The sequence below is a fragment of the Volucribacter amazonae genome (assembly GCF_029783845.1).
Lineage (GTDB): Bacteria > Pseudomonadota > Gammaproteobacteria > Enterobacterales > Pasteurellaceae > Volucribacter > Volucribacter amazonae.
The window spans coordinates 1,494,959-1,610,301 of sequence record NZ_LWID01000001.1 but is presented as its reverse complement, the minus strand read 5'-3'; the positions used below and the strand labels follow the sequence as shown (position 1 = coordinate 1,610,301).

At 38.1% G+C, this 115,343-nt stretch carries 121 protein-coding genes and 3 pseudogenes (2 of these 124 running past the window's edge); 46 read left to right on the top strand and 78 right to left on the bottom strand.

The annotated features are described in order from the left end of the window. The 3 genes in view from A6A20_RS07765 to mfd are tightly spaced (at most 43 nt apart) and all read left to right on the top strand, a layout consistent with a single transcriptional unit that may run on beyond the window. Positions 1 to 498, top strand: partial view of a YcjX family GTP-binding protein gene (locus A6A20_RS07765; RefSeq protein WP_279572888.1) — the 3' end only. The gene continues 912 nt to the left of window position 1, outside the view; 498 of the gene's 1,410 nt are visible here — the last part of the coding sequence; its start codon lies off the left edge, out of view; it ends in the stop codon at positions 496 to 498. 43 nt (positions 499 to 541) lie between these two features. Continuing rightward, entirely contained in the window at positions 542 to 1,630 is a 1,089-nt protein-coding gene (locus A6A20_RS07760) for a YcjF family protein (protein WP_279572887.1), read from the top strand. 2 nt (positions 1,631 to 1,632) lie between these two features. Continuing rightward, positions 1,633 to 5,070, top strand: coding sequence for a transcription-repair coupling factor (gene mfd / locus A6A20_RS07755; protein ID WP_424585424.1), 3,438 nt, complete (start codon positions 1,633 to 1,635; stop codon positions 5,068 to 5,070). 259 nt (positions 5,071 to 5,329) lie between these two features. Here the strand turns inward: mfd and uspA are convergent, their stop codons facing one another. Further along, positions 5,330 to 5,755, bottom strand: coding sequence for a universal stress protein UspA (uspA, locus tag A6A20_RS07750; protein WP_279572886.1), 426 nt, complete (start codon positions 5,753 to 5,755; stop codon positions 5,330 to 5,332). A 243-nt stretch (positions 5,756 to 5,998) separates the two neighbouring features. On the opposite strand from uspA, the gene mazG reads away from it, so the two are divergent. Beyond that, the gene (gene mazG / locus A6A20_RS07745; protein WP_279572885.1) at positions 5,999 to 6,787 is read left to right on the top strand and encodes a nucleoside triphosphate pyrophosphohydrolase; all 789 of its coding nucleotides are present in this window, start codon (positions 5,999 to 6,001) and stop codon (positions 6,785 to 6,787) included. Between the two features lie 179 nt (positions 6,788 to 6,966). Here mazG and rluC read toward each other — a convergent pair whose 3' ends face one another. The 6 genes from rluC to ftsY form a co-directional block, all read right to left on the bottom strand. Beyond that, complete coding sequence (rluC, locus tag A6A20_RS07740) at positions 6,967 to 7,932, bottom strand: 23S rRNA pseudouridine(955/2504/2580) synthase RluC (protein WP_279572884.1); 966 nt, start codon at positions 7,930 to 7,932, stop codon at positions 6,967 to 6,969. Between the two features lie 240 nt (positions 7,933 to 8,172). After that, positions 8,173 to 8,490: a DUF2322 family protein gene (locus A6A20_RS07735; RefSeq protein WP_279572883.1), complete on the bottom strand. Its 318-nt coding sequence runs from the start codon at positions 8,488 to 8,490 to the stop codon at positions 8,173 to 8,175. Positions 8,491 to 8,513: 23 nt separating this feature from the next. Beyond that, positions 8,514 to 9,539 carry a UDP-N-acetylmuramate dehydrogenase gene (gene murB / locus A6A20_RS07730; RefSeq protein ID WP_279572882.1) on the bottom strand — a complete coding sequence of 342 codons (1,026 nt, stop codon included), beginning with the start codon at positions 9,537 to 9,539 and terminating at the stop codon, positions 8,514 to 8,516. Continuing rightward, positions 9,539 to 10,465, bottom strand: coding sequence for a permease-like cell division protein FtsX (gene ftsX / locus A6A20_RS07725; protein WP_279572881.1), 927 nt, complete (start codon positions 10,463 to 10,465; stop codon positions 9,539 to 9,541). Before ftsX ends, murB begins: the two co-directional genes overlap by 1 nt. 9 nt (positions 10,466 to 10,474) lie before the next feature. After that, positions 10,475 to 11,125 (bottom strand): cell division ATP-binding protein FtsE, encoded by a 651-nt coding sequence (ftsE, locus tag A6A20_RS07720; protein ID WP_279572880.1) that lies wholly within the window; start codon positions 11,123 to 11,125, stop codon positions 10,475 to 10,477. After that, positions 11,126 to 12,670 carry a signal recognition particle-docking protein FtsY gene (gene ftsY, locus A6A20_RS07715; protein ID WP_279572879.1) on the bottom strand — a complete coding sequence of 515 codons (1,545 nt, stop codon included), beginning with the start codon at positions 12,668 to 12,670 and terminating at the stop codon, positions 11,126 to 11,128. Between the two features lie 86 nt (positions 12,671 to 12,756). Between ftsY and rsmD the strand changes: the two genes are divergently transcribed. After that, entirely contained in the window at positions 12,757 to 13,359 is a 603-nt protein-coding gene (rsmD, locus tag A6A20_RS07710) for a 16S rRNA (guanine(966)-N(2))-methyltransferase RsmD (RefSeq protein WP_279572878.1), read from the top strand. 103 nt (positions 13,360 to 13,462) lie between these two features. Here the strand turns inward: rsmD and A6A20_RS07705 are convergent, their stop codons facing one another. Further along, complete coding sequence (locus A6A20_RS07705; protein ID WP_279572877.1) at positions 13,463 to 13,966, bottom strand: DUF2301 domain-containing membrane protein; 504 nt, start codon at positions 13,964 to 13,966, stop codon at positions 13,463 to 13,465. A gap of 50 nt (positions 13,967 to 14,016) precedes the next feature. Between A6A20_RS07705 and yqfB the strand changes: the two genes are divergently transcribed. Beyond that, the gene (gene yqfB, locus A6A20_RS07700; RefSeq protein WP_279572876.1) at positions 14,017 to 14,331 is read left to right on the top strand and encodes a N(4)-acetylcytidine aminohydrolase; all 315 of its coding nucleotides are present in this window, start codon (positions 14,017 to 14,019) and stop codon (positions 14,329 to 14,331) included. 161 nt (positions 14,332 to 14,492) lie between these two features. Here the strand turns inward: yqfB and serA are convergent, their stop codons facing one another. From serA to rpsJ, 40 genes are all read right to left on the bottom strand, one after another. Next, positions 14,493 to 15,725: a phosphoglycerate dehydrogenase gene (gene serA / locus A6A20_RS07695; protein WP_279572875.1), complete on the bottom strand. Its 1,233-nt coding sequence runs from the start codon at positions 15,723 to 15,725 to the stop codon at positions 14,493 to 14,495. Between the two features lie 17 nt (positions 15,726 to 15,742). After that, positions 15,743 to 16,402 (bottom strand): ribose-5-phosphate isomerase RpiA, encoded by a 660-nt coding sequence (rpiA, locus tag A6A20_RS07690; RefSeq protein ID WP_279572874.1) that lies wholly within the window; start codon positions 16,400 to 16,402, stop codon positions 15,743 to 15,745. Positions 16,403 to 16,640: 238 nt separating this feature from the next. Continuing rightward, positions 16,641 to 17,786: a radical SAM family heme chaperone HemW gene (gene hemW / locus A6A20_RS07685; RefSeq protein WP_279572873.1), complete on the bottom strand. Its 1,146-nt coding sequence runs from the start codon at positions 17,784 to 17,786 to the stop codon at positions 16,641 to 16,643. 4 nt (positions 17,787 to 17,790) lie between these two features. After that, on the bottom strand, positions 17,791 to 18,402 hold the full coding sequence (gene rdgB / locus A6A20_RS07680) for an RdgB/HAM1 family non-canonical purine NTP pyrophosphatase (protein ID WP_279572872.1): 612 nt from the start codon (positions 18,400 to 18,402) through the stop codon (positions 17,791 to 17,793). A 191-nt stretch (positions 18,403 to 18,593) separates the two neighbouring features. Then, positions 18,594 to 19,613, bottom strand: a complete 1,020-nt coding sequence (locus tag A6A20_RS07675; RefSeq protein WP_279572871.1) for a substrate-binding domain-containing protein — start codon at positions 19,611 to 19,613, stop codon at positions 18,594 to 18,596. 4 nt (positions 19,614 to 19,617) lie between these two features. Beyond that, positions 19,618 to 20,541 carry a ribokinase gene (gene rbsK / locus A6A20_RS07670; RefSeq protein WP_279572870.1) on the bottom strand — a complete coding sequence of 308 codons (924 nt, stop codon included), beginning with the start codon at positions 20,539 to 20,541 and terminating at the stop codon, positions 19,618 to 19,620. A 100-nt stretch (positions 20,542 to 20,641) separates the two neighbouring features. Beyond that, a complete protein-coding gene (rbsB, locus tag A6A20_RS07665) occupies positions 20,642 to 21,520 on the bottom strand; it encodes a ribose ABC transporter substrate-binding protein RbsB (RefSeq protein WP_279572869.1) in 879 nt (292 codons plus the stop codon). A gap of 19 nt (positions 21,521 to 21,539) precedes the next feature. Continuing rightward, complete coding sequence (rbsC, locus tag A6A20_RS07660) at positions 21,540 to 22,514, bottom strand: ribose ABC transporter permease (RefSeq protein WP_279572868.1); 975 nt, start codon at positions 22,512 to 22,514, stop codon at positions 21,540 to 21,542. Positions 22,515 to 22,528: 14 nt separating this feature from the next. Continuing rightward, complete coding sequence (gene rbsA, locus A6A20_RS07655) at positions 22,529 to 24,022, bottom strand: ribose ABC transporter ATP-binding protein RbsA (protein ID WP_279572867.1); 1,494 nt, start codon at positions 24,020 to 24,022, stop codon at positions 22,529 to 22,531. A gap of 21 nt (positions 24,023 to 24,043) precedes the next feature. Then, a complete protein-coding gene (gene rbsD / locus A6A20_RS07650) occupies positions 24,044 to 24,463 on the bottom strand; it encodes a D-ribose pyranase (RefSeq protein WP_279572866.1) in 420 nt (139 codons plus the stop codon). Positions 24,464 to 24,586: 123 nt separating this feature from the next. Next, positions 24,587 to 24,829: a sulfurtransferase TusA gene (gene tusA / locus A6A20_RS07645; RefSeq protein WP_279572865.1), complete on the bottom strand. Its 243-nt coding sequence runs from the start codon at positions 24,827 to 24,829 to the stop codon at positions 24,587 to 24,589. Positions 24,830 to 25,210: 381 nt separating this feature from the next. Continuing rightward, complete coding sequence (gene rplQ / locus A6A20_RS07640) at positions 25,211 to 25,597, bottom strand: 50S ribosomal protein L17 (RefSeq protein ID WP_279572864.1); 387 nt, start codon at positions 25,595 to 25,597, stop codon at positions 25,211 to 25,213. Positions 25,598 to 25,635: 38 nt separating this feature from the next. Beyond that, on the bottom strand, positions 25,636 to 26,625 hold the full coding sequence (locus tag A6A20_RS07635) for a DNA-directed RNA polymerase subunit alpha (protein ID WP_132690356.1): 990 nt from the start codon (positions 26,623 to 26,625) through the stop codon (positions 25,636 to 25,638). Positions 26,626 to 26,659: 34 nt separating this feature from the next. Beyond that, on the bottom strand, positions 26,660 to 27,280 hold the full coding sequence (gene rpsD, locus A6A20_RS07630) for a 30S ribosomal protein S4 (RefSeq protein WP_279572863.1): 621 nt from the start codon (positions 27,278 to 27,280) through the stop codon (positions 26,660 to 26,662). Positions 27,281 to 27,309: 29 nt separating this feature from the next. After that, on the bottom strand, positions 27,310 to 27,699 hold the full coding sequence (gene rpsK, locus A6A20_RS07625; protein ID WP_132690360.1) for a 30S ribosomal protein S11: 390 nt from the start codon (positions 27,697 to 27,699) through the stop codon (positions 27,310 to 27,312). Between the two features lie 14 nt (positions 27,700 to 27,713). Then, the gene (gene rpsM, locus A6A20_RS07620; RefSeq protein WP_132690362.1) at positions 27,714 to 28,070 is read right to left on the bottom strand and encodes a 30S ribosomal protein S13; all 357 of its coding nucleotides are present in this window, start codon (positions 28,068 to 28,070) and stop codon (positions 27,714 to 27,716) included. A 139-nt stretch (positions 28,071 to 28,209) separates the two neighbouring features. Next, positions 28,210 to 28,323, bottom strand: coding sequence for a 50S ribosomal protein L36 (gene rpmJ, locus A6A20_RS07615; RefSeq protein ID WP_005543607.1), 114 nt, complete (start codon positions 28,321 to 28,323; stop codon positions 28,210 to 28,212). Positions 28,324 to 28,356: 33 nt separating this feature from the next. Then, positions 28,357 to 29,682: a preprotein translocase subunit SecY gene (gene secY / locus A6A20_RS07610; RefSeq protein ID WP_132690364.1), complete on the bottom strand. Its 1,326-nt coding sequence runs from the start codon at positions 29,680 to 29,682 to the stop codon at positions 28,357 to 28,359. Positions 29,683 to 29,689: 7 nt separating this feature from the next. After that, positions 29,690 to 30,124 (bottom strand): 50S ribosomal protein L15, encoded by a 435-nt coding sequence (gene rplO / locus A6A20_RS07605; protein ID WP_132690366.1) that lies wholly within the window; start codon positions 30,122 to 30,124, stop codon positions 29,690 to 29,692. A 3-nt stretch (positions 30,125 to 30,127) separates the two neighbouring features. Next, on the bottom strand, positions 30,128 to 30,307 hold the full coding sequence (gene rpmD / locus A6A20_RS07600) for a 50S ribosomal protein L30 (RefSeq protein WP_132690368.1): 180 nt from the start codon (positions 30,305 to 30,307) through the stop codon (positions 30,128 to 30,130). A gap of 6 nt (positions 30,308 to 30,313) precedes the next feature. Beyond that, the gene (rpsE, locus tag A6A20_RS07595) at positions 30,314 to 30,814 is read right to left on the bottom strand and encodes a 30S ribosomal protein S5 (RefSeq protein WP_132690370.1); all 501 of its coding nucleotides are present in this window, start codon (positions 30,812 to 30,814) and stop codon (positions 30,314 to 30,316) included. Positions 30,815 to 30,829: 15 nt separating this feature from the next. After that, positions 30,830 to 31,183, bottom strand: a complete 354-nt coding sequence (gene rplR, locus A6A20_RS07590) for a 50S ribosomal protein L18 (RefSeq protein WP_132690372.1) — start codon at positions 31,181 to 31,183, stop codon at positions 30,830 to 30,832. Positions 31,184 to 31,196: 13 nt separating this feature from the next. Further along, complete coding sequence (rplF, locus tag A6A20_RS07585; protein WP_132690374.1) at positions 31,197 to 31,730, bottom strand: 50S ribosomal protein L6; 534 nt, start codon at positions 31,728 to 31,730, stop codon at positions 31,197 to 31,199. Positions 31,731 to 31,745: 15 nt separating this feature from the next. After that, the gene (gene rpsH, locus A6A20_RS07580; protein WP_279572862.1) at positions 31,746 to 32,138 is read right to left on the bottom strand and encodes a 30S ribosomal protein S8; all 393 of its coding nucleotides are present in this window, start codon (positions 32,136 to 32,138) and stop codon (positions 31,746 to 31,748) included. A gap of 35 nt (positions 32,139 to 32,173) precedes the next feature. Continuing rightward, positions 32,174 to 32,479: a 30S ribosomal protein S14 gene (gene rpsN / locus A6A20_RS07575; RefSeq protein ID WP_132690378.1), complete on the bottom strand. Its 306-nt coding sequence runs from the start codon at positions 32,477 to 32,479 to the stop codon at positions 32,174 to 32,176. Positions 32,480 to 32,491: 12 nt separating this feature from the next. Then, positions 32,492 to 33,031 (bottom strand): 50S ribosomal protein L5, encoded by a 540-nt coding sequence (gene rplE, locus A6A20_RS07570; protein WP_132690380.1) that lies wholly within the window; start codon positions 33,029 to 33,031, stop codon positions 32,492 to 32,494. A 17-nt stretch (positions 33,032 to 33,048) separates the two neighbouring features. Next, positions 33,049 to 33,369: a 50S ribosomal protein L24 gene (gene rplX / locus A6A20_RS07565; RefSeq protein WP_132690382.1), complete on the bottom strand. Its 321-nt coding sequence runs from the start codon at positions 33,367 to 33,369 to the stop codon at positions 33,049 to 33,051. 12 nt (positions 33,370 to 33,381) lie between these two features. After that, entirely contained in the window at positions 33,382 to 33,753 is a 372-nt protein-coding gene (rplN, locus tag A6A20_RS07560) for a 50S ribosomal protein L14 (protein WP_126599516.1), read from the bottom strand. A gap of 322 nt (positions 33,754 to 34,075) precedes the next feature. Next, the gene (locus tag A6A20_RS07555; RefSeq protein ID WP_279572861.1) at positions 34,076 to 35,311 is read right to left on the bottom strand and encodes a ComEC/Rec2 family competence protein; all 1,236 of its coding nucleotides are present in this window, start codon (positions 35,309 to 35,311) and stop codon (positions 34,076 to 34,078) included. Between the two features lie 155 nt (positions 35,312 to 35,466). Beyond that, complete coding sequence (rpsQ, locus tag A6A20_RS07550; protein ID WP_132690386.1) at positions 35,467 to 35,724, bottom strand: 30S ribosomal protein S17; 258 nt, start codon at positions 35,722 to 35,724, stop codon at positions 35,467 to 35,469. After that, complete coding sequence (rpmC, locus tag A6A20_RS07545) at positions 35,724 to 35,915, bottom strand: 50S ribosomal protein L29 (protein WP_005717924.1); 192 nt, start codon at positions 35,913 to 35,915, stop codon at positions 35,724 to 35,726. Before rpmC ends, rpsQ begins: the two co-directional genes overlap by 1 nt. Beyond that, entirely contained in the window at positions 35,915 to 36,325 is a 411-nt protein-coding gene (gene rplP, locus A6A20_RS07540; RefSeq protein WP_279572860.1) for a 50S ribosomal protein L16, read from the bottom strand. Before rplP ends, rpmC begins: the two co-directional genes overlap by 1 nt. Positions 36,326 to 36,338: 13 nt before the next feature. Beyond that, entirely contained in the window at positions 36,339 to 37,046 is a 708-nt protein-coding gene (gene rpsC, locus A6A20_RS07535) for a 30S ribosomal protein S3 (RefSeq protein ID WP_132690390.1), read from the bottom strand. A gap of 17 nt (positions 37,047 to 37,063) precedes the next feature. Then, a complete protein-coding gene (gene rplV, locus A6A20_RS07530; RefSeq protein WP_050692961.1) occupies positions 37,064 to 37,396 on the bottom strand; it encodes a 50S ribosomal protein L22 in 333 nt (110 codons plus the stop codon). A 10-nt stretch (positions 37,397 to 37,406) separates the two neighbouring features. Continuing rightward, on the bottom strand, positions 37,407 to 37,682 hold the full coding sequence (rpsS, locus tag A6A20_RS07525) for a 30S ribosomal protein S19 (protein WP_100289142.1): 276 nt from the start codon (positions 37,680 to 37,682) through the stop codon (positions 37,407 to 37,409). Positions 37,683 to 37,710: 28 nt separating this feature from the next. Continuing rightward, on the bottom strand, positions 37,711 to 38,532 hold the full coding sequence (gene rplB / locus A6A20_RS07520) for a 50S ribosomal protein L2 (protein ID WP_279572859.1): 822 nt from the start codon (positions 38,530 to 38,532) through the stop codon (positions 37,711 to 37,713). Between the two features lie 19 nt (positions 38,533 to 38,551). Then, positions 38,552 to 38,854, bottom strand: coding sequence for a 50S ribosomal protein L23 (gene rplW, locus A6A20_RS07515; protein ID WP_132690394.1), 303 nt, complete (start codon positions 38,852 to 38,854; stop codon positions 38,552 to 38,554). Further along, positions 38,851 to 39,456, bottom strand: coding sequence for a 50S ribosomal protein L4 (gene rplD / locus A6A20_RS07510; protein ID WP_132690396.1), 606 nt, complete (start codon positions 39,454 to 39,456; stop codon positions 38,851 to 38,853). The genes rplW and rplD overlap by 4 nt, the downstream gene beginning before the upstream one ends. Positions 39,457 to 39,471: 15 nt before the next feature. Beyond that, positions 39,472 to 40,098 (bottom strand): 50S ribosomal protein L3, encoded by a 627-nt coding sequence (gene rplC, locus A6A20_RS07505; protein WP_279572858.1) that lies wholly within the window; start codon positions 40,096 to 40,098, stop codon positions 39,472 to 39,474. A gap of 14 nt (positions 40,099 to 40,112) precedes the next feature. Then, a complete protein-coding gene (gene rpsJ, locus A6A20_RS07500; RefSeq protein ID WP_001181005.1) occupies positions 40,113 to 40,424 on the bottom strand; it encodes a 30S ribosomal protein S10 in 312 nt (103 codons plus the stop codon). 306 nt (positions 40,425 to 40,730) lie between these two features. On the opposite strand from rpsJ, the pseudogene A6A20_RS07495 reads away from it, so the two are divergent. Both A6A20_RS07495 and dusA read left to right on the top strand, forming a co-directional pair. After that, positions 40,731 to 42,111 (top strand): annotated as a pseudogene (locus A6A20_RS07495) (chloride channel protein). Positions 42,112 to 42,202: 91 nt separating this feature from the next. Beyond that, positions 42,203 to 43,180 carry a tRNA dihydrouridine(20/20a) synthase DusA gene (gene dusA, locus A6A20_RS07490; RefSeq protein WP_279572857.1) on the top strand — a complete coding sequence of 326 codons (978 nt, stop codon included), beginning with the start codon at positions 42,203 to 42,205 and terminating at the stop codon, positions 43,178 to 43,180. Positions 43,181 to 43,200: 20 nt separating this feature from the next. Here the strand turns inward: dusA and A6A20_RS07485 are convergent, their stop codons facing one another. From A6A20_RS07485 to asnA, 4 genes are all read right to left on the bottom strand, one after another. Continuing rightward, positions 43,201 to 43,470, bottom strand: a complete 270-nt coding sequence (locus A6A20_RS07485) for a heavy-metal-associated domain-containing protein (RefSeq protein ID WP_279572856.1) — start codon at positions 43,468 to 43,470, stop codon at positions 43,201 to 43,203. Beyond that, positions 43,467 to 43,829, bottom strand: coding sequence for a hypothetical protein (locus A6A20_RS07480; protein ID WP_279572855.1), 363 nt, complete (start codon positions 43,827 to 43,829; stop codon positions 43,467 to 43,469). The genes A6A20_RS07485 and A6A20_RS07480 overlap by 4 nt, the downstream gene beginning before the upstream one ends. After that, a complete protein-coding gene (locus tag A6A20_RS07475; RefSeq protein ID WP_279572854.1) occupies positions 43,798 to 44,913 on the bottom strand; it encodes a transglutaminase-like domain-containing protein in 1,116 nt (371 codons plus the stop codon). Before A6A20_RS07475 ends, A6A20_RS07480 begins: the two co-directional genes overlap by 32 nt. A 250-nt stretch (positions 44,914 to 45,163) precedes the next feature. Then, positions 45,164 to 46,156, bottom strand: a complete 993-nt coding sequence (gene asnA / locus A6A20_RS07470; RefSeq protein WP_279572853.1) for an aspartate--ammonia ligase — start codon at positions 46,154 to 46,156, stop codon at positions 45,164 to 45,166. Between the two features lie 171 nt (positions 46,157 to 46,327). Here asnA and asnC point away from each other — a divergent pair, with 171 nt between their 5' ends. Both asnC and udp read left to right on the top strand, forming a co-directional pair. Next, entirely contained in the window at positions 46,328 to 46,780 is a 453-nt protein-coding gene (gene asnC, locus A6A20_RS07465) for a transcriptional regulator AsnC (RefSeq protein WP_279572852.1), read from the top strand. A gap of 35 nt (positions 46,781 to 46,815) precedes the next feature. Beyond that, positions 46,816 to 47,574 (top strand): uridine phosphorylase, encoded by a 759-nt coding sequence (udp, locus tag A6A20_RS07460; protein ID WP_279572851.1) that lies wholly within the window; start codon positions 46,816 to 46,818, stop codon positions 47,572 to 47,574. Positions 47,575 to 47,604: 30 nt separating this feature from the next. Here udp and A6A20_RS07455 read toward each other — a convergent pair whose 3' ends face one another. Then, a complete protein-coding gene (locus A6A20_RS07455) occupies positions 47,605 to 48,081 on the bottom strand; it encodes a low molecular weight protein-tyrosine-phosphatase (protein WP_279572850.1) in 477 nt (158 codons plus the stop codon). Positions 48,082 to 48,267: 186 nt separating this feature from the next. Here A6A20_RS07455 and envC point away from each other — a divergent pair, with 186 nt between their 5' ends. Genes envC through greB form a run of 3 tightly spaced genes read left to right on the top strand, consistent with a single transcriptional unit; the run spans position 48,268 to position 50,818 of the window. Continuing rightward, positions 48,268 to 49,494 carry a murein hydrolase activator EnvC gene (gene envC / locus A6A20_RS07450; protein ID WP_279572849.1) on the top strand — a complete coding sequence of 409 codons (1,227 nt, stop codon included), beginning with the start codon at positions 48,268 to 48,270 and terminating at the stop codon, positions 49,492 to 49,494. Next, on the top strand, positions 49,491 to 50,327 hold the full coding sequence (locus A6A20_RS07445; RefSeq protein WP_279572848.1) for a divergent polysaccharide deacetylase family protein: 837 nt from the start codon (positions 49,491 to 49,493) through the stop codon (positions 50,325 to 50,327). Before envC ends, A6A20_RS07445 begins: the two co-directional genes overlap by 4 nt. A 14-nt stretch (positions 50,328 to 50,341) precedes the next feature. Beyond that, a complete protein-coding gene (gene greB / locus A6A20_RS07440) occupies positions 50,342 to 50,818 on the top strand; it encodes a transcription elongation factor GreB (RefSeq protein WP_279572847.1) in 477 nt (158 codons plus the stop codon). 4 nt (positions 50,819 to 50,822) lie between these two features. Here the strand turns inward: greB and A6A20_RS07435 are convergent, their stop codons facing one another. The 5 genes from A6A20_RS07435 to A6A20_RS07415 form a co-directional block, all read right to left on the bottom strand. Next, on the bottom strand, positions 50,823 to 51,257 hold the full coding sequence (locus A6A20_RS07435; RefSeq protein ID WP_279572846.1) for a SoxR reducing system RseC family protein: 435 nt from the start codon (positions 51,255 to 51,257) through the stop codon (positions 50,823 to 50,825). Positions 51,258 to 51,271: 14 nt separating this feature from the next. After that, positions 51,272 to 52,225 carry a sigma-E factor regulatory protein RseB gene (gene rseB / locus A6A20_RS07430; protein WP_279572845.1) on the bottom strand — a complete coding sequence of 318 codons (954 nt, stop codon included), beginning with the start codon at positions 52,223 to 52,225 and terminating at the stop codon, positions 51,272 to 51,274. A gap of 79 nt (positions 52,226 to 52,304) precedes the next feature. After that, a complete protein-coding gene (locus A6A20_RS07425) occupies positions 52,305 to 52,865 on the bottom strand; it encodes a sigma-E factor negative regulatory protein (protein WP_279572844.1) in 561 nt (186 codons plus the stop codon). Between the two features lie 48 nt (positions 52,866 to 52,913). Next, on the bottom strand, positions 52,914 to 53,489 hold the full coding sequence (rpoE, locus tag A6A20_RS07420) for an RNA polymerase sigma factor RpoE (RefSeq protein WP_279572843.1): 576 nt from the start codon (positions 53,487 to 53,489) through the stop codon (positions 52,914 to 52,916). Positions 53,490 to 53,621: 132 nt separating this feature from the next. Next, a complete protein-coding gene (locus A6A20_RS07415) occupies positions 53,622 to 53,870 on the bottom strand; it encodes an FAD assembly factor SdhE (protein ID WP_279572842.1) in 249 nt (82 codons plus the stop codon). A 109-nt stretch (positions 53,871 to 53,979) separates the two neighbouring features. Between A6A20_RS07415 and A6A20_RS07410 the strand changes: the two genes are divergently transcribed. Further along, positions 53,980 to 56,292, top strand: coding sequence for a Tex family protein (locus A6A20_RS07410; RefSeq protein WP_279572841.1), 2,313 nt, complete (start codon positions 53,980 to 53,982; stop codon positions 56,290 to 56,292). A 58-nt stretch (positions 56,293 to 56,350) separates the two neighbouring features. Here A6A20_RS07410 and nlpD read toward each other — a convergent pair whose 3' ends face one another. From nlpD to ftsB, 8 genes are read right to left on the bottom strand one after another with little or no spacing between them, the layout of a single operon-like run. After that, positions 56,351 to 57,511 carry a murein hydrolase activator NlpD gene (gene nlpD / locus A6A20_RS07405; protein ID WP_279572840.1) on the bottom strand — a complete coding sequence of 387 codons (1,161 nt, stop codon included), beginning with the start codon at positions 57,509 to 57,511 and terminating at the stop codon, positions 56,351 to 56,353. Positions 57,512 to 57,546: 35 nt separating this feature from the next. Further along, complete coding sequence (locus tag A6A20_RS07400) at positions 57,547 to 58,122, bottom strand: YqaA family protein (RefSeq protein ID WP_279572839.1); 576 nt, start codon at positions 58,120 to 58,122, stop codon at positions 57,547 to 57,549. Then, a complete protein-coding gene (locus A6A20_RS07395) occupies positions 58,119 to 58,745 on the bottom strand; it encodes a protein-L-isoaspartate(D-aspartate) O-methyltransferase (protein ID WP_279572838.1) in 627 nt (208 codons plus the stop codon). Before A6A20_RS07395 ends, A6A20_RS07400 begins: the two co-directional genes overlap by 4 nt. A gap of 2 nt (positions 58,746 to 58,747) precedes the next feature. Next, positions 58,748 to 59,488 (bottom strand): 5'/3'-nucleotidase SurE, encoded by a 741-nt coding sequence (surE, locus tag A6A20_RS07390; RefSeq protein ID WP_132690438.1) that lies wholly within the window; start codon positions 59,486 to 59,488, stop codon positions 58,748 to 58,750. Then, positions 59,488 to 60,498 carry a tRNA pseudouridine(13) synthase TruD gene (gene truD / locus A6A20_RS07385; RefSeq protein ID WP_279572837.1) on the bottom strand — a complete coding sequence of 337 codons (1,011 nt, stop codon included), beginning with the start codon at positions 60,496 to 60,498 and terminating at the stop codon, positions 59,488 to 59,490. Before truD ends, surE begins: the two co-directional genes overlap by 1 nt. Beyond that, on the bottom strand, positions 60,492 to 60,974 hold the full coding sequence (gene ispF, locus A6A20_RS07380) for a 2-C-methyl-D-erythritol 2,4-cyclodiphosphate synthase (RefSeq protein ID WP_279572836.1): 483 nt from the start codon (positions 60,972 to 60,974) through the stop codon (positions 60,492 to 60,494). The genes truD and ispF overlap by 7 nt, the downstream gene beginning before the upstream one ends. A gap of 1 nt (position 60,975) precedes the next feature. After that, positions 60,976 to 61,668 carry a 2-C-methyl-D-erythritol 4-phosphate cytidylyltransferase gene (ispD, locus tag A6A20_RS07375; RefSeq protein WP_279572835.1) on the bottom strand — a complete coding sequence of 231 codons (693 nt, stop codon included), beginning with the start codon at positions 61,666 to 61,668 and terminating at the stop codon, positions 60,976 to 60,978. 1 nt (position 61,669) lies between these two features. After that, complete coding sequence (gene ftsB / locus A6A20_RS07370) at positions 61,670 to 61,948, bottom strand: cell division protein FtsB (RefSeq protein WP_132690446.1); 279 nt, start codon at positions 61,946 to 61,948, stop codon at positions 61,670 to 61,672. Positions 61,949 to 62,127: 179 nt separating this feature from the next. On the opposite strand from ftsB, the gene acuR reads away from it, so the two are divergent. From acuR to argA, 13 genes are all read left to right on the top strand, one after another. After that, complete coding sequence (gene acuR, locus A6A20_RS07365; protein ID WP_279572834.1) at positions 62,128 to 62,742, top strand: acrylate utilization transcriptional regulator AcuR; 615 nt, start codon at positions 62,128 to 62,130, stop codon at positions 62,740 to 62,742. A 2-nt stretch (positions 62,743 to 62,744) separates the two neighbouring features. Further along, positions 62,745 to 63,317, top strand: a complete 573-nt coding sequence (locus tag A6A20_RS07360; protein ID WP_279572833.1) for an alcohol dehydrogenase catalytic domain-containing protein — start codon at positions 62,745 to 62,747, stop codon at positions 63,315 to 63,317. Then, a complete protein-coding gene (locus tag A6A20_RS07355; RefSeq protein WP_279572832.1) occupies positions 63,269 to 63,724 on the top strand; it encodes a zinc-binding dehydrogenase in 456 nt (151 codons plus the stop codon). Before A6A20_RS07360 ends, A6A20_RS07355 begins: the two co-directional genes overlap by 49 nt. A gap of 312 nt (positions 63,725 to 64,036) precedes the next feature. After that, entirely contained in the window at positions 64,037 to 65,074 is a 1,038-nt protein-coding gene (gene purM, locus A6A20_RS07350) for a phosphoribosylformylglycinamidine cyclo-ligase (protein ID WP_279572831.1), read from the top strand. Between the two features lie 24 nt (positions 65,075 to 65,098). After that, positions 65,099 to 66,526, top strand: a complete 1,428-nt coding sequence (gene dgt / locus A6A20_RS07345; protein WP_279572830.1) for a dGTP triphosphohydrolase — start codon at positions 65,099 to 65,101, stop codon at positions 66,524 to 66,526. Between the two features lie 6 nt (positions 66,527 to 66,532). Then, entirely contained in the window at positions 66,533 to 67,171 is a 639-nt protein-coding gene (gene purN / locus A6A20_RS07340) for a phosphoribosylglycinamide formyltransferase (RefSeq protein WP_279572829.1), read from the top strand. A 94-nt stretch (positions 67,172 to 67,265) separates the two neighbouring features. Further along, entirely contained in the window at positions 67,266 to 67,805 is a 540-nt protein-coding gene (gene pyrR / locus A6A20_RS07335) for a bifunctional pyr operon transcriptional regulator/uracil phosphoribosyltransferase PyrR (protein ID WP_279572828.1), read from the top strand. 70 nt (positions 67,806 to 67,875) lie between these two features. Then, positions 67,876 to 68,823, top strand: coding sequence for a peptidylprolyl isomerase (locus A6A20_RS07330; protein WP_279572827.1), 948 nt, complete (start codon positions 67,876 to 67,878; stop codon positions 68,821 to 68,823). A gap of 218 nt (positions 68,824 to 69,041) precedes the next feature. Continuing rightward, positions 69,042 to 69,896: a 16S rRNA (adenine(1518)-N(6)/adenine(1519)-N(6))-dimethyltransferase RsmA gene (gene rsmA, locus A6A20_RS07325; protein ID WP_279572826.1), complete on the top strand. Its 855-nt coding sequence runs from the start codon at positions 69,042 to 69,044 to the stop codon at positions 69,894 to 69,896. Continuing rightward, on the top strand, positions 69,896 to 70,720 hold the full coding sequence (apaH, locus tag A6A20_RS07320) for a bis(5'-nucleosyl)-tetraphosphatase (symmetrical) ApaH (RefSeq protein ID WP_279572825.1): 825 nt from the start codon (positions 69,896 to 69,898) through the stop codon (positions 70,718 to 70,720). Before rsmA ends, apaH begins: the two co-directional genes overlap by 1 nt. An 18-nt stretch (positions 70,721 to 70,738) precedes the next feature. Beyond that, a complete protein-coding gene (locus A6A20_RS07315) occupies positions 70,739 to 71,365 on the top strand; it encodes an HI_0552 family protein (protein WP_279572824.1) in 627 nt (208 codons plus the stop codon). 18 nt (positions 71,366 to 71,383) lie between these two features. Beyond that, positions 71,384 to 74,290, top strand: a complete 2,907-nt coding sequence (glnE, locus tag A6A20_RS07310; protein ID WP_481584975.1) for a bifunctional [glutamate--ammonia ligase]-adenylyl-L-tyrosine phosphorylase/[glutamate--ammonia-ligase] adenylyltransferase — start codon at positions 71,384 to 71,386, stop codon at positions 74,288 to 74,290. Positions 74,291 to 74,363: 73 nt separating this feature from the next. After that, the gene (argA, locus tag A6A20_RS07305) at positions 74,364 to 75,689 is read left to right on the top strand and encodes an amino-acid N-acetyltransferase (protein WP_279572822.1); all 1,326 of its coding nucleotides are present in this window, start codon (positions 74,364 to 74,366) and stop codon (positions 75,687 to 75,689) included. A gap of 63 nt (positions 75,690 to 75,752) precedes the next feature. On the opposite strand, the gene A6A20_RS07300 is transcribed toward argA, so the two are convergent. From A6A20_RS07300 to zorA, 4 genes are read right to left on the bottom strand one after another with little or no spacing between them, the layout of a single operon-like run. Then, positions 75,753 to 78,728: a DEAD/DEAH box helicase gene (locus A6A20_RS07300; RefSeq protein ID WP_279572821.1), complete on the bottom strand. Its 2,976-nt coding sequence runs from the start codon at positions 78,726 to 78,728 to the stop codon at positions 75,753 to 75,755. Next, positions 78,729 to 80,204: an EH signature domain-containing protein gene (locus tag A6A20_RS07295; RefSeq protein ID WP_279572820.1), complete on the bottom strand. Its 1,476-nt coding sequence runs from the start codon at positions 80,202 to 80,204 to the stop codon at positions 78,729 to 78,731. Between the two features lie 3 nt (positions 80,205 to 80,207). Then, positions 80,208 to 80,966, bottom strand: a complete 759-nt coding sequence (locus tag A6A20_RS07290; RefSeq protein ID WP_132692083.1) for an OmpA/MotB family protein — start codon at positions 80,964 to 80,966, stop codon at positions 80,208 to 80,210. Positions 80,967 to 80,975: 9 nt separating this feature from the next. Next, positions 80,976 to 83,117: an anti-phage ZorAB system protein ZorA gene (zorA, locus tag A6A20_RS07285; protein WP_279572819.1), complete on the bottom strand. Its 2,142-nt coding sequence runs from the start codon at positions 83,115 to 83,117 to the stop codon at positions 80,976 to 80,978. A 133-nt stretch (positions 83,118 to 83,250) separates the two neighbouring features. On the opposite strand from zorA, the gene A6A20_RS07280 reads away from it, so the two are divergent. After that, positions 83,251 to 83,625: a helix-turn-helix domain-containing protein gene (locus tag A6A20_RS07280; protein WP_279572818.1), complete on the top strand. Its 375-nt coding sequence runs from the start codon at positions 83,251 to 83,253 to the stop codon at positions 83,623 to 83,625. 204 nt (positions 83,626 to 83,829) lie between these two features. On the opposite strand, the gene polA is transcribed toward A6A20_RS07280, so the two are convergent. Then, positions 83,830 to 86,601, bottom strand: a complete 2,772-nt coding sequence (polA, locus tag A6A20_RS07275; protein WP_279572817.1) for a DNA polymerase I — start codon at positions 86,599 to 86,601, stop codon at positions 83,830 to 83,832. Positions 86,602 to 86,829: 228 nt separating this feature from the next. Here polA and A6A20_RS07270 point away from each other — a divergent pair, with 228 nt between their 5' ends. Then, a complete protein-coding gene (locus tag A6A20_RS07270) occupies positions 86,830 to 88,008 on the top strand; it encodes an MFS transporter (protein ID WP_279572816.1) in 1,179 nt (392 codons plus the stop codon). Positions 88,009 to 88,929: 921 nt separating this feature from the next. Here the strand turns inward: A6A20_RS07270 and A6A20_RS07265 are convergent. Beyond that, entirely contained in the window at positions 88,930 to 89,139 is a 210-nt protein-coding gene (locus A6A20_RS07265; RefSeq protein ID WP_279572815.1) for a hypothetical protein, read from the bottom strand. Between the two features lie 472 nt (positions 89,140 to 89,611). Beyond that, complete coding sequence (fdhD, locus tag A6A20_RS07260; protein WP_424585423.1) at positions 89,612 to 90,451, bottom strand: formate dehydrogenase accessory sulfurtransferase FdhD; 840 nt, start codon at positions 90,449 to 90,451, stop codon at positions 89,612 to 89,614. Between the two features lie 282 nt (positions 90,452 to 90,733). Between fdhD and fdnG the strand changes: the two genes are divergently transcribed. From fdnG to A6A20_RS07235, 5 genes are all read left to right on the top strand, one after another. After that, positions 90,734 to 93,799 carry a formate dehydrogenase-N subunit alpha gene (gene fdnG, locus A6A20_RS07255; protein ID WP_279572814.1) on the top strand — a complete coding sequence of 1,022 codons (3,066 nt, stop codon included), beginning with the start codon at positions 90,734 to 90,736 and terminating at the stop codon, positions 93,797 to 93,799. After that, positions 93,799 to 94,761, top strand: a complete 963-nt coding sequence (fdxH, locus tag A6A20_RS07250) for a formate dehydrogenase subunit beta (RefSeq protein ID WP_279572813.1) — start codon at positions 93,799 to 93,801, stop codon at positions 94,759 to 94,761. Before fdnG ends, fdxH begins: the two co-directional genes overlap by 1 nt. Next, entirely contained in the window at positions 94,754 to 95,458 is a 705-nt protein-coding gene (locus A6A20_RS07245) for a formate dehydrogenase subunit gamma (protein ID WP_279573766.1), read from the top strand. The genes fdxH and A6A20_RS07245 overlap by 8 nt, the downstream gene beginning before the upstream one ends. Positions 95,459 to 95,467: 9 nt before the next feature. Beyond that, positions 95,468 to 96,382, top strand: coding sequence for a formate dehydrogenase accessory protein FdhE (gene fdhE / locus A6A20_RS07240; protein ID WP_279572812.1), 915 nt, complete (start codon positions 95,468 to 95,470; stop codon positions 96,380 to 96,382). Between the two features lie 195 nt (positions 96,383 to 96,577). Continuing rightward, positions 96,578 to 97,099: a hypothetical protein gene (locus tag A6A20_RS07235; RefSeq protein ID WP_279572811.1), complete on the top strand. Its 522-nt coding sequence runs from the start codon at positions 96,578 to 96,580 to the stop codon at positions 97,097 to 97,099. Here A6A20_RS07235 and A6A20_RS07230 read toward each other — a convergent pair. Together A6A20_RS07230 and A6A20_RS07225 are read right to left on the bottom strand one after the other, a co-directional pair. Beyond that, positions 97,081 to 97,542 carry a hypothetical protein gene (locus A6A20_RS07230; protein ID WP_279572810.1) on the bottom strand — a complete coding sequence of 154 codons (462 nt, stop codon included), beginning with the start codon at positions 97,540 to 97,542 and terminating at the stop codon, positions 97,081 to 97,083. The two genes, A6A20_RS07235 and A6A20_RS07230, sit on opposite strands and share 19 nt — an antisense overlap. Further along, positions 97,542 to 98,576: pseudogene (locus tag A6A20_RS07225) on the bottom strand (IS1595 family transposase). Before A6A20_RS07225 ends, A6A20_RS07230 begins: the two are co-directional and overlap by 1 nt. 112 nt (positions 98,577 to 98,688) lie before the next feature. Here A6A20_RS07225 and A6A20_RS07220 point away from each other — a divergent pair. Further along, a complete protein-coding gene (locus A6A20_RS07220; protein WP_066113649.1) occupies positions 98,689 to 99,027 on the top strand; it encodes a helix-turn-helix domain-containing protein in 339 nt (112 codons plus the stop codon). A gap of 196 nt (positions 99,028 to 99,223) precedes the next feature. Here A6A20_RS07220 and A6A20_RS07215 read toward each other — a convergent pair whose 3' ends face one another. After that, a complete protein-coding gene (locus A6A20_RS07215; protein ID WP_279572809.1) occupies positions 99,224 to 101,914 on the bottom strand; it encodes a DEAD/DEAH box helicase family protein in 2,691 nt (896 codons plus the stop codon). 1 nt (position 101,915) lies between these two features. Continuing rightward, the gene (locus A6A20_RS07210; protein ID WP_279572808.1) at positions 101,916 to 103,949 is read right to left on the bottom strand and encodes a site-specific DNA-methyltransferase; all 2,034 of its coding nucleotides are present in this window, start codon (positions 103,947 to 103,949) and stop codon (positions 101,916 to 101,918) included. 52 nt (positions 103,950 to 104,001) lie between these two features. Between A6A20_RS07210 and A6A20_RS07205 the strand changes: the two genes are divergently transcribed. The 6 genes and pseudogenes from A6A20_RS07205 to A6A20_RS07180 all read left to right on the top strand — a co-directional run bounded on the left by A6A20_RS07205 (position 104,002) and on the right by A6A20_RS07180 (position 107,948). Next, on the top strand, positions 104,002 to 104,289 hold the full coding sequence (locus tag A6A20_RS07205) for a hypothetical protein (protein WP_279572807.1): 288 nt from the start codon (positions 104,002 to 104,004) through the stop codon (positions 104,287 to 104,289). A 364-nt stretch (positions 104,290 to 104,653) separates the two neighbouring features. Then, positions 104,654 to 105,718 (top strand): annotated as a pseudogene (locus tag A6A20_RS07200) (IS1595 family transposase). 13 nt (positions 105,719 to 105,731) lie between these two features. Beyond that, a complete protein-coding gene (locus tag A6A20_RS07195) occupies positions 105,732 to 106,112 on the top strand; it encodes a hypothetical protein (RefSeq protein WP_279572805.1) in 381 nt (126 codons plus the stop codon). Positions 106,113 to 106,475: 363 nt separating this feature from the next. Then, a complete protein-coding gene (locus A6A20_RS07190) occupies positions 106,476 to 107,090 on the top strand; it encodes an IS256 family transposase, variant Zn-binding type (RefSeq protein ID WP_424585444.1) in 615 nt (204 codons plus the stop codon). Positions 107,091 to 107,108: 18 nt separating this feature from the next. Further along, complete coding sequence (locus A6A20_RS07185) at positions 107,109 to 107,702, top strand: IS630 transposase-related protein (protein WP_279572803.1); 594 nt, start codon at positions 107,109 to 107,111, stop codon at positions 107,700 to 107,702. A gap of 33 nt (positions 107,703 to 107,735) precedes the next feature. Next, positions 107,736 to 107,948 (top strand): transposase, encoded by a 213-nt coding sequence (locus A6A20_RS07180; RefSeq protein ID WP_279572802.1) that lies wholly within the window; start codon positions 107,736 to 107,738, stop codon positions 107,946 to 107,948. A 272-nt stretch (positions 107,949 to 108,220) separates the two neighbouring features. Here A6A20_RS07180 and A6A20_RS07175 read toward each other — a convergent pair whose 3' ends face one another. Next, positions 108,221 to 109,675 carry an aminoacyl-histidine dipeptidase gene (locus A6A20_RS07175; RefSeq protein ID WP_279572801.1) on the bottom strand — a complete coding sequence of 485 codons (1,455 nt, stop codon included), beginning with the start codon at positions 109,673 to 109,675 and terminating at the stop codon, positions 108,221 to 108,223. Positions 109,676 to 109,898: 223 nt separating this feature from the next. Here A6A20_RS07175 and gpt point away from each other — a divergent pair, with 223 nt between their 5' ends. The 5 genes from gpt to A6A20_RS07150 form a co-directional block, all read left to right on the top strand. After that, entirely contained in the window at positions 109,899 to 110,360 is a 462-nt protein-coding gene (gene gpt, locus A6A20_RS07170; RefSeq protein ID WP_279572800.1) for a xanthine phosphoribosyltransferase, read from the top strand. Between the two features lie 217 nt (positions 110,361 to 110,577). Then, entirely contained in the window at positions 110,578 to 112,215 is a 1,638-nt protein-coding gene (locus tag A6A20_RS07165; RefSeq protein WP_279572799.1) for an ABC transporter substrate-binding protein, read from the top strand. Positions 112,216 to 112,278: 63 nt separating this feature from the next. Next, positions 112,279 to 113,202: an oligopeptide ABC transporter permease OppB gene (gene oppB / locus A6A20_RS07160; protein ID WP_279572798.1), complete on the top strand. Its 924-nt coding sequence runs from the start codon at positions 112,279 to 112,281 to the stop codon at positions 113,200 to 113,202. A gap of 8 nt (positions 113,203 to 113,210) precedes the next feature. After that, complete coding sequence (gene oppC, locus A6A20_RS07155; protein ID WP_279572797.1) at positions 113,211 to 114,113, top strand: oligopeptide ABC transporter permease OppC; 903 nt, start codon at positions 113,211 to 113,213, stop codon at positions 114,111 to 114,113. 9 nt (positions 114,114 to 114,122) lie between these two features. Beyond that, positions 114,123 to 115,343, top strand: partial view of an ABC transporter ATP-binding protein gene (locus tag A6A20_RS07150; RefSeq protein WP_279572796.1) — the 5' portion only. 378 nt of this gene lie beyond the right edge of the window; only the first 1,221 of its 1,599 coding nucleotides appear in the window; it begins with the start codon at positions 114,123 to 114,125; its stop codon lies off the right edge, out of view.

Sequence of the window (115,343 nt, the reverse complement as noted above, 5' to 3'; positions counted from 1 at the left end):
GATATGCAAGAGGGCTTACAACAGCTATTTCACAATTTTCACTATGGCAAACGCACCTTACTTCACCGCTTATTTGCCCCTCGCATTGATAAATTAATGTTTGTGGCAAGTAAAGCCGATCATATTACCACCGATCAACTGGCTAATTTAGTCAGCCTAATGCGACAATTAGTGCAAGAGGGCGGACGCCATGTGGAATTTGAGGGAATCACCACCGAATATTCAGCGATTGCCGCTATTCGGGCAACCCAACAAGTGCTTGTCAATCAACAAGGACAACAATTTAAAGCATTACAAGGCATACGCTCACAGGATAAACAACAAATCACCCTTTACCCCGGCACTGTGCCGAATAAACTTCCTCGTGCCGATTTTTGGCAACAACAAGGGTTTGAATTTGATCAATTTGAGCCACAGCCTTTAATTACTGGCGAACCGATCCCACATTTACGTATGGACGCCGTATTACAATTTTTATTAGCTGATAAATTTCATTAACCCTAAAGAATGACGATAATCCTAACCCAGAGTAATTTTGCTTATGACCAAACAATTTTTTTCTCAAACAGAACAACCGCCTCAACATAATGATGAGGCGGAGACAATTCAACAAAAACAGATCTTTACAACTGATGATATACAGCTCGATCCAACCGCATTGAACAGTGCAACCCTTGAGGGCGAATGGCTAGAAGAAAAATTTGAACAGGTTATTCAACCCAAGCCTAAATGGTGGAAAAAATTACTTGCCACTGGCGTGATTCTGTTTCTTGTGGCAGTCATCGCCCAAACAATCCAATGGTTATTGGATAACTGGCAACAAAACCAATGGATTTATGTTGTTTTTGCCCTTGCTAGCCTAGCGTTAATTATTGTGGGCTTAAATGCCATTGTACAAGAATGGCGAACCCTCGTTCGCTTAAAACGCCGAATACGTCAGCAACAACAGGGCGAACAACTATTTCAGCCCTCATCGCAATCCGCCCCCCAAGATGATAGCGAGAAAGGCAAAGCCTTTTGCCTTGCGTTGGCGGAAAATATGCAGCTTTCCCCTCAAGATCCTCGTTTAGTACAATGGCAACAACAACTGAACGAGGCTCATTCAGCGCAAGAAGTGAGCTATCTATTTAGCCAAACCGTACTAGCCGATTTGGATCGACAAGCGAAAAAAGCCATTAGCCACAGTGCAGGCGAGGCAACATTAATTGTCGCAATTAGCCCTCTTGCCTTGGTGGATATGTTATTTGTCGCTTGGCGTAACCTACGTTTAATCAATAAAATCGCCCAAATTTACGGCATTGAACTGGGCTATTTTAGTCGTATTCGCTTGTTGCGTATGGTGCTGGTCAATATTGCTTTTGCTGGGGCAAGCGAATTGGTGCAGGAAATGGGTATGGATTGGTTATCACAGGATATTACCGCAAAACTTTCCGCCCGTATGGCACAAGGGATCGGCGTGGGCTTATTAACCGCCCGTTTAGGGATTAAAACCATGGAATTTTGTCGCCCTATCGCTTTTCAAGCTGGCGAAAAACCCCGTTTAAGTATGATCCATAAACAATTACTCATTACCTTAAAAGACAGTGTATTAAAAACAAACATCAAGAAAACCAAAGAATATCATCAATAATCATGAATTATTTTAATCTTAATTTACCAACAAAACCCGCTGATCATAAGCTATTAGGCAATGTGCTTACTGGGGCAGAAAGCCTTGCCATTGCCGAGGCGGCACAACAATATGCAGGCTTAACCCTTGTCATTACCCCTGATACCCGAAGTGCGGTGCGTTTAGAAAAAATTTTAGCAGAATTGACCGCACTTCCAGTACGTTTTTTCCCTGATTGGGAAACCTTACCCTATGATCATTTTTCCCCTCATCAGGATATTATCTCACAACGTTTAAGCACCTTATTTGCCTTGCAGCATCAGCAACAAGGCATTGTGGTATTACCCATTACCACCTTAATGCAACGCCTATGCCCACCTCAATTTCTGCAACAGAATGTGCTATTAATTAAAAAAGGCGATCGTTTCAATATTGATAAATTACGTTTACAGTTAGAAGACGCAGGTTATCGTGCAGTGGAACAAGTGTTAGAACATGGCGAATATGCGGTGCGTGGTGCATTACTTGATTTATTTCCTATGGGAAGTGCGCTGCCTTTTCGTTTAGATTTTTTTGATGAGGAAATTGACTCAATTCGCACCTTTAATCTGGATAATCAACGCAGTTTAGCCGAAATTCAACACATTAATTTACTACCTGCTCACGAATTTCCCACCGATAGCAAAGGCATTGAGCATTTTCGCAGCCAATTTCGTGAAACCTTTGCGGAAATTCGCCGTGATCCTGAACATATTTACCAACAAGTCAGCAAAGGCATTTTCATCGCAGGAATTGAATATTGGCAACCACTCTTTTTTACTGAAATGGCAAGCCTGTTTGATTACTTACCTAAGCAAACCTTAGTCATTGATTTTAGCCACAACAGCACACAAGCCGAAAATTTTTACCAAGATGCTCAGGCACGCTTTGACAATTATCATGTTGATCCTATGCGTCCCTTATTGCCACCACAACGGCTTTGGCTCAGAATTGATGAAATTCATCATCAACTAAAACAATATCCACGTTTAACCTTAACCGAACAAGTCTTGTCAAACTCGGTAAAACAACAAAATTTGCCGATCCAAGCCTTACCTGAATTAACCATTCAGGTGCAACACAAAGAACCTTTGCAACAATTACGCCAATTTCTTGAACAAACTCACTTGCCGATCCTCTTTAGCGTAGAATCAGAGGGACGGCGAGAAACCTTATTGGATTTGCTTAAACCCTTAAAACTTAAACCGCAACAAATTCGCCATATTGAGCAACCGCTACCATCTCAACAATGTTTATGGGTAAGCTCATTAGATCGAGGTTTTATTATTGATCAGCAACTTGCCATTATTACTGAACAAGAATTGCTTGGCGAACGTGTGCAACAACGTCAATCACATAAACAAAAAACCCTCAATCCTGATACCCTAATCCGTAATTTAGCCGAACTAAAAATTGGGCAACCTGTTGTCCATTTAGAACATGGCGTAGGACGCTATGGTGGCTTAGTAAGCCTAGAAAATAGCGGTATTCCTGCCGAGTTTTTATTATTGAATTATGCCAATGATGCTAAACTTTATGTGCCAGTATCTTCCTTACATTTAATTAGCCGTTATGTGGGGGGCGATGAACATTCTGCCCCATTGCATAAATTAGGCAGTGATGCTTGGGTCAAAGCCAGACAAAAAGCAGCAGAAAAAATTCGTGACGTTGCCGCTGAACTTCTTGACGTTTATGCCAAACGAGAAAGTCAAACAGGGTTTGCCTTTGCTTATGATCGAGAAGAATATCAAAAATTTGCCGCCACTTTTCCTTTTGAAGAAACCTATGATCAAGCCACCGCAATTAATGCGGTAATTTCGGATATGTGCCAAGCGAAAGCTATGGATCGCTTAGTCTGTGGCGATGTGGGCTTTGGTAAAACCGAAGTCGCTATGCGTGCTACTTTTTTGGCAGTAATGAATAATAAACAAGTGGCAGTATTAGTGCCTACAACCCTATTAGCCCAGCAACATTATGATAATTTCAAGGATCGTTTTGCCAATTTACCTGTGAATGTGGAAATGTTATCCCGTTTTAAAACCGCGAAACAGCAAAAACAAGTCTTACAGGATTTAGCGGAAGGAAAAATTGATATTCTTATTGGCACACATAAACTGATTCAACCTGAAGTCAAATTCAATGATTTAGGTTTATTAATTATTGATGAAGAGCATCGCTTTGGGGTACGTCAAAAAGAACAAATCAAGCAATTACGCAGTAATATTGATATTCTTACCCTGACCGCCACCCCAATTCCACGCACATTGAATATGGCGATGAATGGAATTCGTGATCTGTCCATTATTTCTACCCCACCAGCTCGCCGTTTAACCATTAAAACCTTTGTGCGACAACGTAATGACAATATTATCCGCGAGGCGATTTTGCGTGAGATCTTGCGAGGTGGGCAAGTCTATTATTTACATAATGACGTTGCCAGCATTGAAAAATGTGCCGAAAATCTGACCGCACTTGTACCAGAGGCTCGCATTACCATTGGGCATGGGCAAATGCGTGAACGTGAACTAGAGAAAGTCATGTCTGATTTTTATCATCAACGTTTTAATGTGTTAGTTTGTTCCACCATTATTGAAACAGGCATTGACGTCCCTACCGCCAACACCATTATTATTGAACAAGCTGACCATTTTGGCTTGGCTCAATTACATCAATTACGAGGACGAGTAGGACGCTCTCATCATCAGGCTTATGCCTATTTATTAACCCCACCAGTAAAATTAATGACAAAAGATGCACAAAAGCGTTTAGAGGCATTAGAAAGCCTTGATAACCTTGGGGCAGGTTTTATCTTAGCCACCCACGATTTAGAAATTCGTGGGGCAGGCGAATTACTTGGCTCGGAACAAAGCGGACAAATTGAAAGCATTGGTTTTTCCCTTTATATGGAATTACTGGAAAATGCGGTTAATGCCCTCAAAGAAGGCAAAGAACCGAGTTTGGAAGAGCTTACTCAAAGTCATCAACTGGATATTGATCTGCGTATTCCTGCTTTATTGCCTGAAGATTACCTTGGCGATGTCAATATGCGTTTATCCTTTTATAAACGCATTGCTGGGGCAGAAAATCAACAAGCCCTTGATGAACTCAAAGTAGAAATAATTGACCGCTTCGGACCATTACCGCCAGCTACTGCCAATTTATTACACATTGCTCGCTTACGCCTAAAAGCGAAACCATTAGGCATCGTCCGCATAGAAACCAGCGAACAAGGTGGATTTATTGAATTTGCCCCTAATGCAGACTTAGATCCAGTGAAATTGATTCAATTAATTCAACAACAACCGCAAGTTTATAAATTTGACGGCCCAACAAAATTCAAATTCCAACAAAAATTTGACAGCTATCAAGCGAGAATTGATTTTGTGGAAGAATTAGTAAATGATTTGGCTAATAAAAAATAGTTTTTGCCATACACAATAAAAAAGTAGTGAAATCAGTAACCATTTCACTACTTTCTTCGTATAGTATAGTCGTTTCTTCAAAATAAAATGACAATAAAAAACCGCTAGTTGCACAACACAAACAGCGGTTTCACTATCCTTACTTAAAAATCTATAGTCGTTTCAATTTAAAATGAGACAAGGCGGTACGCCGAAGACAGTACAAGTAGTACGGCGAGGCGTACCAACGCCGTATCATTTTAAAGTGGAATGACTATATTTATTCATCACGCAATGGAACAACAAGCATATCCACCGTAATATTATTCATAACTTGGCGAGTTGACGACATTAATTTGCTCCAAAAGTCTTGATGATGCCCAGTTACCAATAAATCTACATCATATTGTTTAACCGCATCGGATAACACCTGCCCTAAATCACCACTGCCACTTAATTTTTCAGCCACAGGATAGCCTGCTTGCTCGGCTAATTGGGTTAAGGATTGCTGTGTTTCGCTTGAAATACGATCCTGCATAGAAGACATATTTACATCAATTAATCCCGTATAAAGATCAGAAAAATTAACATCTACATGAATAATAGAGAGTTTTGCCTCATTTCTTTTCGCCACACCTACGGCTTTTTGCAATAAAATAGGACTTTCATCTGAAAGATCAACTGCAACTAAAACATGTTTATACATAATTTTCCTCCTTAATCAGATCTAGCCATTAACAGAATAAGTTGTTTATGGTTAAATATTAACACTAAAAGGGAGAAAAAATATAGACAAAGATCACATTAATAGAAAAAATTTTCTATTAGATCTGTTTATCATCGTTTCAATTTAAAATAAGGCGAAACGTGCCTACACGGTATTAGTTTAAGGTAGAACGACTATATCTCTATATGCCTAAACCATATTAAACACATCAGGGAGCTTTTTATGCCACAGTACAATATTCAAGACTTTATTGGTATTATTGCCAAATTGCGTGATCCAAATGGAGGTTGTCCTTGGGATTTACAACAAAACTATCAAACAATGATCCCGCATTTATTAGAAGAAAGTTATGAAGTCGTGGAGGCTATTGAACAACAAAATAATGAAAATTTAAAGGAAGAACTGGGCGATCTCTTATTACAAGTGGTTTTTCTCTGCCAACTTGCTCAAGAAGAAAATAAATTTAGTTTTACCGACGTTGTACAAAGCCTTTGTGAAAAAATTATTCGCCGCCACCCTCATGTTTTCGGTGATCGCCAAGCCAATAACGCACAAGAAGCATTACAAAATTGGAATCAAGTCAAAGCAGAAGAACATCAACAAGCTGGGCATCATTCAATCTTAGATAATATTCCTTATGCTTTCCCTGCATTATTGCGTGCTGAAAAATTACAAAAACGTTGCAGTAAAAAAGGCTTTGATTGGGACAATATTCATAATGTTTTTGCCAAGGTAGAAGAAGAATTACAAGAAGTAAAGCAAGAATTGGCTCAACCTCAACGAAATCAAGCCAGAATCGCCGAAGAAATGGGCGATTTACTGTTTGCCTGTGTAAACCTAAGTCGCCATTTAGCTTGCCCTGCAGAACAAACGTTACGACAAGCTAGCCTGAAATTTGAACGACGTTTTCGTTTTGTAGAACAACAAATCAACGCACAAAATAAATCCCTTGAAGAAAGCAGTATAAAGGAAAGGGATTATTGGTGGGAACAAGCGAAAAAACAAGTATAGTACAGCCGTCCCTCTTTAAAATAAGACAAAATATTATTTCATCAATTTGGTTCTTTAAAAGTGCGGTTAAAATATTTTTATTTTTGACCGCACTTTTATAGTCGTTTCAATTTAAAATGAGAGAAAGTGGTACGGCGAGGCGTACCAACACTGTATCATTTTAAAGTGGGGCGACTATACTATCCCCTCAACTGCCGCAAAACCTGTTTTAATTGCGGATCTAAAGGGGCTTGTAAATATAAAGTTTGCTCGCTTTTTGGGTGAGTAAGGCGAATGGCTACGGCGTGTAAAAATAAACGTTTTAAACCAAGTGCGGTCAGTTTTTCATCAAAATTTTTATCGCCATATTTGTCATCAAGGGCAATAGGGTGTCCTGCATATTGTGTATGTACACGAATTTGGTGGGTACGCCCTGTGATGGGTAAGGCTTTTACCAAGGTGGCAAATTCGCCATAACGTTCTTCTATACGAAACCTTGTTTCGGAGGGCTTTCCCTGCTCATTTACTCGTACAATCCGCTCGCCACTGGCTAGCTCGTTTTTATTTAACGGTACGTTAATCACTTTACAATGGGATTGCCATTGTCCTCGCACGAGAGCTAAATATTCTTTTTGGATTTGTTTATCTCTCAGTTGTTGGTGCAAATGGCGTAATGCTGAACGCTTTTTTGCCACCAATAAAATTCCTGAAGTATCACGGTCTAAACGATGAACCAATTCTAAATAGCGAGCCTCTGGACGCAATGCCCGTAATGCCTCAATTACCCCAAAATCTAAGCCACTACCGCCATGCACTGCAATCCCTGAGGGTTTATTTAACACCAATAAACAATCATCTTCAAAAATAATCTGTTGTTCTAATTGGGCGACTTTACTCAATTTATTAGAAACAGGCACAGTATTTTTCTCTGGCATTTTTACTGGTGGGATACGTACTTCATCGCCAGCTTGCAATTTATATTCGGGCTTAATTCGCCCCTTATTTACCCGCACTTCGCCCTTACGCACAATGCGATAAATCAGACTTTTCGGCACACCTTTCAGCTTTGTCAATAAATAATTATCAATACGTTGCCCTGCCTCATCATCACTAATTTTCAATAATTTGACAGTTTGGTTAATCATTTGTGGAGAAGAATTTGACATAACTGAGCCTACTTCTTTATTACTATTCAAAGGTGCTAATCATAACATTGTCAGGAGGAAAAATCAGAGGATTATTCCTTGAGTTGGGTAAAATAGAGACATGTTTTTTATAGTCGTTTCAATTTAAAATGAGACAAGGCGGTACGCCGAAGACAGTACAAGTAGTACGGCGAGGCGTACCAACGCTGTATCATTTTAAAGTGGAATGACTATATAAACGATGCCTCAGAATTATCGTGATTATTTTTGTTCAGGCACTAACTGATAACAAATATTTTCCTCAATCACACGAAATAGTAAATCAATATTCGGGTGTTTACCGAGATGCTCTCTTGCATCAGTAGTATGTTCTGCAAAGAGTTCTAAGCCTTTTTTTGCGGAAATGGGATCAAGTTTTCCGTTAAATTCTTGAGCCAAAGCATTATAAACTTTCAATGATCCTAATTTCCCCTCTAAAGCAGGAATATATTGCACAACAGTATCGCCAGACATCACATTTAACCCCGATAAATGCTCAATACTAGGTAAGGTTGCAAGAATTTGTTTAAAATCTTTCATTATCTCTCCTATTTTATTATGGATTAACTTATCAACTGTACAGCATCAATTTCCCCTGTTGTTCCGATAAAGCGGACTTCAGGTTGTAACCAAATACCAAATTGTTTGCCCACTTGTTGACGAACATAACGGGCTAATTCTACCACATCTTGGCTAGTTGCGTTATCTTGGTTAATCAACACTAACGCTTGTTGTTGATGCACCGCCGCACCGCCTAAACGGAAGCCTTTTAGCTGACATTGGTCAATAAGCCAGCCTGCGGCTAATTTGACTTGTTCATTGCCTTGGGCAAAATAAGGCATTGTGGGGTATTGTTGTTTTAGGGTGTCAGCAAGACTTTTTGCCACCGTAGGATTTTTAAAAAAGCTACCCGCATTGCCAAATTGAGCAGGATCAGGCAATTTAGTTTGGCGTAAATGGCAAACTTGTTGGAAAATTTGCTGGGGGGTAACCTGATTTGATGTGAATTGTGCTAAAGGACCGTAATCCAATACAGGTTGCCATTGTTTAGCTAATTTTAATCCTATGGCACAAATAAAATAGCCTTGTGCATATTGACGTTTAAAAATGCTCTCACGATAAGCAAATTGGCAATCTTTCGCCGTTAAGCGGATAACCTCATTATGGTTTAAATCTAATACATCAACATAATCACAAAATCGCTCAAATTCAACGCCGTAAGCCCCAATATTTTGAATGGGGGCGGTTCCTGCACAGCCCGGAATTAAGGCAAGATTTTCTAATCCTGCGATCCCTTGTTGCAAACTCCATTGGACTAATTGATGCCAATTTTCCCCTGCTTGCACATGTAAATAATGGAAATCAGCATCTTGCCTATGCTCAATGCCTTTTAATTGATTAATAATCACTGTGCCAGCAAAATCTTGCGTAAATAGAACATTGCTCCCTTGCCCTAAAAATAACAACGGCTGATGAGTATCTTGTGCTTGTTGCCAATAGTTATTTAGCGCAGAAAGTGCGGTCAGTTTTACAATTTTTTTTGCCGTTACGGGCAAACCAAAGGTATGCAAAGCCTGTAAACTCTCCATTATTGCACCTCTTGATTTAAATAACGACGGGCTGATAACCAAGCTGAAACATAACCAATTACCGCACAAATAATGAATAAAAATAAGGTTTCACTAAAATTTAAGCCGTTTAATTCAAATTTCACCGCAAAAATATCCGCCACATATTGCACCGCACTGGTAAAATAACCGATTAATAAACGGCTTAATAAACAGGCAAAAATCCCACCACATAAACCATAAATCACGCCTGTACAGAGAAATGGGCGTAAAATAAATTGTTCGGTTGCACCCAATAATTTAGACACTTCAATACTGGCAAGGCTACTATACACTTCAGTACGAATACTGTTACCAATCACTAAACACACCGCAACAGTCATTAATATCGCACAAAAAATCGCAACATGAGCAATTAGCCACGTTAATGCGGTAAGTTTCTCTAACCAATCACTGTCTAAACGTACTTCATCAACCCCTTTGATTTTCATCAGATTATTGCGTAACGCATTGCGTTTGTTTGGTTCATTATAATCGGCAAGGGGTTGAATCGTTACCACCGCTGGCAGAGGATTGTCATCTAAAATATCCAATTCCTCGCCAAAACCAGACCAAGCACGAAACTGATTAAGGCTCTCTTGACGAGAAATATAGTGCAATGATGCGACTCCTGTTTCCGAGCGAATTTTTTCCACCACTTGATTAGCATCTTGTTCTGACAGGTTTTTATGCAAATAAACGGTTAATTCACTTTCAGGATAAAATTGAGTAGCGGCTAAATAGGTATTTTTCCACAACAAATAACTTACCGTTGGAATGGTCAAAGAAACAGTAATCACAAGAATGGTCAATAACGTACCAAATTTCTTTTTCATCATATCCGCCCATACCGAGCGAATCACATAATCAATTTGTAACCAAATTGGTGCATTAATACGGCGACTCATAACAACTTCCTAACGTAAATGCCCTTGTTCAAGGACTAAACAAGGTTTTGGCTTTTGTTGGATAATATTGCGATCATGGGTAGCAATTAACACTGTTACCCCTGCTCGGTTAAATTCTTCAAACAAGGAAAAAATATCTAACGACAATGCCTCATCTAAATTTCCCGTAGGCTCATCGGCTAATAATAATTGCGGACGATTAACAATGGCTCGTGCAATATCCACACGTTGCTGTTCGCCACCCGATAAATATAGGGGCAGATGATTAGCACGATTTAATAAGCCCACCCGATCTAACGCCGCACTGGCTCGCCGTTTGATTTCATTTGGGTGCATACCACTGATAATCAAAGGTAAGGACACATTATCCAACACCGAGCGATCAGATAACAAACGGTAATCTTGATGCACCATACCAATTTGACGGCGTAAAAAAGGAATTTCATACTTAGACAAACGGGTAATATCGTGTCCATTAAACCAAATCTTACCGCCATTTGCCCGTTCAATCCCCATAATTAATTTCAACAAGGTACTTTTACCTGCTCCAGAATGCCCAATTAAATAGGTCATACTTCCCACAGGTAAATGGAAATTCAGCCCTTGTAACGCCGGCTTACCACCACGATAAGCCTTACTCACATTCGCAAACCGAATCATCTAATCTTCTTCCTGCGTAAATAATGCGTCAATAAACTGTTCCGCTTGGAATGGACGTAAATCCTCAATTTTCTCGCCCACCCCAATATAACGAATAGGTAATTTAAACTGATCCGCAATGGCAAAAATTACCCCACCTTTGGCAGTACCGTCCAATTTGGTTAAACTAATGCCCGTCAGTCCTACCGCTTCGTGGAAGAGTTTAGCTTGTGAAATAGCATTTTGCCCTGTTCCAGCATCAAGGATCAGCATAATCTCGTGCGGGGCTGTATCATCATGTTTTTTCATCACACGCACAATTTTTTTCAACTCGTCCATTAAATTATTTTTATTTTGCAAACGCCCTGCGGTATCGGCGATCAAAATATCAATATTGCGAGCCGCTGCGGATTGCATTGCATCATAAATCACTGAGGCAGAATCCGCCCCCGTACTTTGTGCCACCACAGGAATATGATTACGCTCTCCCCAAACCTGTAATTGCTCCACTGCCGCCGCTCGGAAAGTATCGCCTGCTGCCAGCATCACTGATTTGCCTTGTTGCTGGAATTGACGAGCCAACTTACCAATGGTGGTGGTTTTACCAACGCCATTTACCCCAACCATTAAAATCACATAAGGTTTTTTATGCTCATCAATACACAATGGTTGCTCAACAGGTTTTAAAATATCCGCCATTTCCTGTTTTAATTGTTGATATAACAATTCCGCATCTTGTAACTGCTGCCGGCTGGCGTGTTCCGTTAAATTATTGATAATTTTCGTGGTGGTTGGCATACCAATATCAGCAATTAATAGCTGTTCTTCTAATTCCTCAAATAATTCATCATCAATTTTTTTACCACGAAATAAACGGCGAAAACCTGCCCCAATATTTTGTTTGGTTTTTAATAAGCCTTTTACCAAACGACTAAAAAAGCCCCCCTCGCTTGGCTTTTCTTGCGTTATTGAGCTAGCTTGTTCTTGTTCTTGTTCTTGTTCTTGTTCTTGTTCTTGTTCTTGTTCTTGTTCTTGTTCTTGTTCTTGTTCTTGTTCTTGCACATTATCTGACGATAATGTTACCGATTGTTCAAGCAAAATATCTTGATTTTGCACCGCACTTTGTGCCGTTAAAGGGGCTTGCTCTACTTCAGGCTCAATACTTTCAGGAATAACCTGCTCAATCTCCACAGGTTCTAAGGCTGTACTGTTCTCTTCTAAAGGCAAATTTCCTTCTGCTTTAGCAAAATTCTCAACAATATCATTCAATTCAGGAATAATTTCTTGCTCTTGCTCTTGCTCTTGCTCTTGCTCTTGCTCTTGCTCTTGCTCTTGCTCTTGCTCTTGCTCTTGCTCTTGCTCTTGCTCTTGCTCTTGCTCTTGCTCTTGCTCTTGCTCTTGCTCTTGCTCTTGCTCTTGCTCTTGCTCTTGCTCTACAAGTGTAGTTTCTGCTTGTTCATTAACAAGCTGATCTTTCTCTTGTGGTGAAATATCTTGTTGTTCCTTTTGCTTTTTGCCTAAACCAAACCAAGACCAAAAACCACCTTTTTTCTTTTCATTTGCCATATTATGTTACCTGCCTAAATAAAATTGCTGGATTTTACTAAAATAGATAAAATGCCACTAGTTTATCATTTATTTACCTATCAGCCATGAAAAAAAATCAACAAAATAGCAAATCCAGCACAAATAAAGGGGAAGTAAGAATTATCGCGGGACAATGGCGAGGACGTAAACTGCCCGTTTTAATGGCTGAGGGGTTACGTCCCACAGGTGATCGTGTAAAAGAAACCCTGTTTAACTGGTTAATGCCTTATATTGTGGACAGTCGCTGTTTAGATTGCTTTGCAGGTAGCGGATCATTAGGCTTTGAAGCCTTATCACGCCAAGCAAAATCTGTCATCTTTATTGAACGAGAAAAAGCCGTTGCAAAACAATTACAACAAAATTTGCAACAATTAAAATGTTCGCCTGAACAAGCCGAAGTTATTCAACAAAATAGTTTAGATTGGCTAAAACAACCACAAAAACAACCGCACTTTGATCTTGTATTTCTTGATCCGCCCTTTCATCAACACCTTGCTCAACAAGCCATTCAACTACTCCAGCAATATCAATGGCTTGCCCCCAACGCTTTGGTTTATGTGGAAACGGAAAAAGGCTTATCCTTACAAGTTCCGCCCCATTGGCAATTACATAAACAAAAAAGTATGGGTATGGTGGATTGTCGGTTGTATCAACTTATAGTCGAATGATACAGTGTTGATACGCCTCGCCGTACTACTTGTACTGTCTTTGGCGTACCGCATTGTCTCATTTTTAATTGAAACGACTATACTTAACAAAATATTTAAACCACTAAACCTGATATTTTCTTTTATCGCCAATATCAAAATGCAAGGGCATACGCCATTTTTGTATGCTCAAGAGCAGTAAAAGTGCGGTAATAATTAGCGATAAAATCAGGCTAATGCTTTGCCAATGGCATTGCAAACTAAGCCAAAATATCGCTAATAATATAGGTTGGAAATTTAATCCTGTGATCCGAAAACAAAAATACTCTTTGAAACACAACCCACCAAGGGTTAAAAATGCCCCGCCTAGAGCAATGGCGGGAAAGCCAAACCCATAACTTAATAAGGCAATCCAACTTGCCATTTGCAAAATAAAACGAAATTTTTTCAAATAAATATGCAAACAAGAAGCACAACAACTCGCCGCAACCAATATCGCTAGTTCCGCTTGCGGATAATAAGGCAATAACGGCATCGCAAAGGTAGCGATCACAAAACCTAAACGATAAACAATAACACTGATATAATCCCAACTATCCATGGGCGATTGAATATGTGGATCTGCCATAACTTTTCCTTATCAATAAAAAAATAAGATTATCTTAAAAGAAAGAAAAAATGATGACAAAAGAAATTACGTTTTTTACTCGTTTCAAGCAAAACATTCTTAATGGTAGCAAAACTATCACTATTCGTGATATTACGGAAAGCCATTATCAACCCAATTCTATCATTGATGTTTATACCTTAGAGCAACATCAATGGTTTGCCAAAATTAAGATTTTATCTGTTACGCCTATTCAATTTGAACAAATTAATCAAACGCATGCACAACAAGAAAATATGGACTTAATCACGCTCAAACAACTCATTCGAGAAATTTATCCTAATACAGAAACATTTTATGTCATTCATTACCAACTAATAATATAGTCATTCCACTTTAAAATGATACAGCGTTGGTACGCCTCGCCGTACTACTTCTACTGTCTTCGGCATACCGCCTTGTCTCATTTTAAATTGAAACGACTATAACATAAAAAACGCGGTCAAAATTGACCGCACTTTTCTTATTTTTAGCTAGCTATAAATGACTAGAACAACACTCTCGCCCGAATAGTGCCTTCAATTTGACGTAATTTTTGCAAGATTGTATCAGTATTGGTGGTTTCAATATCAATCACAACATAACCAATAGTTGGTTCAGTTTGTAAATATTGCGCGGCGATATTAATACCTTCTTCCACAAAAATTTGGTTAATTTGGTTTAAAATCCCTGGGCGGTTGTGGTGAATATGCAATAAACGTTTTGTGCCATGATGTTCAGGTAGCGACACTTCAGGGAAGTTTACTGCCGATAAGGTTGAACCATTATCGGAATATTTCACAAATTTTCCTGCCACTTCTGCCCCAATATTTTCCTGAGCTTCTGCGGTTGAGCCACCAATATGTGGGGTAAGGATAACATTATCAAAACGGCGTAATGGCGATTCAAAAGGCTCATTACTAGAGGCAGGTTCTTTTGGGAATACATCAATCGCTGCGCCACGCAATTTTCCTTGCTCCAAGGCTTGTGCTAAGGCATCAATATCCACTACTGTGCCTCGTGCCGCATTGATCAAAATAGATCCTTGTTTTAATTGTGCAATACGTTCAGCACTCATTAAATTTTTAGTGGATTGATTTTCTGGTACATGTAAAGACACCACATCACTGATTGACAACAATTCTTCAAGGGTGCGTACCTGTTGGGCATTGCCTAATGGCAATTTATTTTCCACATCGTAGAAATAAACCTGTAAACCTAGACTTTCTGCAATAACACTGAGTTGTGAACCAATATGCCCATAACCAATAATGCCTAATTTTTTACCCCGCACTTCATTTGCTCCCACCGCAGATTTATTCCAAATACCACGATGCACTTCTGCGTTAGATTGCGGAATATTACGCATCAATAAAAGCATTTCGCCTAGTACCAATTCTGCTACTGAGCGTGTGTTAGAAAAAGGGGCATTAAATACAGGAATACCACGTTGCTTAGCGGCGGTTAAATCCACTTGGTTTGTACCGATACAAAAACAACCAATGGCAATTAATTTTTGTGCATGCTGTAACACCTCAGCGGTTAAATGTGTACGTGAGCGAATACCCACAAAATGAGCGTCTTTGATTGCCTCTTTTAACTCTTCAGCATCTAAGGCTTTTTTATGATACTCAATATTGGAATAGCCTGCGGATTGCAGAACATCTAAGGCACTTTGGTGTACCCCCTCCAATAATAAAAACTTAATTTTGGCTTTGTCTAATGAAACTTTTACCGTCATAGTTACTCTCCGCTGTGTTATTCAATAATCTTTACGCCTGCTGGGCTACCTACAATCACCACGTTAGCGGGGTTTAAGGCAAAAATACCATTAGTTACCACGCCTGCAATATTATTTAAGGTCTTTTCAGTTTCCACTGGATTAAGGATTTTAAAGTTATAAATATCTAAAATCACATTGCCATTATCGGTTACGACACCCTCACGATATTCTGGGCTTCCCCCTAACTCCACTAATTTACGTGCCACTTGCGAACGTGCCATAGGAATAACCTCAATGGGCAGAGGAAAGGTTGATCCCAACACCTCAACTTGTTTACTTTGATCCACAATACAAATAAACTTTTTGGCTAAAGAAGCCACAATTTTTTCTCTGGTCAACGCCGCTCCGCCCCCTTTGATCATGGCTTTATGCGGAGTAATTTCGTCCGCACCGTCCACATAAATATCCAAGCTGGTTACTTCATTAGCATTCAATACCTCAATACCCTGTTCACGCAATAATTGCTCAGAATGTTTTGAGGCAGCCACCGCCCCTTTCACTTTTTCTTTTATACTGCCTAATAATTCAATAAAACAATTTACCGTAGAACCGCTTCCCACCCCGATAATACTGTCTTCTTGCACATAGTTTAACGCTGCCTGTGCCGCTTGTTTCTTCATTGCGAGTTGATCCATATTTCTTTCCCTATCTTTAAGCAAAGGTTTACAAATTGGCTAAGGTGTTTAATTTATAACTATTCATATTAAGTTACAAGGGGCGATAAAGAGATATTTGGTAATAAGCTATAACTTTATTGACTATTAGAATGGGAATGTATAATCGTTCTGCTTTAAAATAATACGGCTTAGCACACATTGTTTTATTTTAAAGTGAAATGACTATATCAACACAAAACCATCATTATTCGCCTAATTAAACCAAAAAAATCTCCAACAAATCATTTAAAAACAATTTGCCTTGATTGGTAATTTGCCAGTGGGTGGGGGTTTCTATCAGATATTGTTGATCCATTGCCCGCTGGATTTGTGGTTGAATTTGGTTTAGGGATAAACCAGTAAATTGTTCAAAGTCCGTTTTGGGTGTGGGGTCAAGTAGGCGAAAACGGTTCATAAAGAACTCAAAAGGGCGGTCAATTTCTGCAATATTTTTTTGTTCATAGCGATATTCGCCTCGCATATAGCCTTTAGGGTGTTTGGTTTTGCTATAACGGATAATTTCGCCCGTTGGCAAGCTAAGTTTACCATGTGCCCCGCAACCAATGGCAAGGTAATCGCCAAATCGCCAGTAATTAAGGTTATGTTGGCATTGATAGCCTGCTTTGGCATAGGCGGATGTTTCGTATTGTTGGTAGCCTGCTTGGCTTAGTAATTGATGACCTTGCTCAAAAATAGCCCATAATTCATCGTCATCAGGCAATGTGGGCGGACGATAGGCAAACATGGTATTGGGTTCAATAGTCAGTTGATACCAAGAAAGATGCGGGGGATTTAGGGCGATGGCTTGTTGTAAATCCGCAAGGGCTTGTTCAAGGGTTTGATCGGGCAAGCCGTGCATTAAATCTAGGTTAAAACTGCGTAAGCCTGCCTGTTGGGCATAATGTACCGCTTGTATTGCTTCAGCACCATTATGAATACGTCCCAATTTTTGCAATTTGTCATCAGCAAAACTTTGAATGCCCATTGAAATACGGTTTACCCCTGCTTGCTGGTAACCAATAAAACGGTTTGCCTCTGCGGTTCCAGGGTTTGCCTCAAGGGTGATCTCAATTTGTGGGCTAAAAGGGATCACTTGCTGAATTTGTGCCAATAAATAGGCGATACTTTCCGCTTGAAACAGGCTTGGCGTGCCACCACCAATAAAAATAGATTGCAGGGGGCGTTGTTGAATACTGGCGGAAAAATCTTGTAAATCCGCCTGTAAATCCTTGAGCAAATGAGAAAGATATTGTTGCTCAGGGATTTCGCCTTTTTGTGCGTGCGAATTGAAATCGCAATAGGGGCATTTTTGTACACACCAAGGAATATGGATATACAAACTCAGCGGTGGCAGTGTTAGCACAGCATTACCTAATGGCGTTGTGGATTAATTTTTGTTTTAGCTGTGCCAGGGCTTTAGCACGGTGTGAGATTTTTTTCTTTTCACTGGTGTCCACTTCGGCAAAGCTGGCGTTGAGTTCGGGGCTAAAAAATAGGCTATCATAACCAAAGCCATTATCGCCTTTTTCTTCGGTTAAAATTGTCCCCATACATTCTCCCTCTGCGATAATCGGCGAGGGATCTTTGGCATGCTGTAACATTACAATGCAACTGACAAATTTTGCTTGTCGTTGTTCGTCATTAAGTGCGGTCATTTTTTGCAATAATTTTTGCCGATTATGTTTATCCGCTAACTCGCCGTCAACCCCAGCATAACGTGCAGAATATAAACCCGGTTCACCGCCTAATGCAGGAACAACTAAACCAGAGTCATCGGCAATAGCAGGCAAACCCGATACTTCACTGGCATAACGAGCTTTTAATAAGGCATTTTCCACAAAAGTTAAGCCTGTTTCCTCAGGGCTTTCAATATTGAGTGCCGATTGTGCAATCACTTCAAAACCAAAGTCCGCTAACACGTCCGCCATTTCCTTGACTTTGCCTTGATTACTAGTCGCTAATACCACTTTTTGTTTCATTTTCTTTTATCCTTTTCACACATTAGCCACGTATTTTATCAGTTCGTCCGCAAAAAACTAGCAGTGTTTTATTTCTTATCGTCATTGTTATAGTCATTTCAATTTAAACTATAGTCGTTTCAATTTAAAATAAGACAAGGCGGCACGCCGAAGACAGTACAATGAGTACGGCAAGGCGTGCCAACACAGTATTATTTTAAAGTGGAACGGCTATATAAGGTTGCCACAGATTCACGCCACACTAATGTGGGTTTAAGAATAAAAGTGCGGTAGTTTTCTGGATTATTTTGCTGAATACGTGCTAACAAAATTTCTACCGCTCGTTGTCCTAATTCTTGTTTAGGTTGATGAATGGTGGTAAGTGGTGGAGCAAGATATTGAGCTAAATTAATATCATCATAACCAATAATGGATATATCTTGTGGAATGGACAATTTATGCCGCCAAGCGGTTTGGTACGCTCCCATTGCAATGGTATCACTACAAGCAAACACGGCGGTAGGGCGTTGTGCTAAAGCTAATAACTTTTCCATACCCTCAATACCGCCGGCAAAGTCAAAATGGCTTTCAATAATCCATTCTGGTCGGCAAGTAATCTGATATTCTGCCAAGGCTTGTTGATAGCCTAACAACCGATTTTGGGCAAGGGGTTTGGCTAAATTGCCTGTAATAATCCCAATATGTTGATGCCCTTGTTCAAGCAAGGTTTTCGTGGCTAAATAACCACCATAAATAGCATCTTCATAGATTTTATCCGCTGGCAATTCCATTGGCCACCAGTCCATAACCACCACAGGAAGATGAAGATTTAATGGCTTTGTTTGTTTAAAGCTTTCTTCCGCACACATTAATAGCAAACCATCAATTTTTTTCTGGATTAAGGTTTGAATATTGTGGCTAAGACGTTGTTCATTGCCAGTAATATTGGAAATCATCAGATTATAATGATGCTGATTACAATAACACTCCACCGCATTGATTACTTCAGAAAAAAAAGGATTATTGGTGGTAGTAACCAACATACCAATGGTTTTAGTGGATTTAATTTTTAAGCTACGTGCCAGCACTGAAGGTTGATAATCTAATTGTTCCACCACTTTCATCACACGCTCACGAATTTCCTCGCTCACATAACGAGAACCATTAATAACATGAGAAACCGTTGAAGTGGAAACCTTTGCCATACGGGCAATGTCTTTCATTGTTGCCATAATATTAGTTTGTTTGCTGTTGTAAAAATGCCAAAATCTCCGCTCGTTGCGGAATGGACGGTTGTGCCCCAGTTCGAGTAACACTGATCGCTGCCGCGGCTTGAGCAAAACGTAAAGCGGATAATAAAGGCTGTTGTTCACATAATGCTACCATTAATGCTCCATTAAAGGTATCGCCAGCGGCAGTGCTATCCTGTGCTTGCACCTTAAAGCCCGCAATAAACTGTCCTTGTCCTTGTTGGCTAACATAAATGCCCTTTGCACCGAGGGTAATAATCACGCATTCAATTCCCCATTGATGAAAAACCGCTGCTGCTTGATTTGCACTTTCTTGATCTTTCACAGTGATCCCTGTTAATAAGGCAGTTTCTGTTTCATTTGGGGTAATAATATCCACCAATTCCAATAATTCCAAGGGTAATGTGGTCGCTGGAGCAGGGTTTAACACCACTTTTGTTTGTGCCGCTTTCGCATAGCTTGCCGCCTGTATAATCGCTGGTATTGGCGTTTCTAGCTGCATTAACAAATAATCCCCTTGGCAAATAACAGATTTATATTGGCTCACTGCCTTTGCCGTCAAGGCAGCATTGGCTCCGCTGGCAATCACAATATTATTTTCGCCTTGTGCATTCACTTGGATCATTGCAACCCCTGTCCTTTGTTCAGGGATTACCTCAATAGCTTGGGTATCAATCCCTTCTTGGCAAAAGGCTTGTTTCATCGCCTGTCCAATATTATCTGCTCCAATACAACCAATAAAACTCACTTCGCCTCCAGCCCTTGCTGCGGCGACCGCTTGGTTTGCCCCTTTACCACCATAAACCACGGTATAATGCGAACCCGTTAAGGTTTCACCCGGTTTGGCAAAATAAGGCACAGAAATAATATGATCAGCATTAATACTGCCTAAGACTGTCAACTTTTTCATGATTACGTTCTCGTTATGCTCCCTTTAAAGTGCGGTCAAAATTCACCGCACTTTCGATTACTTTATTATCGTCATTTCAATTTAAAATGAGCGATTTGTTCTATTGGCTAATCACTTTCAATGGCACAGGAATAATCGCCTCAACCTTTTCGCCTTTTAACACTCGGTCGGCGGTAATCACGCCCAATTCCCCAATTAACGCAGGCTGTTGAGCAATAGTTGCCGCTAAATATCCTCGTTTTACTGCATTAATTCCGTCATCAGTGCCGTCAAAACCTACGATCAATACCTTTTTATTCGCCGCTCTAATGGCTCTTAATGCCCCTAATGCCATTTCATCATTTTGTGCAAATACCGCTTGTACCTCTGCTTGGCTTGCCAGTAAATTCTCCATTACATTTAATCCTTTACTGCGATCAAAATCCGCAGGCTGACTTGCTAAAAGATCAAATTGATGAATTTGCACTGCTTGATGAAAACCCTCTCCTCGTTCTCTGGCAGCAGAAGTCCCTGCAATGCCCTCAAGCTGAATCACTTTCGCTTGTTGCCCAAGTTGTTGAGCAATAAAATCGCCAGCCATTTTTCCTCCTGCGACATTATCAGAAGCAATATGGCTTACCACTTGTCCGTTTGCCGCACCACGATCTAACGTAATAACAGGAATACCTTGCCGATTTGCAATAGCTACCGCCGTTCCTACTGCCTGTGAATCCGTTGGGTTAATTAATAACAACTTAACACCACGCACCATTAAATCTTCCACATTAGCCAATTCTTTAGCGGGATCATTTTGTGAATCTAAAATCACTAGATTATAGCCCAGTTCATCGGCTTTTTGTTTTGCCCCATCTCGTAGCGAAACGAAAAAAGGATTGTCTAGGGTAGATACCGCTAAAGCAATGGTTTGTTTGGCAATAGCAATATGTGTAGCAAACATTGCCGTTAATGCCACCAATAATGATTTTGCAATCTTTTTCATAGGGTTCTCCTTAATCATGTTACACTTTTTTATTTGCTAAATAGTTATCGGCTAATACCGCCACCAAGATAACTAAGGCTTTTGCTATCATTTGATAGTAAGATGAAATATCCAATAAATTCAGGGCGTTATTTAGAAAACCGATAATCAATGCTCCAATCAATGTTCCCATTACTCGCCCTTTTCCGCCCATTAAACTCGTACCACCAACCACCACAGCCGCAATCGCATCTAATTCATAGGAAACACCAGCGGTAGGTTGTGCGGAAGAAAGACGAGAAGTGACAATCAAGCCAGCCAATGCCGCAAGAAAACCACTGACCGCAAACACGAAAATTTTGACTTTATTGACATTAATGCCTGATAACTGAGTAGCGGCTTCATTGCCTCCTAAAGCATAAATATAACGCCCAATCGGTGTATGCTTTAATACATACCAAGCCACCACAAAAACCAGTGCCATCAACCAAATCGGCACAGGAATTCCCCATAAATAACCCGTACCAAGATAGGCAAAATGTTCTGCACTGTCAGAAAAGCCTGTGCTAATTGGACGACCATCGGTATAAACCATCGTTACCCCTCGTAATAGCGTCATTGTTACTAAGGTTGCAATAAAGGCCTGTACTTTGCCTTTTGCCACAATCACACCACTTACGCCACCTAATAATGTGCCAATCAATAAGGTAACGGGGATAACCAGAAAAATGGAAAGTTCCATACCCACCATAGAAGCCGCCATTGCCCCTGTGAGCGCCAATACCGAGCCTACCGACAAATCAATCCCCGCAATTAAAATCACAAAGGTCATACCCACCGCAATAATCGCATTTACCGAGGTTTGGCGTAAAATATTCAGGATATTGTCCACACTAAAAAAGTGAGGGTTTAACATTGAAACCACCGCAATTAATATCAATAACGCAATAATTGAACGTTGTTCTATTAAAAATGCACCTAACTTAAAAGGGGCTTTCTGTTTAATTGCAACCATATATCGTTCCTCTCTTAATGTTGTTGGCTAATGGCAGCTGCCAGTAACTTTTCTTGAGTTGCCTCATTACGCTGAAATTCGGCACTGATTTTTCCTTCGCACATCACTAAAATGCGATCACTCATACCCAAGACTTCAGGCATATCCGAAGACACCATAATGATGCTCAACCCCTCTTGTTTAAACTTATTGATTAACTGGTAAATCTCTTTTCTTGCTCCCACATCAACGCCTCTCGTTGGTTCATCAATAATTAATACATTTGGACGAGTTAATAATCCTTTTGCAATGGCAACTTTTTGCTGATTACCGCCAGACAACAAACCAATTTGCTGTTCCCTTGTGGGAGTTTTAATATTGAATAACGCAATAAAATCATCAACGATCATTGTTTCCGCTTTACTATCAATATGCCCCCAATGTGAAAGTTGTTTTAATGCCGTTAATGACATATTTTCTTTTACTGACAAGGATAAAATCAGCCCATCACCCTTACGATCTTCGGAAATATAAACAATGCCATTCTCTAATCCCTCTTGTGGGCAACGATTTAAAATTTTTTGCTGATTTAACCGCACTTCTCCCGCTATAATAGGCAATGCACCATAAATCATTTTCATTAATTCACTACGTCCTGCCCCCATTAAGCCAGAAATACCAAGGATCTCACCCTCATATAATTGAAAACTCACACCGTCAATCCCTTGTCCCACCAAATGTTCTACCTCTAAACGTAACTTTCCTCGTGGTTGGTTAATATGGGGATATTGTTCATCTAAACTACGCCCTACCATCAGCTCAATTAATCGTTCTTCAGTTAAATCCTTAACTTCACATTCCGCAATAAACTGCCCATCACGCAAAACCGTAACATCATCACAAATTTGAAATATCTCTTTGATACGGTGGGAAATATAGACAATACCACATTGTTGTGCCTTTAGTTCGGCAATCACTTGAAACAATGTCGCAGTTTCTTTATCTGTTAAAGCGTCCGTTGGTTCGTCCATAATGATAACTTTAGCCTGAAAACTTAAGGCTTTAGCAATTTCTACTAGTTGTTGCTCACCAAGAGATAATTGGCTACAAAGGGTGTGGCTACGATGCTTAACCCCTAATTTAGCCAGCAACTTATCCGCTTCGGCATACATTTTTGCCCAGTCAATCCGTCCCCAAGGGGTGATAAACTCTCGCCCAAGAAAAATATTTTCCGCAATGGTTAAGTTACCTATTAAATTTAATTCTTGATGAATAATACTAATACCAGCTTGTTGTGAAGCTCTTGGATTAGCAAAATTGACACTTTGCCCTAAATACAGGATATCGCCTGCGTCTTTGCAATAAATTCCCGTCAACACTTTCATTAAGGTAGATTTACCTGCCCCATTTTCCCCCATTAACGCCATAACTCGCCCTGCATAAACGGATAAGCAAGCCTGATTTAAGGCTTTAACACCGGGGAAAATTTTATCTACATGAGAAATCTTCAATAATGGCTGTTTAGACATACCACCTCCTATAAACGAAGATTAAAAAGGCACACCTGAATAGAGAATAATATTGGCATAAGGCGAACATTCCCCTGTACGCACAATACCTTTACAAGACTGTGTCTGTTGTTTAAAAACAGCATGTTCAACCTCATCAATTTGAATAGTATTACCCTGTTGCTCGGCTAAATCCGCAATTTTGGCTAAAAGTGCGGTATAAATTTGCGGATTTTTTTGTTTTATCTCACTTGCTAATAACACACGTTCAACAAAAAGCTCTTGTACGACCACATCAAATGTTTGCAAAAAGCTAGGAATATTAGGACATAATGCTAAATCAATACGCTCTAAGTGTTGAGCAATAGGTAAGCCTGCATCACAAATAGCTAAACTATCAGTATGCCCCAAACGGGCAATCAAATGAGAAAGAGGGGCATTTAATAAGGCTGTTTTTTTCATGGATCATTTCTCGCTAATCAATTCACAATTATTTTCCTAGCGAAACGTTTCGCTAAACTTAAATGAATTGTAAAAAGAAAAAATCCAAAAGGAAAATAGGTATTGTTAAAAATGTGAACAGGATCAAGAAATTCCTTTCTTAATCCAATATTGATAAGGTAAAGAATCCGTTTGTTGCTCAAGCAAAGTATGATCCATAAACTGACAAAAACTCGGTATATCTCTAGTTGTCGCAGGATCATCAGCAATAATATGCAATATTTCACCCTCTTGCATATGCCGAATAGTTTTACGGACTAACATCACAGGTTCAGGGCAACGCAACCCCATTGCATCTAGCTGTTGATGACTGATTAAATTATTCATAATCTCTACTTATCTATACTTAGAAAATTGTTGGCTATCATACCTTAAAGCCAATAAAACCATAAAAGAAATTTATACGAGTATAGAACAATTAATACCGCAATCTATATTGATGATATTAGAAAAAATTATTTCAAAACTTACCGCACTTTGATCAAAAATGATGCTATTTTATTTGATATAGCCGTTCAATTTAAAATAAAACAAGGTAACAAACCAAAGATAATTTGGTGTCCAATATCTAAACAAACAATATTCTAATGATTATTCTGTTAGTTGCTATTAATCTTCTATCTTCCCAGCACTGTATCATTTTAAAATGGGACAAGTATAAAATAAAAAAACCTGCACTTGGCAGGCTTTTTCATATTTATATTAGAATTATTCCGCTGCTGCTTCAGTAGCTACTTCAGGGCGATCAACTAATTCAATGTATGCCATTGGTGCATTATCGCCTGCACGGAAACCGCATTTTAAAATGCGAGTATATCCACCTGCACGCTGTGCAAAACGTGGACCTAATTCATTAAATAATTTTGTAACAACATCAATGTTACGAGTACGAGCAAAAGCTAAACGGCGATTTGCCACACTATCTACTTTTGCTAAAGTAATTAACGGCTCAACTACACGACGTAATTCTTTCGCTTTAGGTAAAGTCGTTTTGATGATCTCGTGAGTCACCAATGAACTTGCCATATTACGGAACATCGCTTGGCGATGGCTACTATTACGGTTTAGTTGACGACCACTCTTACGATGGCGCATGATCTTATCCTTCTCAGAAAAATCTTAACCTAAATGACCTAATCTTCAGCAATACTTGCTGGCGGCCAATTTTCAAGGCGCATACCTAGTGATAGTCCACGTGAAGCCAAAACGTCCTTAATTTCAGTAAGAGATTTCTTACCTAAATTAGGGGTTTTTAATAATTCAACTTCTGTGCGTTGTACTAAATCACCGATATAATGAATTGTTTCTGCTTTCAAACAGTTAGCAGAACGAACTGTCAACTCTAAGTCATCAACAGGACGTAGTAAAATCGGATCAAATTCCGGTTTTTCTTCCTTAACTTCAGGCTGACGAACATCGCGCAAATCAACGAATGCATCAAGTTGCTCTGCTAAAATCGTTGCTGCTCGACGAATTGCATCTTCTGGATCAATAGTGCCGTTAGTTTCCAATTCAATTACTAATTTGTCTAAGTCAGTACGTTGTTCAACACGAGCTGCCTCAACATTATAAGCAATACGATCTACTGGACTATAACAAGCATCTACCAATAAACGACCAATAGGACGCTCTTCATCTTGAGCATGAACACGAGCAGAAGCAGGAACATAGCCTCTACCACGTTGCACACGAATACGCATTTGAATTGATGCGTTTTCGTCTGTCAAATGACAAATTACATGCTCAGGATTTACGATCTCAACATCACCATCATGAATGATGTCACCTGCAACAACAGGGCCAATGCCAGATTTGCTCAATGTTAATAAAACATCATCTTTATTCTGTACTTTAACCGCTAGGCCTTTTAAGTTTAAAAGTACTTCAAGAATATCTTCTTGAACACCTTCTTTACTACTATACTCATGCAATACGCCATCAATCTCAACTTCAGTTACGGCACAACCCGGCATTGAAGATAAAAGAATACGACGCAATGCATTACCTAATGTGTGACCAAATCCACGCTCTAACGGCTCTAAGATCACTTTAGCATGAGTTGAACTAATTTGTTCAATATCTACTAAGTGTGGCTTTAAAAATTCTGTAACAGAACCCTGCATTTTATCCTCTCTTTGCTGCGCGAAACTTTAACTATTATTTAGAATAAAGCTCGACGATCAGATGTTCGTTAATATCTGCTGATAAATCAGAACGTTCAGGAACACGTTTGAAAACACCTTCCATTTTAGCAGCATCAACATCTAACCATGTTGGTTTTTCTCTTTGTTCTGCTAATTCTAATGATGCTTTGATACGAGCTTGTTTTTTTGATTTTTCACGAACTGCAATAACATCATCAACAGAAACTTGGAAAGATGGAATATTCACAACACGACCATTTACAACAATCGCTTTATGGCTCACTAATTGGCGAGCTTCTGCACGAGTTGCAGCAAATCCCATGCGATAAACAACGTTATCCAATCGACCTTCTAACAACACTAATAGGTTTTCACCTGTGTTACCTTTTAAACGGTTTGCTTCTTTATAGTAGTTACGGAATTGACGTTCTAATACGCCATAAATACGACGAACTTTTTGTTTCTCACGTAATTGACTACCATAATCAGACAAACGTGGTTTGCGAGCACCGTGTTGACCTGGTGCTGTATCAATTTTACATTTTGAATCAATCGCGCGGACACCTGATTTAAGGAATAAATCGGTACCTTCACGACGGCTCAGCTTGAGCTTAGGACCCAAATATCTTGCCATTTTCTTTCTCCAACTATCCTATGACGCCATTAAACACGACGTTTCTTCGGTGGACGACAACCGTTATGAGGAATCGGAGTCACATCAGTAATATTCGTAATACGGAAACCCGCTGCATTTAATGCACGAATAGTTGACTCACGACCAGGACCAGGTCCTTTCACCATAACTTCCAAGTTCTTTAAGCCGAATTCTTTTACCATTTCGGCACAACGTTCTGCGGCAACCTGTGCTGCAAACGGTGTAGATTTACGAGAACCACGGAAACCTGAACCGCCAGCAGTTGCCCATGCTAGAGCGTTACCTTGACGATCAGTAATAGTAACGATTGTGTTATTGAAAGAGGCATGAATATGAGCCACGCCATCTACAACTTGTTTTTTTACACGTTTACGTGTACGAACTGGTGTTTTAGCCATTTATATTACCCCGACTATTTCTTGATCGGTTTACGAGGACCCTTACGGGTACGCGCGTTAGTTTTAGTGCGTTGACCACGCACCGGTAAACCACGACGATGACGTAAACCACGATAACATCCTAAATCTAATAGACGTTTGATGTTAAGTGTTACTTCACGACGTAAGTCACCTTCAACAGTAAATTTACCAACTTCGTCACGCAGTTTATCAATCTGCTCTTCAGACAATTCACTGATCTTAACATTCTCAGCAATTCCCGTTGCCGCACAAATATGTTGTGCACGAGTTTTGCCGATACCATAGATAGCAGTTAATGCGATCACAGTGTGTTTATGATCAGGAATGTTAATGCCTGCAATACGGGCCACTATGCACTCCTATATTTTAACTAATTTGATATACTGATCTTGAAAAGCCCGTTTCAGGATACTCAAACAGTATATCAAGGACATAAATGAGCTGAGCAGTATATCCGCTCAGCTGGTTCTTTGCAAGAAAATATTTCAATTAACCTTGACGTTGTTTATGTTTAGGGTCTGAACATAGTACACGTACAACCCCTTCACGTTTAACAACTTTACAGTTACGACATAATTTCTTCACGGAAGCACGAACTTTCATTGCTTATCCCTTTTCTATCAAAAGACAATATTACTATTGTCCAAAACCTTTAAGGTTTGCTTTTTTCAACGCAGATTCATATTGAGTAGACATTAAATGACTTTGAACCTGAGCGATGAAATCCATTATTACCACAACGACAATCAACAAAGACGTTCCGCCAAAATAAAACTGAACATTCCATGCTGACATCATAATGTAAGGAATCAAACATACAAATGTAATATATAGACCGCCAATTAATGTTAAGCGAGTCATAATCTTATCAATATAACGTGATGTTTGTTCACCGGGTCTAATTCCAGGTATAAATGCACCTGACTTTTTCAAATTATCAGCGGTATCACGCGGATTATATTGCATTGCGGTATAAAAGAAACTAAAGAAAATAATAGACACCGCATATAATATCATATAAAGCGGTTGTCCGGGTGCTAATAACATAGATAAATCAGTCAACCAATCTGCACTCGCTCCCTGACCAAACCATTGGCTTAAGGTTGCAGGGAATAGAATGATACTTGAAGCAAAAATAGCAGGGATAACACCAGCCATATTTACTTTTAATGGTAAATGACTACTATGCCCACCAAGAATCTGACGACCTTGTTGGCGTTTAGCATATTCAACTTTAATTCTTCTTTGTCCTCTTTCAACAAAGACCACAAAATAAGTAACCGCAAATACAATCACTGCTATTAATAATAGTGCCAGTGCGTGCATTTGTCCTTGACGAGCCTGCTCAATAGTTTGACCAATTGCAGATGGTAATCCAGCTACAATACCCGCAAAAATAATTAAAGAAATACCATTACCAATACCACGTTCAGTAATTTGCTCTCCTAGCCACATTAGGAACATAGTTCCCGTTACCAAGCTAATTACCGCAGTAAAATAAAAACCAAATCCAAGATTTGGTACTAAACCGGGTAACATATTTGGTAAGCCAGTTGAGATACCTATGGCTTGAATGGTTGCAAGGCCTAAAGTTGAATAGCGTGTATATTTGCTAATTTTACGCCGACCTGCTTCACCTTCTTTCTTTAATTCAGCTAATGCTGGGTGGACCGTTGTCAATAATTGTATAATAATCGATGCCGAGATATACGGCATGATCCCTAATGCAAAAATCGATGCTCGGCTCAATGCACCACCAGAGAACATATTAAACATATCAATGATGGTGCCTTTTTGTTGTTCAATTAATTGAGCTAAAACGGCTGCATCAATACCAGGAACGGGAATAAAAGAGCCTATACGAAAAACGATAAGTGCTCCTAACACAAACCATAGTCTGCGTTTTAATTCACCAGTACCACTTTGAGTACTTCTATTTTGATAACCTGGTTGCTTAGCCATTTGTCAATTATTCCTCGATTGAACCGCCTGCAGCTTCAATCGCTGCTTTAGCCCCTTTAGTTACACGTAATCCACGAACTGTTACTGCACCTTTCACTTCACCCGCTAAAATAATTTTAACGAATTGAATATCTTTAGTAATAACATTCGCAGCTTTTAATGAATCTAAAGTGACTACATTACCTTCTACTTTGGCAAGGTCATTCAAACGAACTTCAGCTGTTACTGCTGATTTCATTGAAGTAAAACCAAATTTTGGTAAACGACGGTATAAAGGCATTTGACCACCCTCGAAACCACGGCGAACACCGCCACCAGTACGAGATTTTTGACCTTTATGACCACGACCACCAGTTTTACCTAAACCTGAACCAATACCACGACCTAAACGCTTAGCACTATGCTTAGCACCTTCAGCCGGAGATAGAGTATTTAAACGCATCTATTACTCCTCCACTTTAACCATGTATGAAACTTGGTTAATCATACCGCGTACCGCAGGGGTATCAATTAACTCAACGGTATGACGAATATGACGAAGACCTAGACCACGTAACGTAGCTTTATGTTTTGGTAAACGACCAATTGAGCTACGAGTTTGTGTTACTTTAATAGTTTTTGCCATAGTCAATTACCCCAAAATTTCATCAACAGTTTTGCCACGTTTTGCAGCAACCATTTCTGGTGATTTCATATTTGCTAGTGCATCAATAGTTGCACGAACAACGTTGATTGGGTTGGTTGAACCGTATGCTTTAGAAAGAACGTTGCGAACGCCTGCTACTTCTAACACTGCACGCATTGCACCACCTGCGATAATCCCAGTACCTTCACTCGCTGGTTGCATAAATACACGAGAACCAGTGTGAGTACCTTTAACAGGGTGTTGTAATGTCCCTTCATTTAAAGCTACGTTAATCATATTGCGACGTGCTTTTTCCATCGCTTTTTGGATAGCTGCCGGAACTTCACGAGCTTTACCGTAACCAAAACCTACACGACCATTACCATCACCTACTACTGTTAAAGCAGTAAAGCTCATGATACGACCACCTTTTACAGTTTTTGATACACGGTTCACCGCGATTAGCTTCTCTTGCAGTTCACCAGTTTGTTTTTCGATGCTTGCCATCTCAAATTACCTCTATTAGAACTGTAGACCAGCTTCACGGGCAGCGTCCGCTAACGTTTGGACACGACCATGATATTTAAAACCAGAACGATCGAAAGCTACGCTTTTTACGCCTTTCGCTAATGCACGCTCAGCAACAGTTTTACCTACTACTGCAGCAGCATCTTTATTTCCGGTATATTTTACTTGCTCACTAATTACTTTCTCAACAGTTGAAGCAGCGGCAAGCACTTCTGAACCGTTTGGTGCAATCACTTGAGCATAAATATGACGAGGAGTACGGTGAATAACTAAACGAGTTACTCCTTGTTCTCTCATCATATGACGTGCACGTGCTGCACGACGGATACGAGCTGATTTCTTATCCATAGTGTTACCTTAATTATTTCTTCTTAGCCTCTTTTGTACGCACCACTTCATCAGCATAGCGTACCCCTTTACCTTTATAAGGTTCAGGACGGCGATAAGCACGAATATCTGCTGCCACTTGACCGATTAATTGTTTATCAATACCTTTTAAAACAATTTCAGTTTGTGATGGGCATTCTGCAGTAATACCCGCAGGCAAAGTATGTTCAATAGGGTGAGAATAACCTAAAGATAAAGCTACTGCATTACCTTTAACTTGTGCTCTATAACCTACCCCTACTAATTGTAGTTTCTTAGTGAAACCTTCAGTAACACCAATAACCATTGCATTAACTAATGCACGTGAAGTCCCTGCTTGTGCATCTGCACCTACCACGCCTTCACGAGGAGAAAACGTCAATGCACCATTATCTTGTTTCACTTCAACTGCATTATGAATCTTGCGAGATAACTCGCCATTTTTACCTTTTACCGTTAATAGCTGACCGTCGAGTTTTACCTCTACGCCGGCAGGAATATTAACGGGTGCTTTAGCAACTCGAGACATTTCCTACCTCTTCTATTAAGCTACGTAACAGATAATCTCACCGCCTAAACCCGCCTGGCGAGCTGCACGGTCAGTCATCACACCTTTAGATGTAGATACAACAGCAACACCTAAACCACCCATTACTCTTGGTAATTCGTCTTTACGTTTATAAATACGAAGACCAGGACGGCTTACACGTTGAATGCTTTCTACAACTGGTTTACCTTGGAAATATTTTAATGTAATTTCCAACTCAGGTTTTGCACCTTCTAATACTTTAAAGCTCTCAATATAACCTTCTTCCGCTAATACATTGGCGATAGCCACTTTTAGCTTGGAGGAAGGCATGTTGATCGCTACTTTATTCGCAGCCTGACCGTTACGAATACGAGTCAACATATCTGCGATTGGATCTTGCATGCTCATGTGCTTTTACTCCGATTCCAAAATAAAGTGGTAAATTACCAACTTGCTTTCTTAAGGCCCGGGATTTCACCACGCATCGCAGCTTCACGGACTTTAATACGACTTAAACCAAACTTACGTAACACACCATGTGGACGTCCAGTTTGACGGCAACGGTTACGCTGACGACTTGGGCTAGAATCACGTGGTAAAGTTTGTAACTTTAACACCGCATTCCAACGATCTTCGTCAGAGGCGTTCACATCTGAAATAATTTTCTTTAATTCAACACGTTTAGCGTAGAATTTTTCAGCTAATTTAGCACGTTTTAAATCGCGCTCGATCATTGATTGTTTAGCCATTTATAACCTGCCTTATTTACGGAATGGGAAGTTAAAGGCAGCAAGTAGTGCTTGACCTTCTTCATCAGTTTTCGCCGTAGTAGTAATAGTAATATCTAAACCACGTACACGATCCACTTTATCATAATCGATTTCAGGGAAGATGATTTGTTCACGCACACCCATGCTATAATTACCACGTCCATCAAATGATTTCGCACTTAAACCACGGAAATCACGAATACGTGGAACAGCAATAGAGATTAATCGTTCAAAAAATTCCCACATACGCTCACCACGTAGGGTCACTTTACAACCGATTGGATATCCCTGACGGATTTTAAAGCCAGCAACAGATTTGCGAGCTTTAGTTACTAAAGGTTTTTGACCGCTGATTGCTGCTAAATCCGCTACTGCGTTATCTAGCAATTTCTTGTCGGTCAATGCTTCACCCACACCCATATTCAGGGTTATCTTTTCGATTCGTGGGACTTGCATGACAGATTTGTAGTTGAATTTTGATTTTAATTCATTCACTACTGTATCTCTGTAGTAATCATGCAGTTTCGCCATCGCATTACTCCAGTTAATTAAATTGTTTTACCAGTAGATTTGAAGAAACGCACTTTTTTACCATCTTCAAATCGGAAACCTACACGGTCAGCTTTATTTGTTTCAGGATTGAAAATCGCTACATTTGAAACATCAATAGGTGCTTCTTTCTTCACTAAACCACCTGCTTTACCTAAAGCTGGTACAGGTTTTTCATGTTTAGTAATAACGTTTAAACCTTCAACAATTACTTTACCATTCGGTAATACTTTTGTTACTTTACCACGTTTGCCTTTGCCCTTTTCAGTGCTACCAGCAATCATAATAACTTCATCGTTTTGACGGATTTTTGCAGCCATTTTCACTTCTCCTTACAGTACTTCTGGTGCCAAAGAAATGATCTTCATAAACTTCTCAGAACGAAGTTCACGCGTCACTGGTCCGAAAATACGTGTACCGATTGGTTGCTCAGTATTGTTATTTAAAACTACACAAGCATTACCATCGAAGCGAATAACTGATCCATCTGGGCGACGAACACCCTTCTTGGTGCGCACAACAACTGCTTTTAACACATCACCTTTTTTCACTTTACCGCGAGGAATTGCTTCTTTCACAGTAATTTTGATAATATCGCCAATAGCAGCATAACGACGGTGCGATCCACCTAGAACCTTGATACACATTACGCTACGTGCGCCAGAGTTATCTGCCACGTCAAGCATAGTCTGTTCTTGGATCATCTTAGTACTCCGCTAAAATATAAACAAAACCCTTTCGGGGACGAATCACTTACCGATACAGGCAAGTGGGCTTGGATTTTATCATAATACCCTAAATAAAGGCAACTGGTTTTTGAAATGAGTAAACAGAAAACTTTTTAAAAATGGCCGCACTTTGTATAAAACTAGCTATGAATAAAAAATTAGCCTAATAGCATTGTTTATATGGATCATTACTCTCCAATTATGAGATGCTGAACACATTAACAATATTTAAACATTACCATATTATTCATAATCTATTCCCCACCTAACATTATCTATTAACACTATTAGTAATCTATTATTGATATTTGATCGTTAAATTCTGATACAGATCAACAGTAAAAGTTCTGCAAGGTAAAAAATCTGATAAGACTTCAAAATGAGGATGATGATAACGTCCTAACGGATTGGCTGAAAAAACTGCAATTTTTGCCTCTATATCATTAGCTAACCCTTGATACCAATTAGATCTAGAGCCATGATGTGGTACTTGCAAACAAAACATTTTTTCTATATTGTCAACACCAATATAATCTTCTAATAATTTAAAATATTCTTTCTTATTTAAATTACCATCTCCTGTATATAAAAGAGCAAATCCATTATAATTATTTAAGCATTGACAATAACCAAAATAATGCCTTAGCCTATTAAGGAAACAAAAATATTTATTACTAGTTATATCAACTTCATTTGTAAGCGTAATCTTATTAAATACTCCTTGATCTGGCAATACATACAAAAACAATGAGATAATATTTTGCTTATTAGTAAACCTTTTTTTATATAGATTTTTCAAATCAATGAGAGCATTGCTAATATCATTATTATATTTACTTAAAATATTCTTAATATCTTGTTTCAATTTTTCTAAGTTTGCAGGTATACCAACAACCTGCAAAGGCATATTGTAAGGAATAAAACTAATTCCTTGATAAGTAAATTTAATCGCTTTTTTAAGAGAAACAATAGTAAACTTAATATTTTCCCCTATTGAATCACTATCTAAATATTTAAGACCATTTTTAGTATTAATATCACTTTTATCAAACTCATCAAATTCATCAAAATTAATAGTTGAAAAATTTCCACTATCGGAATTTTCATCTGACGTAGACGGAGGAATAAGAATAATAGTACAACTATCCGTTAAAGAATCACCATAATGTTTTTGTAAATACTGGAAAGGATTTAAATAGAACTCAAATAAAGATTTATCTACTTTATTTTTAAAAAAGATAAATAATCGTTCCTCTAATGGGTAATATGGCATAAATAAATAGCGAACAGTTCTCCCTTTTAGTAACTCAGATAATCCTGAAATATGATCTTTATCAAAGTGGGATATAGCAAGCAAATCAATGACTTTATTCTGATATCTATCCTTCATTTTTTTTACAGAGGGAATAATATGATGCTGATTTGTTGAACCACAGTCATAGACCCAAATAAATTCTTTATTATTATCGATTATTCTGCCACTAGAAAACAGCCCTTGCCCTACATTCCAAAAAGTATATTCCATTTTTATCATATTATTCCTCTCTTACATTAGTATTATTTGAGAAAACGAACAAGCATATCTAATTTCAATACTATTTCATTTTATACTATCCTAATGATTAAAATCTAGACTCCATGACAAAAAAATGCCCTCAAAAGAGGGCATTTAAAGATTAAGTTGGTTGATTAAGCATTTACTGCTTTTTCAACAACACGAACTAAAGTGTGGGATTTTGTTTTAGAGATTGGACGACATTCACGAATCTCAACAATATCACCTTCTTTAGCTTGATTGTTTTCGTCATGCACATGTAATTTTGTAGTGCGACGGATAAATTTACCGTATAACGGGTGTTTTACGAAACGCTCAATCGCGATTGTAAAAGATTTATCCATTTTGTCGCTAATTACACGACCTTGCAATGTGCGAATTTTATCAGTCATTACTCACCCGCCTTCTCTGTTAGAACAGTTTTTACCTGTGCGATACTACGGCGCACTTGTTTTAACTGATGGGTTTGTTGAAGCTGACCGGTGGCTGCTTGCATACGCAACTTGAATTGCTCACCTAACAAGTTAACCAATTCAGCATTCAGCTCTTCAACACTTTTTGTACGTAGTTCTTGAGCTTTCATTACATCACCGTCTTAGTTACGAACGTTGTTTTGAATGGAAGTTTTGCCGCAGCTAATGCAAAAGCATTGCGGGCAATTTCTTCAGATACACCGTCCATTTCATATAATACTTTACCCGGCTGGATTAGGGCTACCCAGTACTCAACGTTACCTTTACCTTTACCCATACGGACTTCTAATGGTTTTTCTGTAATTGGTTTATCTGGGAATACTCGGATCCAGATTTTACCTTGACGTTTTACAGCACGCGTCATTGCACGACGAGCGGCTTCAATTTGACGCGCAGTTAAACGACCACGACCAATTGCTTTTAAACCGTAAGTACCGAAGCTAACTTCTGTACCACCAGCAATACCACGGTTACGACCTTTGTGGACTTTGCGGAATTTTGTACGTTTTGGTTGCAACATTTAGCAGTTCTCCTTACTTACGACCTTTACCACGAGGTGCCTTTTTCGGCGTGGCAGGTTGTTGTTCTGGTTGTTGTGCCACTGCAGCCATACCACCTAAAATCTCACCTTTGAAGATCCATACTTTTACGCCGATAACGCCGTAAGTTGTATGAGCTTCAGCTGTGCTATAATCGATGTCTGCACGAAGAGTATGAAGAGGTACACGACCTTCACGATACCATTCTGAACGTGCAATTTCTGCACCACCTAAACGACCGCTTACTTCAACTTTGATACCTTTTGCTCCTAAACGCATTGCATTTTGTACGGCTTTTTTCATCGCACGACGGAACATTACACGGCGCTCAAGTTGAGAAGCAATGTTTTCTGCAACCAATTTTGCATCTAATTCAGGTTTTTTCACTTCAGCGATGTTAATTTGTGCAGGTACACCAGCAATAGTTGCTACTGCATTGCGTAATTTTTCAACATCTTCGCCTTTTTTACCAATTACGATACCCGGGCGAGCTGTGTGAATAGTTACTCGAATACTTTTTGCTGGACGTTCAATAGTGATACGTGAAACAGAAGCATTCGCTAACTTTTTATTTAAGAATTTACGTACTTTGAAATCGCCATCTAAATTATCAGCGAAATCTTGTGTATTCGCGAACCAAGTAGAGTTCCAAGGTTTAACAATACCTAAGCGAATACCATGTGGATGTACTTTTTGACCCATTTGCTATTCCTCTACTCTTAACGATCTGACACAACCACTGTAATGTGGCTTGTACGTTTTAAAATACGATCTGCACGACCTTTAGCTCGTGGCATAACACGTTTCATGCTAGGACCTTCATCTACAAAAATCTTAGCAACTTTAAGATCATCGATATCTGCACCGTCATTATGCTCTGCATTAGCAATCGCTGATTCAAGCACTTTCTTAACTAAAGCAGCTGCTTTTTTATTAGTATAAGTTAAGATTTCTAACGCTTGAGCGACTTTTTTACCGCGGATTAAGTCCGCAACTAAACGAGCTTTTTGTGCTGAAGTGCGAGCGTAACGATGTTTTGCAATAGTTTCCATCTTTTACCCCTTACTTCTTAGCTTTCTTATCCGCAGCATGACCGCGGTAAGTACGAGTCGGTGCAAATTCACCTAATTTATGACCGATCATTTCATCAGAAATAAATACAGGAACGTGCTGACGACCATTATGGACAGCGATGGTCAATCCAATCATTGATGGAATGATCATTGAACGACGGGACCAAGTTTTAATTGGTTTTTTATCCCCGCTTTCCACCGCTTTCTCTACCTTCTTCAACAAGTGTAGGTCAAGGAATGGACCCTTCTTGAGAGAACGTGGCATGGTTTATCCTCTATCTAATCAAAAAAAATTATTTACCACGGCGGCGTACGATATATTTATCAGTACGTTTGTTATGGCGAGTTTTCTTACCTTTAGTCTGAACGCCCCATGGAGTCACAGGATGTTTACCAAAGTTACGACCTTCACCACCACCATGAGGGTGATCTACCGGGTTCATTGCTGTACCGCGAACAGTTGGACGAATACCTCTCCAACGACTTGCACCTGCTTTACCAAGTACACGTAACATATGTTCTGAGTTACCCACTTCACCGATAGTTGCACAACATTCTGCTAATACTTTACGCATTTCACCAGAACGTAAACGTAAGGTTACATAGTTACCTTCACGTGCAATAATTTGTACATAAGCACCAGCTGAACGTGCAATTTGTCCGCCTTTACCTGGTTTTAATTCAACATTATGTACAGTTGAACCAACTGGGATATTACGCATTGGTAAGCTATTACCAACTTTAATTGCCGCATTCACACCAGCTTGGATTTGATCGCCTACAGATAAACCTTTAGGTGCTAAGATATAACGGCGTTCACCGTCTTTATATAACACTAAAGCAATATTTGCAGAACGATTTGGATCATATTCTAGACGCTCAACAACCGCAGGAATATCTAATTTATTACGTTTAAAATCAATTAGACGATAATGTTGTTTATGACCACCACCGATATGACGTGTAGTGATACGACCTAGGTTGTTACGACCACCCGTTTTAGATTTTGTTGCTAATAAAGGTGCATAAGGCTTACCTTTATATAAATCTGGGTTAACAACTTTAACAACATGACGACGACCAGCGGAGGTCGGCTTACATTTTACGATAGCCATCTTCTTCTAATCCTCCGAATTACTCTACCGCACTATCAACAAAGTCTAATTCTTGACCTTCTTGTAGCGTTACATAAGCTTTTTTCCAGTCACTGCGGCGTCCAATTCTTGCACCATGACGTTTGGTTTTACCTTTAACAACCACAGTACGAACAGAATCCACTTTCACTTCGAATAATTGTTCAACCGCATTAGCGATTTCTACTTTATTTGCATCTAAAGCGACTTTGAACACGATAGTGTTAGACTTCTCAGCGTTATTTGTTGCCTTTTCAGAGACATGCGGTGCTTTAAGCACTCTTAGCAAACGTTCTTGACTCATGCTAACATCTCCTCAATTTGTTTTACCGCATCAACAGTAACCACCACTTTATCAAAAGCGATTAAACTTACTGGATCGATACCTTGCACATCACGAACATCAACTTTATATAAGTTACGTGCAGCTAAGAATAGATTTTCATCTACACTTGCTTTGATGATTAATACATCATCAAGTGCTAATTCTTTTAATTTTTGCACTAAAACTTTAGTTTTTGGTGCATCAATTTCAAATTTCTCAACAACGATTAAACGCTCTTGACGAACTAATTCAGAAAGAATACTTTTAATCGCACCACGATACATTTTTTTGTTCACTTTTTGGCTGTGATCTTGTGGTTTTGCTGCGAAAGTTACACCACCAGAACGCCAAATTGGTGATTTAATATCACCCGAACGGGCACGACCAGTACCTTTTTGACGCCAAGGTTTTTTACCTGAACCAGACACTTCAGCACGAGATTTTTGGGCACGAGAACCTTGACGAGCACCTGCTGCATAAGCAACAACAACTTGGTGAATCAACGCTTCGTTAAACTCACGTCCGAAGGTAGTTTCAGAAACAGTCAATGCACTTTGTGCATCTTTAGTTACTAATTCCATCTCTATCTCCTAGACTTATGCTTTAATTGCTGGTTTGACGATAACATTACTATTAGTTGCACCCGGAACAGCACCTTTTACTAATAATAATTTACGCTCAGCATCAACACGAACAACTTCAAGGGATTGAACGGTTACACGTTCATTACCTAATTGTCCCGCCATTTTTTTACCTTTAAACACACGACCTGGTGTTTGGTTTTGACCAATAGAACCAAGTACACGATGTGATAAAGAGTTACCGTGGCTTGCATCTTGAGTACGGAAATTCCAACGTTTAACACCGCCAGCAAATCCTTTACCTTTAGATGTACCAGTAACATCAACTTTTTTAACATCTGCAAAGATGTCAACATTAATCTCTTGACCTAAGGTGTATTCTTCACCTTCAGTACGAAATTCCCATAAACCGCGACCAGCTTCAACACCTGCTTTCGCAAAATGACCCGCTTCTGGCTTAGTTACACGACTTGCTTTTTTTGAGCCAGTAGTAACTTGAATTGCAGAATAGCCATCTGTTTCAACAGTTTTAACTTGAGTAACACGGTTGGCTTCAATTTCGATTACAGTAACAGGTACAGAAACGCCATCTTCATTGAAGATACGTGTCATACCCACTTTACGACCGACTAAACCAATCATTGTAATAACCTCTATTAACCTAGACTAATCTGCACGTCAACACCGGCAGCTAAATCTAAACGCATTAATGCATCAACAGTTTTTTCTGTTGGCTCAACAATATCAACTAAACGTTTGTGAGTACGAATTTCATATTGATCACGTGCATCTTTGTTGACGTGTGGTGAAATCAATACTGTAAAACGTTCTTTACGAGTTGGTAAAGGAATTGGACCACGAACTTGTGCACCAGTACGTTTAGCTGTTTCTACGATCTCCGCAGTAGATTGATCGATCAAACGATGATCGAATGCTTTTAAGCGGATACGGATTCTTTGGTTCTGCATTAGACCAGAGCTCCAATAAAAATTAGCTAATAATAAAACTGACACCATCACTTTTCTATCATTTAAAAAAGAAAAGGAAGTGCAGTTAACCTCTTTATATAGTCCCCAAATCGGGAACATTGTTAGTATGAAAAATCTCCATACTCATTTGATAAATGATTACATCAAATGACTTTCAAAAAAGAAAGTGGGCGTATTCTACACAAGTTAATAAGCGATTGCAAGAATTTTCATAGAATAAAACTATTGCATTTCATACTCTATAAGCAGAAAATACCCTACAAACAAATACACATCTCATTAAAAATGAGTATGAAAAAAGATATAAAATTATCCCTTTTTAAAAAAGGGGAGCGTTACTTAGATAAAAAACGTCGTCAAACCCTTCGGATTTCACATAAAAGTATTGGGTTTATCTGTTTATTTATAGGTGCAACATTAGTTGCTCTATTTTCTTTTGCCTTTGCAAAACTTGCCGATATTGCCTTATCTATTAATGCTTATTGGGCAAGTCAATATCCTTATCTTGCCTTAATATTACTTCCTTTAGGTTTATCTATTCTCGTTTGGTTTACTCAAAAATATGCCCCTTATACCAAAGGTAGTGGTATTCCTCAAGTTATAGCTTCAATTAATTTACCTTATAACCATAGCCAAAAAACGACCTTAATTACATTCAAACAAACCCTTTGGAAAATTCCTCTCACTTTTATCGCCATGCTAATTGGCGGTTCGGTTGGACGGGAAGGACCATCTGTCCAAGTAGGGGCTGCTGTTATGCTATATTGGGGAAATATTTGCCGCCGTTACCAACTCGCCTTTTAAAGGATTAACCATTAATGAACTTATTACAACAGGGGCTGCTGGCGGATTAGCTGCCGCTTTTAATGCACCATTAGCAGGTATTATTTTCGCTATTGAAGAACTTTCTCGTAATAAACCTTTACGCTGGGGAAAACGCGTTTTATTAGGCGTACTTATCGCAGGGTTCGTGTTAATTTTAATACAAGGTAATAATCCCTATTTTCCACAATATGAAGGTCCATCTAGCATAAAACATCTTATAATATGGCTATTATTGTGCAGTGTTATCTGTGGTGTTTTAGGGGGCGTTTTTGCACATCTACTTGCTAAAGGATTATTGGCTTACCTCCCTATCATCGCAAAGAAATGGGTACAAAAGCATCCTATTTATACCGCTTTATTCCTCGGTTTAATGCTTGCATTATTGGGGCTATATTCCCATGGTCAAACATATGGCACAGGCTATACCGTAGTAACAACAGCATTGGAAGGGCAAACTTTGCAACCTGAATATACTGGCATCGCTAAGCTACTTGCTACTGTCTTGACATATTGGTCGGGTATTGCAGGCGGAATATTTACCCCAGCTCTCACTATTGGTGCTGGAATTGGGAATCAAATTTGGGTATTTACTGACGGTAGTATAGATTCTCGCTTTCTCGTTTTATTATGTATGGCAGCATTTCTTGCGGCAACAACACAATCGCCTGTTACTGCCGCCGTTATTGTGATGGAAATGACCTCTAGCCAAAGTGCATTATTGTGGGTGTTGATTTGTTGCCTTATTGCTACAATCATCTCCAAACAATTCTGCCCAAAACCTTTTTATCACCTTGTCGCAGAAAAATTTCAGCATCAAATGAATCAAAAAACCGAAAATTAAATCCTAGGCAAATAAAAAACTTTGCTATAATCCAGCCTCAAAATTTTAGCAAAACATACCGCACTTTGAGTAAGACAGAGTAAGACAAATTATGCAAAAACACTTTTATCGAGGGCGATTTTCTGTTGCACCAATGCTTGATTGGACAACCCGCCATTGTCGTTATTTTCACCGTCAATTTAGCCAGCATGCTTTATTGTATAGTGAAATGGTTACCACAGGGGCGATCATTCATAGTAAATATGATCATCTCATCTTTACCCCTAGTGAAAACCCTGTGGCACTACAATTAGGTGGCAGCGATCCCCAACAACTCGCTCATTGTGCAAGTTTAGCGGAACAATATGGCTACCACGAAATTAATCTTAATGTGGGTTGTCCCTCAGATCGTGTGCAAAATGGTATGTTTGGTGCTTGCTTAATGGCAAAACCCGCATTGGTTGCCGAATGTGTGCAACGAATGCAACAAGCGACTTCGCTCCCTGTTACGGTAAAAACACGTATCGGCATTGATGACCAAGATAGCTATGCTTTTTTAGTGGATTTTATTCAACATATCACTCAAATTGGTGGGCGAGAATTTATTATTCACGCACGCAAGGCTTGGTTATCAGGGCTTAGTCCAAAACAAAATCGAGAAATTCCGCCACTTGATTACGCCAGAGTTTATCAACTTAAACAAGATTTTCCTGATTTAAAGATCGTGATTAACGGCGGTATCAAAACTATTACCGAAATACAACAACATTTAAATTATGTTGATGGCGTAATGGTGGGGCGAGAAGCCTATCAAAATCCAAGTTTACTCGGTTATATTGATCAAGCCTTATTTGATCCCCTTTGCCCCATTGTTACCCCTCGCCAAGCGGTAACCAAAATGTTTCCCTATATAGAACAAGAACTTAGTCAAGGTTCACAACTTAACCATATTGTACGCCATATGATTAATGCTTTCCAACATTGCAAAGGAGCAAGACAATGGCGACGTTATTTAAGTGAAAATGCCTTTAAGCCCAACGCTGGGGTGGAAGTGGTAGAACAGGCATTAAGTCTGGTAAATACCGAATAAAAGTGCGGTCAAATTTCAAATTATTTTTGTAGCACCGCTGAATAATTTAGGCTTTCAATCGCCTCAATCAGTTGCTGGTTATCAAGATCTTGCTGTGCGGTAACTCGCACAGTTTGGTTTTGAATATTGGCTTTTGTGGTGATTACGCCCTGCACATCACGCAAGGTTTTATTCACCGTATAAGCACATAGCTGACAGGTCATTTCTTTAATTTGCAAAACTACCTGCTTTTCAGTGGCAGCCGCCATTTGAGCATATAAAATTAAAAAAACAATCGCTAATTTTTTCATTCACTTCCCTCTAATAACCAAGGCAATATATAAGGATAACTAAGCAAAAATAATAAAAGAATAAAAACCACTAAATAGCCTATTCGCAATCCCATGCGAGAGATATACTTTGTACAAAGGATTTTATGGCTAAAAAACAGTAGCCAACCGCCATAGGCAAAGGTCAATAAAAAGATGATCAATAATGGGTATTGCAAAAAGCTCAGTTGATGCAAACTCACTAACCAAGCTGATGACACACCAAACAATAAATAAATTAATGGTGCAATACAACATAGGCTCGCCCCTATTGCACTCATTAAGGCGGTAAATGTGGCTAAAAATAATTTATTTATTGAGCTTTTTGGCTGTAAATTCATATTTAAAACTTGCTGGGTCAAAGAAATTTAAAGGGTCGCCACCCATTTCCGCATAAGGGTAACCAAAATTATTGAGTGGGGCTAATTCTGGTGTCGGATAAAGATCAAAATCACGCCCATAATTAAAACCAACCCAATTCATCTCCCAATTACCAAACAAATAATCAGCTACCGCTTGCGTTGCAGGATCATCAACGGATTTGTGTTCAGCCAATCGCATTTTCGTTACATCAGCAGAATCCACTGGCACCCAACCAAACCCCGCTAAATAAAATTCAGCACGACAATGTTGCCCTCCACTCACTTGTGCCACACCGTTCGCATCAGCACTACCAAAGGCGGTTGCAGAATATTGTGCCAATTTCTCGGAAGCCCCCAAACGAAGCCCAAAAACCTCTCGAGCTGGAATACCCACCGCTCGGGCTAAAGCAACAAAAACCGAATTAATATCAGTACATTTTCCTTTTAATACGCCTGTGGTTAAGATTTTCGCCACATCGCCCTCACCACAACCAATCACATCATTATCACGCTCCATATTATCCACAATCCATTGATGAATAAGTTTCGCCTGTTGCAATGGGTTCTTTTCATCGCCCACAATCTTATCCGCAAATTGTTTAACAATCCCATCGGTTTTGATATGTTGAGTAGGCTTTAAAAACTCAACAACATCAACAGGATAAATAATTTTCTCTGGCACTTGGTAGGCTTGTAATAATTGCTGTTTAGCGGGTTCACGATCTTGAGTTTGAATAACAAAGGTCAAAGTTAAATCAGGTTGTGAAACTTGACTATCCCAGCTTACAAATAAGGTTTTTGCACCATAGCTGTTATTATCCGTAATATAAGCCTGCTGATAATTCCCTTCAAATTGAATGGATTTCACTTGCTGGTAAGCACTATCAAAAGGCACAGGCACCCATAAGTACATTTGCCCTTGCGAACCTTTTGGGGCTTCTAAATGATAATGCTGATTGAGTTCATAAGTATGAACATCGGTATAAGGAGAAGAAAGCTCAACGGGATTGGCAAAAGCGGTAGAATAAGCCCCTAAACTTAGGGCGAAAAGCATTTTTTTCATATTGATAAATCCTAAAATAATTAAACTTAATCTATTTCAGTATTAATACTGATGCGTATTAACTGGATCATACTACCTAAGAAGTGAAAGAAAGGCAACGTTATAGTTGTTAAAATAATACAGCGTTGGTACGTCTCGCCGTACCGCCTTGCCTTATTTTAAATTGAAATGATATTTAAGAATAGAAAAAAAGTGCGGTCAAAAATAAAAATATTTCTGACCGCACTTGCATTAAATAACCAAGGATAAACTATAAAATGTTATCAAATTCTTGCATAACCGATTTCGGCCATACACTACATTGTACCTCGCCAATATGTTTTTTCTGTAACAATAACATGACTAGACGAGATTGTCCAATACCTCCACCAATAGTTTGTGGTAAACGCCCATTGATAAGATCTTGGTGCCAGTCAAATTGTAAACGATCTTCATCGCCTTTGATAGCAAGCTGACGGCGTAATGCTGCCTCATCAACACGAATCCCCATTGAAGATAACTCAAAAGCACTTTCCAACACAGGATTCCAAACTAAAATATCCCCATTTAAGCCTTTGTACTCACCCTCTGACGGCGTTGTCCAGTCATCATAATCTGGGGCTCGCACATCATGTGGCTTACCATTGGATAACTCGCCACCAATGCCAATTAAAAAGACCGCTCCATACTCTTTACAAATCGCATTTTCACGCTGTTTGTCATTCATATCAGGAAAACGTTTAACCAAATCTTCAGTATGTACAAAGGTAATTTGCTCAGGTAAGAAAGATTTTAAGCCAAATTTTTTATCAACCAAAGCCTCTGTTTCACGAATAGCGGCATAAATGGAACGTACGGTTTGTTTTAAATAATCTAAATTACGGGATCCTTCCGGCATCACTTTTTCCCAATCCCATTGATCCACATAAACCGAATGGGTACGATCTAACGAATCTTCATCAGGACGCAATGCCTTCATGTGTACAAATAATCCTTCATTTGGTTTAAAACCAAAACGGGCAAGAGTATGACGCTTCCATTTGGCTAAAGAATGTACAACCTCAAAGGTCGCATCTGTGATCTGTTTCACATTTACTTGCACTGCTTTCTCTGTACCTGAAAGATTATCTTGAATACCATTGCCCACTTGGCTTAAGATTGGACCTTGAACTTCAACAATACCTAAATGTTCAATTAATTTTTCAGTAAAGGTATTTTTGGCAAAACTAATTTCTTGTTGTTGTAAAATAAATGATTTTTTCATCTTATATTGCCTTTATAGAATACATTTTTATAATTTTTATGTATATTGTGTGCATTATTCAATAATATATTCATCTAATTCAATATATTTAAGAATAATTTGCAAACGATATAGATAATATATAATAAAGACAGGCTTATTTCATAAAAAATATAAAAACGGAGCAAAACTATGCACCAAATTGATAATTTAGATCAGAATATACTACGCGTATTAACCAAAGATGCTCGTACCCCTTATGCCGAAATGGCGAAAAATTTTGGCGTTAGCCCCGGAACAATCCATGTACGAGTAGAGAAAATGCGTCAAGCCAATATCATTGAAGGCACAAAAATCCGCATTAATGAGCGTAAACTCGGCTATGACGTGTGCTGTTTTATCGGCATTATCCTAAAAAGTGCTAAAGACTACGAAAAAGTGATTAGACAGTTAGAAACCTTTGATGAAGTGGTGGAGGCTTATTATACCACAGGGAATTATTCCATTTTCATTAAGGTAATGACTCATACTATTGAAGAATTGCATAACGTACTGGTAACGAAAATTCAGTTGATTGATGAAATTCAATCTACCGAAACCTTAATTTCTATGCAAAATCCGATTAAGCGGGATATTAAACCGTAATGCCAATTTAATTAACATATATTTAAGGAGGCAATATGTCTGAGGTATTTCATCTAGGCTTAACGAAGGCAATGCTAGATAATGCAAAATTAGCCATTGTACCCGGTGCCCCTGAACGTGTTGAACGTATTGCTAAACAACTCGATCAACCTAGATTTCTTGCGGCAACCAGAGAATTTACTTCTTGGTTAGGCTACCTTAATGGTAAAGCGGTTATTGTTTGTTCTACGGGGATCGGAGGACCGTCCGTTTCCATTGCTGTAGAAGAACTTGCCCAATTAGGAATTCGCACCTTTTTACGAATTGGTACAACAGGTGCAATCCAACCACATATTAATGTCGGTGATACCATTATTACCACTGGTGCTGTTCGCCTTGATGGCGCAAGTTTACATTTTGCCCCATTAGCTTACCCTGCCGTAGCGGATTTTAGCTGCACTTCCGCTTTGTATAATGTTTCACAAAAATATGCCAAACAAGCCACTTATGTTGGAATTACCGCTTCTTCCGATACTTTTTACCCAGGGCAAGAGCGTTATGATACTTATAGCGGTAAAATTTGGCGAGATTATCAAGGTAGCTTAAAACAATGGCAAGAATTGAATGTGCTGAATTTTGAAATGGAATCTGCTACTTTATTTACTATGTGCTCAGCACTTGGATTAAAAGCAGGTATGATAGCGGGAGTAATCGTCAATCGTAGCCAGCAAGAAATTCCTGATGAGCAACTTATCCATAGTACCGAGCAAAACGCAATTGATATTGTCATCAAAGCCGCTGAAAAATTAATTTAATTATCGTTATTGAGGGCTATCTGCCCTCTATCATTTTTTGCCTAACTGTTGTTGCAGTTTCACTAACAAGGCATCACAACATTGATTAAGCAAATCATAGGTTTGCTGAAAATCCCCTGTGTACCAAGGATCAGGGATATGGTCATAGCCTAAAGTAGGGCAAAGATCGGTAATTTTAAACAATCTTTGTTTATCAGGTTGGAAAAAACGTTGTAAATCGCTTAAATTACTGTTGTCCATAGCAATAATATAATCAAATTGTTGCCAATCCTGCGAACGAATTTTACGGCTAACAAAACCCTGTTTATCAATATGATATTGACGCAATATTTTAGCTGTCCCTCGGTGCATATCCTCACCATCGTGATAACCCGCAGTCCCTGCACTATCAACCACAACCCATTTATCTAATTTGGCTTTTTTCAACTTATCACGCATAACATATTCTGCCATTGGCGAGCGACAAATATTCCCAAGGCAAACAAATAACACCCCAATCTGTTGCATATCCTCTCTCCTGTTTATTATGGTCTGTTTTAATTTGAAATAAGACAAGGCGACATTATAAAACAATCCCATTATGAACCCTAGCCCAACGCCAATATTTCGCATCAAACGAAAAAATGCTATATTTAGCCTTTTGATATGTGATAGGAAATGTTGCACTTAATGGTCAACAAATTAGGAAAAACAATGAGCTGGTTTTGGGCAAAACAAAAAACACGACAAATTTGCACCGCACTTCTATTTACTTGTGGTTATTTTCCTTATTCGCTTGCCAATGATTTATCACAAATTCAACAGCAAATTAAACAAACTGAACAACAAATTGCTCAACAAAAGCGACAACAACAGCAATTACAAACACAATTAAAACATCAAGAAACCCATATTAATCAAGTGGTTAATCAACTACGCCAAGTAGAAAATGAATTACGGGAAAGCAATAAACTTATTCAAGAAACAGAACAACAAATTCAACAACTTGAAAAGCAACAGCAACAACAGAAAGAAAAATTAGCCAAACAATTAGATTCTGCTTACCGTACAGGCACTAACCCGGCTTTATTGGAAAAATTATTATCGGAAAAAGCACAAAATGCCGATCGAATGAAAATGTATTATGAGCATATTAATCAAGCTCGCATAAATTTAATTGAGGATTTAAAACAAACCCAACAACAATTATCAGAAAATAAAGCCTTTATTGAGCAACAAAAACAGCAACAACAACAGAAAATCACAACGCAAAAACAGCAACAGCAAACCTTACAGCGCACACAAAACGAGCGACAACAAACCCTTGATCAGCTTAATAAAACCTTGCAACAAGATGAAAATCGCTTGGCACAATTAAGAGCAAATGAAAATGCGTTAAAACAACAAATTCAACGGGCTGAAAAAGCTGCTCGCCAGCAAGAACAGCAAGAGCGTGAGGCTTATGCAAAGAAAAAGGCGGAAGAAGAGCGTAAAAATAACCGTCCTTATCAACCAACTGCACAAGAACAACAGCTATTACGTCAAGCAGGTGGGCTGGGGCAGCCACGCAAACAATTTGCTTTTCCTGTGGCTGGAAATATTTTGCATCGTTACGGCACAAGCCAAGTAGGCGAACTAAAATGGAAAGGTATTGTTATTACCGCTAAAGCAGGAACAGCGGTCAAAGCCATTGCTGATGGACGTGTGATTTTGGCAAATTGGTTACAAGGCTATGGTTTAGTGGTGGTGATTGAGCATGGCAAAGGCGATATGAGCTTATATGGTTATAACCAAGCTATTAGCGTCAAAGAAGGCAGTCTAGTTCGTGCAGGGCAAAAAATTGCCGAAGTAGGTAGTTCCGGCGGGCAAGGACGATCCTCCTTGTATTTTGAAATCCGCCGTCAAGGCAACGCTGTTAATCCAATAGGTTGGTTAAAATGAGTAAAAAAATAATACAAAGTGCGGTGGCTTTTGGCTTTTTTTTCTTAACGTTTATTCCTCAACTTTATGCAGGAAAATTAGCCATTGTGATCGATGATATTGGTTATCGTCAACGTGAAGACAGTGCCATTTACGCCTTACCTCCACAAATTTCAGTGGCGATTATCCCCTCTGCTCCTTACGCCAAACAACGCAATCAACTTGCCTACCAACAAGGGCGAGATATTCTTATTCATCTGCCTATGCAAGCAAAAAACAATATGAAATTAGAGCCGGGTGGGCTTTATCTTGGTATGAACCAAAGCGAAGTGGAACAACGAGTCGCTAAAGCGAAAGAGATTGTATCCTATGCCATAGGCTTAAATAACCATACAGGCAGTGCGGCAACCTCTAATGCCCCTTTAATGGACTATTTAATGCAAGCGTTACAACAACACCATTTATTTTTCCTTGATAGCCGTACCATTGGCAGTAGTGTTGCCAGTAAAATCGCTCGCCAACGGGGTATCAACGCCCTAGATCGAGATATTTTTTTAGATGATAGCGACCAACTTGCCGATGTAGAACGCCAATTTCAACGTGCGATCCAATATGCACGCAAACAAGGTAAAGCCATTGTTATCGGACACCCTCGTCCAAATACAATCAAGGTATTACAAGCAGGGCTACGCCAATTACCGCCAGATATTCAATTAGTTAGCATTGGCAGTTTATGGCATAATGAAAAAGTCACGCCAGCCAAACCTTTTATTTTATTATTTAGCGATCAAGCAGCCCCTACATCTACTGCCCCTTTTGCTCCCGTAGTAGGCTTACGGGGTATGCCACAATAAAGAACAATATCACTATGGCAAAATCAAACTATATTACTCGCTCGGGCTGGAATGCCTTAGATCAGGAATTAAAATACCTATGGAAAGAAGAACGCCCTAAAGTAACCCAAGCGGTTTCCGATGCAGCAGCATTAGGCGATCGCAGTGAAAATGCCGAATATATTTATGGAAAACGGCGTTTACGCGAAATTGATCGGCGTGTCCGTTTTTTAATGAAACGCTTGGAAGTATTACAAATTGTGGATTACCACCCTCGTCAGGAAGGCAAGGTCTTTTTTGGTGCTTGGGTAGAAGTAGAAAATCAACAAGGGGAAATAAAACAATATCGTATAGTTGGTTGTGATGAATTTGATCCTGCTAAAAATTGGATCTCCATTGATTCGCCTGTGGCTAGAGCATTGATTGGTAAACAAATTGACGATGAAATTAAGGTGCAAACACCGTCAGGCTTAAATACCTTATATATTAATCGGATTTGGTATCAGGAATAAACACTTAGCCAATAACCCTCAACAAAACAGGTTGATAAGCCCGTTGTTGATTAAGCTGTTTGCTGTATCGGCGTACCAATAAAAAACTCAGTGCGGTAGTCAGAAAAATAAGCGTCGCCCTTGTTAATTCATTGACAAAAAGATTTTCTGTAATAAAAGTCGTCAATAAGATACTGATTAATGGCACCATATACATTAAAAGTGCGGTGAAAATCAGCGATTTTTCTGCTAAGCCAATTTGCACAATTTGCCCTGCCTTGAGGGGAATTAGGCTTTCCACCGTCAATATATGTTTTCCCTTTTCTCCTGCTAATTCAGAAAGCACTGAAGTTCCACACCCCTGTTTCGCTGCACAACTGCCACAAGCAGATTGGCTTTCACATTGCACTTTCGCAATGCCATTACAATAACTTAATACAACAGCGTTTTCTGTCAGCATACAATCCCTTATCCTTATTTTGAATGAAATTGAACGTCTTGAACAATACGTTTTGCAGTGGTAAGCGGAATTTGTCCAATAAGCGTAACTTCTTTATTATTAATGCTTTCACTATAAATCGTGTAAGCCCCTTGTTTCCAAACCATTTCTTGGCTTTCAGGCAAAGCACTATCGGAAACATACAAACTAAACGAAAATAGCTGATCGCTATAAGATTGACTTTCAATGAGTACATTATCAACTTGTTGACGTGCGGTTTTAATCCGAGTAAAACCCTTTGGTACCCAACTTGGCGACCAATTCATCGCTAAGGTTGTGACTTGTTCGTCCTTTTGATTGATGCTTGGCGGAAAATAAACAGAATTAATATAATTCAATAAAGGGGCTGGGTCATCAAGCATATACATATTTAACACCCGAAATTGCTCTAATAAATTCCCCTCACGATCAAGCAAATCACTGCGTAATAATAAATGATTTTGTTCATCAATAAATAAAACGTATTGATAACGAAAATTGTCTTTAGGTTGAATACGTATGGTTTGCACAACTCGGTTAGCAATACGATTACGTCCAATATTGGTAAAATCATAATTTTCCGTTAAACGCACAAAATCGGTACGCAAAACATTAGGCAAATTATCTACAATATTATCCGCATACAAAGAAAAAGGTTGGTAACTATTACCAAAATAACTCACAAGATCATCACGTTGAATAATTTCTTGTGGGCTATTATCTAAACTTAATAATTGAGCATAAGTTTTATTATCCTCTTTAATATGCCGATAACGTAAAGATATGGTATCAAGGGGATTAATAGCAATAAAAGATAAGTCATAATTGCCTTGTTGCGTAGCTTGGGACATTTCCATTAATAATGCTTGTGCCTGTTCATCAGCCCAAATAGGCAAGGTATAACCCAAGGTAGCCAAAAGTGCGGTCAATTTTAATAATGTTTTTTTCATATACGGATTTCAATATTAGAAAGGGAAAAGCCTTCACTTTTCCCCTTAATTTTTGTTCAAACGCTAATCATTAATTGATTTACTGGTTCTGTGCCGAATGGCTATTAACTCGGCGTTGCAATTCATAATCTTGCAACATCGCCTCAATACGTTTACTCTTTTGTTCTAATTGCTCTGCGGTTACAACATCTTGTGCTGGGGCGTTGTAACTCACTGCTTGCACATTATTATTAAAAGGCAAAGTTTGCAGGACAGGGGTATCCACATCAGCACTCGCCATATTATCACTACCATTAAAAGATTGCACGCCTAATACAGCGACTAAACAAACGCCAGCTGCTACCGCCACTTGTGTCATCGGCATAAACAAACGACGTAATTTTTGCACAAATGGTGATTTTTCCACTTCTGCAACCGTCGGTTGTTCTTGATAACTGACTTCCTGTTCAATAATTGATGCCATTTTAGCAGTAAAATCCTGTCCTAAAATAACCTCACTGGTTTCCTGACGCATAACAGAACGGACAAGATGAAAATGATGCCAACTTTGCTGTAATTGCGGATCTTGGTGAATTTCATCAATCACTTGGTTACTTACTTGTTCTCCATCCATATAGGCCGAAAGTAACTCTTTTTGCATATTCATACTCCAACGTTCAGGTTTATCTTTGCAATTTGTGTTTTCAAATTAGCGTTGCATTAAAGGGGCGATTTTGCTTTCAATAATTTCCCTTGCTCGGAAAATGCGTGAACGCACTGTACCGACAGGGCATTCCATTATTTCCGCAATTTCTTCATAGCTCATACCTTCAATTTCTCGCAAGGTAATAGCCGTTTTTAATTCTTCTTGCAAACTATTAATGGTATCAAATACGGTTTGCTTTAACTCTGCTGACAACATCAAGTTTTCTGGCGTTTCTACATCACGTAAATGGCTACCCACTTCATAACTTTCCGCCTCTTCCGCTAAAATATCTTCCTTAGGCGGACGGCGACCTTGTGCCGTTAAATAATTTTTAGCAGTATTGACCGCAATTCTATAAAGCCATGTATAGAAAGCACTTTCGCCACGAAAAGAATCCAAAGAGCGGTACGCTTTTATAAAGGATTCCTGCACTACATCAGGTATATCATTAGCAGATACATAGCGACTCAGCAGTCCAGCCAGTTTATTCTGATAACGAGATACCAATAAATTAAAGGCTTTTTTATCTCCCTGCTGTACTCTTTCTACCAAAGCTTGATCTGTTAGCTGTTCACTCATGAACAGTGAATCTCCCTAAATCTGTTTCTCTCTAACAATCTTCAATATCAAAGACAGCAAGCTTGTACGTTGAGTTAGAGCGAATAATCAAAAAAAAGTTCAATCTTTTTTTGTAAAGATGACGTTGATAATTTATTTTGTTAATGTTTGTTGAATATGGGTGATCATCTCACGCAATTCAAGGTCTTGCGGTTGAGAGCCTTTAAATAACCAAGAAAATAGCTCCAAATCAGAACAAGCCAATAAACGAATAAAAATCTCTTTTTGTTGATCTGTTAAATGGTCAAAATGTTGTTGATAAAAAGGCATAATAATATTGTCTAGCTCCAACATACCACGCCGACAATCCCACTCAATTCTTAATTTATTATATTTGCACATAATTTAACCTAACATTTGCATAATTACAGGCTATTCTAGCATAAAAATTTGAGCCTACTGGTTAAAACAAGTATCCTATTGGCAATTTTTAACTCACACAATAAGACTTATGTTAAATCAACAAATCAGCCAAATTATCGCCGCCGAATTAGCGGTACAACCTCAACAAATTCTCGCTGCCATAGGCTTACTTGATGACGGTAATACCATTCCTTTTATTGCACGTTACCGTAAAGAGGTAACAGGGGGGCTTGATGATAGCCAACTACGCCATTTTGAAACCCGTTTAACCTATTTGCGTGAATTAGAAGATCGCCGCCAAACTATTTTGAAGTCCATTGATGAACAAGGCAAATTAACTGAACCTTTGCACCAAAAAATCCTCGCTTGCCAAAGTAAAACCGAACTTGAAGATCTTTATTTGCCTTATAAACCGAAACGGCGTACCAAAGGGCAAATTGCTATTGAAGCAGGACTTGAACCTCTTGCGGATTTATTATGGCAAAATCCACAAACCGATCCTGAGCTTGCTGCCACAGATTATCTTAACGCAGAACAAGGTTTTGCTGACAGCAAAGCGGTACTAGATGGGGCGCGTTATATTTTAATGGAACGCTTTGCCGAAGAAGCGGAATTATTAGCGAAAATTCGTCAATATTTACAACAAAATGCCTTATTGGTATCTAAAGTCATTGCTGGCAAAGAAAATGATGGGGCAAAATTCCAAGATTATTTTGATCACCAAGAATTATTACGTCAAGTGCCTTCCCATCGTGCTTTGGCGATGCTACGAGGACGCAATGAAGGCATCTTACAACTAAGTTTAAACGCCGATCCTGAGGCAGATGAAAGCAATCGTCATAGCTATTGTGAAGAAATTATTCGCCAACATCTCAATGTCCATTTACAGCAACAACCTGCGGATAAATGGCGTGAACAAGTGATTGCTTGGACGTGGAAAATTAAAATTTCCCTGCATTTAGAAACAGAATTAATGACCGCATTACGAGAAAAAGCGGAAGAAGAGGCAATTAATGTTTTTGCCCGCAATCTCAGTGCCTTATTAATGGCAGCCCCTGCTGGAGCAAAAACCACCATTGGACTTGATCCCGGGTTACGCACAGGGGTAAAAGTGGCTGTTGTGGATAACACAGGCAAATTACTGGCAACCGACACTATTTATCCCCACACAGGGCAAGAACAAAAAGCAATGCTCAGTTTATTTAACTTGATCAAAACCCATCAAGTAGAGCTTATTGCCATTGGTAATGGTACTGCCTCTCGAGAAACAGAGCGATTTGCCAAAGAGGTCGTCAAACAATGTGGCGAAAACAAACCGCAAACAGTAGTGGTTAGCGAGGCTGGCGCTTCCGTCTATTCCGCCTCCGAATTAGCTGCCGCAGAATTTCCTGAGCTTGACGTATCTTTACGTGGTGCGGTATCCATTGCACGCCGTTTGCAAGATCCCCTTGCCGAATTAGTCAAAATTGAACCAAAAGCCATTGGCGTTGGACAATATCAACACGACGTTAATCAAAGCCAATTAGCACGCAAACTTGATGCGGTGGTTGAGGATTGTGTAAATGCCGTTGGGGTGGATCTCAATACCGCCTCTGCACCATTGTTAGCAAGGGTCGCAGGTATGACCAAAACCTTAGCACAAAATATTGTGGCATATCGTGATGAAAATGGACGCTTTGCCAGCCGTAACGACTTGAAAAACGTGCCAAGACTTGGACCAAAAGCCTTTGAGCAATGTGCAGGCTTTATGCGTATTGCCCAAGGTAACAATCCACTCGATGCTTCTGGTGTCCACCCAGAAGCCTACCCTGTGGTAGAAAAAATCTTACAAGCTACCGCCCAATCTATTCAACAGTTAATGGGTAATACCAGTGTTATTCGCCAACTTGATGCCAAACAATTTACTGACCAACAATTTGGTTTACCTACCGTACAAGATATTTTCAAAGAGCTAGAAAAACCCGGACGAGATCCGCGTGGAGAATTTAAAACCGCCACCTTTATGGACGGCGTAGAAAATATTGATGATCTCAAAGCAGGTATGATTTTGGAAGGCACGATTACCAATGTAACCAACTTTGGAGCGTTCGTGGATATTGGCGTTCACCAAGATGGCTTAGTGCATATTTCTTCATTAAGCGATAAATTTGTTGATGATCCCCATCAAGTGGTCAAAACAGGCGATATTGTTAAAGTGAAAGTGCTGGAAGTAGATATAGCGCGCAAACGTATCGCTTTAACAATGCGATTAGATGAAAATATTGGCGAAAAAAATAATGCTAAAACTGACCGCACTTCAGCAACAAAATCAGCTAAACCTACTCGTCAGCAAAACCATAAAACCCAAAATTCAGCAATGGGTAACGCCTTTGCAGATGCGTTGAAGAATTGGAAACGGTAAAAAAATCGTTAAAAATGCAAAAGGAACACAATCTATTTTGTGTTCCTTTTTTGTTTCTTTATCTCTTCGGCAAATAACGCACTGGATCAACGGATTTTCCGCGGTAACGGATTTCAAAATGCAGTTTAACTTCATTTGTACCAGAGCTTCCCATTTTGGCGATTTGTTGCCCAGCGGAAACGGTTTGTTGTTCCTTGACTAAAATGCTTTCATTGTGGGCATAAGCACTGAGATAATCATCGTTATGTTTAATAATGATAAGGTTGCCATAACCACGCAAAGCATTTCCTGCATAGACTACCGTACCTGCGGCGGCGGCATTTACCGCTTGTCCTCTTGAACCACCAATATCAATGCCTTTATTACCACCGTCAGAGCTTGAGAAACCTTGGATAATTTTGCCATTTGCTGGCCAACGCCACGCAATATTGCTAGTTGGGGTTACCGCTGGGGCGGTATTTGCAATAGTTGTAGTGGTAGTCGGTGTGGTAATTGGCGTTGGATTAGGGGTTGATACGCCGGTAGATTTCGCTGGGGCATTGGTACTTGCGGTGGCTTTGACTGGGCCAATAATCGTACCATCAGAACCATATTGTGTACCATTTGCCGCTGGTGTATAGGTTACCGCAGGTTCATTCACAGCCTGGGCTGTTGCCGTATTATTCGCTACAGTTTGGTTTGCTGTTGGAGTAACATTATTGTTACCATTGGATACTCTTAACACTTGTCCAATGCTTAATTGGTAAGGCTCGCTCATATTATTTAATGCCGCAAGTTCTTTTACATCTAAACCTGAAATATAGGCGATTAAAAACATAGTATCGCCTTTACGCACTTGATAGGTTTCGCCTTTATAAAAACCTTTGTCTATTTTGCTGTAATCTGGTGCGTTCGTTTGAGCATTACGAGGAATGGTAAAATCTTGAGATACCTGTGTTGCAGTATTTTGTTGTACTGTACTTGATACCTGTTGCGCAACAGGTTGAGTATAGTTTGGCGTGTTTGAGGATTGATTAACAGGTGCTTGCATATTGGTCGGCATACTTTGTTGCTGAATTTCAGGCTCCCAAGCCCCACTTGTCGCCCCTGTGGATTCAATGGGTTGCATAATACCCGGGGTTAACGTACCGTCTGCATTTTCTACGGGGGCAGGGGTACTGGAACTACAAGCGGTAAGCACCAAGCTCGCTAAAGGCAATAATAAAAACGATTTTTTCATTCACATATCCTTTTCTAAAACAGAATTAAATCATATTAACGTAACAATAAATAGGCAATCACAGCCAAAACCACTACCGACCAGCCAATAATTTCAATATAACGGCGTAATTGTGCTGCAAAACGTTGTCCGCCCCAAGCAGCTAATTTCGCCACTAAGATAAATCGAGCAGCACGAGAAACAAAAGCGGTGAGGATAAAAGGTAAAAATGCCATTTGCATCACACCAGCACAAATGGTAAACACTTTATAAGGAATAGGCGAGAAACCTGCCACAAAAACAATTAATACCCCCCAACGTTCAAACCACGACATTGCGGTTGCCCAATGGGCTTCATAACCCCATTGCACCACATAATGATGCACAAAATCAAAGGCATAATAACCAATGGCATAACCTACTGCTCCCCCTAATGCCGAGGCAATGGTTGTATATAACGCATAATGCCAAGCCTTTTTAGGTTTAGACATTGACATAGGAATAAGCATGACATCAGGCGGAATAGGGAAAAATATCGCCTCAATAAAACTAACAAAAGATAACCAAAAAGGGGCAAAGCGGTGTTTTGACCATTGCATGGTTTTATCATACATCGCACCAAAAATATTCAAATAATTTCTCCTTCTACTAAGGGAACAAATTTTGCTTGTTCAATGTTCTCTACATAATATTCCGAGCCACAACGAGTAATACGCTGTAAAACCTGCTGATGTTCATTACCCACAGGAATAATTAGCCGCCCATTGTCCTTTAACTGGTGCAATAATGCAATAGGCACAGTTTCAGGAGCAGCAGTAACGATAATACCGTCAAAAGGGGCTTTGGCTTGCCACCCTTGCCAACCATCATCATGCTTAAATTGAATATTATATAAATCTAATTGTTTAAGACGGCGTATGGCTTGCCATTGTAACTTTTTTATCCGTTCCACACTAAATACTTTGTCAGCTAATTTGGCTAACACTGCCGTTTGATAACCGCTGCCAGTGCCGATTTCCAAAATATGATGATGCGGTTCAATCTGTAATAATTCGGTCATTCGTGCAGAGGTATAAGGGTGGGTTAAGGTTTGTCCCTCTGAAATCGGCACAATATCTTCATAACAACGATGTGCAAACGCCTCATCAACAAAATGCGGACGAGGTGTTTCGTAAATGGCTTGCAACACACGTTCATCAGTAATACCTTGCTGATATAACTGTTGCACCAATTTTCGCTGTTCTGGTGTCGGCATAATTAATTATCCACCCATTTTTGTAATAAGGCTAAAGAATGATGTGCGGTCATATCCGCTTGCAATGGTGTAATTGCCACATAACCTTGTTGTACGGCGTGAAAATCTGTCCCCTCGCTAGCATATTCAGGCAAACCACTTGGGCCAATCCAATAAATCCGCTCATTACGTGGATCTTGTTGAGAAATCACTTCAGCGGCAGATTCGCGATACCCTAAATGGCACACTTTTAAGCCTTTAATTTGTTCATAAGGCAAATCAGGCACATTAATATTAATAATTTCACGCCGTCCCTCAAGTAATTGGTGATGCAATTTAGGAATTAAATCACTCACAATACGAGCCGCACTTTCATAATGCTGACGACCGTCTAAAGATACCGCAATAGCAGGCAAGCCTAAATGGCGTCCTTCCATTGCTGCCGCAACGGTGCCTGAATACAGGGTATCATCGCCTAAATTTGCCCCCGCATTAATGCCTGATACCACCAAATCAACTCGCCCAGCTAAGAAGCCATTTAATGCCAAATGCACACAATCCGCAGGTGTACCATTAACACAATAATCGCCATTATCTAATTTATGCGGACGCAAAGGCTCAACTAAGGTCAAGGAATTAGAGGCGGCACTACGATTGCGATCAGGGGCGACCACCGTTACTTCAGCAAACTGACGCAAAGCCTGTGCGAGTACACGAATGCCCTCAGCATGAATACCATCATCATTACTTAATAAAATATGCATTAATTTTCCTCAATATTGACTAATTCTCGCACCACCGCAGTGGCATAACTGCCCGCAGGCAAATAAAAGGCTAATTGCAATCCCTCTGGCACAAATTGCCAAGTGAAATGCTGTGGCAATAACAATAACGGACGGCGAAAGGTTTTCACTTTTTCTCGTTGTATTAAGGTTAATAACGCCGAATATTGCTGAATAATCTCTTGTTCAAAGGCTGAACTTGCTTTCTCAATATCCTCGCCAATTAATGCCCCAGTTAAATAAAGATCCCGTTGTTGCAAACGTTGCTGTAACTCAGCCAAATCTTCCTCTGGGGCGATTTTAAACCAACTCTGCGAACCGCTTAATTGCACAATATCCCCCATCATCACTTGTTCAATTAAGCCTTGTTCAATACGAGCAGAAACAATTTGATTAAATATTTCACTGCGTGCCGCCGACAAATAAAAACTACGTTTATGCCGATCCTTTACCTTAATTTTACCATTCGCCCAACGAATGGCTTGGGTTAAATTATGCCCATCACGTCCAAAACGTTGCTCTGTGAAATAATTTGGCACGCCTTGTTGAGCCATATTTTGTAACCGTTCAAGCAAAGCAGGCTCTTCCACCACTTTGCGTAATAACAGCCGAAAATGATTACCCGCCAAACTGCCAATACGAATTTTGCGTTGATGACGAGTCACTTGCAAAATTTCCACACCCTCTAAATGAAATTGGCTAAAATCAGGTGTTTGTTTAGGCAAATGCAAACAAAACCATTGCTCCGTTACCGCTTTGCGATCCTTTAAACCCGCATAGCTCACTTGACGAGGGGAAATGCCCGCAAATTGGGCTAATTTCTCTGCCACGAACAAGGTATTACAATCACGTTTACGCACCCACAATAGCACAAATTCCCCCTCGCCAGTAAGAGGGTAACCTAATTCCTCCACCACACAAAAATCTTCACATTGTGCTTTCAAAAGTGCGGTCTGTTTTGGCAAAGTTTTTAAATGGGCTAAGGCTAACATACGGCTTTCACCAATAACACCACCGCCTCACAAGCAATGCCCTCGCTACGCCCCGTAAAGCCTAGTTTTTCAGTGGTGGTTGCCTTAACATTCACTTGTGCAACATCACAAGCCAAATCTTCCGCAATTATCGCTCGCATTGCATCAATATATGGACGCATTTTCGGTGCTTGTGCAATAATGGTCAAATCCACATTCCCAATCTGATACCCTTGCTGACGTACTCGTGCAAAAACCTCCCTAAGTAAAATACGGCTATCAATATCCTTAAACTGTTGATCGGTATCAGGAAAAAGTTTACCAATATCCCCCAATGCCACTGCCCCCAATAAAGCATCAGTCAGAGCGTGCAAAGCCACATCGCCATCAGAATGGGCAATAAATCCCGTATGATAAGGCACCTCCACCCCACCTATAATCAAAGGACGCTGTTGCCCAAAAGCATGCACATCAAAACCATGTCCAATACGTATCATCTTATTTCCTCGTTAAATAAAACTCGGCTAACGCCAAATCCTCTGGGCGTGTAACCTTTATATTATCGGCTCGCCCTGCCACCAAACGGGGCTGATACCCTGCCAGCTCCATTGCAGAGGCTTCATCTGTAACATTAAACCCCTGTGCCTTTGCCTGTAATAAAGCCTTCATCAACACATCGGCTTTGAAAAACTGAGGGGTTAAAGCAAGCCACAACTGACCACGATCCTCTGTTTGTTGAATACGTTGCTGATCCAAACTGCGTTTAATGGTATCCACCGCAGGAACTGCCAAAATTGCCCCATGCTCATCATTGACCTGCAACAATTTATCTAAATCTTCATGCCGCAAACAAGGACGAGCAGCATCATGCACCAATACCCAACTTTGCTCAGGTTGCTCAATACGTTGCAAACCTGCCAATACTGAATCCGCTCTTGTTTGCCCACCATTAACCAAACATACCTTATTATGCTGAACTTCCACCAACTGGGCTAAATAAGCTTGATCGGCTGGCGAAATCGCCACCACAATCCGTTCAATGGCTGAATAATTAATTAAACATTGCAAAGTATGGGCTAAAATGGTTTTACCTTGTAGAGTTAAATATTGCTTAGGGCGTTCAGCTTGCATACGGCTACCAATCCCCGCCGCAGGCACTACCGCCCAGATCTTATTTGAAGATTGACACATATTATTTATTTTCTTTCACAATACGATAAAAAGTTTCATTGGGTTTTACCATCTCATAATTCAGTCTTGCCCGCTCTTCTACCGCCTCAATCCCCTCTTTGAGATCTTTAATTTCAGCAGCAACTAATTGATTACGCTGGCTTAATTTCTCATTTTCCGCTCTATGTACCACAATCTCTTTTTCTACCGCACGATAAGTGGTATATCCATTCTTACCAAACCAAAAATTAAGCTGAAAATAAATCAACAACCCCGCTAAAATTACCGTCAATAACCGCATAACACTCTTGTTTCTTTTGTTCTACTAGGTGGCATAGTTTACCTTGAAATCAACAAAATAGGCAATTTATCTTTTGGATAAAAAATAGCCTCTAAATCATTACTATTTTTTCTTACTTGACATTAGACTAACTAGTCCATAATATTTTAGACTATTCAGTCCAATCATAATAATGCGCTATGGAAAAACGTGGTCGCCCAATCAAAAAACGAGCCGAAAATAACGATACGAAAACCTTATTAATCCGCACAGGTATTGCGTGGTTGACAGAAACAGGCTATCTCAATGCCGATATTAATGGGATTTTGCAACAAGCCAACGTACCTAAAGGCTCTTTTTATTATCATTTTAAAAATAAACAAGACTTTGGGTTGGCAGTTATTCAGGGCTACGGCGAATATTTTGCTAAAAAATTAGATCGCTTTCTTTTAGCAGAAAATGTTCCGCCCTTACAACGCCTATTTAATTTCACGCAAGATTGCTGTCAAGGTATGCAAAAATATGCTTTTAAACGTGGCTGTTTAATCGGCAATGTGGCACAAGAAAGCACATTATTGCCCTCAGATTATCAAGCTGTACTGCAACAGATTTTGCAACAATGGCAGAGCAAAGTAGCGCAATGTTTATCCCTTGCCCAACAAGCTGAACAAATTTCCGCAACATTAGATTGTCAAGCCCTCGCAGAATTCTTTTGGATTGGCTGGGAGGGGGCAGTGATGCGCGCCAAACTTAGCCAATCTAGTCAGCCATTAGATCATTTTATTTATTATTTCAAACAATTATTAGGGAGATAACGATGTTCAACGCGATTATAATTGACAAAGATCAACAACATTATCAAGCTACGCTTCAGCTCATTGCAGAAAGCCAATTACCGCAGGAGGAGGTGTTAGTAAAGATTGATTATTCTACCCTTAACTACAAAGACGCTCTAGCCATAACGGGCAAAAGCCCTGTGGTACGCCAATTTCCCATGGTGGCAGGTATTGATTGTGTAGGGACAGTATTAAAAAGCCAATCTGATGCTTTTAAAATCGGTGATCAGGTATTACTCAATGGCTGGGGCGTTGGCGAAAAATATTGGGGCGGTTTAGCGGAACTTGGCTGTTTTAAAGCACAATGGCTTATTCCCCTCCCCAAATCCCTTTCGCCACAACAAGCAATGTTAATCGGTACGGCTGGCTATACCGCAATGTTGTCGGTTATGGCATTGCAACAACAAGGCATTAGCCCCTCGTCAGGAAACATACTGGTAACAGGGGCGACAGGCGGCGTAGGCAGTTTTGCCGTTGCCATATTGGCACAACTGGGTATGAAGTCATGGCTTCAACAGGCAAACCAGAACAAGCGGATTGGCTACGTCAATTAGGCGCTAGGGAGGTTATCGCTCGTCAAGACCTCGCCGAACCCGCTAAACCTTTAATGAAAGAACGTTGGATTGGCGTGATAGATAGTGTCGGTAGCCATACCTTGGCAAATGCTTGCGCAAGCACACAATATGGTGGCGTAGTAACCTGTTGTGGTTTAGCTCAGGGTATGGATTTTCCTGCCACTGTCGCCCCTTTTATTTTGCGTGGTATTCGCTTAATTGGCATAGACAGTGTAATGTGTCCAAAAGAAACACGCCTTAAGGCATGGCAACAACTAAGCCAACTCGATCTAAGCCTACTCAACCAAGCCAGCCAAACTATCCGCTTAGAACAAGCCATTGATTATGCTTATAAATTGCTTAATGGCGATACCTGTGGCAGAGTGGTGGTGGAAATGGGGAAATAGGGCTTTGATAATACACTCTAGGTTAGTTTACAACTTTTCCTAAGAATTCTCTAAAAACAGCGTGTTTTAGTTTTTTATTTAAATAGGTAGTTATAGTCGTTTCAATTTAAAATAAGGCAAGCTGGCACGCCAAAGATAATACAAATAGTACAGCAAGGCGTGCCAACACAGTATTATTTTAAATTGGGACGACTATCAAACCACAATAAAATATTGACAAACTACATTTGTACAAAAATTCCTATCGCAAACGATTGCTTAAATAGGTATAATTTCTCGCAATTATTTTATTAATCGTGAAGGAAATCCTCTGTGAGCAAACAATCATTAAGTTATAAAGACGCTGGTGTGGATATTAACGCTGGCAATGAATTAGTGGAACGCATTAAAGCGGATGTTAAACGCACTACTCGCCCTGAAGTTATTGGTGGATTAGGCGGTTTTGGGGCATTATGTGCAATCCCAAGCCAATATAAAGAGCCGATTTTGGTATCTGGTACTGACGGCGTAGGCACAAAATTGCGTTTAGCCATTGATTTACAACGTCATCAAGGCATTGGTATTGATTTAGTGGCAATGTGTGTCAATGATTTAGTAGTACAGGGAGCAGAACCGCTGTTTTTTCTTGATTATTATGCCACAGGTAAACTTGAGGTTGATGTTGCGGCAGAAGTGGTAAAAAGCATTGCCAACGGCTGTGAGCAAGCAGGTTGTGCTTTAGTGGGCGGTGAAACGGCGGAAATGCCGGGTATGTATCATCAAGGCGATTATGATCTGGCGGGCTTTTGTGTAGGTGTGGTAGAAAAAGCGGAGATTATTGACGGAAGTAAAGTAAAAGCTGGCGATAGTCTTATTGCTTTAGCCTCAAGTGGTCCACATTCCAATGGTTATTCCTTAATCCGTAAAGTGCTTGATGTGGCAGGTGTTGATCCACAAAGCGAGCAATTAGCGGGGAAATCCTTAGCGGATCATTTATTAGCCCCAACCAAAATTTATGTAAAATCTATTTTGAACTTGATTAAACATACTGAGGTTCATGCTATTGCTCATCTCACAGGCGGTGGTTTCTGGGAAAATATTCCACGTGTTTTACCTGCTAATGCCAAAGCAGTGATTGATGAGCAAAGCTGGCAATGGCCTGCGATCTTTACTTGGTTACAGCAACAGGGCAATATTTCTCGCCACGAAATGTATCGCACCTTTAACTGCGGTGTGGGTATGGTGATTGCTTTACCAAGTGAGCAAGTAGAAAATGCTTTGGCACTATTACAGCAAGCAGGCGAACAGGCTTGGTTAATTGGTAAAATTGAACAAGCGGAAACAGGTGAAGCTCAGGTTATCATTAACTAACCGCATATCAACAAGGGGAAAACCATGTTTGATTGGCAACAATTATTACATTCACAACGTATCGGTGGCGAAAATCGTGGTAGCAAAGAGTTTGCCTTTGACAGCGATTATAAGCGAATTGTTACTAGCCCTGCCTTTCGCCGTTTACAAGATAAAACCCAAGTATTTCCCCTTGAACGTCATGATTTTGTGCATACTCGGCTAACCCATTCCATTGAAGTGGCAATGTTAGCACGAGAGCTAGCCAGTAATATCATACAATATCACAAAGGGGAGGACGCTCCTACCTTAAATGAAAGGAAAGAGGACATTTGTCGTATCCTAGAATGTGCCAGTTTGTTGCATGATATTGGCAACCCCCCTTTTGGGCATTTTGGCGAAGATATTATTCGCCATTGGTTTGCGACCAATTTAGCCCCAATGTTACAACAAAAAATGCTAGAAAATATTAATATAGAGTATTTTCTCGCCCATTATTTATCGGACTTTATTCAGTTTGACGGCAATGCTCAAGCCTTACGGATTGTAACCAAATTACATAATTTTTCTGGCGATCCGGGTATGCACTTAACAGCGGCTACCATTAATACCATGATTAAATATACCCGTTCTTCTACCGAGACTTATGATAAACAAAATGCCAAGTTGGTAGAGAAAAAAATGGGCTATTTCCAAGCGGAACAAAAAATTTTTGCAGAAGTAACCGCACTTACAGGGGTAGAAAAAGCAAGACACCCTCTTACCTTTATTTTAGAGGCAGCTGATGATATTGCTTATTTAACCGCCGATATTGAAGATGCTCTTAAAAAAGAATTATTTAGCTTTGATTTTTTTAAACAAAAATTAACAGAATTTAATCAGCAATGGGAAAATTTAAAAGATCAAAAAAATAATGATAAAAATAAATATTTAAATGAGGTACATAAGCAACAAACTAAAAATCAAGAAGACAGTAACCAAGAGGAATTGATTAATCAATGTTTCTTTGATATTCGGAAAAAACTGATTTATGCTGCCTCTTTTTCCTTTAATCATCATTATTCCGCCATTATGCAGGGCAATTATAATGCGGATTTATTTAAAGGCAGTTGGGCGGAAACTTTGCACAAGTTCCTCAGACAATTTGCCTTAGATTATATTTTCTCTAATAAACATATTCTGAAACTAGAAATTTCAGGGCATAGCGTACTCACCTTTCTACTGAATAAATTTGTTGCAGCCGTATTACCTTATTCTGATTTAAATAATATTCATAATAAATTAGATAAAAAATTAGTGGCATTAATTTCCGAAAGCCATAAACAGATTTATCGCCGTTTTGCCGCTGATCATCAAGATAATTCACATTATTTATTATATCTTCGCTTGCTGATGGTTACCGATTTTATTTCCGGTATGACCGACAGCTACGCACATGATCTTTATACCACTTTATCGGGCTATCATATTTAAATAACTATGAAAAAAATTGTTGTATTAATTTCAGGACAAGGCACAAATTTACAAGCCATTATTGATGCTTGTGCCGAACAAAAAATTGCTGGGCAAATTGTATCGGTGATCAGTAATAAAGCAACGGCATTTGGGTTACAGCGTGCCAGTCAAGCCAATATCCCTACCCAAGTTTTTTTACGCAAACACTTTAACGATAATCTCGCTATGGATATGGCGATTGCCGATTATATTGAACAACAACAAGCGGATTTAATCGTGCTTGCGGGTTATATGAAAATTCTTACTCCACAATTTACCCAACGCTTTGCCGGTAAAATCTTGAATATTCACCCCTCGTTATTGCCTAAATACCCGGGCTTGGATACTTATCAACGAGCCATTGAGGCAGGCGAAACAGAACACGGCACTACCGTTCATTTTGTTAATGAAGAGGTTGATGGTGGGGCAATCGTGTTACAGGCGAAAGTGCCAATTTTTGCCGAGGATAATGTACAAGATGTAGAACAACGGGTCAAACAACAGGAATTCGCCATTTATCCCTTAGTAATTGATTGGTTTGTGCGAGGTCGCTTAGTATTACAAGATAACCAAGCCTATTTAGACGGCAAACCTTTGCCAGCACAAGGCTATGCCCCTGAATAACCTCAACAAAACAACTTAGGTCAGAATAGCAACTATACCGTTTTACCTTGATTTATGCTATTCTGACTGCATTTTAGCTTACAGAGATGAAAGAATGGATAAAATCATCATTGATGAAAATCAGTTTCAACGCACAATTTCACGCATTTCCCATGAAATCATTGAGAAGCATCAAAACCTAGATAATATTATTATCGTGGGAATTAAACGCCGTGGTGCAGAAATTGCCCAATTTATTAAACGCAAAATTTTTGATCTCACTCAACAGGAACTTCCTTCAATGGATTTGGATATTACCTTTTATCGTGATGATCTTGAATATGCTGAACCTGCTAGCCAATCTCCTGTTTATCATGGCGCATCTGATTATCTCAATATTCAAAACAAAATCGTTATCTTAGTTGATGACGTGTTATTTACTGGCAGAACCATTCGGGCGGCATTAGATGCCCTCGTAGATTTTGGGCGAGCTGCGAAAGTGGAATTGGTCATTTTTGTGGATCGAGGTCATCGAGAACTCCCCATTCGTGCCGATTATGTGGGGAAAAATGTGCCAACAAGTCGCAATGAAAAAGTGCAGGTACGCACCGCAAAATTTGACGGTTGCAACGAAGTTGCCTTAATCACAAAATAAGGGAACCTTTTAATAAATCAATGCTCTAAATAACGTCTAATTCTCATAATGAAAGGAATGGAATAACACAATGAAAAAGCCTTTTTTTAACTCTATTTTATTCGCTTTAGCCAGCTTATTTATGATTTCTACCTCAGCCTATGCTCAAGAACGAGTGGTGGCTACGGTTGATGGTATCCCTGTGTTAGAAAGCCAAGTTAAACGTGCTTTAGGCAAAAAAGCCAATACTGAGGCAAACCGTCAAGTGGCATTAAATTCAGTGATTGACGATATTCTCGTACAAAAAGCCATTCAAGATTCTGGGGTACAAATTACCAATGCTCATATTGATGCAGTGATTGAAAATATTGCGGCACAAAATGGCTTAACCTATGGACAATTCCTTGATGCAGTGGAATACCAAGGTATTGATATCAATAGTTACCGCCGTCAAATTGCTAACCAATTATTAATGGACGCAGTACGCCAGCAAAATTTTGGGCGTCATCTTGATGTAACCAGAGAGCAAGTGGAAAACCTTGCGGATAAAATGCTAAGCCAAGCCAAACAGGAAGGTAAACTCAAAGAAGTTACCGCCCCTGAATATGAAGTACGCCATATTCTATTGAAATTAAATCCATTACTTAATGATAATCAAGCGAAAGCACAATTAAACCAAATTCGTGCTGATATTTTGGCAAATAAAATAACCTTTGCTCAAGCCGCCAAAGATTATTCTAAAGACTACCTTTCTGGTGCAAATGGCGGAAGCCTTGGTTATGCCTTACCTGATATGTATGTCCCAGCTTTCCAACAAGCCATTCTCAATACCAAACAGGGAACAATTTCTCAGCCCTTTAAAACAGAATTTGGTTGGCATATTTTAGAGGTTACAGGCAAACGCCAAAGCGATGTAACCGAAAGTGCTTATCGCCAAAAAGCCTATGAACAATTAGTAAATGCTCAATTACAAGAAGAAGCACAAAATTGGGTTAAAGGCTTACGCCGAGGGGCGGATATAAAATATATTAATGATTAATCAAGAGATCCCAGCTTAGCTGGGATTTTTATAGTCGTCCCACTTTAAAATGATACAGCGTTGGTACGCCTCGCCGTACTACTTGTACTGTCTTCGGCGTACCGCCTTGTCTCATTTTAAATTGAAACGACTATATTTCCCCTCCCCCAACGTTTGTCAGCCGCTAGACTTTTGTTTTATAATTCAGCCAAGATCAATGAATACAAAATTGTCATATTATGAATACAAAAACCCATTTAGGTCATACCGCCCGTAAACGTTTTGGGCAGAATTTTTTACATGACCAGCACATTATCCAAAGTATTGTGGCGGCGATTTATCCACAACCTGATCAGTTTTTACTTGAGATTGGTCCGGGTTTAGGGGCATTAACTGAACCTGTGGCAGAGCAGGTGGATCAACTTACGGTCATTGAATTAGACCGAGATTTAGCCAAGCGTTTACGTCATCATCCGTTTTTACAGCAAAAATTGCAGGTTATTGAAGCTGATGCGATGCAATTTGATTTTGCCCAACTGTTTGAACAACAGCAACTTGCCAGTAAGCAACAAAAAATTCGGGTATTTGGTAATTTACCTTATAACATTTCTACGCCCTTAATGTTTCATCTTTTTCAATATCATCATCTTATCCAAGATATGCATTTTATGTTGCAAAAAGAGGTGGTAAAACGCTTATGTGCGAGTCCTAATAGCAAGGCATACGGACGCTTAACCATTATGGCACAATATTATTGTCAAGTAATGCCAGTATTAGAAGTGCCGCCTTCTGCCTTTAAGCCTGCACCGAAAGTGGATTCTGCGGTGGTGCGTTTAGTGCCACACCAACAATTACCTTACCCTGTAAAAGATATTGCGTGGTTAAACCGAGTATGTAGCCAAGCCTTTAATCAACGGCGTAAAACCTTACGCAACGCCTTATCCCATTTATTTTCGGCGGAAAATTTGACCGCACTTGGTATAGATTTAAATGCACGAGCGGAAAATTTAAGCATTGCGGATTATGCAAAATTAGCTAATTGGTTGGCAGATAATCCCCCTGCCGAACCAACTCAAGGGGCTTTGGAGGACTAATGGCAACCTATTTTGTTGGCGATCTACAAGGCTGTTATGATGAATTACAATGCTTATTAGAAAAGGTCAAGTTTGATCCTAGCCAAGATAAACTCTATTTAGTGGGCGATTTGGTGGCACGAGGCGATAAATCCTTGCAATGTTTACGCTTGGTAAAATCCCTTGGCAAAGCAGCTCAAACGGTATTAGGCAATCACGATTTACACCTTATTGCCACTGCACTAGGCATTAAAAAAATCAAAACTAAAGATCGGGTTGAAGCGATTTTCGCTGCCCCTGATTTTGCGGAATTAATAGATTGGTTACGTCAGCAACCCCTATTAATCCATAATCCACAACAAGATTTTGTGCTTAGTCACGCTGGCATTAGTCCACAATGGGATTTAACCACAGCCAAAGCCTGTGCCAAGGAAGTGGAACAAGTACTACAACAAGGCGATTACCAACAGCTTATTGCCCAAATGTACGATAATCAGCCTGATTATTGGTCGCCACAATTAACGGGCATTGAACGCTTACGTTATATTATTAATGTCTTTACCCGTATGCGTTTTTGTTATCCTGACGGTCGCCTTGATTTTGCCTGTAAATTACCGCCCCAACAAGCCCCAGCGCCATTGCAACCTTGGTTTAAGCTCGCCAATCCTTTATATCAACAAACCAACCTTATTTTTGGGCATTGGGCAAGTTTAGCGGAAGTGGCAACCCCAAGCCATATTTATGCCTTAGATACAGGCTGTGTCTGGAATAATAAAATGACCCTGCTACGTTGGGAAGATAAACAATATTTTGTGCAACCTGCGTTAAAAGATTATCGCCATTAAACTCGCAAGGAGGAAGTAATGTTATCCGCACAATCTTGTGAACTCTTTAATCAACCTTTCTTCCAATTTGCCCAAATCAAAAAATTCCAACCCCAACGGCTACAATCTCTCAAGCAGGAATATCAACAGGCTTGGCAACAATGGAAAGCCCTTATTCAGCAGGTTTCCGCACAATTAGGCACGCCTTTTGCTAAGCCACATATTGAAAGCTGGACAAATGGCTGGCAAGTGCGGTCGCATTTTTTTGCGTTTTTTAAATATGAATATTATCAACATTCTGCCACCATTTTATCAGTTATCCTTAATCGCCGCCGTTTGCAAGTTTGCCTAGATTGGCATAGCTATCGGGCTAATCGTTCACAATTTACCCTTGAGCAATATAATCAATGGCTTGAACAACTGGATTATCAACAATATGGCGACTTTGAAATTTGGCGAGGCGATGACAGTGAATATAATGATTTTCCGCTGGTCAGTAGCCTTTCGCCACAACAATTACCCCTAGAGCAAGCACAGGATTTTTATTGTATCGGCAAAAATTGTGAAAAAGCCCAATTAGATCATATTGATAGCCAGCAATTTATTTGCCAAACTATTCGGCAATTATTGCCCTTATATGAAAAATGTCATCAATCCCCTCTTTAACCCTAACAGGAAATGATTATGCCAAACAGCACCGCACAAGAAAAATTTTATCAATTATTACAACGTCATCTGCTTGAGCCTGATTGCCTTGCTACATTAACACCACAAACTGAAAACGCGTTAATTTATGCCATAAAGCAATCGGATTTCTTGTACAGCTGTTTACAAAAACAAGGGGATTTTTTTCGTCAAATTTTGCAACAACCTATCCAATTTGCCGATTGCCAACATTATCTAACTCGCTTGCAAAACCAGTTAGACAACCTAACAGACGAAAACCAACTTTATCAGCAATTACGCCTATTTCGTCATCGTGAATTGGCAAAATTGAGCTATTGTCAAAGCCTTAACCTTGCCAGCGTTGAGCAAATTTTTATTCGCCTATCAGAATTGGCAGAGGCTTGTATTATCGCTTGTCGTGATTGGCTATATCAGCAACTTTGCCAACAATTTGGCACCCCCACCAATGCACAAGGCATTGCTCAACCGCTACTTATTCTTGGTATGGGAAAACTGGGTGGCAAAGAGCTAAATTTTTCCTCCGATATTGACCTGATTTTTACTTATCCAGAAACAGGAGAAACACAAGGGGCAAGACGGAGTATAGATAATCAGAAATTTTTTACCAAATTAGGGCAACGCTTAATTAACGCCCTTGACCAACGTACACCCGATGGTTTTGTTTACCGCACAGATATGCGGTTACGCCCTTTCGGCGATAGCGGTGCTTTGGTGCTTAGTTTTAATGCGATGGAAACCTATTACCAAGAGCAAGGGCGAGATTGGGAGCGTTACGCAATGATTAAAGCCAGAATACTGGGGGAAGATGCAAATTGCCCTTATCAACCGCAATTACGCCAGTTATTGCGTCCTTTTATTTATCGCCGTTACATTGATTTTAGTGCCATTCAAGCACTACGCGATATGAAAAGCAAAATTGAACGAGAAATTAGACGGCGTGGCTTAACCGATAATATTAAATTAGGGGCAGGTGGTATCCGAGAAATTGAGTTTATTGCTCAAGTGTTTCAATTAATTCGTGGTGGACGAGAGGTAAGCCTACAACAACAAAGCATTTTGGCAATTCTACCGCTATTAAGTAAACTGGGCTTACTCTCTCAAGAAGAAAGCCAACAATTACAACAAGCCTATTTGTTTTTACGCCATGTGGAAAATGTGCTACAAGCCATTAATGACCAACAAACCCAAACTTTACCAAGCAATCCACAGGATCAACAGCGTTTAGTGCGAGCCTGTGCCAAATTTAAACAGGGCAATGAGCCACAAGGCATTATTGAGCAACAATACCCTATTGCGGATTGGCAAAGTTTTTACCAAGTATTACAACAGCATCAACAAAAAGTGCGGTCGGTTTTTGATCAATTAATTGGCAACGAACCGCAACAACCTGTGCCTGATAACCTTGCTCCTTGGCAAGATATGTTTGAAGAAGAGCTTGATCCGCAACAATTTATCCAGTTATTGCCTGCTGATGAACCTCAACAAGATGAAGATATTCAACCATTACTTAACCGACTTCATCAATTCAAACAAGAAAGCGAACGCCGCCCCATGGGTAATCGTGGCAGAGAAGTGCTTAATCAGCTTATGCCTAAATTGTTACAACAAATATTTAGCCATAAAAACTACCGCACTTTATTACCTCGTATCTTAACCATTATTGAGAAAACCCTTACTCGCACCACCTATTTAGAATTATTATTAGAAAATCCTGCGGCACTTCATCGTTTATTACAACTTTGTGCAAAATCCCAACTGATTGCCGAACAAGTGGCACGCCACCCCATTTTACTTGATGAATTATTGGATCAAAAAGCCTTACTCAATTTGCCGACATTTGAACAATATCCTGCGGAGTTACAACAATATTTATTACGATTACCGCAAGATGATGAAGAACAATTTATTGATGCCCTACGTCAATTTAAAAATGCCGCATTATTTCACGTTGCCTGCGCAGATATTCTTGCCATTTTGCCTGTGATGAAAGTGAGCGATCATCTCACTTTCTTAGCAGAAGCCATTATTGAAGCTGTAGTCAATCTCGCTTGGCAACAGCTGAGCCAACGCTATGGTGTTCCTGATCATTTAGTGGATAACCAACGTCAATTTTTGGTTATCGGTTATGGCAAATTAGGCGGGATTGAATTGGGCTACAAATCCGATCTGGATTTAGTTTTTCTCTATAATGCTCCTGCTGACGGACAAACCGTTGGCGGTAAAAAATCCATTGATAGTAGCCAATTTTATTTACGACTGGCTAAAAAAATCATTAGCATTTTTAATATCAATACCAGTGCAGGCGTGCTTTACGAAGTAGATATGCGATTACGCCCCTCTGGCGAATCAGGATTATTAGTTAGTACAATCAATGCCTTTGAACATTATCAACGCCACGAGGCTTGGACGTGGGAAAACCAAGCCCTTGTGCGTAGCCGAGCAGTTTATGGCGATGCTGAATTACGCCAACGCTTTGAGCAAATTCGCACCGCCGTATTGGCAATGCCAAGAGATCAAAGCAAACTTAAACAAGACGTACGAGAAATGCGAGAAAAAATGTATCAGCATTTAGCCAGTAAAGATCAAAGCCAATTTAACCTGAAAAAAGATCAAGGAGGGATAACCGATATTGAGTTTATCGCTCAATATTTAGTGCTAGCCCATAGTCCACAAAACCCAAGTTTAGCTCAATGGTCGGATAATGTGCGTATTTTTGACATTATGGCACAATACCAAGTAATTATCCCTGATTGTGCGGAAAAACTGAAAGAATGTTATACCAGCTTACGCAACCAAATTCATCATCTGAATTTATTGGGCTTACCCTCTATTGTCAGTGCCGATCAGTTCGTCTGGCAACGTGATTTTATCCAACAACTTTGGCAACAGCTGTTTAATGAATAAAATTCTACTTGCAAATCACTTAAAATGAATATAAATTCAATTTTAATGAATAAATATAAAGATAGAGGATCTTATGCGTAGTACAGAATTGGTACAATGGTTTCGTCAATCTACCCCTTATGTGAATATTCATCGTGGCAAAACCTTTGTGATAATGCTGGACGGTAACAGTATTGCTAGCCCCAATTTTATCAATATCATCAGTGATATTAGCTTATTGCATAGCCTAGGGATCAAATTGGTGATTGTCTTTGGTGCAAGACATCAAATTAATCAACAATTAGAGCAACAGGGGATAGATTGCCTCTATCATAAAAATATCCGCATTACCGATCACCAAACCCTGAATTTAGTCAAACAAGTGGTAGGCAGTTTACAATACGACATTACTGCACGCTTATCCCTACGTCCACATAATGCCCCATTAATTAACGTGGTAAGCAGTAATTTTATTCTTGCTCAACCTATTGGCGTTGATGACGGCGTAGATTATATGCTCACAGGCAAATTACGCCGTATTAACAGCGAAAGTATCCAACAGCAACTGGCACAAAACGCCATTGTGTTGGTTAGCCCAATAGCTCCCTCAGTAACAGGCGAAACCTTTAATCTTCCCTTTGAAGAAATTGCCACCCAAATCGCCATAAAAATTAAAGCCGAAAAATTGATCGGATTTTGTGAACAACAAGGCATTTTAGATCAAAATCAACAGGTTATCGCTGACCTACTGCCACAACAAGCGGAATTACACTTACAACAGCTTATTCAACAGGGACAATATCACAGCTCACAAGCTCGCTTTCTCCAATCAGCCATTGAGGCTTGTAGGGCAGGGGTTAAACGTTGCCATTTACTCAGCCATGCCGAAGACGGTTCATTATTGCAAGAGCTATTTTCACGAGATGGGATTGGTACTCAGCTTTCAATGGAAAGTTCAGAAACCGTCCGCATTGCCACCGCACAAGATATTGCTGGTATGCTTGAGCTTATCCACCCATTAGAACAACAAGGCATTTTAGTCAAACGCTCGCGTGAGCAATTAGAAATGGAAATTAGCCATTACAGCATTATTGAACGTGATGGCACAATTATCGCCTGTGCCGCCTTAAATCTTTACCCACAAGAAAAAATGGCAGAAATGGCCTGTGTCGCCGTCCACCCTGATTACCGCAATTCTGCCCGAGGCGATATTCTCCTTGAGGCAATCCAAAAACGAGCAAAACAACAGGGCATAGAACAACTCTTTGTCCTCACTACCCGCACCGTCCACTGGTTTCAAGAACGAGGTTTCCGCCTCGCCAACCTCAACGATCTCCCCGAGGAAAAACGCCAACACTACAACCACCAACGGCGTTCAAAAATCCTGATTAAGCCATTATTTGAACAAGAAAATAATTGAAAAACTGACCGCACTTTTATTTAAAAAGTGAGGTCAGTTTTTGAAAAATATAAAACAACCCTATTATTTAGCAAATAAAGAGGAAAACTCTTCGTATAGGTTTGTATCATTTGAGCTTTCAACTATTGCATTGCTTAAATCAACTTTCTTATTAAGCAGGCGATTTAACTGTAAATCAAAGGAAATAGCATTAGGATGCAATGCCATTGGTAAATAAACATTAACCGTTTTTGTTTGACCAATTCGATAAACTCTATCGGTGGCTTGTGCCTCTTTCGCTGGGTTCCAATGCCTTTCTAAGTGAATAACATTATTTGCCCCTACAACTGTTAAGCCAACACCTGCTGCAATAGGAGACATAATTAAAATATTAAATCCTTCTTTTTCTTGAAAGTTATCAATAATAGACTTTCTAGTTTTTTTATTTGCTTTCTTAGATACTGCTTGAGTTTCACCATTAATAATCTCAACAATTATCTTATATTTTTGAGCAATAAGTGCGGTTAAATATGACTGAATAATTTTAGTTTCTACAAAAATAATCGCTTTTTCTTTTTTCTCTCTTATTAAATCTAAAATTGATAACAAAGTTTTTATTTTTACGGAAGTAAAAGCATTATTAACAATATTTTTATCATTAATATTTAATTGATGATGAATACTTGTTACTTTTAACTCTCTTAAACTTGATAAAATTAACTTTCTTTTATCCTCAATATCACATTGGTTAACTTTCTCAATAATTTCATTATAAGCATAAAGTTGCTGAGTCTTCATTTCTGCTGCAAGAATTGGAAGAAAATGTTTATCCTGATCTTGCTCATCACCAGTATAAATTATTTTATTTGGCAAACCTTTAAGATTTTCCTCTTTTGTTCGTCTTAGCATAAAATTTCCAACTTTATGTCTAAGCCGCTTACCTATTTCAATTTTTTTAGCAAAAACGTCTTCGTTTTTAGCGGAAATAATAGGTTGAATATATTGTTCTCTAAAATCTTGCCAGGCACCTAATAGCCCTGGTGTAGCGGTATCCATTAAACACCAAAAATCTTTTAAGCTATTTTCAACAGGTGTACCTGTGGCAAGTAATTTAAAATCCGCTTTTAATCCTTTTGCTGCCCTTGTTGCTAAAGTATTTGGATTTTTTAAATTTTGAGCTTCATCAAATATCACCATTCCCCAGTCAACCAATGCAAGGGAGAATTGATAGTCTCTTAAAGTTTGATAAGTTGTTAGCACTAAACGAGATGGCATATCTAATCTATTAATAGAATAACCATTACCTATTTTTAAAGAATAGGTTAATTTTTCTAAATCAACATTATTATCTTCCTCTAGAATAGCCTTTGTTTCTTTTTGATTATGTGCTTTAAATCGTTTTAAATCAGCTTCAGCTTGTAAAACAATAACATCTTTAAAAGGCGATTTAATAAAAGTTTTATCAACTTCATCTCGCCAATTCTCTAATAAACTTAAAGGAGCAACAATAAGAATTGGCTTTTTAGTTTTATCCTGTTTTTCACATCGACAATATTGTTCATGTATGGCAACTAAGGTCATATAAGTTTTGCCTAATCCCATATCGTCTGCCAATAATGCGCCTTTAGAATTTTCTATATGTACTAATAACCAATGAATACCTTCTTCTTGATGAAGATAAGGTGTTCTTTTTAAGTTATCTCGCTCAAAACGTTGTTGTTGAATATTTAAATTATGCCTATGTTCATAATCGGAAAACCCCATTTCATCATCATTCTTTTCAATATCTATAACTATCGTTTCTTTTTTGTGGTTTTCTTCTTGCTTCTCTTGATTATCTAATTGAGAATCAAATGAAAATTTGTTTTTTAATTTATTAAGCGTTTCTTCTACTTCTTCACGATCTGATATATCAATCTCACGATTTTCTACCTTTAAAATCTGAGCATTTGCTTCATAGGTTTTTGTAATATCATTTTCAATGTCATTTAATTGTGCAATATCTTTGATAATATTATTTAATACTTTGACTGATTCTATTTTTCCTTGTTGATAAAACCAGTCAATATTTGATTTCTCTACCTCGCCAGCATAAAAATGAGAAAACTTTTCAGCACCATAGGCTCGTAAAGAAAAACCTAGATCTAAATCAATCAAGGAGGCATCTAAATAAGCAGAAGGTGAAGCAATAAAATGTGTTACTTGCTCTTTTGGTATTTGCTTTTTACTTAGAATCTCCTGCATTGCTTCTAACTGTTTTGGTTCAAATAAAACTATCTTTTTATTTACCCTTAATAGGCAAGTATTATTTTGTGATAATTGTCCTGTACGCTGTCTTACTTCTTCAATATCAATATTTCTTATATTAGGAATTAATTCTAAACTACCATCAGGTAAAGTTTGCATCGCAACACCAATAGAATTGGGTTTAAGTACTTCAATATCATTATTATCAAAATGTCGAAGATCTACCGGCATTCCGTTCTTTCTTGCTAATTGTAATTGATACACTAATTGAGCATTTTCATATTCATTATATTGAGATAAGGGTAAATTTTGATGGCAATGTAAAGCATATAGTGCTTGCCAATCTGCCAAATTTAAGCGATAAATTTCATTGTCGCTGATTTTTAAGAAAGGACCTGTTAATTCATACTGAAAAATTTTTTGTCCATCTTCCATAATCAAAATATAGTTTACTCTAAAGGAAGCCTGTGAAATTTTATTGTGAATATTTGCTTCATATTGCCCTTTAAATAGAGGTGGGAAATCGAATAACTGAGCAAAATCATCACTTAATGACGCGATTGTTTCAGAATTTACTGTAAAACCATTAGGTATTTTAGTAGCAAGTTCTCGATCATAGAGATCTTTTAAATAAACATATTGTGCTGCAAATAATGAATTATTAAGAATATAGTTTTCTAGAGAATCATTAGCTTCAGGTGGTAAAACAAAATTTATTCCCTCAGCAATATTAATCTTATCAATTTTCCATTTAATATTATTTAAATGACTATGTTTATCAAATAGTTCTTTAATCCACTCTAACACCTTCATTTAATAATACCCTATTCCAAACTTATTTTTATAAATATAATAATCATCATCAGATAGAACATCGCTAGGATCAATTTTTATGCCTACATTTTTAAACTCATCGATAGCTTTTTTCTGCCAATTTAGATGAATATCATGTGTCAGTTCTATAGGAGCTATTCCATAAAAATTATTTAAGCCATAATATTTTTTGCTGTAATCTGTAATTCTCATCTCGGAAGGTAGATAAGACATTAACTTTAATTTAAAGCTATGAGTCCCTTCAATTAAATGGAAGTATTGATTATCTCTTGAGGTTTTTAATTTTAAATAAATAATTGATGCATGACCACTAACATTGGCAAAAGACATTAAACGTGCTTGCTGAGGATAGTATTGCTTTACATAATGAGAAGCATCTTGAGTTAAAAATAATCTTGATTCTAAAATTACTCCCGACCTTAACAGCCCTTCCATAAAACACTTCCTTGGTTTAAACATTCTTTCCATATCAGAATTATGTTTATCTTTTGCACTTTGTTCTAAAATACCGAGGAATACTTTTAAATCATCGCCACTTAACCAACTTTTCATAAGCTGGATACGTTTTTCGCCTAAAAAACTCCACCAACGCCGATATTTTTCGCCCTGAATACGCGGATCACCAGCAATTTCAAGTACAATATTTTTCCAATATGCACTTATACCTTTATCTTCATAAGCAGAGCGATCTATTAATATCTCTAATATTTTATGCCCCAATAGAGAGTTTTCATCGTATTTTGCTATAACGACTTGCTCTTTCACAATTTCTGCTAATACTGAATGATTTTTTCCTATTGGTATAGATTTTAACTTCTCAAGATAATATTTATGGTAACAACGTTCAATAAAATCACCATCTCTCACATTTTCAAGCCCAAATTTTTGAATAATTTGTTCAAAATCAATATTATGCTGTTCAGCATAATTCACTAATTTAAGATCGGCATCTCTACAAAATAATAAATGTGCATTATCATAATAACAGGATAATGTTACCAATTTATTTTTAGATGATTCAATATGCAAGTTAAGTTGATTAACAATAAAATCACATACTAAATCAAAATTACCTTTATTTTTAAAGTAATAATGATTATAAAATTTGAAAAATGAATTAATTAAGTTAATTAGTGATAACTTGCTAATAAGATTACTAATAGTTAATAAATGTTCTAATAAAATATGATTGATGTGAATTCTCTGAACAAATTTTAAATTTAAGCATAATAGTTTTGTAATAATTCTAATATCAGCAGAGTTTTGTAAGATATGAGTAATATCTTCATATCTATTTAATTTTTCAATTATTTTCTGGCTATATTCTATTTCATCATGATTAAAATTTAATACTTTTTGATTAAGTTCTTTTAATTTCACGATTGATTGCTTAATTTGAGTAAAATCATTTTCTGACCAAGGTCTAATATTAATTGATAATTTAGGCAATTTCATAGGCTAAAATTTCTCTTGAATCGCTTGAAAATCAATAATAGAGGGCTTTTTCACTGTAATGCGGATATCAATACGCCGATTTTTTTTATGGCATTCTTCGTCATCGATGGCACAATCCATTCTAGCTAATCTAGTATCTGCATAACCACTGACTGAGAATAAATTATGGCCAGTATGATTTTTCATTTGTTTTAATTGTTCTCCCATCTCAAGTTTTGTTGTCCAGTAATACCAAACAGATACTGCTCTTGAAGTAGATAAATCCCAATTTCCTCTCGGATTAAAACGGAAAGGATTACTATCTGTATGCCCTTCAATAAAAATTGTGTCTAAATATTGCCAACGTTGTTGTTTCTGAATATGTTGATAAATAACCGTACCTATTTGCTCCACAACTTGCTCTGCCTCAACAGGAATCTCAGCGCTACTTGAAGCAAAGGCCAAGGCTTGTTCAGGAATTCTTAATACCGTATCATTATCTGCAATTTCTACAGGAATATTGTTTTGAATAAGTTCTTGTTCTATTTCTCTTAAGAGATCTTGGCGAATACTTTCAGCCTTTGTTAAATCAATAATATCTTGGCTAATTTCATCTCTTTTGTTTTTTAATTCTTCCTGTAAATGTGTTAATTGCAAAATTAAGGTGGCAGTAGCAAGGATAAAAATCACTAACAAACTTGCCATAATATCCGAAAAAGACATCCAATATGGATTCTCTTCATCAACCGATACTGCTGATTGACTTCTTCTTAACAATCCCATATAGCCCCATTATTTTTTCATTCTATTTTTAGTGTCAATTTCATCAACAACTGCACTTAAAGTCTGAACAGCAGTTGTCATCGTAGAAGTATATTCATTGGTTTGACTATTCCATTGATTAAGTCGATCATTAATTTGAGTTTCAACTTGGTGAGAATATTTTGTTAATAAATCGCTTATTTGATCATTTAATTCCGCAAGATGTTGTTTTAACTCTATCGGTAAACGACTAAAATGTTGACTCACTAAGTTAAAACCTTCTTTAGAGTTTTCAGCAGCTTGTTTTATTTTTTCTACGGAGTTTTCCATTTCCGTATTAGTTATAGATAATTTATCTATCACTTGATTAAACGTTGTTGAAGTTTGATGATTCTGCTGAGTAACTTGACTAACCATTGCGAATATTTGAGAAAGTTCTTGTCCAAATTGTTGAATACTTGAAGTTAAATAGCGAGATAATGAAGAAAATTCACCAGAAGATGAGTGAATGTTCTCGGATAGGGTTTTAAACTCTACCAACATTTTACCATTGCTCTCAACCAAGCCTGCAAAACTTTCTATTAATTGAGTAAGGCTCATTGATAACTGTTGATTTTGTTGATCCTGTGTCTGTAATAAAACATTCACATCTTTTAATAAGTTAGATTGTGATTGTTGTGATTGAGATACTAATTCTGTCAACTGGTGTTGACGCTGTTCATTTTTATGTTGTTGAGACTCAATGCTTGCAGTTAATGCTGTTTCAACAGATTTCAACATTTCTCCTTGTTGCGTGTTTAAATTTTCCAATAAACTTACTAATTTATTAGAAAAGGCTTCATTAGATTGGGTTAATTGTTCTTGATGTTTTGCCGTACTTGATTGTTGCTGTGTTAATTGTTCTCGTAAGTTTTGACTTAACATCTCTGTCATATTTGCATTCTGTTGGTTAAAATTATCTAACATCATCTGCAAATTAGTCGTAAATTTCTCAATCGTTTGAGTTATTTCCGATAAACTGGTTGAACTACTTTGTGACTGTTGTTCTATATGCTGACCTAAACTTAATTGCATTTGTTCAACCATATGGCTATTTTGCAAGGTTATTTCGCTAAATTGGCCCTTGAGGTCTTGAGCAAAATTGTTTAAATGTTCCATCATCATTTCTGAGCTTTTGGCTAATGTGGAACTTGCTTGATGAATCGCCTCTTTTTGAGTTTCTCCCGCAGAGCCAAATTTATCTAAGAAATTTTCAATTAAAGTACTTAATGCTTCTTGAGAACCTTGACTTGCATTATTGGCTATTTTATCTAAAGTGGTATGCAAACTAGATACGATACTCTCACTAATGGTTTGTGAAGCTGTATCCATGACTTTTTGCATTTCATTTCCAATTTTTTCACTTAACCCCGCTAAGATATCCTTGCTTGCTTTTGTTTCTAGTTCTAAATTGAGCAGGCTTTCTTCTGCCATTTTATTTCTAAATAATGCTGAAGCTTTATTCTGTAATTTGGTAATTTTTTTACGAATGACTTTCTCACATACTTTTTCAAAGAGATTAAATATAAAGCTAGTAGCAACGCCCCAAACAGAGGTCATAAAAGCCACAGTTGCGCCATTAATCACCGTTGCAATACCTTGTTGAATTTTATCTGCATCAGATAATTCGATCCCTGCAAGCCCTATTTGTAAACCACTAAATGTCCCCAATACCCCTATTGCGGTCAACATTCCTGGCACAGCAGCAAATAATCGGCTTTCTATTAAACCTTGGGCTAGGGTATGGCTGTTGAAGAAATGACTTGCGTCTAATGATGAGTAAATATTACCTGATTCAGTTTTAATTAATGAGTTATCGTATTCACGCCAAAGATAAAGATATTTTTGCCACTTTTTATTACTTTCTATCTCTCTGGTGATTTCACGAACTTTATTCGCTTTCTCATTAATGTTTACTTGAGAGATTTCTTCTATTTTTTTCTTATAAAATTTTATTTTTCCCAAAATGCTATAACTTTTACGTATCACACACAGCCCAAAAAAAAGCATAACGCCCAGAGTGATAACAACAATCAACGCACTAAAGCCATCAGTGGTTGTCCACCCATTAGTAAATAACTCAGAAAAATTTGGAATAAGAAGGTTAAAATCAATCGTAGTGTTACTAGACATAATTCTTTAAGTTAAGGTTAGATAAAGTTAATTAAAGAGTATTTATAAAAATTCTACACATTAATTGCAATTCATACAAGAGTAAAAATAAAAGATCATATCTAAAAAAGCGTAGTGGAAGGTATGAAGGCAGATGGCAAAATTAGTTGCAGTGGATATTGATAAAGCAATAGGAAAAAGAATTCAATTAAGACGTAGAGAATTAGGCTACTCCGCTGACAAACTCTCTGAGTTAATCGGTATATCTCAACAACAATTATCACGCTATGAGCGTGGTGCCAATAAAATCAATGTTGCTCACTTAGTTAATATTGCTGTTTACTTAGATACGCCCATTAGTTGGTTTTTTCTGGATTGTAAAATAGAAGACAATAACATTATTAATCCTCAACTCAGTGTAGATAATGATGACTTAAAAATACGTTTACATCAACATTGGGAAAACTTATCTAATGAACAAAAAAAGAATTTCATTAAATTCTTAGACTCAATTTCTCCAATTACATAATAAGCAATTAAAAAACTATTTTTCCCAATCAATACTTATAGACTTAATCACTATCCAAGCTACTTATCATTTATTTAATCAAGATTGGCTCACAAAAGTTTAACGCTCTATCTAACCTTTTATTGTTGTTTGTTTCCAATTTGAAATAAGACAGGGTAAACCACCGCACTTTTTAAATAAAAGTGCGGTGGTTTTTTCGCTATTTTAATGCGCCTCTTCCCAATTATCGCCAATTCCCACATCAACAATTAATGGAACGCTGAGGGTGGAAGATTGTTCCATTAAGGATTTAATAAGTGCAGTATATTTTTCCACTAAATCTTCTTTTACTTCAAAGATCAGTTCATCATGCACTTGCATAATCATTTGGATATTGTCATCGCCTTGAGTGGCTTGGTCAATAGCGATCATTGCTCGTTTGATAATATCCGCTGCTGTCCCTTGCATTGGGGCGTTAATTGCGACACGCTCTGCCCCTTTACGGCGTAATCCATTACTTGAGTTAATATCAGGTAAATAAAGGCGGCGACCGAATAGGGTTTCAACAAAGCCTTGTTGTTTGGCTTTTTGTTGAATATCTTGCATAAACTGTTGCACCTTTGGATAGCGTTGGAAGTAGCGATCCATATAGTCCTGCGCCTTGCCTCGTGGAATCCCCAGTTGGCGAGCAAGTCCATAGGCACTCATACCATAAATTAACCCAAAATTAATGGCTTTGGCACTACGGCGTTGTTCGCTATTGACTTGCTCAAGGGGAATATCAAAAATTTCAGCGGCGGTGGAACGATGAATATCTTTTCCTGCGGCAAAAGCTGACGTTAGCCCCTCATCGCCAGATAAATGTGCCATAATGCGTAATTCAATTTGCGAGTAATCCGCAGCGATAATTTTGTAGCCTTGTTTCGCAATAAAAGCCTTGCGGATACGCCGTCCCTCTTCGTTACGAATAGGGATATTTTGTAAATTCGGATCGGAAGAAGATAAACGCCCTGTAATGGTAACCGCTTGATGATAAGAGGTATGCACTCGCCCTGTATTAGCATTAATCATTAAAGGTAATTTATCGGTATAGGTGGATTTGAGTTTGCTTAGCCCCCGATGCTCAACCAAAATTTTGGGTAACTCGTGATCAAAAGCCAGTTCTTCCAGCACTTCTTCATTGGTAGAGGGCGCACCTTTTGGCGTTTTCTTTAACACAGGCAAGCCTAATTTTTCAAATAAAATTTCTTGTAATTGCTTGGTAGAGGCAAGGTTAAAGGGTTGCCCTGCAAGTTCATAGGCTTGCTGTTCAAGTGCGGTCAGTTTTTGAGAAATTTCTTGCGATTGTTGTGCTAAGGTTGTGCCATCAATCAATACGCCACGCTGTTCCATACGAGAAAGTACCGTTACCAATGGCAATTCAATTCGCTGATACAGCTCTAATAAACTTGGATAATCCGCTAATTTTTGCCAAAGGGTTTGGTGCAATTTCATGGTAATATCCGCATCTTCTGCCGCATATTCACTGGCTTGCTCAATGGGAATTTGGTCAAAGGTAAGTTGTGCTTTGCCTTTACCTGCAATGGCTTCAAAGGGAATGGTGTGATGCCCGAGATAGCGTTTTGCCAGCTCGTCCATATTATGTCGCCCTGTGCTATCTAACACATAAGACTCTATCATAGTATCAAAGGCAAATCCCTGCACGTGAATACCATAGCGTGCCAAAATACTTAAATCATATTTAAAATTTTGTCCGATTTTCTTGATGTCAGGATTGGTTAAAATCGGCGTCAAGGCTTGTAGGCAATGCTCAAGATCCAACTGTTGTGGCACACCAATATAGTTGTGGGCAAGCGGTAAATAAGCCGCCTCGCCATTTTCTAAGGCAAAGGAAAGCCCCACTAAATTAGCGGACATATAATCTAAACTGTCGGTTTCCGTATCCAAGGCAATTAAATTCGCCTGTGCTAATTTATTTAACCATTGTTCAAATTGAGCTTGTGTCAAAATGGTTTGATAATTGCTACGATCAATTTGTGTATCTGCTACGCTAGCTGAGGGGGCTTGTGTTACTTGTTCTGCTTGATAAGCCGTATTTTGTTTATCGCTTTGCGAGCCATTTAACACCTCGTTAAGCCAACGTTTAAATTCATAATGCCCAAAATAACGCACTAATTCATCATTATCTGGCTCGCCTAAGACTAATTCATTTGGGCGAATGGTTAGTGCCACGTCCGTTTTAATCGTAGCAAGGGCATAAGAAAGATCGGCATTTTGCTTTTCTGCCAATAACTTATCGCCCAATTTTTTTGCCCCACGAATGGGTAAATCCGCCACTTTATCTAAATTGGCATAAATCTCTGCCATTGAACCTATGCCTTGCAACAAAGCAAGGGCGGTTTTCTCGCCAACCCCAGCCACACCCGGGATATTGTCCGCACTATCGCCCATTAATGCCAAATAATCAATGATTAACTCTGGCGGAATACCATATTTCTCAACGACCCCTTGCGGATCAAGCAAGCTATTATTCATGGTGTTAATTAACATAATTTGCGGGCTAACAAGCTGTGCCATATCCTTATCGCCAGTAGAAATAAGCACATTTTTCCCCTCTGCCACCGCTTGCAAGGCTAACGTACCAATCACATCATCAGCCTCAACCCCTTCCACTGACAATAAAGGAATACCTAGAGCTTTAATCATTTGGTGTAACGGCTGAATTTGCTGACGTAATTCATCAGGCATTGGTGGACGATGAGATTTATATTGCTCAAACATTTCATCACGAAAAGTTTTGCCTTTGGCATCAAAAACCACTGCGATATGGCTAGGCTCAACTTGGCTAATCAAACTTTTCAACATATTTAGCACGCCATACATCGCCCCTGTCGGCTCGCCTAAGGAATTTGTAAGCGGTGGAAAAGCGTGAAATGCACGATATAAATACGAAGATCCATCAACTAACACCAATGGATTGTCTGCAATTTTGGTCATAATATTCTCAATAAAATCAGCTAAAATTGGCTTATTATAGCCTAATTGTGCAAGGTTTTCATGGATTAGTCGTTTCCATTTAAAATAGGACAAGGCAGTATGCAGAAAACAGAATAAAGAGGACAGAGAAGTATGAACACCGTATTATTTTAACATGGAACAACTACATTTGAACTCGCTGATAAATTTACCTAAAATAACCTTTTGATGATTAATTAGGATAAAATGATGCTCAGCCCCAATCAAAAGTCCGAAAACGGCAATATGGTCATTTTTGCCTTATTATTTATGGCATTTTTAACAGGGATTGCCTCTTCTTTTCAATTACCCACACTAAGCCTATTTTTATCCCAACAAATCCAAGTTAGCCCCTTTTTAGTGGGATTATTTTATGCTGTCAATGCCATAATGGGCATTTTAGTGAGCCAACTTTTGGCAAAATATTCCGATAAACATCAAGATCGGCGTAAAATCTTGTTGTTTTGCTGCCTTGTTTCCATTGCTGGCTGTGTGATTTTTGCCTATTCACGCAATTATTATGTTTTACTGTTTTTAGGCACATTGTTAATGGGCTTAGGGTCAGCAGTCAATCCGCAAACCTTTGCTTTTGCTCGAGAATATAGCGAAAGCAATCAAAAACAAAGCCTAATGTTTACCACCATTTTACGGGCACAAATTTCTTTGGCGTGGATTGTGGGACCGCCGTTGTCTTTTAGTATTGCATTACATTGGGGCTTTGATTTTCTCTATTTAACCGCCGCATTGGCTTTTATGCTTTGTGCTATTTTAACCCTAAGTGTATTACCTCAGGTTGCTCGGCAACAAGTCAACATACAAACATCGCAAAATCTTTCCGTACAAAATGTGCGTAAAAGCACCCTTTATTTATTTTTAGTATGCTTTTTAGCTTGGACTTGCAACAGTATGTATTTGATTAATATGCCATTATATGTTATTCATCAACTAGGCTTACCTGACAGTTTAGCTGGAATATTAATGGCAAGTGCCGCAGGATTAGAAATTCCTGTTATGTTATTGGCAGGCTATCTAACCAAATTTCTGGCTAAGAAAACCCTAATTTATTGTGCCATTATTGCAGGGCTGATTTTTTATATAGGCTTATTAATGGGAACACAGCCTTGGTGGCTAATCAGCTTACAACTTTTTAATGGTATTTTTATCGGCGTATTAGCCAGTATTGGTATGATTTATTTTCAAGATTTAATGCCACAACAAATGGGATCGGCAACCACTTTATTTACTAATGCCGCCAAAAGTAGCTGGATTTTAGGTGGACCGTTAGCAGGGATTATTACGCAATTTTGGCATTATCAAACGGTGTTTTATATTGCTATTGGCTTAATTCTGATTGCATTGGCTTGTATGTGGAGAGTACGTTCAGTTTGATGATTAAGGTTTAAAACTAATATATGAAAATATTTTTTTGGACGACTATAATATTTAGCTTAATATTTCCTATATTATCTAGATTTATATATCCATTATTAGGATTTAACTGCAATAAGATCTATCTTGATATTATCGTCGTTATCTTAGGTGGAATAATATATTTTTTATTTTTAAAAATAAGAAATAAAAAAATAACAATCTAATATTATTTTATTCTTAGTTAATAGACTAATTAAAAAAACATAATACTTATTTAACTTTTCAACGAAAATATTACTATATGAACAGTAGATAATTTATATTGCTATTGGTTTAATTTTGATTGCATTGGCTTGTATGTGGAGAGTGCATTCAGTTTGATGATTAAGGTTTAAAAAAATTAAGAAACTAATTGTTATTCTTTCTCAATTTTTTTAACTTAGATAAAAGATTTTTCTCTGTACATAGATAATAAAAAATAAAGATTGAGAAGTAGAAATAAGCCTTATGTAAACCAAATATTGAGGATAGAATTAATGATAGGATATATATCAAAGTAAAAAATAAAAACTCTTTGCAAAGGACTTTAGCTAGTCGTTGTAATTTCTTTAATTGCATTAACAAAGTATCTGAATTTATATTAAATTCTTTCATAATATTTCCATTTTTCTTTCTAAAAAATACATAACGAGCATCATTGCAACCAAAATAATTGCTTGCAAATTATCTTCCTTATCTGTATATGAATACTTATTCAGAAAAGTAAATTTAAACAATAATTTAGTAACAATACAAGGCAATACCACATAAACTAACATCAATTTAGAACAAACGATTAAAAAAGCGATTAATTTCTCCATACTATACTCAAAATATCTATATAAATTTTATCTTAAAAATTATTCTCTAAAAACAAGAAATCTTTGACGTACAATTCTTTTATAAAATTTCTATTTTTCTTTCTAAAAAATACATAACTAGCATCATTATACCAAAAATAATTGCCTGCAAAGTATCTGCAAGATTTGTAGATAAATATCTTTTTAAAAAAGTAAACTTAAATAGGAACTTGGTTATAAGCCCAGGCAATATTATATAAACTAAAAAATGTTTAGAATAAGCGATTAAAAAAATAATTAGTTCATTCATATTATACTCTTTCAAATATTACTATTATTTATTGATAAATATAATAACTTATATCACTTCTTGATCAGTTTTGGTTTCTACATACTAATTTAGGATAAGATACAACATATTTACTACTCACAATATCTTGATTTAACTCTGAAAGATTATAACACTCGTTATAATCTTTATAATTTTTATCATAAAAGTTATTCTCTAAAGAACAAGACGTTATTAATAAAAGAGTAAGTATATTGAATATATTTTTAATATTTAATGGTAGCATTAGTATCACCTCTTACTATGGTTGTTTAAGTTTAAAATAAGCAAGGTGTACCAATGCTGCATTATTTTAAAGTGGTACGACTATATTTATTAGTTAATAGCTAGACCAAATCGCATTTATACCATTAAATATCAAATATGTATGTGATCTCAATCACATTTTTATAACGTTTTATTATCTTTGAATAAACTATTATTTGATTTTTTCTTAAAAAACCAACCGCACTTTTCCACAATAAATAGTGGCTCGTTTGGGGCGAGTAAAGCCGACAAGGGTGAGGTTGCTTTGTTGTGCCATTTGTACCGCTAAATCGGTTACTGCTGAAATGGCGACTAACATTTCAATATGACAACTGGCGGTTTTTTGTACCATTTCATAACTGGCTCGGCTTGTAGTAAGAATAAAGCCTTTTGGTTGTTGATGCTGGGCGTGCCAACCGAGTAACTTATCCAACGCCACATGGCGCCCCACATCTTCTCGGATTGCCAATAATTTGCCCTGCGGATCAAAAAAGCCACAGGCGTGAGTTGCTCCTGTTTGCTGTCCTAATTGTTGAGCTTGTTCTAATTGCTGTAAACAATCATCAAAAAGCCATAATTCCACCTGCAAAGTGCGGTCTAATTTGGGTAAATTTTTATATACTTGATTGAGTTGTTCTGTGCCACAAATACCACAGCCTGTACGTCCTGCCAAGCTACGGCGATATTGCTTTAATTGCATAAAACGGCGAGAAGAAAGTTCAATATGGACTTCAATTCCCTGAGCCTTTTCTTGTACTTCTAAACTATAAATTTCTGAGGGGTGTTGGATAATGCCTTCTGCTAAGGAAAAGCCTATGGCGAAATCCGTTAATTGATGAGGGGAACACATCATTACTGTGTGAGAAATGCCATTGTAAACAAGGGCAACAGGCACTTCCCTTGCCAGCGTTTCTTTTTTTTCTTCTTCAACAATATAATTATTTGATGAAAAAAAATCATTATCATTTTGTGGTGAGTTTGTTACTTTTTTGCAAAAACTAACCTTTAAATTTGTGATCCAAGTCAAACTTATTTCCGCAATTAATCAGTATTAATGATAGACAATCATTGAATAAATGTTATCCTACTGCATAATTTTAACACATTCTGTTTATTGTGGTTAAGATTAGCGTTAAAATATGTACACCTAACAAAATTTGTTTTAATCATTAATGATTAAACAACATTATAGTCGTTTCAATTTAAAATAAGACAAGGCATGCCAACGCAGTATTATTTTAAAGTGGGACGACGATAATTTACGAATTTATTTAATAAACTCTTTCTACTCAACATTAAAGGAGTCTCTATGCAGGTCACAAGAAGAAAATTCTTTAAGATCTGTGCAGGAGGAATGGCGGGAACTTCAGCGGCAATGCTGGGATTAGCGCCTACGGAAGCCTTAGCGGCTCCCCGTTCCTATAAATTGTTACGAGCCACTGAAACTCGTAATACCTGTACTTATTGTGCCGTTGGTTGCGGTATGCTGATGTATAGCTTAGGCGATCACACAAGAAATACCAAAGGCAAACTTATTCATATTGAGGGCGATCCAGATCACCCAGTAAGTCGTGGAGCATTATGTCCAAAAGGGGCAGGGGCATTAGATTATGTCAATAGCCCTCGCCGTGTTAGATATCCAGAAGTGCGTGAAGCAGGTTCTAATGAATGGAAACGCATTTCGTGGCACGAGGCGATTCAGCGTATTGCTAAACATATGAAAGCCGATCGTGATGCCAATTTTATTGAGAAAAATGAACAAGGCACAACGGTAAACCGTTGGATGACAACAGGCTTTTTGGCTGGTTCTGCGTGCAGTAATGAAACAGGCATTTTAACCCAAAAATGGGTTCGCTCTCTGGGTATTATTTTTACCGATAACCAAGCGAGTATTTGACACGGACCAACGGTAGCAAGTCTTGCTCCATCATTTGGTCGCGGTGCCATGACCAACCATTGGGTTGATATTAAAAATGCCGATTTAGTGATTGTTATGGGCGGTAATGCGGCAGAAGCACACCCCGTAGGTTTCCGCTGGGCAGTGGAAGCGAAAACCCATAATAACGCCAAAATTATGGTGGTTGATCCACGTTTTAACCGAACTGCAGCGGTGGCAGATATTTATATGCCAATTCGTCCGGGGACGGATATTGCCTTTTTATCGGGGGTAATCCGTTATTTATTAGAAAACGATCATATTCACCACGAATACGTTAAACATTACACCAACGCCACATTCTTGGTAAACGAAGACTTTGATTTTAATGAAGGCTTGTTTACTGGGTATGATGAAGCAACACGCCGTTATGATCGTAGCACTTGGTCGTATCAGCTTGATGAAAATGGCCAAGCCAAACGTGATATGACGATGCAAGATCCTCGCTGTGTGATTAATTTATTAAAACAGCATGTTGCACGTTATACCCCTGAAATGGTGGAGCGTATTACAGGGACACCACAACAAGAGCATCTCAAATTCTGTGAGGAAATTGCTAAAACCGCTGCGCCAGAAAAAGCGGCGACATTCTTGTACGCATTAGGTTGGACACAACATACCGTTGGTTCACAAAATATCCGTACTATGGCGATGATCCAATTATTATTGGGTAACATTGGTGTTTCTGGGGGTGGTGTAAATGCATTGCGTGGACATTCTAATGTACAGGGTATTACCGACTTAGGTTTATTCCCACATATGTTGCCTGCTTATATTCCATTACCAACGGAAAATGATTTGAGTTTAGACAGTTTCTTGGCTCGCATTACGCCAAAAACCTTGCTAAAAGATCAAACCAACTATTGGCAAAATACGCCAAAATTTATGGTAAGTATGCTCAAATCTTTCTTTGCTGATAAAGCAAGCGCAGAGAATGGCTTTGGTTATGATTATTTACCAAAATTGCCAACAGGCGGTATGGATCAATTCCGTTATATTGAGGAAATGTATCAAGGCAACGTCAATGGTTTCTTCTGTCAAGGTATGAACCCTATTGCTTCTTATCCAAATTCCGCCAAGATTATCAAAGCACTGAGTAATCTTAAATATTTGGTAATTTGCGATCCATTAATTACCGATACCTCAGAGTTTTGGAAAAACTATGGCGAATTTAATGATGTAAAAACAGAGGAAATTCAAACAGAAGTATTCCGTCTACCAACTACCTGTTTTGCTGAGGAAGATGGTTCTATTGCCAATTCAGGGCGTTGGTTGCAATGGCACTGGAAAGCCTCTGAGCCACCTGCAGAAGCAAAAACCGATGGCGAAATTTTATCGGAATTACGACAAGAATTGTTGCATTTATATCAACAAGATGACGGTGGTCGTCCAATCTTGCGTGAGCAATTAGAAGCCATGAGCTGGAATTATGCTAATCCTCTTGAACCAAAAGCAGAGGAAGTAGCAAAAGAAAATAACGGTTATGCTTTAGCTGATTTATATGATAGCAACGGTAACTTGGTACTGAAAAAAGGTCAGCTACTTTCTAGTTTTGCCCAAATGCGTGATGACGGTACAACTTCTGGTGCTTGTTGGATTTATGCAGGACAATGGACAGAACGAGGTAACCAAATGGCAAACCGCGATAATTCTGATCCATCAAACTTAGGGAATACCTTAGGCTGGGCATTTGCGTGGCCATTAAACCGCCGTATTATCTATAACCGAGCCTCAGCGGATTTAGCAGGTAACCCTTGGAATCCGAAACGCCAATTAATTAAATGGAATGGCAAAAACTGGAATTATATTGATATTGCAGATTATGGTACAGCACCACCGAATAGCACAACCTTACCTTTTATTATGCAACCCGAAGGAACAGGCTGTTTATTTGTGCGTGAGCGTATGGTGGACGGTCCATTCCCAGAGCATTATGAGCCAGTGGAAACCCCGATTGGTACAAATCCATTACACCCACAAGTTATCTCAAGCCCAGTGGCTCGTGTATTACCAAGCGACAAAATGGATTTGGGGACCTCAGCAGAGTTCCCTTATGTTGGTACCACTTATCGTCTAACCGAGCATTTCCATTATTGGACAAAAAATGTGCTACTTAATGTGATTGCCCAGCCTGAACAATTCGTGGAAATTAGCGAAAGACTAGCAGAAGAAAAAGGCATTAACCATGGCGATACGGTCAAAGTGATCTCTAAACGTGGTTACATTAAAGCCGTTGCGGTAGTAACTAAACGTATTCGTCCGTTAATGTCTGATGGTAAACCAATTCATACCATTGGTATTCCTATTCACTGGGGCTTCTCGGGGATCAGTAAAAAAGGCTTTTTCGCCAATAATCTGACGGTAAGGGCTGGTGATGCAAATACCCAAACACCAGAGTCTAAATGTATGTTAGTCAACATTGAGAAAGTGGAGGCATAATGGGAACGGTACAATCGCAAAACATCATTAAAGCTTCAGCGACTTCTGAGCTGACACCTGCACCACGAGCTAGAGACTTCCAAGTGGAAGTAACCAAACTGATTGATGTTACCACCTGTATCGGCTGTAAAGCCTGTCAGGTGGGCTGTTCAGAATGGAATGATATTCGGACAGAACCGCAAGCCTGTGTGGGGGTATATGATAACCCTATTGATCTTGATGCCAAGGCTTGGACAGTAATGCGGTTTAACGAAGTGGAAGAAAATGAACGCTTAGAATGGCTAATCCGCAAAGACGGCTGTATGCACTGCACCGAGCCGGGCTGTTTGAAATCTTGCCCATCACCCGGGGCAATTATTCAATATGCCAACGGTATTGTGGACTTCCAGTCGGATAAATGTATCGGCTGTGGTTATTGTATCGCAGGTTGTCCATTTAATATTCCTCGTATGAACCCTGAAGATAACCGAGTTTACAAATGCACACTTTGTGTAGATCGTGTAACAGTTGGGCAAGAACCTGCTTGTGTCAAAACCTGTCCAACTGGGGCAATTCATTTTGGTAGTAAAGAAGAAATGCTACATTACGGACAACAACGTGTGGAAGAACTAAAATCACGTGGCTATCAAAATGCAGGCATTTATGATCCAGAAGGGGTTGGTGGTACTCACGTTATTTATGTGTTACACCATGCAGATAAACCTGAACTCTATTCTGGGTTACCAAAAGATCCGAAAATTGATCCAACCATTACATTATGGAAAGACGTGTTAAAACCTGTGGCAGCAGTAGCAATGGGCGGACTTATTCTTAGTGAAATCGCTCATTATGTGGGTATCGGACCAAATAACGAAGAATTAGAGGGGCACGAGGCAGAAGACATTGAAATTGAGGTTGATGATAACCAACTCAATGAACAACAAGATCAAAATGAGCAAAACACAGGGGGCAGCCATGGCTAAAATCAAAATCAGTAATGATCGCAAAATTGTTCGCCATCGCTTTCCCGCAAGGATTAGCCATTGGCTATTGGTGATTTGCTTTTTTATGACGGGATTATCAGGTTTAGCGTTCTTTTTCCCTGATTTTTCTTGGTTGACAGAAATTCTTGGTACACCACAAGTTGCCCGTTTTATTCACCCTTTCACAGGGATTATTATGTTTATCGCCTTTATTAATCTCAGTTTAATTTACTGGCGACATAATATCCCTGAGAAAAACGACTGGGTATGGTTAAAAAACATTGTGGAAGTGTTAAAAGGCAATGAACATGCTGTGTCGGATAATGGGAAATATAATCTAGGACAAAAAATGTTGTTCTGGACGCTTATCCTTGCGATGACCACCTTATTGGTTACCGGCATTATTATGTGGCGACAATATTTCTCCCATAATTTCCCAATTCCTGTTATTCGCATTGCAATCTTACTCCATTCTGTCAGTGCATTTTTACTGTTTACTGGCATATTAGTGCATATCTATATGGCATTTTGGGTAAAAGGTTCTATTCGTGGTATGGTGGAAGGCTGGGTAACAGTGCGTTGGGCGAGAAAACATCACCCACGCTGGTTTAGAAACGAAGTGTTACCAAAGCTGGAAAAAGAAGTGATTGCCGAATATCAAACCAAAAAGCAAGACCAAGAAAAAACTCAGCATTAAGAGTATATTATGAGCATAAAAATTTTACCTGAAAGTGAAATTGTACAAAAAGCGGGGCAAATTAAAGCCCCTCTGTTACTTTTTGCCAATCCCAAAAATCTTTACCAACGGCGTGCCGAACGGCTAAGAAAGTTAGCCATAGACAGTCCTTTTGCCGATTATTTACTGTTTGCCGCCACAGTGGTTGATGCACAGCTAAAAGTGTTACAACAACAGCCAATTTGTGCTGAAACAGTGAATACTCAACAGTTAAGTAGCGAACACCCACTTGATATAAACAAATGGCAACGTGATCCCATTTGGCGAGAGCTATTAATGGCAATTTTGGCGGAACTAAAACAGCAACCGCAAAATCAGCAAATATTGTCCACTATTGAATGGCTAGAAAAAGCCTCAAGCAGTGAATTAGAACAACTTGCCGAAAACTTACTCTCCGCCAATTATGCCCAAGTTGAAGCAGATAAAGCGGTCTTTATTTGGTCAGCATTATCCTTATATTGGTTGCAACTTACTCAATTTATTTCCTCACATCAAGCCAAAGCAGAAAATGCTGACGGATTACATCTTTGCCCAGTCTGCCATTGCTCACCCACTGCAAGCGTTGTCCATTTTGGTTCAGCTCAAGGATTACGTTACTTGCACTGTGCTTTATGCGAAAGCGAATGGAATATGGTAAGAGTGAAATGCACCAATTGTGGCGATATGAAAGACCTCAACTATTGGTCAATTGATAATGAATTTGCCCCAGTCAAAGCCGAAAGCTGTGATCATTGCCATAGTTATATGAAAATTCTTTATCAAGAGAAAGATCCCCATGTAGAGGCTATCGCAGATGATCTCGCTAGCTTATTTTTGGATTCAGAAATGGAACAAAAAGGCTTTTTACGCAGTGCCATTAATCCGTTTTTGTTTCCTAGTGAATAAAGGGTAAAACCTGAATTGAACGCTATTAAAGTGCGGTACGTTTTTGGATTATTTTTGGTGTAATGGACAAAATGGTTGCTAAAAAGTGGCTTGAAGCCTTATAGTATCGGTATTATGTAGCAGTTGCACAAAGACCAATTAGCTCAATTCTCTTATAATTCTCGTGAGTTTTTTCAACCACGAGAATTTTTATTTATGGCAAAGGTAAATGCTGCAACCGCTATTCAGCAGAAAATTGCAGAGCTTAATCAGCAAATCACACATTTTGAACAATGTATTCATCTAACGAAACTCAATATTGATACATTACGGAATGCTTTAGTGGTACTAGAGTTCGATCCGATTTCATTATTAATGCAGAAACAAAAGGACAAAATGAAATCTAAAGCCGCCAAAAATAACAAGATAGCTACCACAAAATCCCCTTATTATCCCAGCCAATTTATTGCAAAAGTGTTCAAAGATTTTCCCAATGAATGGCTATCTGCAAAAGACATCACATATAAAGCGATTAAAATTGCAAAATATACGCTTACTGAAACAGATATTCAGACGATGACAAGGGGTATTAGCCAGAGATTAAGACGATTACATAATCGTGGAATTGTAGAAAGAAAAACGATGTTAATCGAGAAAACAAAACGCTCCGTCATTCAATGGCGATTAAAATCTATTGGGCAAATTGAAGAATTATCGAATTACGATGACTTATTGTGATGTGGTTTCCATTGCCATTGGATAATTTTATGCTTTTTTACCACAATACGGTTGACAACGCCTTTATTGACTAAGCGTATCATCGCACTGCCAATGTTCTTTAAATGATATTCTGATACAGGAGTATGCGGCTGTTTATCGGCAATCAGCACCGCTTCTGCCAGCTCTAAGGCTCGCCAATAGCGTTCAGGCTCTGCTTTCATTACCTGCTGAATAAGTTGGCTTATTTTGCCGTTAAATTGCTTGCGATAAACACGATATTGGTAATTTTCAGTATCATATTGTTGAACCTCAGAAACATCGGTGTTCATTACCTCTAAAGCCTGTTGGAGTAACAAAATACGGCGTTCCACTAAAGCAAGGTGGGCTAAAACTTGCTCTTTTTCTCGTTCAAGTTGCGTGATTTTCTGCTGAATTTGCGTTTGATAAATAGGGGCTACCATTACATTATCAGCCTTTCAGTTTGTCTGTGATTGCCTTGCCAATAACCTTTCCAATCGTTATCGCTAGAAGTCGCAAGACATTTCATAACCACATCATCAAAGATATGTTGGTTATCCAGTTTTCGGGTATTTTCACGATAGGCAATTTCATTCGCATAGTTATCAAGGTAAATATTATTCATTTTATGCACTTGTCCGTAATACATACGCTTGAAACGTGCGAAGTAACTTTCAGCGAGGTTGTTAGTAATACCCTCATCGCTACAGTATTCACGTTGATGGTTCACTCTTTTAAGGTCATGATTGGTAATAAGTTCATCGTAAGCTGAATTTTCATCGGCATGAATACGGCTGTTTGGCGCAATATATGTTGTTGCTAAGGTGTTTATGGTGGCCGTATTTTCTGACAGAATAGGGAAAGTCAGTGTTTTCTTTGCCCCCACTCATAGCGGATTAGAAAGCGTTTCCTGTGTTGTATAACGCTCACGCATGACGAAAACGGCTCGTTTATTCGGATTAGCATTGGCTTTTAGCCGTCTATCCACACGCTCATTTTTCTTATTCTTTGGGCGTGGTGCAGAATGAATATAAGTGCCGTCAATATGGATTTCGCCTGACAAGGGGAAAAGCTTGCGTTGCACGATTAAGCTCTCACGAATTTTATGTGCAAGAGTAAAAGCGGTCTTATACTGTACGTTCAAGTCTCGAGAAAGTTGGCAAGCGAAAATCCCTTTTACCGCATTCACGAATAAGGCAATAGCGAATAAATAGGTTTGAATTGGCAACTTGTGATTCGCAAAAATGGTGCCTGACGTAATACTAAAAGTGTGTTTACAATATTTGCATCGCCATTGTTTGCGAGTAGAGATGAAGTAGGCTTGATGTTGTACACCACATTTCGGACACACGACATTCTTTTCACTTCCCCAACGCAAAGCACAAAGTATAGAAAACGCTTCCGCATCAGATAGACGAGCTATCTTGATAGGAGAAAGCGTTCGGGCTTTGCTGGTTAAAAGGAAGTGTTGAGCCATGATGTTTCTTTGATTTAGTGATTAATTTAATATAAAATAAACCCATTCGGGTATAATTCCAATATCTAAAATATACCAAAAAGAACATATAAAGTCAATATGGAATGCTCAAATGAACATAAGTGATAGATTAAAAGCTTTGCTTGACGCTCAATCTTTAACAATTAAAGCCTTTTCAGAATTAACAGAAATTCCTTATCGTTCTGTTCAAAATTACTTACGAGAAGAAAGAGATCCAAATGCAGAGGCTCTTAATAAAATTTGTGAAAAGATGAATGTAAATTTGAATTGGCTGATTACAGGGAATGGTGAGATGTTTATTAATAAAATCGATAATTCCACTTTAACATCTAAAGAATTAGAATTAATTGAGAAAGTAAGAAGTACAACAGATTTAGGTCAGAAAATCATTCATCAAACAGCAACCATGGTTTCAGAAGAGCTAAAATAATTGTTAGAAATGATTGCTATTAGAGGCTAAAATTAGTTGGTGTATGAATAGTAAATTAGCTATTATTAGAGGTAATCGTCTTTAGAAAGGCTATATGAGAGAGTAGCGAAAAGTTTTTCATATAGACGTAAGATATTTGCATCATAGAGATGTTGCAAAATAAAAGCACGCATATAGCGTGCTTTTGTTAGCCTATTTAGTCAAACAGCAAGCCTTGTTTATCATCAATAAGGGTTGATTTTGATTCAATTAAAGATTTTCCATCAAAAATTTTCTTAGCCAAATCATCAAAAAATTCTTGAGTAAAATCCGTAGTACCATCATTGAATTGCCTATAGAATTTCACCCCTACCAATCTTACTCTATCAGATTCCTCTATAATAATATCCTCTCCATTCATCTGCTCGAGCATATTCTCTTTCCATTTATCCTGTAGATAATATGGTTCCCCTTTTGGTTCAAGAATAACCTGATAGAAAGTCTGTTCATTATCATTGCTTAGAATTAAGATAAAGTCTGGCATAAACCCTCTAACACCATCAAATTCAGTTAATTTGAAACTAGATGATCTTTCATCGTTGCGAATGAGATAAACATCTCTATACTTTACTTCAAGCTTCGAGATGACCTCATGCATATCGCTTAACATTTGATGTTCTAGTTGATTTAAGACTGCATTATCATAAACAAACCATTTCTTACCAATCATATTTTTAGCGGTAATTTTTTGAGAAATGTTATCTGTACTATCTTCTACTTTAATTTCGTAATCTTTAACAATCTCATTAAGAGCTGTACCATAGAACACCTTTGTGCCAGTAGTTTTTTGATAGTTTTTGGTAATATTAATTGCTATCTTAGCTAGTGCTTCTTCTAGTAGATTTAGCCTTTCTTTGGGTGTTAGTTCGCTTAAATTCAATCCTTCTGGAATTGTTACTTGTACTCTTATACTACTTAAGTAATCCATGATAAATTCATCAATGCTGTTTAAAACAGGAAAGTATCGTTTTAGGTTACTAAATTGATAAAATTTCAGTCGTTGAATAGCTTTTCTAAAATATGATCTTCCAGCTTTTAATGTTTCAACCTTAACTGATTTACTTTTAAAGTTAGCAAGGTTTAAATTTTGGATTTCTGATAATAAACTTTCATCAGCAATCTTATAAGATAAAAATATGTCCTTATCAGTGTAAGAGTATAATGTTCTTTCTTTTGGGCTAACTGATTTAGTTCTATTACGATATAGTTTTCCTTCTTGATAGGCTAAAGTCTTTTTAAAACTTTCTTTTACTTTCACAGTAAAAACCTGTTCTGAGCCATCAAGACTAGTCAGCAAACGAGTTTGTGTAATTGAGTTATTTAAGTTATTGATATAACTCGTTTCATTAATAGTGTGATAATGCAACTGTTCTAGAATAGCTAATTCAGTATTTTGATTATCAAATCGTCTTTTTCCTAGCTTTTCATTTTTATAAAAGAATGGGAAATATCTTGCTCCACGACCAATTAATTGAGCTTCTTGATTAGTGCTAGCTGAAGTTGAAACAGCTTTTTCACTAATTCTGACAATATCGAACAAGTTTAATACATCCCAACCTTCATTTAGTTTGGCAACAGCAAAGACCACTCGGAAAGGGTTGTTAACATCTTCTAATGTATTGAGTATTTTAGCATTGCCTTCATCAATCATTTCTTTGCCGTTTGCATTAATGATATTTAATTCATTAAAATCTTTTTTAATACCTAAAAGCACATCTTGCAAATCTAACTCGCCGTAGAATTTTGCTACTTTATGCCAAATGCTTGCTGGCTTATCTGATAATACCTTTTGCTTATCTTGTAAATGATTAGTAATTTGTTCAACAGTCAAATCATTAATAACTTGATTAAACTCTTCATGTTTATCTATTGACACATCAATTTGATTTGATTTAAACATAATCACTGGTTTGAAACTTAAGATGCCATTCTTACTAGCAATTAGCTTGCGATACTGACTAAGCAAAATGGCATCAAGCATTTTAGTTTTATCATCTTGATTGACTTGTAGTAACATTACTTTTTTTGAAAATCCATCTTCCATGAATTTTCTTAAATCGTAGCGTTGCACAATTTTATCTTTATATTTGTTAAATAAATCTTCATTAGATAAATCAATAGTTGCTGTAAACTCCAATAGTCGATTGCAATTATTTATATTGAGCAATTTTTCAATTGTTCTCTCCCATTTGCCAGCATCTTCTTTTTCTTTTTTAGTTGAAGCGGTGGCCGCATTGTAATGGTGCGCTTCATCAGCCAACATAACTAATGGTATATCTTGTAAATCTTCAAAAGTAATAGCATTTTCTTTTTGAATGTTTAAGTCTAAATGAACCTTATTAATAGTTGCTAGTTTTAAGTAAATTGTATTGTCATTTGGTGTTTTTGGGAAAACATCAACTTGTTCAATTTTTATATCTCTACCATCAATTTCAATGACTTGAGTAAATAAATACTTAGAAGACCCTGTGTTGACTAGGTTATCAATGGTTTTTTGTAGAATTCCATCAGTATGAACAAAGAACAGGAAATTTTGGAACCCCTTTTCTTTAAACAGATATAACATAGTCGCAGCCATTAACATGGTTTTACCTGCACCTGTTGCTAGATTAAACATTAAGTGGCGGAAATTAAGCTCAGTTTTGCTATTAGATTGACAATCATGGAAGAAAAATAGTGTTTCTTCCTGATATGGGCGTAGTTTATCCTTGAGGTTATTCTGAATATATGAACAGTCCCAACGATCATTATCACCGAATAGATCTAGATAGTTCCTTTTAAATCGCTGTCTTAATTTTCTAACCAGTAGTTCACTATCATCAATAATTAAAGTCTTTTTCTTAGCCATTTTATATCTCCAACTGATAGAAACTTTGAGTGAACTTTTTGTCCGTATCAGAGATATTCATCTTCACATCGTCAATTTCTGATAAGTTTACATATAACTGGTTTTTATCTAGCAATGCAATCAGCAATTCTTTTTGTTCAGCAAGAGATAGTTGAGAAAATTCAACTTCATGTTCAACACCATCTACCTCATAGGTTGATTTCAATAGGTTTTCTAGCTCAATTTGGTAATTAAGATAAGCTTCATGTTGCATAACATCAAGAATAGAGTTTAGCTGTTCGGTAGATTCTGCTCTTAATATAGAATCTACATAGTTTTGGTTTAGTTTAGCTAATTCGCAATAGACGAATGAACCACCGCCTTGCCAATTTACCTCTTTGGAAATACCACCTTGCTCACCATCAATTACTTTTTTCAAACGTTCAACGGCAAGTGTTTCAATATAATCCATTTGCTCAATGCCGATATATTGGCGGTTCATTTTATGTGCCACAGCAGCAGTTGTTCCGCTACCTAAATGATAGTCTAGGATGATGTCGGATTCATTGGTTGCTATTTCAATAATTCTTTTTAGTAATTGTTCTGGTTTTTTTCCACCATTAAAAGCCACTCCGCCTTGGGTTCTACAATTTCCAAAACTATCTTTGTAATCCCAAAAATTATCGATATAGATATCTTCATCTTTTAATAAATTTTTTATTGGAATGGTCTTTGCATTTTCATTAGAACATTGTTTTTCAATAGGGATTCCTGTATAAAATTTACCATTTATAGCTGTTGCTTGTTTTGGACCTGTAATATATCTGTATCCTAAACCATCTCCTTTTGTTCCCATTCCAATCACTTTATATAAAACACCTAATCCATCTTTATCTTTACGTTCTTTAAGATATAAATGTAAAAATTCAGCTGCTGAACCACCTTGTTTAACTAATGAACCCGTTGCCCATGTTTCTTTTAAGGCATTTTTATGTGGTTTAACTTTATCTATTCTATATTGATGCGGTTCAAAAATAATAACTTCTCTACCACCAATAATTTCAGTTTTACCTTTTTCTAATTCCTTAATTTCATAACAGAAAGAATCATATGAATATTCAATTTTATCTTTATTAGGTCTATAATTTGTATTGGAATATACAAAAATATGTTCCATTATTTTCTGATAATCGTTATCTTCATTTAATGTCTTATTAGCAAATCTTACTTGAACATATAATGTAACTTTACTATTTTCTCTACCAAAAATTTCATCCATTAAAACTTTTAAATAAGCCTGCTCATTATCATCACATTGCACAAAAATCACACCATCATCAGCCAATAATTCTCTGGCAATTTCAAGACGATTTTTCATAAATGTCAGCCAAGTAGAATGATTAAATTTATCGTTGTATTTAAAGCTATCGTTACCCGTGTTATAAGGCGGATCAATATAAATCAATTTCACTTTGCCACGAAATTTCGTGACAAGTGAATGTAAAACCAATAGATTATTCCCTTTAATGATTAAGTTGTCATCGGAGGTTATTTTTGAAATACCATCTTCTACACCGTCAGCAGAGTATCTTTTTGCATTAACTAATACTTTAGGTTGTTTTAGTCTATCAATTTCGTCAGCTGCAATAATTTCATTGTAAAAAACTTCATTTTTTCCGATTTCAGATTTACTCATGCCACCTTCAAGCATGCAGTCTTTAAAAGGAAAATCTAAAACAATATCACCACTATCAATTAAATAGTTACCGTTAGATGTTAAACCTATTTTGTTTTTATACTTTGTAAAGCTGTCTTTCCAATACTCCTTATATTGAATCAAATTGATTAATTTAGCAAAATCAAATAATAAAATGCCATCAATGTCGGTGCTATACTGCTGTTTTAATTTTTCATTCGATGCTAAAGCTTTTATTATCAATGGTTCTTTGTTTTCTATAGCCGTAATCACTTCGCTTCGTTTCAATGTTTCACCATTCCAATATTGTGGAAAGCCCTTTAAAACAGAATTAATTTCTTTTAATAGTTGAGTTTGCATATAAAGTTCCTAAGCATTTTGTTGGAAAGGAAGTTGATTATAGGATAGATATGTGGGAAATAAAAGAGTTAGTGGTATCAACTTCCCTATTTATGAACTAGGTAAGCTAAATATCACTCCTGAGCATAATATATTAGAATTTATAGGGTTTAGTTTACACAAAGTTGCTAAATTCTATTCACTAACTCAAGATGCTTTTAGCGCACAAGTCAAAGCGAAAACAATAGATATGGGAGAAATAAACGAAGAAGCAGAAGATAAAATAGAAAATCTTAGCGCCAAATTAGTGGATAAGAATACCATCATTGTTGATAGTAAAAGATATTATCGCTTTCCTTAATACTAATTCCTTTGTTGCCACCCTTTGGGGTGGCTTAACATTAAAATTGCTCATTATTTATCCAGTTCATTGAATTAAAACTGATTAAAAATAAAGCAAACAAGGTAAATGCCATAAATATAACCCATTATTCCTAAAAAATAATCTTTCTTTATCAAAAACTTAAAATTATTTTGCAATATTTATTAAAAATAACTTGACAAACATTCTGATTTTTGTCTGAAAATTTCGCTTGACATGCCACCCAATAATCTATATCATTTTCGCCACGGATAATAGTCCCTTTATTACAGTTTTTGATTGTTTTTAAGCCTAAAAAGGCTTGGAAAATCGAGAGTTGTAATAAAGGGACTTTTGTTTTTTTATGGCACAGCATTTCCTGTTATCTGCAAAAGCTCGCTGCTTGTCACTGACACAAGTGGCTGGGCTTGCTGATACTGAAATACTGGCTCTACTCAAAAAGGCCCGATGGGGAACAGAAGAAGAGCAAGTTTGCCCTCGTTGCGGTATTCGTCATTCTGCCTACTTCATTAAAACTCGCCAACAATGGCAATGCAAACATTGTTGTTATCGTTTTTCCATTACCGCAGGCACGATTTTTCAAGGTGCAAAACTGCCTTTGCGTAAAATTATATTGGCCATTTTCTATTTTGCGACTGAAAGCAAGGGATTATCCGCTATTGCCTTATCACATAAGCTCAACGTGCAATATAAAACAGCTTGGGTGCTTTTACATAAATTCAGGGAAAGTTTAGAAAAAACCAAAGATTTAACACCGCTGAATGGCGAGGTTCATATTGATGGGGCTTATATAAACTACTACATTCGCCCTAAAAACTTTCGCCATAAACGTATTGATAGACGAAAAAAGCGCTATCAGCGTACAGATAAATCTTGTGTATTGGTATTTCGCCAACGAGCTGCTAATCAAGCGATAATAAAAGGGGCTGATAGAAGTATTGTGGCGTTAGTGAAAGAGGAAAATACGCAAGATATACTCAATTTAACTCAACGCTTAGTCAAACCGAATAGCAAAATTTATGCCGATGAAAATCCTGCCTATGATGATTTAGCCTTTCATTATGATTTATGGCGAGTCAATCATTCACAAGCATACTGTTCGATTGACGGCATCACCAATAACCTTGCTGAATCTTTTTTCGCAAGGCTGTGGCGAGCGATAACAGGTATCTATCACAAAATGAGCAATAAATACCTGATGCTCTATGCCAATGAAATAGCGTGGTGAGAAGATAATCACCAAAAGAGCGTAAAAGAGAAAGTTGAGCAACTATTAACTGGTTGCTTAAATACCTTGCCATCACGAGAGTTTACAGGGTATTGGCAAGGTAACAAAAAAGGTGATGCGGTGTTTGGCTTAGCAAGCCTCACCGCTTCGAATGATCGACACTACTTAAAGATAGCCTAATTAAGGAAACATGATGAAAACATTGATTTTGATTTATATTTTGGCAGTGATTTTTATCTACCAACGATTAAAACAATTACCGCTTATGCACTCTATGATTGCAGCTTTGATGATTTTCTTGACGAGCAAAGGACTGGCGTATTTCTATCCTGATATATTGAGTATTCAAATTATTCGTGCAGTGAATACCGTTCTTTTTATGCTTGAGATGACGGTGCTGTTTATCGGTATAATATATCACTTTGGCTACCTTAAAATAAAAATCAGCAATCAAGCTCAATTTGATTCATTACCCCTCATGCCAACGTTCGTGCTTTACCCAAGAATACTGTTATCTCCCTCAAAAACAGATGTTCACGATGATTTTTGGCAACAGTACAAGAATCTCAAATAACCACGCTTTTTAAACTAACTTGCGGTAAGGGTAAATCTCGCTTATCCGCCAGTTATAAACGATTTATTGTGGGAAAGATCTTGCCAGTCGTAAAGAATCAACAAAAGCGATTTCAACTAAAAAGCCTTTAGCATATTATTGCGCTAAAGGCTTTTGTTTTTAACGGTTGATGGGTTGATTTTTTAACTTTGTGCAACTGCTACATAATACCGTATACTGCAAGGCTTTAACTCACTTTTTTGAACAATGAACCAAAAACTGTCCATTCTGTTTAAACAAACAGATAAAAAAACATGGTATTAGAAATAATTTTCAACGCTATAAATGCAATCATTGTAATAAAACTTTTACCTTTCAAAACAAATTAAATCCACTGAAATTTGGTTTTATTATTCTCAAGGAAAACAGACCTATAAAGAACTTGCAATTAAATATCAATGCTCTGTTAAAACAATCCAAAGAGATATTAATAAATCCCCTAAAACAGCTTTAAAACTTCCTCTATCAATACACCTAAATATTATTATGGATACCACTTTCTTTAAGCGAGATTTTGGTGTGTTAGTGTTAATGGATAGCCTCACAGAAAAAGTGATTTATCATCAAATGGTGAAAACAGAAAAGGAGATTTATTATCAAACAGTATTAAATCGGTTAAGAGAAAAAGGCTATATTATTCAATCAATTACCTGCGACGGTCGTCGTGGACTGTTAAAAGAGATATTCAATACACCTATTCAAATGTGCCATTTTCATCTTGTGGCAATGGTGATGAGAAAATTAAGAAAAAAACATCAATCTCAGGCTGGAAAGGAATTAAAAATTATTATGAAAACCTTAAAAGAAAGCCAAAAATATGATTTTTTTCGTCGTTTGCATTATTGGTATTTAAAACATCAAGATTATTTGAATGAACGCTCAGAGAAATGCAATGAAAAAGGTTATTTTCCTTATAAACATATAGTAAAATCTAATTAAATACGCTACAATATTCACATGGCATACTCAAAAGACTACCGGCAAATGATATTAGCCAAACTCGAAGGTGGCGCAAGCTTTCGAGAATTGGCACAAGAGTTTCAGCTCAGTACTAACACCATCCAGAGATGGAAGAAAAACCCTGAACGAAAGAAACGTATTGTTAAACCTTATAAGATTGATAATGACCTCCTCAAAGCCGATGTTGAAGCTTATCCCGATGATTATCAATGGCAGCGAGCACAGCGTTTAGGTTGTAGCCAAAACGCCATTTGTACAGCTTTGAAAAGGCTAGGAATAACGCGTAAAAAAAAGACGTTAGCGCATTCTCAAGCAGATACTGAAAAACGAAAGTCTTTTCTTAATGCGCTAAAAGCATTTAAAAAAGCGGGAAGAAAAATCATTTATTTAGATGAAAGCGACTTTAAAATGCATGACAACAGACCGCATGGGTATGCTCAAAGAGGTAAGCCTTGTCTTAGCCAATCCAACTGGCAACTTAAAAACCAGAGTAATGCCATCGGTGCTGTACTTAATCAACAGCTCTTTGCTGTGGGGCTGTATGATTGCAGTATCAATAGCGATGTTTTTCATGGTTGGGTCGAGCAGTGATTACTTCCGCAACTTCCTGATAACAGTGTTATTGTGATGGATAATGCTGCTTTTCATAAAGGTTCAGACACAAAAGCATTGATAGAAGCCGCGGGGCATACCATTCTCTGGCTCCCACCTTACAGTCCTGACCTTAATCCAATTGAACGCACTTGGGCTTGGATAAAGCAAAAACGTAAAGAGTGGCGGTTAAATTGCATTGATCGTCTATTCTTTTATTTTATGTGGTTATGTAGCGATTTTTAATGGGTTTTACTATAAAGGATTAAGAGGGGCATTAGCGAGTATTAAATATTATGAAAAATATTTATTTACCTTTGAAAAGCATACGGAATTAAATTTTGAAAAAACAACAAATCGGTTAGAAGGTTTATTTAGTGAACTTAAGCGGAAATTAATTAATCATAATGGATTAAGCAGAAAGCGTAAGATTATGTTTATAAAGGATTTTTTAAATAAAAAGAGTTGCTAACAACTTGAGAAAATTATTATTAGCAACCATTTTGTCCATTACACCTTTAAATTATGTGTGGTGCTTGTGCCAAAATCTGGGTAAGTAATTGCCAATAGGTTTGTACCGCAGGAATATGCACTTTTTCGTCAGGTGAATGTGCATTTAAAATGGTTGGACCAATGGAAACCACATCAATATCAGGGTATTTTTGTTTAATTAAGCCACATTCTAATCCTGCGTGGATCACTTTTACCACAGATTCATAACCTAAAATTTGATCATAAATCGTTTTGGTTAATTGCATAATTTCAGAGGTTTTTTGCGGTGCCCAACCGGGGTAATCGCCACTAAATTCCACCTTGCCACCCACCAATGCCATTAAGGCAATTAATTGATTTTTAACCTCTTCTTTGCCACTTTCAATTAAGGAACGTAATAAAATAATGGCTTTTACCTTATTTTGTTCTGTCAGTAAAATCCCTGTACTTAATGAAGTTTCTACCACATTTGGCATCATATCGCTGTTGCGAATAACACCATTAGGTAAACAGGTTAGCCATTGAATGATTTTATGGGTTGAAGATAGGCTAAATACTTGATTTGGTAATGGTTGAACCACTAAGTTGAGTTGTAATTGCGGTTCTGCTATTGCCAATTCTTGTTGCAGTAAAATTTTTAATTTCTCCACCGCACTTTGTAATTGGCTAGGTTGTTGAGCAAAGACTAAAGTCGCAAAAGCCTCACGAGGAATAGCATTGCGTACTGAACCGCCTGTAATATCCGCTAAACAAAAGTCCATTTGAGTTTGCAAACTTGTGAGTATGCGAGCCAGTAATTTAATGGCATTAACACGCCCAGTATGAATATCGCAGCCTGAATGCCCGCCTTGTAAGCCTGTTAATTGTAATTGATAACAATAAGGAAAGGTATTGGTTTGCCATTCAATAGGCACTTCGGCATTGGCGTTAAGTCCACCAGCACAACCCATATAGATTTCGCCATTTTCTTCGGTATCTGTATTAATCATAATTGGGCTAGTTAGCCAATTTGGACGTAAACCTATTGCGCCCTCCATACCAGCTTCTTCGGTCATGGTTAATAAGACTTCTAATGCAGGGTGAGCTAATTCTTCGCTGTCTAACACCGCTAACGCTGAGGCTAAACCGATGCCGTTATCTGCACCTAGGGTAGTACCTTTAGCTTTAACCCACTCGCCGTCAATATAAGGTTGAATGGGATCGGTTATAAAATTGTGGTGAGAGCTGGAATTGGCTTGTGGCACCATATCTAAATGGGCTTGTAAGGCAATGCCTTTACGTTTTTCATATCCTTGAGTGGCAGGTTTACGAATTAAAATATTACCCGCTTCATCTTGTTCAACAAAAAAATCTTTTGTTTTTGCCCATTCAATAATAAATTGAGTTAATTGTTGTTCGTGATAGGACGGGTGAGGAATAGCACAAATTTGGGCAAACCATTGCCATAATAATTGAGGTTGTAGGGCTTGTAGTTGTGTCATTATTTCTCCTAATATAATGATTATGGTTATAACTTGAGGTATAGTTGTCCCACTTTGTCTTATTTTAAAGTGAAACGACGATAAATAGAAAACGATTATATTTTGCTGAAAATGTGGATAATTACTGCAAATTCGCAAAATTTTCACATAAATAATAGCATGAAATCCAATTTCAGGTTATCCTTACCCAATTTTATTTAAAACTAACAATAAGGTGTGTCTTATGAGTGAAAAATATGTGGTAACTTGGGATATGTTCCATATGCATGCCCGTAAATTAGCCGAAGGATTATTGCCCGCCTCGCAATGGAAAGGGATTGTTGCGGTAAGTCGTGGTGGTTTATTTTCTGCAGGGGTATTAGCCAGAGAATTAGGAATTCGTTATGTGGAAACGGTATGTATTGCAAGTTATGATCATGATCAGCAAAGCGAATTAAAAGTGCTACATAAAGCTGAAATTGGCGATGGCGAAGGGTTTGTGATTGTTGATGATTTAGTAGATACAGGCAACACAGCTCGAGCAATCCGAGAAATGTATCCAAAAGCCCGCTTTGTTACTGTGTTTGCTAAACCAGCAGGGGCAGAATTAGTTGATGATTATATTATCAGCATTCCTCAAAATACTTGGATTGAACAACCTTGGGATATGGGCATTTCTTTTGTACCACCGCTTTCGCGTAAGTAATTTATCTTTGATTTTAGCGGAAAGTAGAAAAGTGCGGTCAGTTTTGACCGCATTTTTTTATTGTTATCGTTGATAATGAATAATTTATAGCAGGCTCACTTTAAATTGAAATGGTTATAATATTCAATGAATTACCCTCAAGTCAGATTTATTTCTTTACAAAGATAAGATTTTCAGTTACTAATAAAACCTTATTTTTGCTTATAAGGAACATCATATGGCAACTGTTTTTACCCGTTATTTATTCGCTACTACAATCGCTTGTGGACTGTCTTTTTCTGCACTAGCAGCAAATGTTCCAGCAGGGACGGTGTTGGCAGAAAAACAACAAATTACCCTTAATAATGGTTCTGAACCACAAAGTTTTGATCCGCATTTGACAGAAGGTTTACCTGAAGCACAAGTGGCTTTTCAATTGTATGAAGGCTTGGTAACTAAAGATGAATATGGACACGAACAACCGGGTGTAGCGGAATCTTGGCAAAGTAGTCCTGATTTTAAAACTTGGACATTTCATTTACGTAAAGAGGCAAAATGGTCAAATGGTGATCCTGTTACCGCAGAAGATTTTGTCTATTCTTGGCAGCGTTTAGTTACCCCAGCGACAGGCTCGCCTTATGCAAGTTTTCTCGTTTATTTACAGGTAAAAAATGCTCAAGATATTATTGATGGTCATAAACAGCCAGAAGAGCTTGGTGTTAAAGCTGTTGATGATTATACCTTGGTAGTAGAACTCGATCAGCCTGTCCCTTATGCCGTAGGTTTAACCACTCATCAATCTTTATTGCCTGTACCTCGTAAAGCCATTGAACAGTATGGAACAAATTGGGTAAAAGTCGGTAATCATATAGGGAATGGTGCTTATAGCCTTGCTGAACACGTTATCAATGAAAAGATTGTGTTTAAACGTAATCCGTTATATTGGAATGACAAGCAAACGGTGATTGATAGCGCAACCTTTTTAGCCATTGAAAACCCAACTACGGACGTACAACGCTATCGTGCAGGGGATTTAGATATTACTCATTATACCTTGCCACCAGAGCAATTTACTAAACTTAAGCAAGATATACCAGATGAAGTTTTTGTAAGTAAAACATTAGCAACCTATTTATATGAACTTAATAATGCGAAAGCACCATTTAATGATATTCGTGTGCGTAAAGCGTTAAATCTTGCTTTAGATCGTCATATTATTACTGATAAAGTGCTTGCTCAAGGGCAAACGCCAACCTATGTGTTTACCCCAACTTACATTGAAGAAGGCGAAAAAATACAACAGCCTGCTTATGCTTCACAAGCAATGTCTGAGCGTAATCAACAAGCGATTCAATTATTGGAAGAGGCGGGATTTAGTAAAGCTAATCCATTAAAATTTACTATTTTATATAACACGAACGAAAATCATAAAAAAGTAGCGATTGCTGCAGCTTCTATTTGGAAAGCGAATACGAAAGGTTTAATTGATGTGAAATTAGAAAATCAAGAATGGAAAACTTACATTGATAGTCGGCGTCAAGGTAATTATGATGTGGCTCGTGCTGGTTGGTCAGCCGATTATAACCAAGCAAGCTCATTTACCAATTATTTCTTATCCAATTCTAGCAATAATACCGCTTTCTATAAGAATAAGGATTATGATGATGTGATAGCACAGTCTTATCAAGTGGCAGATGCTAATGGGCGAGCAGAGGTTTATGCTAAAGCTGAACAGGTGCTTGCACAGGATTTTGCTATTGTTCCTGTCTATAATTATGTGAATACGCGTTTAGTAAAACCTTATGTAAAAGGCTATACTGGCAAAGATCCGCAAGATGATATTTTATTAAGAAATCTCTATATTATTAAGCATTAAGTTATACAAAATACCCTTAAGTGTTGAACCTTAAGGGTATTTTTGACTAAAACGGAGAAAATAATGCTGAAATTTATGTTAAAACGCTTATTAGAAGCTATTCCAACTTTATTTATTTTGATTACCGTTTCTTTTTTCCTCATGCGATTAGCACCGGGTAGCCCTTTTACTTCAGAAAAGGCTTATCCACCAGAAGTAATGGCAAACATTGAAGCGAAATATCATTTTAATGAGCCTTTATCTAAACAATATGTATTGTATTTAAAAAACCTTGCACAAGGGGATTTTGGACCATCTTTTAAATATAAGGATCAAACGGTCAATAGTCTTATAGCCTCAGCTTTTCCAGTGTCCTTCAAATTAGGCATTGTGGCTTTTATTTTAGCTGTTGTTATTGGTTTATTGGCAGGAACAATCGCCGCACTTAAACAAAATAGCTGGTGGGATTATTTGATAATGTCTTTTGCGATGACAGGCATTATTATGCCGAGCTTTGTTTTTGCTCCTTTATTAGTATTATTTTTTGCTATTTATTTGAAATGGCTACCTGCTGGTGGTTGGAATGGAGGACAGCTTTATTATATGGTGTTACCTGTTTTATCTTTAACCATTGGTTATGTGGCAGGTATCGCAAGAATAACAAGAGGCTCAATGATAGAAATATTGCATACTAATTTTATTCGTACTGCGAAAGCCAAAGGGCTACCAATGTGGCAAATTGTTTTTAAGCACGCATTACGTCCAGCCTTGTTACCAGTAATAACCTATCTCGGGCCTGCCTTTGTGGGGATTATTACAGGTTCAATGGTAATTGAAAGCGTATTTGGATTACCCGGGATAGGTCAACTTTTTGTTAATGGAGCATTAAATCGAGATTATTCTCTAGTGCTTAGCCTCACTATTTTAGTCGGTACATTAACCATTTTGTTTAATGCCATTGTGGATATTTTATATGCTGTTATCGATCCCAAAATTCGTTATTCTTAAGGATAGTTATGTTAAATAAAGAAAAACAACAGCTTGCTCAACAACTTAGCCAGCAAACGGTACAAGGGCGTAGCCTATGGCAAGATGCACGTCGTCGTTTTTTTCGTAATAAAGCGGCGGTAGCCAGTTTAATGACCTTATTACTTATTGTGCTATTTATTACTTTTGCCCCAATGCTTATGCCATTTAGCTATGAAGATACTGATTGGAATATGATGGGGATTGCGCCTGATTTTGCCTCAGGGCATTATTTTGGTACAGACAGTTCTGGGCGCGATTTATTGGTACGAGTGGCAATAGGAGGACGTATCTCATTAATGGTGGGCATAGCAGGTGCGTTGATTGCAGTATTAATTGGCACAATTTATGGAGCAATCTCAGGTTATATTGGTGGCAAAACTGATATGATTATGATGCGTTTGCTAGAAATATTAAGTTCTTTTCCCTTTATGTTTTTTGTGATTCTATTAGTTACTTTATTTGGTAAAAACATTTTATTAATTTTTGTGGCAATAGGTATGATTGCGTGGCTCAATTTAGCCCGAATTGTACGAGGGCAAACCCTTAGCCTAAAAAACAAAGAATTTATTGAGGCGGCGGTTGTATGTGGCGTTTCTCGCCGTCAAATCATTTGGCGACATATTATTCCCAATGTCTTAGGTATTGTGGTGGTTTATGCTTCTTTAGAAGTGCCTTCATTAATTTTATTTGAATCTTTCCTGAGCTTTCTCGGCTTGGGTACGCAAGAACCTATGAGCAGTTGGGGAGCGTTATTAAGTGATGGGGCAATGCAAATGGAAACCTCTCCTTGGTTACTGATTTTTCCTGCATTTTTTCTTTGTTTAACCTTATTTTGTTTTAATTTTATTGGTGATGGCTTGCGTGATGCCCTCGATCCAAAAGATAAATAGGAGTTGTGAATGGCATTATTAGCAGTAAAAAATTTAAAAGTACAACTCAAAACTGATGATCAGTATGTGCAAGCGGTACGTTCGGTTTCTTTTCAATTAGACAAAGGACAGACCCTTGCTATTGTTGGCGAGTCAGGTTCAGGCAAATCGGTAACTTCAATGGCAATTATGCAATTGCTTCCTAAAAATATTGTTCGTTATGGGCAAGACTCACAAATTCTGTTTGAGGAACAATCTCTTCTTGATCTCAATGAAAAAGCCTTACAGAAATTACGTGGTGATCGCATTGGTATGATTTTCCAAGAACCAATGACCTCGTTAAATCCCTATATGACCATAGGTAAACAAATTAGTGAAGCTTTACATATTCATCAACCACAGATTAATAAAAAACAAGCCAAACAAATGGCATTATCAGCTCTTCACAAAGTAAAAATTCCGCAGGCAGAGAAAAAATTAGATTGCTATCCACAAGAATTTTCAGGGGGACAACTACAGCGAATAATGATCGCAATGGCAATCATCAACCAGCCTGATTTACTCATCGCTGATGAACCCACTACTGCTCTTGATGTAACAACACAAGCCGAAATCCTCGATCTCTTGCTTGAATTACAACGAGAAATGGGAATGGCAATTATCCTGATCTCTCACGATTTACGCTTAGTTCGCCGTTATTCTGATCGAGTTTGTGTAATGAAAAATGGCGAAATTATTGAACAAGGCAATACCCAACAGGTATTTGCACAACCTCAACACCCCTACACCATAGAATTGCTTACCCCTATTCCCACCCACTTCAAAGCTCAGCAACGTCCAACAGCAGGTACATTAATCAAGGCTGAGCAAATTTCTGTGGATTATGTATTAAAACGTAATTTATTTGGTAAGCCAAAGAAAATATTTAATGCGGTAAAACCTCTATCATTAGAACTCAATATAGGAGAAACCTTAGGCATTGTTGGTGAATCAGGTTCAGGTAAATCCACCTTAGGACGAGCGATTATGCAAATTTTGCCTTATCAGGGTAATTTGAGCTTTAATGGCGTTAACCTTGCACAATTAGATCAAGTGGCACATCAATGCTTGAAAAAAGATATGCAAATGGTGTTTCAAGATCCCTTTAATTCTTTATCACCACGTTTAACTATCGGCGAAATTATTGGTGAGGGATTAACAGTACATTGTCCAACACTAAGTAAAGCAGAACGGCGAGAAAAAGTTTGCCAA

Coding starts and splice junctions, on each gene's coding strand:
- A6A20_RS07760 (WP_279572887.1), top strand. CDS start 542: ATGACCAAACAATTTTTTTCTCAAACAGAACAACCGCCTCAACATAAT.
- mfd (WP_424585424.1), top strand. CDS start 1,633: ATGAATTATTTTAATCTTAATTTACCAACAAAACCCGCTGATCATAAG.
- uspA (WP_279572886.1), bottom strand. CDS start 5,755: ATGTATAAACATGTTTTAGTTGCAGTTGATCTTTCAGATGAAAGTCCT.
- mazG (WP_279572885.1), top strand. CDS start 5,999: ATGCCACAGTACAATATTCAAGACTTTATTGGTATTATTGCCAAATTG.
- rluC (WP_279572884.1), bottom strand. CDS start 7,932: ATGTCAAATTCTTCTCCACAAATGATTAACCAAACTGTCAAATTATTG.
- A6A20_RS07735 (WP_279572883.1), bottom strand. CDS start 8,490: ATGAAAGATTTTAAACAAATTCTTGCAACCTTACCTAGTATTGAGCAT.
- murB (WP_279572882.1), bottom strand. CDS start 9,539: ATGGAGAGTTTACAGGCTTTGCATACCTTTGGTTTGCCCGTAACGGCA.
- ftsX (WP_279572881.1), bottom strand. CDS start 10,465: ATGAGTCGCCGTATTAATGCACCAATTTGGTTACAAATTGATTATGTG.
- ftsE (WP_279572880.1), bottom strand. CDS start 11,125: ATGATTCGGTTTGCGAATGTGAGTAAGGCTTATCGTGGTGGTAAGCCG.
- ftsY (WP_279572879.1), bottom strand. CDS start 12,670: ATGGCAAATGAAAAGAAAAAAGGTGGTTTTTGGTCTTGGTTTGGTTTA.
- rsmD (WP_279572878.1), top strand. CDS start 12,757: ATGAAAAAAAATCAACAAAATAGCAAATCCAGCACAAATAAAGGGGAA.
- A6A20_RS07705 (WP_279572877.1), bottom strand. CDS start 13,966: ATGGCAGATCCACATATTCAATCGCCCATGGATAGTTGGGATTATATC.
- yqfB (WP_279572876.1), top strand. CDS start 14,017: ATGATGACAAAAGAAATTACGTTTTTTACTCGTTTCAAGCAAAACATT.
- serA (WP_279572875.1), bottom strand. CDS start 15,725: ATGACGGTAAAAGTTTCATTAGACAAAGCCAAAATTAAGTTTTTATTA.
- rpiA (WP_279572874.1), bottom strand. CDS start 16,402: ATGGATCAACTCGCAATGAAGAAACAAGCGGCACAGGCAGCGTTAAAC.
- rdgB (WP_279572872.1), bottom strand. CDS start 18,402: ATGAAACAAAAAGTGGTATTAGCGACTAGTAATCAAGGCAAAGTCAAG.
- A6A20_RS07675 (WP_279572871.1), bottom strand. CDS start 19,613: ATGGCAACAATGAAAGACATTGCCCGTATGGCAAAGGTTTCCACTTCA.
- rbsK (WP_279572870.1), bottom strand. CDS start 20,541: ATGAAAAAGTTGACAGTCTTAGGCAGTATTAATGCTGATCATATTATT.
- rbsB (WP_279572869.1), bottom strand. CDS start 21,520: ATGAAAAAGATTGCAAAATCATTATTGGTGGCATTAACGGCAATGTTT.
- rbsC (WP_279572868.1), bottom strand. CDS start 22,514: ATGGTTGCAATTAAACAGAAAGCCCCTTTTAAGTTAGGTGCATTTTTA.
- rbsA (WP_279572867.1), bottom strand. CDS start 24,022: ATGTCTAAACAGCCATTATTGAAGATTTCTCATGTAGATAAAATTTTC.
- rbsD (WP_279572866.1), bottom strand. CDS start 24,463: ATGAAAAAAACAGCCTTATTAAATGCCCCTCTTTCTCATTTGATTGCC.
- tusA (WP_279572865.1), bottom strand. CDS start 24,829: ATGAATAATTTAATCAGTCATCAACAGCTAGATGCAATGGGGTTGCGT.
- rplQ (WP_279572864.1), bottom strand. CDS start 25,597: ATGCGCCATCGTAAGAGTGGTCGTCAACTAAACCGTAATAGTAGCCAT.
- A6A20_RS07635 (WP_132690356.1), bottom strand. CDS start 26,625: ATGCAGGGTTCTGTTACAGAATTTTTAAAGCCACACTTAGTAGATATT.
- rpsD (WP_279572863.1), bottom strand. CDS start 27,280: ATGGCAAGATATTTGGGTCCTAAGCTCAAGCTGAGCCGTCGTGAAGGT.
- rpsK (WP_132690360.1), bottom strand. CDS start 27,699: ATGGCTAAAACACCAGTTCGTACACGTAAACGTGTAAAAAAACAAGTT.
- rpmJ (WP_005543607.1), bottom strand. CDS start 28,323: ATGAAAGTTCGTGCTTCCGTGAAGAAATTATGTCGTAACTGTAAAGTT.
- secY (WP_132690364.1), bottom strand. CDS start 29,682: ATGGCTAAGCAACCAGGTTATCAAAATAGAAGTACTCAAAGTGGTACT.
- rplO (WP_132690366.1), bottom strand. CDS start 30,124: ATGCGTTTAAATACTCTATCTCCGGCTGAAGGTGCTAAGCATAGTGCT.
- rpmD (WP_132690368.1), bottom strand. CDS start 30,307: ATGGCAAAAACTATTAAAGTAACACAAACTCGTAGCTCAATTGGTCGT.
- rpsE (WP_132690370.1), bottom strand. CDS start 30,814: ATGGCAAGCATCGAAAAACAAACTGGTGAACTGCAAGAGAAGCTAATC.
- rplR (WP_132690372.1), bottom strand. CDS start 31,183: ATGGATAAGAAATCAGCTCGTATCCGTCGTGCAGCACGTGCACGTCAT.
- rplF (WP_132690374.1), bottom strand. CDS start 31,730: ATGTCTCGAGTTGCTAAAGCACCCGTTAATATTCCTGCCGGCGTAGAG.
- rpsH (WP_279572862.1), bottom strand. CDS start 32,138: ATGAGCATGCAAGATCCAATCGCAGATATGTTGACTCGTATTCGTAAC.
- rpsN (WP_132690378.1), bottom strand. CDS start 32,479: ATGGCTAAACAATCAATGATCGAGCGCGATTTAAAACGTGCTAAATTA.
- rplE (WP_132690380.1), bottom strand. CDS start 33,031: ATGGCGAAACTGCATGATTACTACAGAGATACAGTAGTGAATGAATTA.
- rplX (WP_132690382.1), bottom strand. CDS start 33,369: ATGGCTGCAAAAATCCGTCAAAACGATGAAGTTATTATGATTGCTGGT.
- rplN (WP_126599516.1), bottom strand. CDS start 33,753: ATGATCCAAGAACAGACTATGCTTGACGTGGCAGATAACTCTGGCGCA.
- A6A20_RS07555 (WP_279572861.1), bottom strand. CDS start 35,311: ATGATAAAAATGGAATATACTTTTTGGAATGTAGGGCAAGGGCTGTTT.
- rpsQ (WP_132690386.1), bottom strand. CDS start 35,724: ATGACTGATAAAATTCGCACATTGCAAGGTCGTGTAATTAGCGACAAA.
- rpmC (WP_005717924.1), bottom strand. CDS start 35,915: ATGAAAGCTCAAGAACTACGTACAAAAAGTGTTGAAGAGCTGAATGCT.
- rplP (WP_279572860.1), bottom strand. CDS start 36,325: ATGTTGCAACCAAAACGTACAAAATTCCGCAAAGTCCACAAAGGTCGT.
- rpsC (WP_132690390.1), bottom strand. CDS start 37,046: ATGGGTCAAAAAGTACATCCACATGGTATTCGCTTAGGTATTGTTAAA.
- rplV (WP_050692961.1), bottom strand. CDS start 37,396: ATGGAAACTATTGCAAAACATCGTTACGCTCGCACTTCAGCACAAAAA.
- rpsS (WP_100289142.1), bottom strand. CDS start 37,682: ATGCCACGTTCTCTCAAGAAGGGTCCATTCCTTGACCTACACTTGTTG.
- rplB (WP_279572859.1), bottom strand. CDS start 38,532: ATGGCTATCGTAAAATGTAAGCCGACCTCCGCTGGTCGTCGTCATGTT.
- rplW (WP_132690394.1), bottom strand. CDS start 38,854: ATGAGTCAAGAACGTTTGCTAAGAGTGCTTAAAGCACCGCATGTCTCT.
- rplD (WP_132690396.1), bottom strand. CDS start 39,456: ATGGAATTAGTAACTAAAGATGCACAAAGTGCATTGACTGTTTCTGAA.
- rplC (WP_279572858.1), bottom strand. CDS start 40,098: ATGATTGGTTTAGTCGGTCGTAAAGTGGGTATGACACGTATCTTCAAT.
- rpsJ (WP_001181005.1), bottom strand. CDS start 40,424: ATGCAGAACCAAAGAATCCGTATCCGCTTAAAAGCATTCGATCATCGT.
- dusA (WP_279572857.1), top strand. CDS start 42,203: ATGCAAAAACACTTTTATCGAGGGCGATTTTCTGTTGCACCAATGCTT.
- A6A20_RS07485 (WP_279572856.1), bottom strand. CDS start 43,470: ATGAAAAAATTAGCGATTGTTTTTTTAATTTTATATGCTCAAATGGCG.
- A6A20_RS07480 (WP_279572855.1), bottom strand. CDS start 43,829: ATGAATTTACAGCCAAAAAGCTCAATAAATAAATTATTTTTAGCCACA.
- A6A20_RS07475 (WP_279572854.1), bottom strand. CDS start 44,913: ATGAAAAAAATGCTTTTCGCCCTAAGTTTAGGGGCTTATTCTACCGCT.
- asnA (WP_279572853.1), bottom strand. CDS start 46,156: ATGAAAAAATCATTTATTTTACAACAACAAGAAATTAGTTTTGCCAAA.
- asnC (WP_279572852.1), top strand. CDS start 46,328: ATGCACCAAATTGATAATTTAGATCAGAATATACTACGCGTATTAACC.
- udp (WP_279572851.1), top strand. CDS start 46,816: ATGTCTGAGGTATTTCATCTAGGCTTAACGAAGGCAATGCTAGATAAT.
- A6A20_RS07455 (WP_279572850.1), bottom strand. CDS start 48,081: ATGCAACAGATTGGGGTGTTATTTGTTTGCCTTGGGAATATTTGTCGC.
- envC (WP_279572849.1), top strand. CDS start 48,268: ATGAGCTGGTTTTGGGCAAAACAAAAAACACGACAAATTTGCACCGCA.
- A6A20_RS07445 (WP_279572848.1), top strand. CDS start 49,491: ATGAGTAAAAAAATAATACAAAGTGCGGTGGCTTTTGGCTTTTTTTTC.
- greB (WP_279572847.1), top strand. CDS start 50,342: ATGGCAAAATCAAACTATATTACTCGCTCGGGCTGGAATGCCTTAGAT.
- A6A20_RS07435 (WP_279572846.1), bottom strand. CDS start 51,257: ATGCTGACAGAAAACGCTGTTGTATTAAGTTATTGTAATGGCATTGCG.
- rseB (WP_279572845.1), bottom strand. CDS start 52,225: ATGAAAAAAACATTATTAAAATTGACCGCACTTTTGGCTACCTTGGGT.
- A6A20_RS07425 (WP_279572844.1), bottom strand. CDS start 52,865: ATGCAAAAAGAGTTACTTTCGGCCTATATGGATGGAGAACAAGTAAGT.
- rpoE (WP_279572843.1), bottom strand. CDS start 53,489: ATGAGTGAACAGCTAACAGATCAAGCTTTGGTAGAAAGAGTACAGCAG.
- A6A20_RS07415 (WP_279572842.1), bottom strand. CDS start 53,870: ATGTGCAAATATAATAAATTAAGAATTGAGTGGGATTGTCGGCGTGGT.
- A6A20_RS07410 (WP_279572841.1), top strand. CDS start 53,980: ATGTTAAATCAACAAATCAGCCAAATTATCGCCGCCGAATTAGCGGTA.
- nlpD (WP_279572840.1), bottom strand. CDS start 57,511: ATGAAAAAATCGTTTTTATTATTGCCTTTAGCGAGCTTGGTGCTTACC.
- A6A20_RS07395 (WP_279572838.1), bottom strand. CDS start 58,745: ATGCCGACACCAGAACAGCGAAAATTGGTGCAACAGTTATATCAGCAA.
- surE (WP_132690438.1), bottom strand. CDS start 59,488: ATGCATATTTTATTAAGTAATGATGATGGTATTCATGCTGAGGGCATT.
- truD (WP_279572837.1), bottom strand. CDS start 60,498: ATGTTAGCCTTAGCCCATTTAAAAACTTTGCCAAAACAGACCGCACTT.
- ispF (WP_279572836.1), bottom strand. CDS start 60,974: ATGATACGTATTGGACATGGTTTTGATGTGCATGCTTTTGGGCAACAG.
- ispD (WP_279572835.1), bottom strand. CDS start 61,668: ATGTGTCAATCTTCAAATAAGATCTGGGCGGTAGTGCCTGCGGCGGGG.
- ftsB (WP_132690446.1), bottom strand. CDS start 61,948: ATGCGGTTATTGACGGTAATTTTAGCGGGGTTGTTGATTTATTTTCAG.
- acuR (WP_279572834.1), top strand. CDS start 62,128: ATGGAAAAACGTGGTCGCCCAATCAAAAAACGAGCCGAAAATAACGAT.
- A6A20_RS07360 (WP_279572833.1), top strand. CDS start 62,745: ATGTTCAACGCGATTATAATTGACAAAGATCAACAACATTATCAAGCT.
- A6A20_RS07355 (WP_279572832.1), top strand. CDS start 63,269: ATGGCTTCAACAGGCAAACCAGAACAAGCGGATTGGCTACGTCAATTA.
- dgt (WP_279572830.1), top strand. CDS start 65,099: ATGTTTGATTGGCAACAATTATTACATTCACAACGTATCGGTGGCGAA.
- purN (WP_279572829.1), top strand. CDS start 66,533: ATGAAAAAAATTGTTGTATTAATTTCAGGACAAGGCACAAATTTACAA.
- pyrR (WP_279572828.1), top strand. CDS start 67,266: ATGGATAAAATCATCATTGATGAAAATCAGTTTCAACGCACAATTTCA.
- A6A20_RS07330 (WP_279572827.1), top strand. CDS start 67,876: ATGAAAAAGCCTTTTTTTAACTCTATTTTATTCGCTTTAGCCAGCTTA.
- rsmA (WP_279572826.1), top strand. CDS start 69,042: ATGAATACAAAAACCCATTTAGGTCATACCGCCCGTAAACGTTTTGGG.
- apaH (WP_279572825.1), top strand. CDS start 69,896: ATGGCAACCTATTTTGTTGGCGATCTACAAGGCTGTTATGATGAATTA.
- A6A20_RS07315 (WP_279572824.1), top strand. CDS start 70,739: ATGTTATCCGCACAATCTTGTGAACTCTTTAATCAACCTTTCTTCCAA.
- glnE (WP_481584975.1), top strand. CDS start 71,384: ATGCCAAACAGCACCGCACAAGAAAAATTTTATCAATTATTACAACGT.
- argA (WP_279572822.1), top strand. CDS start 74,364: ATGCGTAGTACAGAATTGGTACAATGGTTTCGTCAATCTACCCCTTAT.
- A6A20_RS07300 (WP_279572821.1), bottom strand. CDS start 78,728: ATGAAGGTGTTAGAGTGGATTAAAGAACTATTTGATAAACATAGTCAT.
- A6A20_RS07295 (WP_279572820.1), bottom strand. CDS start 80,204: ATGAAATTGCCTAAATTATCAATTAATATTAGACCTTGGTCAGAAAAT.
- A6A20_RS07290 (WP_132692083.1), bottom strand. CDS start 80,966: ATGGGATTGTTAAGAAGAAGTCAATCAGCAGTATCGGTTGATGAAGAG.
- zorA (WP_279572819.1), bottom strand. CDS start 83,117: ATGTCTAGTAACACTACGATTGATTTTAACCTTCTTATTCCAAATTTT.
- A6A20_RS07280 (WP_279572818.1), top strand. CDS start 83,251: ATGGCAAAATTAGTTGCAGTGGATATTGATAAAGCAATAGGAAAAAGA.
- polA (WP_279572817.1), bottom strand. CDS start 86,601: ATGACCAAAATTGCAGACAATCCATTGGTGTTAGTTGATGGATCTTCG.
- A6A20_RS07270 (WP_279572816.1), top strand. CDS start 86,830: ATGCTCAGCCCCAATCAAAAGTCCGAAAACGGCAATATGGTCATTTTT.
- A6A20_RS07265 (WP_279572815.1), bottom strand. CDS start 89,139: ATGAATGAACTAATTATTTTTTTAATCGCTTATTCTAAACATTTTTTA.
- fdxH (WP_279572813.1), top strand. CDS start 93,799: ATGGGAACGGTACAATCGCAAAACATCATTAAAGCTTCAGCGACTTCT.
- A6A20_RS07245 (WP_279573766.1), top strand. CDS start 94,754: ATGGCTAAAATCAAAATCAGTAATGATCGCAAAATTGTTCGCCATCGC.
- fdhE (WP_279572812.1), top strand. CDS start 95,468: ATGAGCATAAAAATTTTACCTGAAAGTGAAATTGTACAAAAAGCGGGG.
- A6A20_RS07235 (WP_279572811.1), top strand. CDS start 96,578: ATGGCAAAGGTAAATGCTGCAACCGCTATTCAGCAGAAAATTGCAGAG.
- A6A20_RS07230 (WP_279572810.1), bottom strand. CDS start 97,542: ATGGTAGCCCCTATTTATCAAACGCAAATTCAGCAGAAAATCACGCAA.
- A6A20_RS07220 (WP_066113649.1), top strand. CDS start 98,689: ATGAACATAAGTGATAGATTAAAAGCTTTGCTTGACGCTCAATCTTTA.
- A6A20_RS07215 (WP_279572809.1), bottom strand. CDS start 101,914: ATGGCTAAGAAAAAGACTTTAATTATTGATGATAGTGAACTACTGGTT.
- A6A20_RS07210 (WP_279572808.1), bottom strand. CDS start 103,949: ATGCAAACTCAACTATTAAAAGAAATTAATTCTGTTTTAAAGGGCTTT.
- A6A20_RS07195 (WP_279572805.1), top strand. CDS start 105,732: ATGAAAACATTGATTTTGATTTATATTTTGGCAGTGATTTTTATCTAC.
- A6A20_RS07185 (WP_279572803.1), top strand. CDS start 107,109: ATGGCATACTCAAAAGACTACCGGCAAATGATATTAGCCAAACTCGAA.
- A6A20_RS07175 (WP_279572801.1), bottom strand. CDS start 109,675: ATGACACAACTACAAGCCCTACAACCTCAATTATTATGGCAATGGTTT.
- gpt (WP_279572800.1), top strand. CDS start 109,899: ATGAGTGAAAAATATGTGGTAACTTGGGATATGTTCCATATGCATGCC.
- A6A20_RS07165 (WP_279572799.1), top strand. CDS start 110,578: ATGGCAACTGTTTTTACCCGTTATTTATTCGCTACTACAATCGCTTGT.
- oppB (WP_279572798.1), top strand. CDS start 112,279: ATGCTGAAATTTATGTTAAAACGCTTATTAGAAGCTATTCCAACTTTA.
- oppC (WP_279572797.1), top strand. CDS start 113,211: ATGTTAAATAAAGAAAAACAACAGCTTGCTCAACAACTTAGCCAGCAA.